Annotated in this window: 72 protein-coding genes, 1 tRNA gene and 3 pseudogenes; 16 read left to right on the forward strand and 60 right to left on the reverse strand. The window is 68.2% G+C overall.

Translation table 11 applies throughout. From position 1 onward, the window contains the following. Positions 1-62 precede the first annotated feature (62 nt). The 4 genes from ACWDEX_RS21010 to ACWDEX_RS21025 all read right to left on the reverse strand — a co-directional run bounded on the left by ACWDEX_RS21010 (position 63) and on the right by ACWDEX_RS21025 (position 2,397). Positions 63-911: a 3-hydroxyacyl-CoA dehydrogenase family protein gene (locus ACWDEX_RS21010; RefSeq protein WP_450465186.1), complete on the reverse strand. Its 849-nt coding sequence runs from the start codon at positions 909-911 to the stop codon at positions 63-65. 127 nt (positions 912-1,038) lie between these two features. Then, positions 1,039-1,233, reverse strand: a complete 195-nt coding sequence (locus tag ACWDEX_RS21015; RefSeq protein WP_450465187.1) for a hypothetical protein — start codon at positions 1,231-1,233, stop codon at positions 1,039-1,041. 52 nt (positions 1,234-1,285) lie between these two features. Continuing rightward, positions 1,286-1,534: a DUF397 domain-containing protein gene (locus ACWDEX_RS21020; RefSeq protein WP_450465189.1), complete on the reverse strand. Its 249-nt coding sequence runs from the start codon at positions 1,532-1,534 to the stop codon at positions 1,286-1,288. Beyond that, positions 1,531-2,397 (reverse strand): helix-turn-helix domain-containing protein, encoded by an 867-nt coding sequence (locus ACWDEX_RS21025; protein WP_450465190.1) that lies wholly within the window; start codon positions 2,395-2,397, stop codon positions 1,531-1,533. The genes ACWDEX_RS21020 and ACWDEX_RS21025 overlap by 4 nt, the downstream gene beginning before the upstream one ends. A gap of 86 nt (positions 2,398-2,483) precedes the next feature. Here ACWDEX_RS21025 and ACWDEX_RS21030 point away from each other — a divergent pair, with 86 nt between their 5' ends. Beyond that, complete coding sequence (locus ACWDEX_RS21030) at positions 2,484-2,909, forward strand: ATP-binding protein (RefSeq protein WP_450465192.1); 426 nt, start codon at positions 2,484-2,486, stop codon at positions 2,907-2,909. A gap of 36 nt (positions 2,910-2,945) precedes the next feature. Here the strand turns inward: ACWDEX_RS21030 and ACWDEX_RS21035 are convergent, their stop codons facing one another. The 12 genes from ACWDEX_RS21035 to gvpO form a co-directional block, all read right to left on the reverse strand. Further along, positions 2,946-3,176 carry a DUF5133 domain-containing protein gene (locus ACWDEX_RS21035; protein WP_450465194.1) on the reverse strand — a complete coding sequence of 77 codons (231 nt, stop codon included), beginning with the start codon at positions 3,174-3,176 and terminating at the stop codon, positions 2,946-2,948. Positions 3,177-3,247: 71 nt separating this feature from the next. Then, positions 3,248-3,679, reverse strand: a complete 432-nt coding sequence (locus tag ACWDEX_RS21040; protein ID WP_450465195.1) for a hypothetical protein — start codon at positions 3,677-3,679, stop codon at positions 3,248-3,250. 91 nt (positions 3,680-3,770) lie between these two features. After that, positions 3,771-4,130 carry a gas vesicle protein K gene (locus tag ACWDEX_RS21045; RefSeq protein ID WP_450465197.1) on the reverse strand — a complete coding sequence of 120 codons (360 nt, stop codon included), beginning with the start codon at positions 4,128-4,130 and terminating at the stop codon, positions 3,771-3,773. Continuing rightward, on the reverse strand, positions 4,130-4,396 hold the full coding sequence (locus tag ACWDEX_RS21050) for a gas vesicle protein (protein ID WP_450465198.1): 267 nt from the start codon (positions 4,394-4,396) through the stop codon (positions 4,130-4,132). Before ACWDEX_RS21050 ends, ACWDEX_RS21045 begins: the two co-directional genes overlap by 1 nt. After that, positions 4,393-5,199 carry a GvpL/GvpF family gas vesicle protein gene (locus tag ACWDEX_RS21055; protein ID WP_450465200.1) on the reverse strand — a complete coding sequence of 269 codons (807 nt, stop codon included), beginning with the start codon at positions 5,197-5,199 and terminating at the stop codon, positions 4,393-4,395. The genes ACWDEX_RS21050 and ACWDEX_RS21055 overlap by 4 nt, the downstream gene beginning before the upstream one ends. Next, positions 5,192-5,647 carry a gas vesicle protein gene (locus tag ACWDEX_RS21060; RefSeq protein ID WP_450465202.1) on the reverse strand — a complete coding sequence of 152 codons (456 nt, stop codon included), beginning with the start codon at positions 5,645-5,647 and terminating at the stop codon, positions 5,192-5,194. The genes ACWDEX_RS21055 and ACWDEX_RS21060 overlap by 8 nt, the downstream gene beginning before the upstream one ends. A gap of 33 nt (positions 5,648-5,680) precedes the next feature. Then, positions 5,681-6,865: an SRPBCC family protein gene (locus ACWDEX_RS21065; RefSeq protein WP_450465203.1), complete on the reverse strand. Its 1,185-nt coding sequence runs from the start codon at positions 6,863-6,865 to the stop codon at positions 5,681-5,683. Further along, positions 6,858-7,490, reverse strand: coding sequence for a hypothetical protein (locus ACWDEX_RS21070; RefSeq protein WP_450465205.1), 633 nt, complete (start codon positions 7,488-7,490; stop codon positions 6,858-6,860). Before ACWDEX_RS21070 ends, ACWDEX_RS21065 begins: the two co-directional genes overlap by 8 nt. 58 nt (positions 7,491-7,548) lie before the next feature. Beyond that, the gene (locus ACWDEX_RS21075) at positions 7,549-7,794 is read right to left on the reverse strand and encodes a gas vesicle protein GvpG (RefSeq protein ID WP_450465206.1); all 246 of its coding nucleotides are present in this window, start codon (positions 7,792-7,794) and stop codon (positions 7,549-7,551) included. 28 nt (positions 7,795-7,822) lie between these two features. Continuing rightward, positions 7,823-8,533, reverse strand: coding sequence for a GvpL/GvpF family gas vesicle protein (locus tag ACWDEX_RS21080; RefSeq protein WP_450465207.1), 711 nt, complete (start codon positions 8,531-8,533; stop codon positions 7,823-7,825). Between the two features lie 3 nt (positions 8,534-8,536). Beyond that, positions 8,537-8,980, reverse strand: a complete 444-nt coding sequence (locus tag ACWDEX_RS21085; protein WP_450465209.1) for a gas vesicle structural protein GvpA — start codon at positions 8,978-8,980, stop codon at positions 8,537-8,539. Positions 8,981-9,046: 66 nt separating this feature from the next. Further along, positions 9,047-9,355 carry a gas vesicle protein GvpO gene (gene gvpO, locus ACWDEX_RS21090; protein WP_450465210.1) on the reverse strand — a complete coding sequence of 103 codons (309 nt, stop codon included), beginning with the start codon at positions 9,353-9,355 and terminating at the stop codon, positions 9,047-9,049. A gap of 218 nt (positions 9,356-9,573) precedes the next feature. Here gvpO and ACWDEX_RS21095 point away from each other — a divergent pair, with 218 nt between their 5' ends. Then, positions 9,574-10,149: a cob(I)yrinic acid a,c-diamide adenosyltransferase gene (locus ACWDEX_RS21095; RefSeq protein WP_450465211.1), complete on the forward strand. Its 576-nt coding sequence runs from the start codon at positions 9,574-9,576 to the stop codon at positions 10,147-10,149. Positions 10,150-10,179: 30 nt separating this feature from the next. On the opposite strand, the gene ACWDEX_RS21100 is transcribed toward ACWDEX_RS21095, so the two are convergent. Then, positions 10,180-10,758 (reverse strand): hypothetical protein, encoded by a 579-nt coding sequence (locus ACWDEX_RS21100; protein WP_450465212.1) that lies wholly within the window; start codon positions 10,756-10,758, stop codon positions 10,180-10,182. 159 nt (positions 10,759-10,917) lie between these two features. Between ACWDEX_RS21100 and ACWDEX_RS21105 the strand changes: the two genes are divergently transcribed. From ACWDEX_RS21105 to ACWDEX_RS21115, 3 genes are all read left to right on the forward strand, one after another. Continuing rightward, complete coding sequence (locus tag ACWDEX_RS21105; protein WP_450465213.1) at positions 10,918-12,102, forward strand: sensor histidine kinase; 1,185 nt, start codon at positions 10,918-10,920, stop codon at positions 12,100-12,102. Next, on the forward strand, positions 12,099-12,740 hold the full coding sequence (locus tag ACWDEX_RS21110) for a response regulator (RefSeq protein ID WP_450465214.1): 642 nt from the start codon (positions 12,099-12,101) through the stop codon (positions 12,738-12,740). The genes ACWDEX_RS21105 and ACWDEX_RS21110 overlap by 4 nt, the downstream gene beginning before the upstream one ends. Before the next feature lie 120 nt (positions 12,741-12,860). Further along, positions 12,861-14,687 (forward strand): glycosyl hydrolase family 18 protein, encoded by a 1,827-nt coding sequence (locus ACWDEX_RS21115; protein WP_450465215.1) that lies wholly within the window; start codon positions 12,861-12,863, stop codon positions 14,685-14,687. Positions 14,688-14,828: 141 nt separating this feature from the next. Here ACWDEX_RS21115 and ACWDEX_RS21120 read toward each other — a convergent pair whose 3' ends face one another. From ACWDEX_RS21120 to ACWDEX_RS21245, 26 genes are all read right to left on the reverse strand, one after another. Further along, positions 14,829-15,275: a DUF2550 domain-containing protein gene (locus ACWDEX_RS21120; protein WP_450465216.1), complete on the reverse strand. Its 447-nt coding sequence runs from the start codon at positions 15,273-15,275 to the stop codon at positions 14,829-14,831. A 129-nt stretch (positions 15,276-15,404) separates the two neighbouring features. Then, positions 15,405-15,779: a F0F1 ATP synthase subunit epsilon gene (locus tag ACWDEX_RS21125; protein ID WP_450465217.1), complete on the reverse strand. Its 375-nt coding sequence runs from the start codon at positions 15,777-15,779 to the stop codon at positions 15,405-15,407. A gap of 232 nt (positions 15,780-16,011) precedes the next feature. After that, on the reverse strand, positions 16,012-17,448 hold the full coding sequence (gene atpD / locus ACWDEX_RS21130; protein ID WP_450465219.1) for a F0F1 ATP synthase subunit beta: 1,437 nt from the start codon (positions 17,446-17,448) through the stop codon (positions 16,012-16,014). Then, on the reverse strand, positions 17,448-18,365 hold the full coding sequence (locus ACWDEX_RS21135; protein WP_450465220.1) for a F0F1 ATP synthase subunit gamma: 918 nt from the start codon (positions 18,363-18,365) through the stop codon (positions 17,448-17,450). Before ACWDEX_RS21135 ends, atpD begins: the two co-directional genes overlap by 1 nt. Before the next feature lie 21 nt (positions 18,366-18,386). Continuing rightward, positions 18,387-19,979 (reverse strand): F0F1 ATP synthase subunit alpha, encoded by a 1,593-nt coding sequence (gene atpA / locus ACWDEX_RS21140; protein ID WP_450465221.1) that lies wholly within the window; start codon positions 19,977-19,979, stop codon positions 18,387-18,389. Positions 19,980-20,094: 115 nt separating this feature from the next. Beyond that, the gene (locus tag ACWDEX_RS21145; protein WP_450465222.1) at positions 20,095-20,910 is read right to left on the reverse strand and encodes a F0F1 ATP synthase subunit delta; all 816 of its coding nucleotides are present in this window, start codon (positions 20,908-20,910) and stop codon (positions 20,095-20,097) included. Further along, positions 20,907-21,455 (reverse strand): F0F1 ATP synthase subunit B, encoded by a 549-nt coding sequence (locus ACWDEX_RS21150; protein WP_450465223.1) that lies wholly within the window; start codon positions 21,453-21,455, stop codon positions 20,907-20,909. Before ACWDEX_RS21150 ends, ACWDEX_RS21145 begins: the two co-directional genes overlap by 4 nt. 39 nt (positions 21,456-21,494) lie before the next feature. Further along, the gene (atpE, locus tag ACWDEX_RS21155; protein WP_450465224.1) at positions 21,495-21,740 is read right to left on the reverse strand and encodes an ATP synthase F0 subunit C; all 246 of its coding nucleotides are present in this window, start codon (positions 21,738-21,740) and stop codon (positions 21,495-21,497) included. Between the two features lie 81 nt (positions 21,741-21,821). Next, entirely contained in the window at positions 21,822-22,592 is a 771-nt protein-coding gene (gene atpB, locus ACWDEX_RS21160; RefSeq protein ID WP_450465277.1) for a F0F1 ATP synthase subunit A, read from the reverse strand. A gap of 273 nt (positions 22,593-22,865) precedes the next feature. Then, positions 22,866-23,303 (reverse strand): hypothetical protein, encoded by a 438-nt coding sequence (locus tag ACWDEX_RS21165; protein ID WP_450465225.1) that lies wholly within the window; start codon positions 23,301-23,303, stop codon positions 22,866-22,868. 299 nt (positions 23,304-23,602) lie between these two features. Then, positions 23,603-24,928 (reverse strand): MraY family glycosyltransferase, encoded by a 1,326-nt coding sequence (locus tag ACWDEX_RS21170; RefSeq protein WP_450465226.1) that lies wholly within the window; start codon positions 24,926-24,928, stop codon positions 23,603-23,605. A gap of 126 nt (positions 24,929-25,054) precedes the next feature. Next, positions 25,055-26,296, reverse strand: a complete 1,242-nt coding sequence (locus ACWDEX_RS21175) for a serine hydroxymethyltransferase (RefSeq protein ID WP_450465228.1) — start codon at positions 26,294-26,296, stop codon at positions 25,055-25,057. A gap of 213 nt (positions 26,297-26,509) precedes the next feature. Next, entirely contained in the window at positions 26,510-27,169 is a 660-nt protein-coding gene (locus ACWDEX_RS21180) for an arsenate reductase/protein-tyrosine-phosphatase family protein (protein ID WP_450465229.1), read from the reverse strand. Between the two features lie 88 nt (positions 27,170-27,257). Next, positions 27,258-27,905: an L-threonylcarbamoyladenylate synthase gene (locus ACWDEX_RS21185; RefSeq protein ID WP_450465230.1), complete on the reverse strand. Its 648-nt coding sequence runs from the start codon at positions 27,903-27,905 to the stop codon at positions 27,258-27,260. 109 nt (positions 27,906-28,014) lie between these two features. Beyond that, positions 28,015-28,860 carry a peptide chain release factor N(5)-glutamine methyltransferase gene (gene prmC, locus ACWDEX_RS21190; RefSeq protein ID WP_450465231.1) on the reverse strand — a complete coding sequence of 282 codons (846 nt, stop codon included), beginning with the start codon at positions 28,858-28,860 and terminating at the stop codon, positions 28,015-28,017. A gap of 111 nt (positions 28,861-28,971) precedes the next feature. Further along, a complete protein-coding gene (prfA, locus tag ACWDEX_RS21195; protein ID WP_450465232.1) occupies positions 28,972-30,039 on the reverse strand; it encodes a peptide chain release factor 1 in 1,068 nt (355 codons plus the stop codon). A gap of 134 nt (positions 30,040-30,173) precedes the next feature. Next, the gene (gene rpmE, locus ACWDEX_RS21200) at positions 30,174-30,395 is read right to left on the reverse strand and encodes a 50S ribosomal protein L31 (protein WP_103838593.1); all 222 of its coding nucleotides are present in this window, start codon (positions 30,393-30,395) and stop codon (positions 30,174-30,176) included. Positions 30,396-30,565: 170 nt separating this feature from the next. After that, positions 30,566-31,705, reverse strand: a complete 1,140-nt coding sequence (locus ACWDEX_RS21205; protein ID WP_450465233.1) for an LCP family protein — start codon at positions 31,703-31,705, stop codon at positions 30,566-30,568. Positions 31,706-31,918: 213 nt separating this feature from the next. Then, the gene (locus ACWDEX_RS21210) at positions 31,919-33,724 is read right to left on the reverse strand and encodes a trypsin-like serine protease (RefSeq protein WP_450465234.1); all 1,806 of its coding nucleotides are present in this window, start codon (positions 33,722-33,724) and stop codon (positions 31,919-31,921) included. A 186-nt stretch (positions 33,725-33,910) separates the two neighbouring features. Beyond that, entirely contained in the window at positions 33,911-35,854 is a 1,944-nt protein-coding gene (gene rho, locus ACWDEX_RS21215; RefSeq protein WP_450465236.1) for a transcription termination factor Rho, read from the reverse strand. Positions 35,855-36,262: 408 nt separating this feature from the next. Further along, complete coding sequence (gene thrB / locus ACWDEX_RS21220; protein ID WP_450465237.1) at positions 36,263-37,180, reverse strand: homoserine kinase; 918 nt, start codon at positions 37,178-37,180, stop codon at positions 36,263-36,265. Positions 37,181-37,421: 241 nt separating this feature from the next. Continuing rightward, complete coding sequence (gene thrC / locus ACWDEX_RS21225; protein ID WP_450465238.1) at positions 37,422-38,480, reverse strand: threonine synthase; 1,059 nt, start codon at positions 38,478-38,480, stop codon at positions 37,422-37,424. A 6-nt stretch (positions 38,481-38,486) separates the two neighbouring features. After that, positions 38,487-39,776: a homoserine dehydrogenase gene (locus ACWDEX_RS21230; RefSeq protein ID WP_450465278.1), complete on the reverse strand. Its 1,290-nt coding sequence runs from the start codon at positions 39,774-39,776 to the stop codon at positions 38,487-38,489. Positions 39,777-40,013: 237 nt separating this feature from the next. After that, positions 40,014-41,405 carry a diaminopimelate decarboxylase gene (lysA, locus tag ACWDEX_RS21235; protein WP_450465239.1) on the reverse strand — a complete coding sequence of 464 codons (1,392 nt, stop codon included), beginning with the start codon at positions 41,403-41,405 and terminating at the stop codon, positions 40,014-40,016. Between the two features lie 25 nt (positions 41,406-41,430). After that, complete coding sequence (nrtL, locus tag ACWDEX_RS21240) at positions 41,431-42,549, reverse strand: ArgS-related anticodon-binding protein NrtL (protein ID WP_450465240.1); 1,119 nt, start codon at positions 42,547-42,549, stop codon at positions 41,431-41,433. Positions 42,550-42,719: 170 nt separating this feature from the next. Then, a complete protein-coding gene (locus ACWDEX_RS21245) occupies positions 42,720-43,271 on the reverse strand; it encodes a response regulator (RefSeq protein WP_450465241.1) in 552 nt (183 codons plus the stop codon). Between the two features lie 109 nt (positions 43,272-43,380). On the opposite strand from ACWDEX_RS21245, the gene ACWDEX_RS21250 reads away from it, so the two are divergent. Continuing rightward, positions 43,381-43,452: transfer RNA gene (locus ACWDEX_RS21250), tRNA-Arg, on the forward strand. A 959-nt stretch (positions 43,453-44,411) separates the two neighbouring features. On the opposite strand, the pseudogene ACWDEX_RS21255 reads toward ACWDEX_RS21250, so the two are convergent. From ACWDEX_RS21255 to ACWDEX_RS21280, 6 genes and pseudogenes are all read right to left on the reverse strand, one after another. After that, positions 44,412-45,419, reverse strand: a pseudogene (locus ACWDEX_RS21255) (recombinase family protein); the annotation flags it as partial. Between the two features lie 3 nt (positions 45,420-45,422). After that, positions 45,423-45,710, reverse strand: a complete 288-nt coding sequence (locus ACWDEX_RS21260; RefSeq protein WP_450465243.1) for a hypothetical protein — start codon at positions 45,708-45,710, stop codon at positions 45,423-45,425. A gap of 1,199 nt (positions 45,711-46,909) precedes the next feature. Further along, on the reverse strand, positions 46,910-49,774 hold the full coding sequence (locus tag ACWDEX_RS21265; protein ID WP_450465245.1) for a pPIWI_RE module domain-containing protein: 2,865 nt from the start codon (positions 49,772-49,774) through the stop codon (positions 46,910-46,912). An 89-nt stretch (positions 49,775-49,863) separates the two neighbouring features. Beyond that, on the reverse strand, positions 49,864-53,301 hold the full coding sequence (locus ACWDEX_RS21270) for a pPIWI_RE_Z domain-containing protein (protein WP_450465246.1): 3,438 nt from the start codon (positions 53,299-53,301) through the stop codon (positions 49,864-49,866). Beyond that, positions 53,294-54,469: a pPIWI_RE_Y domain-containing protein gene (locus tag ACWDEX_RS21275; protein WP_450465248.1), complete on the reverse strand. Its 1,176-nt coding sequence runs from the start codon at positions 54,467-54,469 to the stop codon at positions 53,294-53,296. The genes ACWDEX_RS21270 and ACWDEX_RS21275 overlap by 8 nt, the downstream gene beginning before the upstream one ends. Then, entirely contained in the window at positions 54,466-56,103 is a 1,638-nt protein-coding gene (locus ACWDEX_RS21280) for a PD-(D/E)XK nuclease family protein (RefSeq protein ID WP_450465249.1), read from the reverse strand. Before ACWDEX_RS21280 ends, ACWDEX_RS21275 begins: the two co-directional genes overlap by 4 nt. A 136-nt stretch (positions 56,104-56,239) precedes the next feature. Here ACWDEX_RS21280 and ACWDEX_RS21285 point away from each other — a divergent pair, with 136 nt between their 5' ends. The 4 genes from ACWDEX_RS21285 (at position 56,240) to ACWDEX_RS21300 (ending at position 61,181) form a co-directional block, all read left to right on the forward strand. Then, positions 56,240-57,115: a hypothetical protein gene (locus ACWDEX_RS21285; protein WP_450465251.1), complete on the forward strand. Its 876-nt coding sequence runs from the start codon at positions 56,240-56,242 to the stop codon at positions 57,113-57,115. A 78-nt stretch (positions 57,116-57,193) separates the two neighbouring features. Further along, a complete protein-coding gene (locus ACWDEX_RS21290; protein ID WP_450465252.1) occupies positions 57,194-58,312 on the forward strand; it encodes a hypothetical protein in 1,119 nt (372 codons plus the stop codon). Continuing rightward, positions 58,309-59,820: a hypothetical protein gene (locus tag ACWDEX_RS21295; protein WP_450465254.1), complete on the forward strand. Its 1,512-nt coding sequence runs from the start codon at positions 58,309-58,311 to the stop codon at positions 59,818-59,820. The genes ACWDEX_RS21290 and ACWDEX_RS21295 overlap by 4 nt, the downstream gene beginning before the upstream one ends. Then, on the forward strand, positions 59,817-61,181 hold the full coding sequence (locus tag ACWDEX_RS21300; protein ID WP_450465256.1) for an AAA family ATPase: 1,365 nt from the start codon (positions 59,817-59,819) through the stop codon (positions 61,179-61,181). Before ACWDEX_RS21295 ends, ACWDEX_RS21300 begins: the two co-directional genes overlap by 4 nt. 200 nt (positions 61,182-61,381) lie before the next feature. Here ACWDEX_RS21300 and ACWDEX_RS21305 read toward each other — a convergent pair whose 3' ends face one another. The 10 genes and pseudogenes from ACWDEX_RS21305 to ACWDEX_RS21350 all read right to left on the reverse strand — a co-directional run bounded on the left by ACWDEX_RS21305 (position 61,382) and on the right by ACWDEX_RS21350 (position 80,925). Next, positions 61,382-64,156 (reverse strand): DEAD/DEAH box helicase, encoded by a 2,775-nt coding sequence (locus ACWDEX_RS21305; RefSeq protein ID WP_450465258.1) that lies wholly within the window; start codon positions 64,154-64,156, stop codon positions 61,382-61,384. Then, on the reverse strand, positions 64,153-65,478 hold the full coding sequence (brxD, locus tag ACWDEX_RS21310) for a BREX system ATP-binding protein BrxD (protein WP_450465260.1): 1,326 nt from the start codon (positions 65,476-65,478) through the stop codon (positions 64,153-64,155). Before brxD ends, ACWDEX_RS21305 begins: the two co-directional genes overlap by 4 nt. After that, positions 65,475-68,402 (reverse strand): BREX-6 system phosphatase PglZ, encoded by a 2,928-nt coding sequence (gene pglZ, locus ACWDEX_RS21315; protein WP_450465261.1) that lies wholly within the window; start codon positions 68,400-68,402, stop codon positions 65,475-65,477. The genes brxD and pglZ overlap by 4 nt, the downstream gene beginning before the upstream one ends. Then, a complete protein-coding gene (gene pglX / locus ACWDEX_RS21320) occupies positions 68,399-72,685 on the reverse strand; it encodes a BREX-6 system adenine-specific DNA-methyltransferase PglX (RefSeq protein ID WP_450465262.1) in 4,287 nt (1,428 codons plus the stop codon). The genes pglZ and pglX overlap by 4 nt, the downstream gene beginning before the upstream one ends. A gap of 22 nt (positions 72,686-72,707) precedes the next feature. Beyond that, the gene (brxC, locus tag ACWDEX_RS21325) at positions 72,708-76,328 is read right to left on the reverse strand and encodes a BREX system P-loop protein BrxC (protein WP_450465263.1); all 3,621 of its coding nucleotides are present in this window, start codon (positions 76,326-76,328) and stop codon (positions 72,708-72,710) included. Positions 76,329-76,336: 8 nt separating this feature from the next. Further along, complete coding sequence (locus tag ACWDEX_RS21330; RefSeq protein WP_450465264.1) at positions 76,337-76,975, reverse strand: DUF1788 domain-containing protein; 639 nt, start codon at positions 76,973-76,975, stop codon at positions 76,337-76,339. Next, the gene (locus ACWDEX_RS21335) at positions 76,972-77,727 is read right to left on the reverse strand and encodes a hypothetical protein (RefSeq protein WP_450465265.1); all 756 of its coding nucleotides are present in this window, start codon (positions 77,725-77,727) and stop codon (positions 76,972-76,974) included. Before ACWDEX_RS21335 ends, ACWDEX_RS21330 begins: the two co-directional genes overlap by 4 nt. A gap of 26 nt (positions 77,728-77,753) precedes the next feature. Beyond that, positions 77,754-78,362, reverse strand: a complete 609-nt coding sequence (gene brxE / locus ACWDEX_RS21340; protein ID WP_450465266.1) for a BREX-6 system BrxE protein — start codon at positions 78,360-78,362, stop codon at positions 77,754-77,756. A gap of 486 nt (positions 78,363-78,848) precedes the next feature. Further along, a pseudogene (locus ACWDEX_RS21345) lies at positions 78,849-80,197 on the reverse strand (IS1380 family transposase). Positions 80,198-80,511: 314 nt separating this feature from the next. Continuing rightward, positions 80,512-80,925 carry an ATP-binding protein gene (locus tag ACWDEX_RS21350; RefSeq protein ID WP_450465267.1) on the reverse strand — a complete coding sequence of 138 codons (414 nt, stop codon included), beginning with the start codon at positions 80,923-80,925 and terminating at the stop codon, positions 80,512-80,514. Between the two features lie 210 nt (positions 80,926-81,135). Here ACWDEX_RS21350 and ACWDEX_RS21355 point away from each other — a divergent pair, with 210 nt between their 5' ends. Both ACWDEX_RS21355 and ACWDEX_RS21360 read left to right on the forward strand, forming a co-directional pair. After that, on the forward strand, positions 81,136-81,987 hold the full coding sequence (locus ACWDEX_RS21355) for a helix-turn-helix domain-containing protein (RefSeq protein ID WP_450465279.1): 852 nt from the start codon (positions 81,136-81,138) through the stop codon (positions 81,985-81,987). A gap of 4 nt (positions 81,988-81,991) precedes the next feature. Next, the gene (locus tag ACWDEX_RS21360) at positions 81,992-82,216 is read left to right on the forward strand and encodes a DUF397 domain-containing protein (RefSeq protein WP_450465268.1); all 225 of its coding nucleotides are present in this window, start codon (positions 81,992-81,994) and stop codon (positions 82,214-82,216) included. Here the strand turns inward: ACWDEX_RS21360 and ACWDEX_RS21365 are convergent. Next, positions 82,180-82,375: pseudogene (locus ACWDEX_RS21365) on the reverse strand (hypothetical protein); the annotation flags it as partial. The gene ACWDEX_RS21360 and the pseudogene ACWDEX_RS21365 overlap by 37 nt on opposite strands. Positions 82,376-82,767: 392 nt before the next feature. Between ACWDEX_RS21365 and ACWDEX_RS21370 the strand changes: the two are divergent. From ACWDEX_RS21370 to ACWDEX_RS21385, 4 genes are read left to right on the forward strand one after another with little or no spacing between them, the layout of a single operon-like run. Beyond that, the gene (locus tag ACWDEX_RS21370; protein ID WP_450465270.1) at positions 82,768-83,541 is read left to right on the forward strand and encodes a class I SAM-dependent methyltransferase; all 774 of its coding nucleotides are present in this window, start codon (positions 82,768-82,770) and stop codon (positions 83,539-83,541) included. Then, entirely contained in the window at positions 83,538-86,210 is a 2,673-nt protein-coding gene (locus ACWDEX_RS21375; RefSeq protein ID WP_450465272.1) for an SUMF1/EgtB/PvdO family nonheme iron enzyme, read from the forward strand. The genes ACWDEX_RS21370 and ACWDEX_RS21375 overlap by 4 nt, the downstream gene beginning before the upstream one ends. Then, positions 86,207-86,473, forward strand: coding sequence for a hypothetical protein (locus ACWDEX_RS21380; protein ID WP_450465273.1), 267 nt, complete (start codon positions 86,207-86,209; stop codon positions 86,471-86,473). The genes ACWDEX_RS21375 and ACWDEX_RS21380 overlap by 4 nt, the downstream gene beginning before the upstream one ends. Further along, the gene (locus ACWDEX_RS21385; protein ID WP_450465274.1) at positions 86,470-87,750 is read left to right on the forward strand and encodes a hypothetical protein; all 1,281 of its coding nucleotides are present in this window, start codon (positions 86,470-86,472) and stop codon (positions 87,748-87,750) included. The genes ACWDEX_RS21380 and ACWDEX_RS21385 overlap by 4 nt, the downstream gene beginning before the upstream one ends. Positions 87,751-87,846 lie beyond the last annotated feature (96 nt).

Below are 87,846 nucleotides of genomic sequence, written 5' to 3' on the forward strand. Positions count from 1 at the left end.
CGAATCGATACCGAATTCACCCCCTGGGGTGACACCTCAGGGGGTGTGCGGTGTCAGTGCGTTCAGTACGTGTAGAAACCCTGCCCACTCTTGCGGCCGATGTCTCCGGCGTCGACCATCCGGCGCATCAGCTCCGGCGGAGCGAACTTCTCGTCCTGGGATTCGGTGTAGATGTTGCTGGTGGCGTGCAGCAGGATGTCGACGCCGGTGAGGTCCGTGGTGGCCAGGGGACCCATGGCGTGGCCGAAGCCCAGCTTGCAGGCGAGGTCGATGTCCTCGGCGGTGGCCACACCCGACTCGTACAGCTTGGCGGCCTCCACGACGAGCGCCGAGATGAGGCGGGTCGTCACAAAGCCGGCCACGTCGCGGTTGACGACGATGCAGGTCTTGCCGACGGACTCGGCGAACTGCCGGGCGGTGGCGAGGGTTTCGTCGCTCGTCTTGTAGCCGCGGACCAGTTCGACGAGCTGCATCATCGGCACCGGCGAGAAGAAGTGCACACCGACGACCCGCTCCGGACGCTCGGTGGCCGCCGCGATCTTGGTGATCGGGATGGCGGAGGTGTTGGACGCCAGCACGGTGTCCTCGCGGACGATCTTGTCGAGGGTCCGGAAGATCTCGTGCTTGACCTCCAGCTTCTCGAAGACGGCCTCGACGACGATGTCGGTGTCGGCGGCGGCGTCGAGGTCGGTGGTCGCCGTGATGCGGGCGAGCGCCTCCTCGGCCTCACGCGCCTCCATCTTGCCCTTGCTCACGAACTTGTCGTACGAGGCCTTGATGGCGTCCGTGCCGCGCGTCAGCGCCTCGTTGGTGACGTCACGCAGGACGACGTCCCAGCCGGCCTGGGCCGATACCTGGGCGATGCCGGAACCCATGAGTCCGGCTCCGATGACGGCAAGCTTCCGTGCCACTGTGCGACTCCCCTGACGCGCTGTCGATGTATGCCTCTCCGGCGGACCTTAGCGCTCATAAGGGGCTGTGTGACCGGTTAGTAACGCGCGTCACGGTCTCGCATGACGGACATCACACCAGCATGAGTCACGCGGCGGCGCGGACGGCGTAGTTGAGCACCTTCTCGCTCAGCAGTTCCTCCATGGAGTCACCCCCGGCGGCACCGGTGTCCTCGCGCAGGGCCGCCACCACATAGGGGGCCGAAGAACAGCAGGCACAGCAGCGGCATGAGCACGCCGAAGTGCTCGGCGCCTCGTTCGCCGGGGTGGCCGTCGGTTTCACCGCGCTGTCGGTGCTGGTGGGTACGCGGGTGTTCCGTACGGCAGGGGCGTGATCACTCCGGCCGCTCGGCCAGCTCCAGGAACGCCGACCAGGCCGCGGGTGCGACGGTGACGTGCGGGCCGGCGGGGTTCTTGGAGTCGCGGAGGTGGATGGCGGTGGGGTGGGCGGATACCTCTACGCACTCGCCGCCCTCGTCGCCGCTGTAGCTGGACTTGCGCCAGATGTAGGCGACTTCGAGGCAGTTGCCGCCTTCGCTGCCGCTGTAGCTGGACTTGAACCACCCAAGCGCGGTGCCGCTCATTGCTCTCCTAGCAGACGGTCCAGCAAATCCCTTGTGTCCTCGGGGGTGAGGGCCTGCGACCGCAGCATGGCACATTTCTGCGTGAGGATCGCTACCTCCTTGGGTTCGGCAATCAGTTGGCTGTCTCGCTGACTCTCCGTGTAGACAAGCCGCTGATGCTCTGGTGTCTCCAGCAGAACGAACGGGCCGTCGAGCGACGCGTGAGTGGTGCGGTCCAGCGGCAGAACCTGGAGCATGAGGCCAGGAAGTTCGGAGCAAGCACGCAGGTGTCGAACCTGCTCTCGCCACACTTGCCGCCCGCCGAGAGGGGCTTGCACCACCGGCTCCCAGACAACGAAGCAAGTGAGCGGCGGTTCCTTGCGATGCAGGATCGCCTGACGTTCGATGCGTGCCGCCGTCATCTGAGCGATCTCGTCCTCGTCGTAGACCGGCACACGACCACGGAACACCTCCCACGCGTACGCCTCCGTCTGAAGCAGACCGGGCAACACCTGGTTCTCGTACGACGAGATCGTGATCGCTTCCCGTTCCCGGTCGAGGAACTCCTCCGCCCACAGCGGTACGAGATCCACCTCCGGCATGTACTTCAACGCCTCGCTCAACGCCCCCTTGGTACCCAGGAGTTCGTCGAGCTGCTCGGCCAGGTCCGGCTTCAGGGGCCGTCTGCCCTGCTCGATGGAGGCGATCTGCTGATCGCTGACGAAGAACCGCTCGGCCAGCGACCGCTGGGTGTACCCGGCGGCCTCGCGGAAGACGGCGAGCAGCGCGCCCACCATCTTCATCGCGGAGGCGTTCCTGCGTGTCCGTGACCGCGTCGTGGCACCCATGCGGCCGAACTTCCCACCAGCGTGCGTACGTTCCATGGCACGTATACGTACGGATGCGTACGGACCGGCCGTACGGAGACGCGCACTGCTCCATGATGGCCACGGAGCGTGACTCTCGTCAGGTGAACACCGAAACACCACTCCCGACCGCACGCGAGCGGTTCTACCGACGCGAACGCCAGTCCGTCCCGGCCGCGCGTGCCTTCGCCCGCCTCGCCCTTCTGGACTGGGGCATGGCCGCCCGCGCGGACGACATCCTGCTGTGCGTCAGCGAACTCACCACCAACGCCCTGGTGCCCGGCGTACCGCCCGGACGCGGCTTCCAGTTGCGGCTGCTGCCGAGCGACGGCGGTGGTCTGCGCGTCGAGGTCCACGACAGCGGGGGCGGCGTCCCGGCCGTCCCGCGCCCTGACGCCGGGGAACCCGGCGAGGGCGGTCGCGGGCTGCTGCTGGTGGCGGAGCCGGCGGACGACTGGGGCGTGGGCGGCCGCGACCCCGGCAAGGTGGTGTGGTGCGAGTTCGCGGGGGCCGTTCGGGCAACCGCCTGACCGCCGGCCATGTGACGAGTCGTACGTGGAGGACGGTCAGGCGGTGGCGACCAGCGAGTCATCGCCGGGACGGGCCCCGGGAAGCCGGTGCCGAGCGGCGATGAGGGCGGCGTCGACATCGCAGGTCCCGGTCGCCACGCACGGCGTGTAGGAAACGTCCTCCAGGCGCCGGCGCGCCGTTTCACTGCCGTTCTCGGCATGCAGGATGCGCAGCGTCTCGTACTGCTCGATCAGGTCGCTCAGCACCGCCGGGTGCGCCATCAGCATCGAAATCCCCTCCTCGTCATGACAACTCGCGTGTGCTTACCGCCGGCAGGACCTGGTCGCCGCGGGCGGTCTCAGATGCGGCCGCCGGCCAGCCGGGTCAGTGGGCCGACCTGAGGCTTGGCCGTCGAGCGGCCTATCGCGAACGCCGCTCCGGCGACCCCCGCCACGGCGGCTGCCGCACCGGCTGCGACCGCCCTGCGGTGCTTGATGACTGTCCACGCGTTGCCCGCGACCGCAGCGGCCTTGGCCGCGTTGGCCGTCACGGCCTGCTGACCGCTCTGGAGGCCGTCGGCCGCCGCGCGGCTCACGCGCTGGGCCGCCTGACCGGCCGACTGGGCACCGGACGTCGTCGAGTCCTTCGCCTCACGTGCCTTCTCCTTGGCGGACTGCGCCGTCTCGCCGGCCTTGCGGGCCGAGTCGCGCGCGGCGGCCGTCCGGGAAGCGGCGGCCTTCTTGGCGCCGGACGCGGTCGAATTCCTGCTGTTCTTGTCGTCGGTGGTCATGATGTCGCTTCTGCCCCTCGAATCATTGATGAAACGTCATGGAATACAAGTGGAACGCACACACCCCTACCACTATCAGGATCCCGGCCTTTCAGAAATCACATGGAAGTAGTGACCCAAGGGGGCCGAGATCCAAATTCAGGTCATTCATGGTGAGGTCGTAGCGCTCACACAATTCCTCCATCCGCTCTTGGAGGATCATCAAGGTCATGCCGATACGCTCCTCCTGTTCCTCGCTCAGGTCTTCCTGGTCGACGCGGTGGATCGCTGTCCTCTCCATGAGCTGGCGGAGCAGTTCGACGATGGTGAGGACCAGTTTTATCAGGTCCCGTTCCACTGTTTCGGCGTCCGTTTCCCAGCGCTGGTACGGATTTCCCCGCCCCTCGGCGGAGCTCGCGGAGATCACGTCGTTCAGGCGAGTCACGAGGGCGCCTTTCGGATATTCCGGCATCAGAACTCCTGGCTGGGCAGACGCGGAATGGCGCACTGAGGCGCAGGATGGTCCGAGGTGATCGATCGGATGACCGCGCGGAGATTGATGTGAACCAGGTCCACATCGGCGATGCTGAGCACGACGTCTCCCGTCAGCACCGCGCCGCCGTTCAGCAGGCGGTCCAGCAGGTCGATGAGGGCGACGGGCGGACCTGCCAGGTGCTCGCGGTCGCCCCTGCCAGGACTCCGGTCGTTCAGGGCGTTCAGGTCGTTCAGGTCGTTCATGAGGGCCCCCCGCTGCCTACGCCCTCCTGCGTGGCGTCAACGGCGAAGGAGTACGGCGCCCAGGGTCCGGTGACCTCGATGCTGACGCCCGGTTCGTCCCGCGCGAGCGCGCCGAGGCCGGCCCGGAACTCCTCGACGGCGTCCAGTGGTACGAGGTAGGCCTCGTTGGCCACGTTCTCGCCCCGCCGGCCGGACCACTCGTCCTGCTGCGGACGGTGCACTGCCCGGGCCACGGCGAACGTGCCGGCCGCCCGGGCCGCGGCCTCCGCGAAGGCGGATGCGGCGCGGAAGGCGCGCTGCGCAGTGTCGCGCTGGGCCCGGCGGCTTCGCAGATAGGCCCGGCCGGGCGTCGCGGCGGCAGGTTCGGACTCCTGCCCGGCCGTCCGGGCAGCGTGCGGTACGGCGTAGACCTTGATGCCGAGTTCGACGTGGCCGTCGAACATGCGCAGCAGTTCGTCGAAGTGTGCGTGCTGTTCGTCCAGCATGGCGGCGACCCGCCCATCGTCGCGGTAGACCGTGGCCAGGCGCATGGGCAGGACCGTCGTCGCGGAGAAGGCCGCATCCACGACGGCGTGGTGGGCCCGCGCGAGGTCCTCCAGGCGGTCCAGGTCCTCCAGTCGCGCGGCGAGGCTCTCCTCGCTGAACTGGTCCGCCGGCACCGCTGACACCAAGGCGGTCAGGCACCCGCCGCGCACGAGGCCCAGCGGGTGCTTGTCCACCCCGGTGAGTTGACCGGTGACCCGATCCAGGGCCTTCCCGTCCCGGCCGACCGCGTAGACGTACCGCATCTCCGCGTCACTCATGAGCGGCCTCCCCCTCCGGCGATCCTTCCCCGCGGCCCTGCGCGGGTGCGGCCTTTGCCGCCGAGGTCGTGCGCTCGCTCGGTTCCAGGCTGGAGGCTGCCTGCAGGCGGGCGATTTCGGCGCGCAGCCGCGCGTTCTCCTCGGACAGTTCTGTGGCCGGGGCGCGGGAGGGAGCGCGGGTGGGAGCACGGGAGGACAGGGACGGGTCGTGCTCCCACCAGTCGATGCCCATCTCCTTGGCCTTGTCCACGGAGGCCACCAGCAGGCGGAGCTTGATGGTGAGCAGCTCGATGTCGAGCAGGTTGATCTGGATGTCACCCGCGATCACGACGCCCTTGTCGAGGACCCGCTCGAGGATGTCGGCCAGGTTCGCGGACGATCCCTGTGCTCCGTAGGCAGACGCGGAGCGCGTGGGAACGGGCAAGCGGCCGCTGAGTGGTTCGGTCACGTCGTCGTCCTTCGTCTGTCGGCAGGTCCCGGATCAGGCCTGCACGTCGGCGGTACGCCGACGCCGGGAGCGGCGGGGGGCCGGCTCGTCATCCTGCTCGGGCTCGTCGTCCTCGGCAGGGACGTCGGAGTCGTCGTCCTCCGCGTCGGAGGGGGTCTCGGCCTCCTCTTCGTAGGCGTCGGACTCGCCCTCGTCGTACGGCTCCTCGTCGTCCTCCTCGAACTCCTCCTCGTAGCCCTCGGCGTCGTCGTAGGGCTCCTCGTCGTCTTCCTCGTCGGAGGCCTCGCCCTCGGAGTCGTCCTCGGCCACGTCGGCGTCGTCCTGCTCCGGGGCGGCCGGATCCTGTTCCTCCGAGCCCTCCCCCTCCTCGGCCTGTTCGCGCTCGATGGCGTCCTCGTGCGCAACGACGACTTCGCCGTCCCGGATCTCGCCGCGCCAGCCGTCGGTCGCCTCTCCGCGCATCATGACGAATTTGCGGTAGAGCTTGAGGTCCAGTCGGGCACGGCGGCCCTGGGCGCGCCAGATGTTGCCCGTCTTCTCGAACAGACCCTTGGGGAAGTACTCCAGGACGAGCAGTACCTTGGTGAGGTCGTCGGTGACGGCGTGGAAGGTCACGACGCCCTTGACGGTGCCCTTGGCGCCCTCGGTCGTCCACGTGATGCGCTCGTCGGGTACCTGCTCGGTGACGTTGGCCTTCCAACTGCGGGTGGACTTGGCGACCTTCACCTTCCAGTTACTGGTGGTGTCGTCGGCCTTCTCAACGCTGACCACACCCTTGGCGAAGGTGCTGAACTCCTGGAACTGGGTCCACTGGTCGTAGGCCTCGCGTACGGGTACGCCGACGTCGATGTCCTCGACGATGACGACGCTCTTCGACTTGGCGCCGCCCGACCTGCGGCCCTTGCCGAACACGCCCTTGACCTTGTCCTTGATCGTCTCCTTCAGGTGGGAGGCGCCCGCGCTCATCGCCGCCTGTGCCGGAGACTTGCCCTCGGCGAGGGCCTGGCCGCCCTTGGCGAGGCTCTTGAGTGGGCCGCCGACGCCGCGCTCGCCGGGCTCCGCCAGCTTGGAGACCCCATCACCGAGCCGCCGGCCGAGGTCGGTGACCGTGTGTTCGGCGCGTGCGACCAGGTAGTTGCGCAGCTCTTCCTTGAGGCGGTCGGTCGCGGGGTCCGACAGAACGTCGCTCTTGATCTTGCCGAGGGTGGAGTCAGGCATTGCCATCACCGCCGTTCTCGCGGGCGGGGGCGGTCCGCTTCCTTGCGGTGCCCGAGCGGCTTCCGGTCGCCTTGGAGGCTGCGGACTTCGCGGCGCCGGTGCGCTTGCGGGCGGTGCCGGCGGTGCGGTGTGCGCCGCCCTGAGCGGTGGAGCGGGTCCGTTTTGCCGGGGCTCGGCCGCCGTCACCGGAACCGGAGGACTTCTCGCTGCGGGGCCCGGATGCCTTACGGCGGGCCGGCCGCTCCTCCTGTTCCTCGTCGCCGCTGTCGTCGTCCACGTCGTCGCGGCTGTCGTCCTCGTCGCCCCCTACTGTGTCGGTGACGCCCGTCGGGTCTTCGAGAGCCTGAGTGCGCCGGGCGAGAGAGGAAGCCAGACCGGCCGCCCGCTGGGTGAGCGCATCGGTGGCAGCGGTGCGCGTGGCCTGCACCAACTCCGTGCGCACCTGGTCGTTGAGCCCGCCGAGCACGGGCGAGTTGGCGAGGAGCTTGCCGACCCGCCGGGGATCGAGGTCGAGCTTCTTGCCGGCCAGGAACATGCCCAGGCCCACGGCCATCTTGGCTTTCTTCGTCCGCCCCAGGACGTAACCACCCACCAGGGCGGCGGCTATCTGCACGTTCTTCGTCATGCTGTGTGCACCTCTGTCTCTCCCACTCGTCGTTCTTCGCGGATCGTCGGAGGTTCGCTCAGCCTCCGTTCCGGTAGCGCTCGATCTCGTCCAGCCGGTCAAGGAGCTCGTCCTCGCGGCGGTCGTACTCCTCCTCGCAGAGGCGACCCTCGGTGAGCTCGCGTTCCAGCTCCGCGAGCTGCCGCCGCACGGGCTCCGGGTCGTAGTACTCCCGCTCCGCGGCCGTCAGTACCTGGTCGATGACCCAGGTGGTGCCGCGGAGGGGGGCCAGCGGAAAGGTGAGAATGCCGGTGATCAGGCCCATGGCCGACGCCCTGGCCGCGTGTGCCCGGTCAGACGAAGCTGTAGGGCGGGAACGGACCGGTGAGGGTGAACGTGTAGGCGTCACCGCGCCGGTCGGCCTCGCGCTCCACAGCCTGGACGAACGCCCCCTGCTCCGTGTCCTTGACGAGGAACGACACACTGAGGAAGCCGCTACAGGGCTCTCCCACGGACACGGTGGTCACGCTCGGGGCCAGTGCGTCGACGAGGTCCCGGCCCTCGTCGGCCCGGCGGGCCTCCGCCTCGTGGGCGATCGCCTCACCGAGGGCGATTCGCCGGTCATGGGCGTCGGGATCGGCCAGCGTCTGCTGCCGCAGCTCCCGCACGTGCTCGCAACTGTTGACGATCTCACGCAGCAGGTCGTCCTCATCGCGGCCGACCTTCAGGTTGTACTCGGCATGGCCGTCGAGCTGGGCCAGACGGGTGCGGTAGCCGTCGCGTTCCGCCTCCAGCGCCGCCACGACCTGCTCGTCGTCCGGTGCGAGGAGCCCGAAGCGCATCGGGAGGGTGGCCCCGCCGGCCATCAGCGCCTCCAGGACGCTCTGGTGGGCGCGGACGTCACGGCGCTTGGCACGCAAACCCTCGGGCGCGTCGCTGACGACCGCGGCGAGCGTGTCGGTCCGCACGGCCCGCAGCACGGAGGGAGGCTCTCCTACGCCCTGCACTCCATCGAGGTGCAGCGGATGATCGGCACCGGTGATGCCGTAGACATAGGTGGGCACTTGTCACTCCTCCCGGCGCGGCGCGGACTGGCGGCTGGACGTCGCTTTGCGGGCCGGGCGCTTGCGCGGCTCCTCCTCGGACTCGTCACGCCTGCCCTGGAGGGAATCAGTGAACGCCTCGACCGCTCCGGTCAGTGCTCCTTTCGACTTTCCCTTCGCTCCGCTTTCGGTCATGTCGCCGACCATGTCGGTGAGCTGGCTCGGGGCCTTGCGGCCCGCCTCCAGGTCGAGGCGGTTGCACGCTTCGGCAAACCGCAGATACGTGTCCACGCTGGCGACGACAACACGGACGTCGATCTTGAGTATCTCGATGCCCACGAGAGAGACCCGGACGAACGCGTCGATCACGAGCCCACGGTCCAGGATGAGTTCGAGGACATCGTAGAGATTGCCGCCTCCTGATCCGCTTCCTTGCGAGGCGACGCTGCTCTGTTGAACGAGAGACATGCTGACTCCTTCCGTTGATCCGTCTGGGCACCGGTCCGCGTACGGACGCGCGGCACCCTTGAAGATTCAGCGGCGGTCGATCTGGCCCCTGGCGTAGCGGCGCAGCCGCTCATAGCCGAGAAGGCGGCCCCGATGGTCGAGTTCGATGCGGTAGGACGCCATCACACTCATCGTGTCCGGCACCCTCTCCAGTTCCACCACTTCGACTTCTGCCGACCATCCGTCATCCGTCATCCGCACGGCTGAAACCGTGGCCGCTTCCCGTTGCAGCACAGCGGAGAGCTGGCTGCTCGCCTGGCTGATCACCGTCGGAAGATCCAGACGCTGCTCCGCCGCGTTGTCGTTCTTCTGGCTCTTGTCGTCTGTGGTGCTCATGGCCCCGCCCGCCGGAAGGTTTCTTGAAGACGTCCTTCATTCGTCCTCTACGACTTGACTTCTGCGTCGCCTTCCCGAGCACCTGGCACGTATGCGTGCACGAGCCCGGGCGTACTCGATCCGGCCTCGCCGAACCCTTTTGCCGCAGGGCATGATCACCCATCGGACGACGCTCCTCGACGGGCAAAAATCGCCTGACACGGCACTAGGCTGATCGCATGGTCAATCTGACGCGCATCTACACCAGGACCGGCGACAAGGGCACGACACACCTCGGCGACATGAGCCGCGTACCCAAGACCGACCTGCGGATCTCCGCGTACGCGGACTCCAACGAGGCGAACGCGGTGATCGGCAGCGCGATCGCGCTGGGCGGTCTCGACGAGGAGGTCGTCAAGGTCCTCACCCGTGTCCAGAACGACCTGTTCGACGTGGGCGCGGACCTGTCGACGCCGGTGGTGGAGAACCCCGAGTTCCCGCCACTCAGGGTCGAGCAGTTCTACGTCGACCGGCTGGAGGCGGACTGCGACCGCTTCCTCGCCGAGCTGGAGAAGCTGCGCTCGTTCATCCTGCCCGGCGGCACGCCCGGCGCGGCCCTGCTGCACCAGGCGTGCACGGTCGTACGGCGCGCCGAGCGCTCCACGTGGGCCGCGCTGGAGGTCCACGGTGAGGTGATGAACCCGCTGACCGCGACCTATCTGAACCGGCTGTCCGACCTGCTGTTCATCCTGGCCCGGTACGCCAACAAGGAGACCGGCGACGTGCTGTGGGTACCGGGCGGTGAGCGCGACTGACTCCGCGCGGGAGGCTCGGTGCACACGGGCTCATCGCTTGGTCAGTGTGCGCCGATCCTCCGATCCGGCTGCCCCGGCAGGGGCCTTCTTCGGGAAGAGCAGATACGTCAGGGCGATCACCCCGTGGATCGCGGTGATGCGCAGCGACGTCCCCTGCCAGGACCTCAGCGGTTCGGTGCCGGCCGCGTCACCGACGTACCAGACCGCCGCCTGGAGCAGGGCCAGGGCGACCGCTGATGCGAGGACGGTGCGCAGCCAGAGGCGGCCCTCGTGGCGGGCGCGGGCCAGGCCGTACTTCGGCGGCTTCGGCGGGCGCGGGGCGCCGGACAGGCGGTGGGCGGCGTGCCCGTCGAGCCAGCGGACGGTGTAGTGGCCGTAGCCGATGGTGAAGCCGATGTACAGCGCGGCCAGCCCGTGTTCCCAGCCCGGCTTCGCGCCGTTCTTCAGGTCGATGGCGGTGGTCACGAAGAGGACCACCTCCAGCAGCGGCTCGCACAGCAGCAGAGCCACGCTGGTGCGGCGCATCTTCAGCAGATAGCGGACGGCCAGGCCCGCGGCCAGCAGCACCCAGAAGCCGACCTCGCAGGCGACGATCAACCCGACGATCACGTTTCGCCCCTCTCGTCTCCCTCCAGGCTGCCGGTGAAGAGGGCTCGTTTCGTCGTCGGCGATGAGGAACCGTGACTGCATCCTTCGATGTAGCCGATGGGGTCGCGGACCGTGCTGCGGTATCTGACGCGGGCCCGGTACACCCTGTTGGATGGGCCTATGGCCGCACCTCTCCCCCGCCCGCACCGCCACGACGTCGCCATCGCGGCGGGCGGGCTCCTCGGCGGGCTCGTCCTGCTGGGCATCGGCCTGCACAGCCGGACCGGCGACGACCCGATGTGCCTCTTCGCCCAGGACTGGGCGGTCCTGATCCCGCTCGTCGTGACGGCGGGCTGCGAGCTGCTGCGCCGTACGCACCCTGAGGCGGTGCTGCGCATCGGGGCCGTGGCGATCACCGCGGACCTGCTCACACGCGGCAACCTCGCCACCGTGCTGATGTTCACCGACCTGGTGTACGCGGCCGTCCTGTACGGCAGCGCCGCCACGGCCCGCCGCCTCCCCTGGACCATGGGCGTGCTCACGGTGGTCGGCACCGTGGTCCCGTTCGCGATCTGGCGCGTTCCGCAAGCCCTGCTGATCGGGGCGGGCGTCGGAATGGTCGCTCTGCTGCCCGCGACGACCGGCTGGGTGACGCGCAACCACCGTGACACCGCCGTCGCCGAACGTCTGCGCGCCGAACAGACCGCTCTGCTCGCGGAGATGGACCGCACCCAGGCCGTGACCGCAGAACGTGCCCGTATGGCCCGGGAGTTGCACGACATGGTGGCCAATCACCTGTCCGCGATCGCCATCCACTCCACGGCCGCGCTCTCCATCGACGACCCGAAGACCTCCCGGGAGGCCCTGGCCGTCATCCGTGAGAACAGCGTGGAGGGGCTCGCCGAGATGCGGCGACTGATCGGGATCCTCCGGGACGGTGCCGCCGAGGCCGAGCCGGCCGCGACCCCCACCCTCGACGGGCTCGGCGCCCTGGTCGACAGCGCCCGCGCCAACGGTCTCGACGTCACGCTCGACACGAAGTACGAGCAGGTACCCGCCCCGGTGGAACTGGCCGCGTACCGGATCGTGCAGGAGTCCCTGACGAACGCCCTCAAGCACGCCTGCGCCGGCCGGGTCACGGTGCGGCTCGCGCTGACGCGGGACGAGGTCCTGGACGTGCGGGTGACCAGCCCGTACGGCGACCGGGACGCACCGCGCGCACCGGGATCCGGCGCAGGGCTCGTGGGGATGCGGGAACGGGCGGCGCTGCTCGGCGGTGACTTCGAGGCCGGTCCCGAGGGGGCACTGTGGAGCGTGCGCGCCACCCTTCCCGTCACCGACATTCCCCGAGGAGAGACCACATGATCCGCGTACTCGTCGCCGAGGACCAGTCCGCCGTCCGGGCAGGGCTGGTCCTGATCCTTGGCAGCGCGCCCGACATCGAGGTGGTCGGGGAGGCGGTGGACGGCGAGCAGGCGGTGGAGCTCGCCCGTGAACTGCGCCCCGACCTGGTCCTGATGGACGTCCAGATGCCGCGTCTCGACGGGGTGTCGGCGACGCGGCAGGTCGTCGCGGAGCGGCTCGCCGATGTACTGGTGCTCACGACGTTCGACCTGGACGCGTATGTGTTCGGGGCGCTGCGGGCGGGCGCCTCGGGGTTCCTGCTGAAGAACGCGGAGGCGAAGGAACTCATCGCCGCCGTGCGGACGGTGGCACGCGGCGAGGGGCAGATCGCTCCGGCGGTGACCCGACGGCTGATCGCGGAGTTCGCCGCCACGCCCGCACCGGAGCCGTCGGCCGACCCGTCGATCCTGGAGGCGCTCACCCGGCGCGAGCGCGAGGTGTTGTCCTGCCTCGGTGAGGGGCTCTCCAATCCCGAGATCGCCGTCCGGCTGGACATGGCGGAGGCCACCGTGAAGACGCACGTCAGCCGGCTTCTCGGCAAGCTGGAGCTGCGCAGCCGGGTCCAGGCCGCCGTGCTGGCCAAGGAGTTGGGGATCTGACGGCGGTCCCACGCACCATCGCGCGCCTCTGGTCCAGACCTATTGACCCGTGGTCCAGACCTTTCTATTCTCGCCGCACAGCGCGCTTAGTCATGCCCCCGACAATCAAGGAGGCGCAGCATGCGCTTCAGACACCGGGCCGTGGCAGCATTAGCGACCCTTCTGCTTCCGCTCGCCGGCCTTGTCGGCCTCGCCGGCCCCGCCCACGCCGCCACATCGGCCACCGCCGCCTACGCCAAGACCCAGGACTGGGGAACCGGCTTCGAGGGCAAGTGGACGGTGACCAACTCCGGTACCACCACTATCAGTTCCTGGACGATCCAGTGGGACTTCCCCTCCGGCACGTCCGTCACCTCGGCATGGGACGCCGACGTGACGAACTCCGGCACCCGCTGGACGGCCAAGAACAAGTCCTACAACGGCACCCTCGCCCCCGGCGCCTCCGTCTCCTTCGGCTTCAACGGCGCCGGTTCGGGATCACCGAGCAACTGCACGCTCAACGGAGCCAGTTGCGACGGCGGCACGACCGTCCCCGGCGACAACCCGCCCTCCGCGCCAGGCACCCCGACCGCGTCCGGTATCACCGACACCTCGGTGACGCTGTCCTGGACGGCGGCCACCGACGACAAGGGCGTCAAGAACTACGACGTCCTTCGGGACGGCACGAAGGTCGCCACCGTGACCGCCACCTCGTACAAGGACACCGGCCTCACCGCCGGCACCGACTACTCGTACACCGTCCAGGCCCGTGACACCGCCGACCAGATGGGCCCGGTCAGCGGCGCCGTCAAGGTACACACCACTGGCGGAGGCGGCACGCCCCCGCCGACCGGTGACAAGGTCAGGATGGGCTACTTCACCGACTGGGGCATCTACGCCCGCAACTACAACGTCAAGAACCTCGTGACGTCCGGCTCCGCGGCGAAGATCACGCACATCAACTACGCCTTCGGCAACGTCACCGGCGGCAAGTGCGCGATCGGCGACTCCTACGCCGACTATGACAAGGCGTTCACCGCCGACCAGTCCGTCAGCGGCGTCGCCGACACCTGGGACCAGCCGCTGCGCGGCAACTTCAACCAGCTACGCCAGCTGAAGGCCAAGTACCCGAACATCAAGGTGCTGTATTCCTTCGGCGGCTGGACCTGGTCCGGCGGATTCACGGACGCGGCCAAGAACCCGACGGCGTTCGCGCAGTCCTGCTACGACCTGGTGAAGGACCCGCGCTGGGCCGATGTCTTCGACGGCATCGACATCGACTGGGAGTACCCGAACGCCTGCGGCCTCACCTGCGACACCAGCGGGGCCGCCGCCCTGAAGAACATCCTGGCCGCGATGCGCGCCAAGTTCGGCTCCAGCGCCCTGGTCACCGCGGCCACCACCGCGGACGCCTCCTCGGGCGGCAAGATCGACGCGGCCGACTACGGGGGCGCCGCACAGTACGTCAACTGGTACAACGTGATGACGTACGACTTCTTCGGCGCCTGGGACGCGAAGGGCCCCACGGCCCCGCACTCCCCGCTCACCTCGTACAGCGGCATCCCGCAGCAGGGCTTCAACTCGGCCGACGCGATCGCCAAGTACAAGGCGGCGGGCGTGCCCGCGAACAAGCTGCTGCTCGGCATCGGCTTCTACGGCCGAGGCTGGACCGGCGTCACCCAGGACGCTCCGGGCGGGACGGCCACGGGCCCGGCGGCCGGAACGTACGAGCAGGGCATCGAGGACTACCGGGTACTCAAGACGTCCTGCCCGGCCACCAGCACCATCGCCGGCACGGCGTACGCGCGCTGCGGCAGCAACTGGTGGTCCTACGACACCCCGGCCACCATCGGCACCAAGATGGCCTGGGCCAAGACGCAGGGGCTGGGCGGCGCGTTCTTCTGGGAGTTCAGCGGTGACACCAGCAACGGCGAACTGGTGAGCGCGCTGAGCAACGGTCTGTCGTAATCCCGATCGGAGGCATCAGGCACACACGAGCCCCCGGACATCGTCCGGGGGCTCGTCCGCTGCCCGCATGCGACCGATCAGGCCACATTCACTCTCCCCCAGACTTCGTCCGGGGGGACCCCCACCAACGAGCGAATGCGGCTACGCCACATTCACTCGTTGTCCGGGCGGGGCCGCCTCGAGCCAGGCGAGGAACCCGGTCAGCGCGTCCTCGCTCATCGCCAGTTCCAGGCGGGTTCCCTGGTGGTCACAGGCGAGGATCACCGCGTCGGAGAGCAGCGCCAGCTCCTCCTCGCCCTCCGGATCGCGTCGACCGGCCACCTCGATCGCCGAGCGTTCCAGGACACGGCGCGGGCGCGGGGCGTAGGAGAAGACACGGAACCATTCGACGCGGTCGCCGTTGTAGCGCGCCACGCCGTAGCTCCAGCCCTTGCCGCTGGTGTCGGACTCCTGCGGGACGTCCCATCTGAGGCTGCAGTCGAAGGTGCCGCCTGAGCGCTGGATGAGGCGCCGCCGCAGGCCGAAGACGAACAGTCCCACCGCTACGAATGCCAGGACCGCTCCGCACACACTCAGGGCGAGGACCATCGACACCGACCTCCTCGTCTCCTTGGTAACGGAAAGGAAAAAACACCCGGATTCACCTCAGCCGCGGCCGGCACCGGATTGCTCCGGGCCGGCCGCGGCTGAGTCACGTCATCACGCGGCGCGCTGGGTTCAGTGCGAGTTCACCGCGCGCAGTCGAACCTCCGCGCGACGCTCCGCATGGGCGTCGGCGTCGGCCTTCGCGCGCTCGAGAGCCCGCTCCGCGCGCTGGACATCGATCTCGTCCGACAGTTCGGCGATCTCGGCCAGCAGCGACAGCTTGTCGTCCGCGAACGAGATGAAACCGCCGTGCACCGCGGCGATGACCGTTCCGCCATCACTCGTACGGATGGTCACCGGGCCCGACTCCAGCACACCGAGCAGCGGCTGGTGACCGGGCATGACGCCGATGTCGCCGGACGTGGTGCGCGCGACGACCAGGGTGGCCTCACCGGACCAGACCTTGCGGTCGGCGGCGACCAGCTCGACGTGCAGCTCAGCAGCCAAGGGTGGCTCCTCGGGTCACCACCCGGCGGTGATGCCGGGTGTTGGGTCATAAGTCTAGTAGGGCTTGAGGCACCGAAGTGCCCGGGGCCCGCCCCGCCTCGCGGCGAGGGGCGCGGGGGCCGTGCGACGGAAGCCGTCGGGGTCCCCGCTGTGATGCGGTGGCGTGGAGAGGGGGACGGGACGCGGGCCGTGGCCGGCGCCGGTCTCGTCCCCCTTCACCAAGAGCACGACGTCAGGAGACGCCCAGCTCCTTCGCATTCTTCTTCAGGTCCTCGAGACCACCGCACATGAAGAACGCCTGCTCCGGGAAGTGGTCGTACTCACCGTCGATGATCGCGTTGAAGGCCGCGATCGACTCGTCCAGCGGGACGTCCGACCCGTCGACGCCGGTGAACTGCTTGGCGACGTGGGTGTTCTGGGACAGGAAGCGCTCCACACGACGGGCACGCTTGACGACGAGCTTGTCTTCCTCGCCGAGCTCGTCGATACCGAGGATCGCGATGATGTCCTGGAGGTCCTTGTACTTCTGCAGGATCGTCTTGACGCGCATGGCGGCGTTGTAGTGATCCTGCGCGATGTAGCGCGGGTCCAGGATGCGGGACGTGGAGTCCAGCGGGTCCACGGCCGGGTAGATGCCCTTCTCGGAGATCGGACGGGACAGAACCGTCGTCGCGTCGAGGTGGGCGAACGTGGTGGCCGGGGCCGGGTCGGTCAGGTCGTCCGCGGGGACGTAGATCGCCTGCATCGAGGTGATCGAGTGACCACGGGTCGAGGTGATGCGCTCCTGGAGGAGACCCATCTCGTCGGCCAGGTTCGGCTGGTAGCCCACCGCGGAGGGCATACGGCCGAGCAGGGTCGACACCTCGGAACCGGCCTGCGTGAAGCGGAAGATGTTGTCGATGAAGAACAGCACGTCCTGCTTCTGGACGTCACGGAAGTACTCGGCCATGGTCAGGCCGGCCAGCGCGACGCGCAGACGGGTGCCCGGCGGCTCGTCCATCTGACCGAAGACCAGCGCGGTCTTGTCGATGACGCCCGAGTCGGACATCTCCTCGATCAGGTCGTTGCCCTCACGGGTGCGCTCACCGACACCGGCGAACACGGAGACACCGTCGTGGTTGTTGGCGACACGGTAGATCATCTCCTGGATGAGCACCGTCTTGCCGACACCGGCACCACCGAACAGACCGATCTTGCCGCCCTTGACGTACGGGGTCAGCAGGTCGATGACCTTGACGCCGGTCTCGAACATCTCGGTCTTCGACTCGAGCTCGTCGAAGTTCGGCGCCTTGCGGTGGATCGGCCAGCGCTCGCCGTCGTACTTCTCGTCGACGTTCAGCACCTCACCGAGGGTGTTGAACACCTTGCCCTTGGTGAAGTCGCCGACCGGGACGGAGATGGCCGCGCCCGTGTCCGTCACCGGGGCCTGGCGGACCAGACCGTCGGTGGGCTGCATCGAGATCGTACGGACCAGACCCTCGCCCAGGTGCTGGGCGACCTCGAGGGTCAGGGTCTTCTTCTCGCCCTCGTTCGCCGGGTCGGAGACCTCGACGTGCAGCGCGTTGTAGATGTCCGGCATCGCGTCGACGGGGAACTCCACGTCGACGACCGGGCCGATGACCCGCGCGACGCGGCCCGTCGCCGTGGCCGTCTCAACAGTGGTGGTCATTACTTGTCACTCCCCGCGGTCGCGTCGGCCAGGGCGCTCGCGCCACCGACGATCTCGCTGATTTCCTGGGTGATTTCGGCCTGGCGGGCCGCGTTGGCAAGACGGGAGAGCGTGTTGATCAGCTCGCCCGCGTTGTCGGTGGCCGACTTCATCGCGCGCCGCGTGGCGGCGTGCTTCGAAGCGGCCGACTGGAGCAGCGCGTTGTAGATACGGCTCTCCACGTAGCGCGGCAGCAGGGCGTCGAGGACGTCCTCCGCCGACGGCTCGAAGTCGTACAGCGGAAGGACCTCGTCCTTCTTCTGCGACTCCTGCGCCACCTCTTCGAGGCGCAGCGGCAGCAACCGCGAGTCGATCGCCGTCTGCGTCATCATCGAGACGAACTCGGTGTAGACGATGTGGAGTTCGTCCACGCCGCCGTCCGCCGTCGTCTTCTCGATGGCCTCGATCAGCGGGGCCGCGACCTGCTTGGCGTCCGCGTACGTGGGCTCGTCGGTGAAGCCGGTGAACGACTCCGTGACCTTGCGCTCACGGAAGTTGTAGTGGGCCACACCACGACGGCCGACGATGTACGTGTCGACCTGCTTGCCCTCGCGCTCCAGGCGCTCGGTCAGCAGCTCCGCCGTCTTGATGGAGTTGGAGTTGAATGCGCCGGCCAGACCGCGGTCGCTCGTCAGGAGCAGGACCGCGGCACGGGTCGGGTTCTCCGCCTCCGTCGTCAGCGGGTGCTTGGTGTTCGAACCGGTGCCGACCGCCGTGACCGCGCGGGTCAGTTCCTGCGCGTACGGCGTGGAGGCCGCCACCTTGCGCTGTGCCTTGACGACGCGCGAGGCGGCGATCATCTCCATCGCCTTGGTGATCTTCTTGGTCGCGGTGACGGATCGGATGCGACGCTTGTAGACCCGGAGCTGGGCTCCCATGAGTCAGGTCCCTTCCTTACGTCACTTGGCGGCAGCGGCCGGAGTGTCCTCGCCGAGCAGCTTGCCGTCCGAGGTCTCGAACTGCTTCTTGAAGGCCGCCACGGCGTCGTCGACCGCCTGGATCGTGTCGTTCGACATCTTGGCGCCCTCCTTGATGGAGGTCATCAGGCCCTGCTCCTTGCGGTGCAGGTACTCGAGGAGCTCCTTCTCGAAGCGGCGGATGTCGACGACCGGCACGTCGTCCATACGGCCGTTGGTGCCGGCCCAGACGGAGACGACCTGGTCCTCGGTGGCCATCGGCTCGTACTGGTTCTGCTTGAGCAGCTCGACCATGCGCTGACCGCGCTCCAGCTGAGCCTTCGACGCGGCGTCCAGGTCGGAACCGAAGGCGGCGAACGCCTCCAGCTCACGGAACTGGGCGAGGTCGACACGCAGACGGCCGGAGACCTGGCGCATGGCCTTGTGCTGGGCCGAACCACCGACACGGGAGACCGAGATACCGACGTTCAGGGCCGGACGCTGACCGGCGTTGAACAGGTCGGACTCCAGGAAGCACTGGCCGTCGGTGATGGAGATGACGTTGGTCGGGATGAACGCCGAGACGTCGTTGGCCTTGGTCTCGACGATCGGCAGACCGGTCATCGAACCGGCACCCATGTCGTCGGAGAGCTTGGCGCAGCGCTCCAGCAGACGGGAGTGCAGGTAGAAGACGTCACCCGGGTAGGCCTCGCGGCCCGGCGGACGACGCAGCAGCAGGGACACGGCGCGGTAGGCGTCGGCCTGCTTCGACAGGTCGTCGAAGATGATCAGGACGTGCTTGCCCTGGTACATCCAGTGCTGACCGATGGCCGAGCCGGTGTAGGGCGCCAGGTACTTGAAGCCCGCCGGGTCGGACGCCGGGGCGGCGACGATGGTCGTGTACTCCAGCGCACCGTTCTCCTCCAGCGCGCGGCGGACCGACGCGATGGTGGAGCCCTTCTGGCCGATGGCGACGTAGATGCAGCGGACCTGCTTCTTCGGGTCGCCGGTGCGCCAGTTGTCGCGCTGGTTGATGATCGTGTCGACGGCCAGGGCGGTCTTGCCGGTCTGGCGGTCACCGATGATCAGCTGACGCTGGCCACGGCCGATCGGGGTCATGGCGTCGACGGCCTTGTAGCCCGTCTCCATCGGCTCGTGCACCGACTTGCGCTGCATGACCGTGGGGGCCTGCAGCTCGAGGGCGCGGCGGCCCTCGGTCTCGATCTCGCCGAGGCCGTCGATGGGGTTGCCGAGCGGGTCGACGACGCGGCCGAGGTAGCCCTCGCCGACAGCCACGGAGAGCACCTCACCAGTGCGCTGCACCGGCTGACCCTCCTCGATGCCGCTGAACTCACCGAGGACGATGGCACCGATCTCGCGCTCCTCGAGGTTGAGGGCGAGGCCGAGGGTGCCGTCCTCGAACTTCAGCAGTTCGTTGGCCATGGCCGAGGGAAGACCCTCGACCTTCGCGATGCCGTCGCCGGCAAGGGTGACCGTACCGACCTCCTCGCGCGAGGCCGCGTCCGGCTTGTACGACTGGACAAAGTTCTCCAGCGCGTCCCGGATCTCCTCCGGCCGGATCGTGAGCTCCGCCATCTGGGTTCCCTGCTCTCCTTGTTGGGCCCGAAGTTTCTTTGGGGGTCTGGGGGCGGCCCCCAGGAATCCTCTGCACGGCCCAACGCGGGCCGTAGTACTGCGTATGGAGTTGCGCTTAGCTCGCCATGCGGCGGGCGGCGTCCTCGAGTCGGTCCGCGACGGAACCGTTGATGACCTCGTCACCGACCTGCACCCGGATCCCGCCGAGGACCTCGGGGTCCACGTCGAGGTTGAGGTGCATCTCACGGCCGTAGACCCTGGCCAGCGCGGCACCGAGGCGCCGCTTCTGGGTGTCGCTCAGCGGCACCGCCGAAGTGACGACCGCGACCATGCGGTCACGGCGCGCGGCGGCGAGCTTGGACAGGGACTCGATTCCCGCTTCCAGGCTACGTCCCCGCGGCGCGGTAACAAGACGCGTCACCAGACGTTCCGTGGTGACATTGGCCCGGCCACCGAGCAGCCGGCGCACCAGCTCGCGCTGCGCCGAGGTGCTCGCGGAACGGTCGGTCAGCGCGGCGCGCAGCTCGGTGTTCGAGGAGACGATCCGGCCGAACCGGAACAGTTCGTCCTCGACGTTGTCGAGCGCGTTCGCCTTCTCCGCGGCGGTGAGGTCGGCGATGTTCGCCAGCTCCTCCACCGCGTCCACCAAGTCACGCGACTGCGACCAGCGCGAGCGCACCATGCCGGCCGCCAGGTCCGCGGTCGGCCCGCTGACCTGGCCGCCCAGCAGACGCTGGACCAGGTCCGCCTTGGCCTCGCCGGACTGCGCCGGGTCGGTGAGGACCCGACGCAGCGACGCCTCGCGGTCGAGCAGCGCGGTGACGGCGGCCAGCTCGTCGGCGAGCTGCGTCGCGTCCACGGACGTGGAGTCCGTCAGCGCGTCGAGACGCTCACGTGTGGCTGCCAGGGCCTCGCGGCTCGCTCCGTTCATCGCGCGGCCTCGGCCTTCTGCTCGAGCTCGTCGAGGAAGCGGTCGATGACGCGGCTCTGCCGGGCGTGGTCCTCGAGGGACTCGCCGACGAGCTTGCCGGCCAGGTCGGTGGCAAGCCTGCCGACGTCCTGACGCAGGTTCTGCGCGGCGGCGTTGCGGTCGGCCTCGATCTGCGCGTGGCCGGCGGCGACGATCTCCTCGCGCTGCCGCTGACCCTCCGCGCGCATCTCGGCGATCAGCACGGCACCCTGCTCCTGCGCCTCCTGGCGCAGCCGCGCGGCCTCGTGCCGGGCTTCGGCGAGCTGAGCCTTGTACTGCTCAAGCACGCTCTGGGCCTCGACCTTCATGGCGTCGGCCTCTTCGATACCGCCTTCGATCGCCGCGCGACGCTCCTCCAGAACCTTGTTGATGTTCGGAAGCAGCTTCTTCCAGAAGAAGAAGAACACGATGGCGAAGGCGATGGTGCCGACGAGCAGCTCGGGACCGGCCGGGAGGAGCGGGTTCTGCTCTTCCTCGGCCGCCAGCTGTACCAGGTTGGCGATCACATCAGTGCCTTTCGTCGATACGTGTCGGTCAGGAGTTGATTACCGACCGAACACGAACGGCATAACGATGCCGATGAGGGCGAGCGCCTCACAGAAGGCGAAGCCGAGGATCTGGTTGGCGCGGATCAGACCGGCAGCCTCGGGCTGGCGGGCCAGGGCCTCGGTGCCCTTACCGAAGATGATGCCGACGCCGATGCCGGGGCCGATCGCGGCGAGGCCGTAGCCGATGGAGCCGACGGAGCCGTGGACGCCAGCGTCGGCAGCGAGGGTCTGGAGAGCAGACATGCCGGTTCTTCCTTCTCTTTCATGGACCGGTGGGGGTTGGCCACCGGACGTCTGGGAGTTTGCGGTGCGGGGTGGTTCCGCTCAGTGGTGCTCGGCGAGAGCGCCCTGGATGTAGGAGCAGGCGAGGAGCACGAAGACGTACGCCTGGACGGCCTGCACGAAGAGCTCGAAGAGGATCATGGCCACGGTCATCACGAACGAGACACCGGCAGCCGGGATCATGTAGCTGTTCATCAGGTACCAGGAGGCGACGGTGAACATCACCAGCATCAGGTGGCCCGCGAACATGTTGGCGAACAGTCGCACCGCGTGAGTGAACGGGCGGACGAGCAGGTTCGAGAAGAACTCGATGACCATGACGAGCGGCAGCACGCCGCCGAGCGACTTGTCGTAGCCCGTGACGTTCTTGAAGAAGCCGACGAAGCCGTGCTTCTTGAAGGTCAGCGCGACCCAGGTGATGTAGACGACCGCTGCGAGGACCGCCGGGAAGGCGATCAGCGAGGAGACCGGGAACTGGGCCACCGGAATCACGGACCAGACGTTCATGATCCAGATGAAGAAGAACAGCGAGACCATGAGCGGGACGTACTTCTCGCCCTCGCGCTTGCCGAGCGTCTCGTAGACGATGCCGCGGCGCACGAAGTCGTAGCCGGCCTCGGCCACCAACTGGAGCTTGCCCGGGACCACCTTGGCCTTGCCGAACGCCGCCCAGAAGAACACCACGATCAGGGCCGTGGTGATGGACACGAGCAGCATCGCCTTGTTGAACTCGAAGCCGCCCACGGTGAACAGGGGCTTGAAGAGGAACGAGTTCAGGCCCGGAGCCGGAAAGCCACAGCCGTTGTCGGACAGGATGCGGCAGCTCCAGTCAAAGGCGAGCTGGGTCTGGTCAGCACTCACCGCGGGCTCCTTCGGCGTGACGCATGGGTTGGGCAACCTCGTTGTGTCGGTGCGGCGCGCAGCCGCGGAACGGCACCGGACTGGTGTTACGGATGTGGGGGCGGCTGGAGGGCATCAAGCCTCGCGATTGAACAGGCGTCAGCTCAGATGCCCGCGCCCGCGATGCCGCAGTTGGCACCGGACGATAGCAGGAACTCTTGCAAGTCTTTATCCCGGCCCTATCCCTCACGACGAAGAACCGGTCTTCTGGGGCTTCTCGCTCTTCTCGGAGTCCGGTTCGACGTAGAAGATCTTGGCCTTCATGTGCGCACGCGCCTGTGCGGCCATCCATACGACCGTCGCAACGACGAGCCCGGCCGCGAACGTCTTCGGATTGAAGAGGGAAGTGTCCTTGAAGATACCCGCGAAGATCAGGAGCAGCAGGAGCTGGGCGACGTAGAGCATCAGACCCATGGCCTGGAACAGGTGCGGGAGCGATTTCGCCGTGCGCTGCAGGACGTAGAGGCCGATCCCCATGAAGAGGATGGCGAGCACCGTGCCGACGGCCGCGCCCAGCGCTCCCTTGCCCCCCGCGACCGCGCCACTGACAGCGACGGCGATCACGCCGACAGCCGCTGTGGGTACAGCGATCTGCAGAAGGTTCCGGGCGTCGGAAGACGGCATGGCGGCAACTCCGCGTGGTGAAGGGGGCAGGGTGTCGTCATGGACGAGCGTAATCCCGGGCCGAGTGGGGACCTCGTACCGAGGGACCCATCACATTGGGACCCTTTGGCTCTATCCCGGGTTCTCGTGAACGGTATCACAAACTATTTGATGCGGTCTTTACCAAGTAGGTGTGCCTGCAGTCACACATGAGAGTGAGTCTGCGCTTTTGTGCGAACGCGGGGTTGTTTTGTCTGATATTGGGGTGCTTCGCATCCCCAGACTTGAGTAACGCGCACGCCAGATTCTTACCTTGTGCGTCAGCGCGAAGACTTGGCCTTGCCGCGATCCGGAACGGAGCGGGAGCCGAGCGCGGTGGCTCCGTTGGCCCCCGAGACGCCTGCGACGACGGGGGTGCGGCACGCATCGGGCTGCGGCTCGTCCTCCGCCTCGTACGCGGCGGCCGGCGTCGGCTCCAGGACGGCACGGCGGCGGTAGCGCGGCGGTACGAAGGCCTCGGCCCAGCGGGGGGCACGCGGCGTGAACCTCGGCAGCAGGAGCAGCACCAGCCCGATGAAGCTGAGGAACACGATGCCCAGCACGATCCACATCGACGCCGAGTTGACCGAGTACGCGAGGGCCCCGAAGGCGATGAGCGCCGACCAGAAGTACATGATCAGCACGGCCCGGCTGTGCGAGTGCCCGATCTCCAGGAGCCGGTGGTGCAGATGCCCGCGGTCCGCGGCGAACGGCGACTGGCCGCGCCAGGTGCGGCGCACGATCGCGAGGACGAGGTCCGCTGCCGGGACCGCGATGATCGTCAGCGGAAGCAGCAGCGGGATGTAGACCGGGACGGTCTGGTGGACCGTGGCGCGCTCGGAGTAGAGGCCCATCGCGTCCGGGTCGACCTGCCCGGTGATCGAGATGGCTCCGGCGGCGAGCACGAGCCCGATCAGCATCGATCCGGAGTCGCCCATGAAGATCCGCGCCGGGTGCATGTTGTGCGGCAGAAAGCCCAGGCACATGCCCATCAGGATGGACGCGAACAGGGTCGCGGGGGCGGCGGCCTCCAGACCGTAGCCGTACCAGATCCGGTACGCGTACATGAAGAACGCGGCCGACGCGATGCACACCATGCCGGCGGCGAGGCCGTCGAGGCCGTCGACGAAGTTGACCGCGTTGATCGTGATGACGACCAGGGCGACCGTCAGCAGGGTGCCCTGCATCTGGGTGAGCGCGACCACGCCGACGCCGGGGACCGGCAGCCACAGGATCGTCAGGCCCTGCATGACCATCACGCCCGCGGCGATCATCTGGCCGCCGAGCTTGATCAGGGCGTCGATCTCGAACTTGTCGTCCAGCACACCGATCAGCCAGATGAGCGCGGCGCCGGAGAGCAGGGCTCGGGGCTCGTTCGACTTGACGAAGACCTCGTTGAGGTTCTCCAGGTGATCGGCGACCAGCAGGCCCGCGCACAGGCCGAAGAACATCGCGATACCGCCGAGCCGTGGAGTGGGTTCCCGGTGTACGTCCCGGGCCCGGATCTCCGGCATGGCTCCGGCCACGATCGCGAACTTGCGTACCGGCCCTGTCAGCAGATACGTCACCGCGGCCGTGATGCAGAGCGTCAGCAGGTATTCACGCACGGGCTTCCCCACAGGTCTAGCTGGACGTCCTCAGCCCCACACCCTAGCTTCGCGTGCATACCGTTTGGGACTGACGGGTAGCGAAGATGGTTGCATGTGCGGCCGTGCACGACGCCGCGTCCACCCTCACAGCCCGGGATACGGCGGAAATCTACCGGTCAGTTCCCGTACCTCGGCACGTGCCCGCCCGCTGTCGGTCGCGTCGCGCAGCACGGCCGCGAACAGCTCTGCAATGTGCACCATCTCGGCCTCGCCCATGCCCTGCGTGGTCACCGCGGCGGTACCCAGGCGCAGCCCGCGGGCGTCGCCGTGGGGCAGCGCGCAGGTGTCCAGGACAAGGCCGGCCGCCATGAGCCGCCCCCGTGCGGTGCGTCCGTCGACGCCCAGCGGCGCGGGGTCGACGATCAGCATGTGGGTGTCGGTGCCGCCGGTGATGACCGCCAGCCCCTCCGCGGCCAGAACCGACGCCAGCATCCGGGCGTTGGCGACGACCTGATGGGCGTAGACGTCGAAGGCCGGCCTCGCCGCCTCCCCGAACGCGACGGCCTTGGCGGCGATCGCGTGCATCTGGGCGCCGCCCTGGGTGAACGGGAAGACGGCCCGGTCCACGCGCTCGGCCACGTCGCTGCCGCACAGGATCATGCCGCCGCGCGGGCCGCGCAGCACCTTGTGCGTGGTGGCGCAGACCACGTCGGCGTACGGCACCGGGCTGGGCGCCGCTCCCCCGGCGACGAGCCCGATGGGGTGGGCGGCGTCGGCGATGAGGTACGCGCCCACCTCGTCGGCGACGTCGCGGAAGAAGGCGTAGTCGAGATGACGTGGATAGGCGATGGACCCGCACACCACGGCCTTGGGCCGGTGTGTCCGGGCGAGGGTGCGCACCTGGTCGTGGTCGATGAGCCCGGACTCCGCCTCGACCCCGTAACCGACGAAGTCGAACCAGCGGCCGGAGAAGTTCGCGGGTGAGCCGTGCGTGAGGTGGCCGCCGTAGGGCAGTCCCAGGGCGAGCACGGTGTCACCGGGCCGGAGGAGGGCGGCGTACGCGGCGAGCACCGCGGACGACCCCGAGTGGGGCTGCACATTGGCGTGCTCGGCGCCGAACAGCGCCTTCGCGCGTTCCACGGCGATGCGCTCGGCCATGTCGACGACCTCGCAGCCGCCGTGGTGGCGTGCGCCGGGATATCCCTCGGCGTACTTGTTGGCGAGCGGGGAGCCGAGGGCGGCCAGCACGGCCGGCGAAGTGAAGTTCTCGGCGGCGATGAGCTGCAGCGTCGTCGACTGCCGGGAGAGCTCCCCGAGCAGGATGTCGGCCATCTCGGGGTCCTGCCGGCGCAGGACCTCGGCCTCGAGGGTATGGGTGACCGTCATGGTGCACTCCGGGCGTCGGGGACGTACGTCCAATGTAGGCCCGGGGCCCCTGGGACGCCCGGTCGTAGCGTCCAGGCAGGTACGCCTGTGAGTGCCGTGGCGTGTGCCGGGCGGGCCGCCACACCCCGGCCGGAGCCGGACACCGCCGAAACGGCCTCCGAACGCCCGGAACGCTTTTGGACACCTCCGGGGACCGGGCGGATGCCCGCCGGGTCACATCCGGGCGGGCACGCCCGTCAGCGCCGTCACCACCGGATCCAGCGCTTGCTGGATCTCGCCCCCGATCGACCGGAAGAACGGCAGCGGCGCCCCGTACGGGTCATGCACCTCGTCCGCCTCCGCCGTCGGCGCCAGCAGCCAGCCGCGCAGCGCAGCCGCCGCACCGACCAGAGCGCGCGCCCGCGCGACCACGCCGTCCTCCAGCGGGGGCAGGGTCACCGGGTCTATCGCCCGTACCAGGCGGGTGAACTCCTTCAGAGTGAAGGTGCGCAGCCCCGCCGAGTGGCCCATGGAGATGACCTGGGCCCGGTGGTCGCGGGTCGCCGTCAGGACCAGGTCGGCACGGATGACGTGCTCGTCCAGGAGCTCACGGCCGACGAATCCGGAGGCGTCCGCGCCGAAGTCCGCGAGGACCGCCTCGGCGTTCGCCTCCATGGGCGCGCCCTCATGGCCCCAGGTGCCCGCGCTCTCCACGATCAGACCGCTGCACAGCGGGTCGCCGAGCCGGTCCACCAGGGCATGCCGGGTCAGCCGCTCGGTGATCGGCGAGCGGCACACGTTGCCGGTGCTGACATGGAGGATGCGGAAGGTGTCGCAGGGAGGACCCGGTTCTTCCAGGTCCCCCGTCCCGTCCCCGTTGCCTATGCCACGCATGGGGGTCCCCCCTGCTCATGGGGGTCTCCCCGCTCGAGCAGAGCCGAGAGTGGGGGATCATTCGAGAGCTTGGGGGAGGCAGGGGCTGTCAATTCGCCACCTCGAGGTCGGGTACGACCTTGCGCAGCTCGTCTGCCGACACCGCTCCCTGGCGCAGCAGGAGGGGAACCTTGCCCGTGACGTCGACGATCGACGAGGGGACGATGCCGGGGGTCGGGCCGCCGTCCAGGTAGACGGAGATCGAGTCGCCGAGCATCTCCTGCGCGGCGTCGCAGTTCTCGGGCGCCGGGTGGCCGGTCAGGTTCGCGGAGGACACGGCCATCGGGCCGACGTCCGTCAGCAGTTCGATGGCGACCGGGTGCAGCGGCATACGGATGGCGACCGTGCCCCGGGTGTCCCCCAGATCCCACTGCAGGGACGGCTGCTGCTTGGCGACGAGGGTGAGGGCGCCCGGCCAGAACGCGTCGACCAGTTCCCAGGCCATCTCGGAGAAGTCCGTGACAAGGCCGTGCAGGGTGTTCGGGGAACCGATGAGGACGGGCGTGGGCATGTTGCGGCCCCGGCCCTTGGCCTGGAGCAGATCGGCCACGGCCTCCGAGGAGAACGCGTCGGCGCCCACGCCGTACACGGTGTCGGTGGGCAGCACCACGAGTTCGCCACGGCGGACGGCGGACGCTGCCTCGCGCAGACCGGTCGCGCGGTCGGTCGCGTCGTTGGTGTCGTATCGCCGTGCCATGTCTAGAGGGCCTCCTCGTACACGTACTGCTGGATCACGTACTGGATCACGTACTGCTGGCTTGATGTCTTCGGATGGGGAGGGCGCCACGCCGCGCCGCGTGCCGTCCTCACGGCAGGGCCCTGCGGGCGGTGGCGAAGCGCGGCCGGTTGTTGAGGTCGGGATGGTCGGCGGCGTCGGCCCAGCCCCGCTCCTCGGTGAAGATCCACGGCACCTGGCCGCCCTGCGTGTCGGCGTGCTCGATGACGACGACGCCGCCGGGGCGCAGCAACCGGTGCGCGGTGCGCTCCAGGCCGCGGATCAGGTCGAGGCCGTCCTCGCCGGAGAACAGGGCCAGTTCGGGGTCGTAGTCCCGGGCCTCGGGAGCGACATACTCCCATTCGGTCAGCGGGATGTACGGCGGGTTGGAGATGACGAGGTCGACTTGGCCGTCGAGGTCCGGGAAGGCTGTCAGGGCGTCTCCCTGGCGCAGGTCGACCCTGGACCCCTCCATGTTCTTGCGGGTCCAGTGGAGGGCTTCCTCGGACAGCTCCACGGCGTGCACCCGCGAGCGCGGCACCTCCTGGGCCAGCGCGAGCGCGATGGCGCCCGAGCCGGTGCACAGGTCCACGATCAGCGGCTCGACGACATCCATCGCACGCACGGCGTCTATCGCCCAGCCGACCACCGATTCGGTCTCCGGGCGCGGGACGAACACCCCGGGCCCGACCTGGAGCTCCAGGTACCGGAAGAAGGCGCGCCCGGTGATGTGCTGGAGCGGCTCGCGCGCCTCCCGGCGGGCGACGACCTCCCAGTAGCGGGCGTCGAAGTCGGAGTCCTTCACGGTGTGCAGCTCACCCCGCTTGACACCGTGCACGAAGGCGGCGAGCTCCTCCGCGTCGTTGCGCGGCGAGGGCACGCCGGCGTCGGCCAGCCGCTGGGTGGCCTGGGCCACCTCCGCGAGCAGCAGGTTCACGCTCGTCCTCCGGTACTTGTGCTGTGCCTCAGGGTGTTTCCGTCTCTCGGGTGGTGCCGGGGTCGCGGGCCCAGGCACGCGGGTGTTCGGCGTCGCCGTCGGTCACCGACGCTACGCGGCCGCGAGCTTGGCGGCCGAGTCCGCGTCGATGCAGGCCTGGATCACCGCGACGAGGTCGCCGTCCAGGACCTGGTCCAAGTTGTACGCCTTGAATCCGACGCGGTGGTCGGAAATGCGGTTCTCCGGGAAGTTGTACGTACGGATCTTCTCGGAGCGGTCGACGGTGCGGACCTGGCTGCGGCGGGCGTCGGCCGCCTCCTTCTCCGCCTCCTCCTGCGCCGCGGCGAGCAGCCTGGAGCGCAGGATACGCATCGCCTGCTGCTTGTTCTGCAACTGGCTCTTCTCGTTCTGGCAGGAGGCGACGACTCCGGTCGGAAGGTGCGTGATGCGCACCGCGGAGTCGGTCGTGTTGACGGACTGGCCTCCGGGGCCGGAGGAGCGGTAGACGTCGATGCGAAGGTCGTTCGGGTTGATCTCGACGTCGACGTCCTCGGCCTCGGGCGTGACGAGGACACCGGCCGCGGAGGTGTGGATACGCCCCTGGGACTCGGTGGCCGGCACGCGCTGCACGCGGTGCACCCCGCCCTCGTACTTCAGCCGGGCCCACACGCCCTGACCGGGCTCGATCTGACCGCGGGCCTTCACCGCGACCTGGACGTCCTTGTAGCCGCCCAGCTCGGACTCGGTGGAGTCGATGATCTCGGTCTTCCAGCCGACGCGCTCGGCGTACCGCAGGTACATCCGCAGCAGGTCGCCCGCGAACAGGGCGGACTCGTCGCCGCCCGCGCCCGCCTTGATCTCGAGGATGACGTCCTTGTCGTCGCTGGGGTCGCGCGGGATGAGCAGGAAGCGCAGCTTCTCGGTCAGTTCCTCGCGGTGCTTCTCCAGCTCCTTGACCTCGGCGGCGAAGTCCGGGTCGTCGGCGGCCAGTTCGCGCGCGGTCTCGATGTCGTCGCCGGCCTGCTTCCAGGAGCGGTACGTGGCGATGATCGGGGTCAGCTCCGCGTAGCGCTTGTTGAGCTTGCGCGCGTTCGCCTGGTCGGCGTGGACCGATGGATCGGCGAGCTTCTTCTCCAGGTCGGCGTGTTCACCGACCAGTTCCTCGACCGCCTCGAACATCTCCGGCTCCCATGGGGTGTCCCCTGCCCGGCCGGGGCGTGGGGACGTAGGTACGACTGAAAGGGGCTGCACCGCAAAGCGCCGGTCCCGGTGCCCCCGGTACGGGAGCACCGGAGACCGGCGCGGTGGGCTCGCTACTTCTTGGCAGCGGCAGCCTTGCCGAAGCGGGCCTCGAAGCGGGCCACACGGCCACCGGTGTCGAGGATCTTCTGCTTGCCCGTGTAGAACGGGTGGCACTCGGAGCAGACCTCGGCCCGGATGGTGCCGGACTCGATCGTGCTACGGGTGGTGAACGACGCGCCGCAGGTGCAGCTGACCTGCGTCTCGACGTACGCGGGGTGAATGTCGCGCTTCAAGGTGTCTCCTAGGTTCCGGGAGGGCGCCGGGTCGCAGCCGCGGGATGCGGAAGCGTGAACCGGAGCCGACGTACCAGTCTGCCAGGACTGGCCGCATCACCCAAAACCGGGGGATCGAGCGATCTATTCCCCCTCGGTACCCGAGGGCCCCGGATCGCCCGGGAAGGGCCTCAGGACCCGGCCACGACGCCCTGGGCCCGGCCCGTCGCGGCACCCTTGGTCGCGCTCGCCGGGATCGGCCGGTCGTTCTTCAGGGCGTTCCACACGAGTTGCGCCTTGGCCTTCTCAGGCAGGACGCGGTTGCGGTTCGCCGCGTCGTACTGGACCGGCATCGTCACCATGGTCATGTGGGACGAGTCGATCCCCTTGAGCCCGCCGGCGAAGGACACCAGGTTCTTGACCGAGGCCAGGTCGGAGTCGGTGGTGACGGCCTTGGTCCCGGTGTCGGCGAGGTCGTACAGCTTGGTCGGGCTGGTCAGGACGCCGAGGTGCCCGACCTGGTCGACCAGGGCCTTGACGAAGGCCTGCTGGAGCTGGATGCGACCGAGGTCGGAGCCGTCGCCGACGCCGTGCCGGGTGCGGACCAGGCCGAGGGCCTGCTCGCCGTCGAGGGTGTGCGTGCCGGCCTTCAGGTCGAGGTGGCTGTCCGGGTCGTGGATGTTCCTGGTGGTGGTCACCTGGACGCCGCCGAGGTCGTCGATCAGCTTCTGGAAGCCGGCGAAGTCGACCTCCACGAAGTGGTCCATGCGGATGCCGGTGATCGACTCGACGGTCTTCACCGCGCAGGCGGCGCCCCCGGTGGAGTACGCGGAGTTGAACATCGCGCCGGACACCGCCGGGTGCACGGTGCCCTTGCCGTCGGTGCACTCGGGGCGGTCGACGAGGGTGTCGCGCGGGATGGAGACCACGCCGGCCCGCTTGTGGCCCTTGTAGACGTGGATGATCATCGCGGTGTCGGAGCGGGCGGTGCCGTCGTCGGTGCCGCCGCCCAGCTTGTCGTTGCCACCGGAGCGGCTGTCCGAGCCCAGTACCAGGATGTTCTGTGAGCCGTTGTCGACCTTCGCGGGCCGGTGGGTACCGAGGACCTGGTTGATGTCGACGCTCTTGATGTTGCCGTTGAGCTTGAAGTACAGGTAGCCGACACCGGTACCGCCGAGCACCAGGACACCCGCGGCGGTCCAGGCGGTGACCAGGAGGGCCTTGCGCCGCCCGCTGCGCGGCTTGCGCCGGGAACCCTTCGCGCGGTGGCGCGGGCCACGAGTGATGGCCTTGTCGGCTATGCCGGGGTCCGGCGTGCTCTCGGCAGGCATGTGCTCCCTCAGTCCTCGTCCAGTCGAGTACCCCCTGATACGGGGGCCAGGCCCGGTGTGGCCGAGTTTCGACCGGTACCGCACCATCGTCCCTCCGTACGTCAGACGGAGGAACTCGGCGAAGGGTTGCACAACGCACTGTGCCCGGTCGCGTGAGGCGCCGGGCACAGTGCGTCACCGAGGGGACCACGATTGCCGCGGTCACCTGCGGTTTCAGCCGAAGATGTCGTAGCTGTTGTACCCGCTGCCGATCTTCACCGGTGTGGCGAAGATCGCCGATGAGGCCTTGCCGGTACCCGGGTACAGGTACAGGTTGCCCGCGGGCGAGCGGGCCAGGAAGTCGGCCTTGCCGTCGCCGGTGACGTCGCCGGGCGCGTCGAAGGCGTTGGGCGTGGTCCAGGTGCGCACCTTGATCCGGGCGGCGAAGGCGGAGCTCCCGGCCTTCCCGGTGCCCCGGTACAGGTACAGGTACCCGCCCTTCTTGCTGCGCGCGATCAGGTCGGCCTTGCCGTCCCCGGTGAAGTCGCCGTGCCCGCGCACCATGTTGTAGGTGTTCCAGCCGCTGCCGACCTTGACGCGGGTGGCGAAGCTGCCGTTGCCCTTGCCCGGGTAGATCCACAGCACGCCGGCGGAGTCCACGGAGAGCAGGTCGGGCAGGGCGTCGCCGGTGACGTCCCCGGGCGTGATGATCCGGGTGCGGCTCTTCCAGTTGGTGAAGAGGGTCTTCGTCGCCCAGGACTTGCTGGACGGGACGAAGTGCTTCCAGAGCACGTTGCCGGTCGAGCTGACCCGGTAGACCAGGTCCTGGTAGCCGTCGCGGTCGAGGTCGGTCTGCAGGACGAGGTTGACGCCGCCCCAGTTGCCCCAGGACTGACGGGCGCTGAAGGAGGTGCCCTTGGAGTCCTTCGAGAAGCCCTCCTTGTTGGACGCCTGACGCATCCACAGGTCGGCCTTGTGGTCACCGCTGAGGTTGGTGTCGTCCACGCGCGGATAGGCGGCGCCGACGTAGGTGCTGACCTTGGTGTAGACGTCGTAGGCGCCCTTGGCCACGCAGTCCTTCACGCCCCAGGAGACGATGCCGACGATGCGGTTGTTCACCACCAGCGGGCCACCGGAGTCGCCGTTGCAGGAGGCGGTGGTGCCGGTGTCGCTGCCGGTTCCGCGGTTGCCGGCACAGGCCATGTGGCCCTTGATGAAGTCGCGGCCGTAGTAGCCGGTGCAGGCACTGTCGGGCTGCATGGGCAGCGTGGCCGTCTTCAGCGTCTGGGAGATGTCCTGGCTGGTGGAGCTGGTGCGGCCCCAGCCGTAGACCTTGGCTTTGGTGCCGGCGGCGTACGAGGCGGTGTCGTTGGACGTCGTCATCCGGATCGGCGTGGCCCTGACCGGGTACGGCAGGGTGAGCACGGCGATGTCGTTGTCGATGGTCGCCGCGCTGTACGACGGGTGGTTCCACTGCCGCCAGACACCGGAGACGGTGCCGCCGTGCAGGTTGGTGTTGCCCGCGGCGTCGGTGGTCGGCAACTGGGCGCTGCCGGTGACGATCGCGCCGCCTGCGTACCAGTTGTAGCCCTTGACACAGTGCGCGGCGGTGAGGATCTTCGTCGGCGCGACGACGGCTCCGCCGCAGAAGAAGCTGACGTCGTCCCCTGTGGCGGCGGTGCCCTTGTCGTCGTAGTACCAGAGCTGCGCCATCCAGGGCGCCGCGGTGATGGTGGTCTGGGTGCCACCGATGATCTTCGGTTGGACGGAGGCCGTGCTGGTACTCGCGCTCCTCGACGACTTCTCGGTCGTCTTCCCCGCCGCGTCGTCACCGGCGAGCGCGCCTGCCACGCGCCTGTTCAGCTCGGTCGGCGACGGCGAGGTGACGGCGGGCTTCACCGTCGGCTGCAGCAGTGGCAGCGGAGCGGCGGCGTTCGCGGACGTCGTCAACAGCGCGGCGGTGACGGCGGCGGCCACGCCGGCCGCCGCGACGGGAAGGGCGATCCGTATACGACGTCTGCGCCGGCCGCCCTCACGCATGGGTCTACCCACTCAAGTCCCCCCTCGGGATCAGAAAACCGATGCTGCGGACCATCCGATCGAGATATCCGATCGAGATATTCGAAGAGCAGTCCGAAGGCCGCGATGGTACACCGAGCATGAACACACCAAAGGGCCGCCCCCTTGACGGGGACGGCCCTCAGTGGTGCGTGATCGGAAGCGCGCTCAGTCGTTCGGCGTCGGCGTCGTCTTCTGGATCTGCATCAGGAACTCGACGTTCGACTTGGTCTGCTTCATCTTGTCGAGGAGCAGCTCGATCGCCTGCTGCTGGTCGAGCGCGTGCAGCACCCGGCGCAGCTTCCAGACGACGTTCAGCTCCTCGGCGCCGAGCAGGATCTCTTCCTTACGGGTACCGGACGCGTCCACGTCCACCGCCGGGAAGATGCGCTTGTCGGCGAGCTTCCGGTCGAGCTTGAGCTCCATGTTGCCGGTGCCCTTGAACTCCTCGAAGATCACCTCGTCCATGCGGGACCCGGTGTCCACCAGGGCGGTGGCGAGGATGGTCAGCGAGCCGCCGTCCTCGATGTTGCGGGCCGCACCGAAGAAGCGCTTCGGCGGGTACAGGGCCGTGGAGTCGACACCACCGGACAGGATGCGGCCCGAGGCCGGGGCGGCGAGGTTGTACGCGCGACCCAGACGGGTGATCGAGTCCAGCAGGACGACCACGTCGTGACCCAGCTCCACGAGGCGCTTGGCACGCTCGATCGCCAGCTCGGCGACCGTGGTGTGGTCCTCGGCCGGGCGGTCGAAGGTCGAGGAGATGACCTCGCCCTTGACCGACCGCTGCATGTCGGTGACCTCTTCCGGACGCTCGTCGACGAGGACGACCATCAGGTGGCACTCGGGGTTGTTGTGCGTGATCGCGTTGGCGATCGCCTGCATGATCATGGTCTTGCCGGTCTTCGGCGGGGCCACGATCAGACCGCGCTGACCCTTACCGATCGGCGACACCAGGTCGATGATGCGGGTGGTCAGCACGCCCGGGTCGGTCTCCAGGCGCAGGCGGTCCTGCGGGTACAGCGGGGTCAGCTTGGTGAACTCCGGTCGGCCACGGCCGTGTTCGGGAGCCATGCCGTTCACGGAGTCGAGGCGGACCAGCGCGTTGAACTTCTCGCGGCGCTCGCCGTCCTTGGGCTGACGGACCGCACCCGTGATGTGGTCACCCTTGCGCAGGCCGTTCTTGCGGACCTGGGCGAGGGAGACGTACACGTCGTTCGGACCCGGCAGGTAGCCCGACGTACGGATGAAGGCGTAGTTGTCGAGGATGTCCAGGATGCCCGCGACGGGGATCAGGACGTCGTCCTCGGCGAGCTGCGGCTCGGCGATCTCGTCACGGCCGCGACGGCCCCGACGGTCGCGGTAGCGGCCGCGACGACCCCGGCGACCGCCGTCGTCGTCGTAGCCGTCGTCCTGGCGGTCCTGACGGCCGCCGCCCTGCTGACCCTGCTGACGCTGCTGGCCCTGCTGCTGGTCGTCGCCGCCCTTGCCACGGCGGTCACGACCGCGCTCACGGCGGTCACGACGGCGGCCCTCGCCGCCCTCACCGGCGTCGCCCCGGGTCTCGCCCTGCGACTGCGCCTGAGCCGGCGTCTCGGCCTTCGACTCGCCCTTCGCCTCGGCGACGACCGTCTCGGGGCTCCCGGCCTCGGCGGTGGCACGGCGCCGACGGCGCTCGGCCGGGGCCTCGTCCCCGGCGCCCTGGCCGGGGATCTCGATCTGCTTCGGGGCCACGGCCTGCTCGGCCGGCTTCTCGGCCTTGGGCTCGGCCGGGGCGGCAGCGTCACCGGTACGGGTCCTGGAGGTGGACCGACGCTTCGGCTTGGTCTCGGTGGCGTCCCCGGCGGAAGAGGCGGCCTTGGCCGAGGAGCCGCTTCCTCCGGCCTGCGCCTCCTTGATGACCTCGATCAGCTGGCTCTTGCGCATACGCGCCGTGCCCCTGATGCCGAGGCCGGATGCGACCTGCTGCAGCTCGGCCAGCACCATGCCCTCGAGGCCGGTACCACGGCGCCGCCGGGAGCCGGCACCGGTGGCAGGCGCGGAGGCGTCCGTGGCGGGCGCGGCAGCGGTCTCCTCGACACGTGCGCCCATCAGATCGGTGGTGTCGCTCACGAAGGGTCCTTCCCTGGAGCGGACGTCGGCCTTCTGGCTCGGCGACCGGTTGTGCTGTCCGGCTTCGGTCCCGTCTGTGTGGACCGTGCCGGGGCGGTGGTCCGCCAAAAGCGGCGGAAGAAACATCTGGTGATTGGCGCTTCCCGAAGCCGCGACACCCGGTTTTGTGTCACACGGCTCGGTCACGCCGATTCCGGAGCGTGCTCGGCAATCCGCTCAGTGCGCGTATACGACGTACCGCTCGCGTACGAGATACGAACACAGTGCGACTTGGGAGGCTCCCGGAAGAATGGTTTGTCCCGGACGGGGACACGAAGCACCGCGCCATGGCTGGGTCGGGTGCTGACTTGAGATTAACACTACCGGATCCAACAAACATTCCCCCTCTCGAAACCGGCAACCGTGTTGTCAGGGCGCAAGCGGAAGCACGCTCGCTCCCCGGCCGTCCAGTGCCAGTCGGTTGGCGGCCCATCCCTCGCCCGCCAGGTCGGCTACCTTGTCGGCGCTGTCGCCGTCGGCCAGCGCCAGGACCGTCGGTCCGGCGCCGGAGATCACTGCGGGGATCCCGTCGGCCCGCAGCCGCTCCACCAGCGCGGCGCTCTCCGGCATGGCCGGAGCGCGGTATTCCTGGTGGAGACGGTCCTCGGTGGCGGGCAGCAGCAGCTCGGGGCGCCTGGTGAGGGCCTCGACGAGCAGGGCGGCACGGCCCGCGTTGACGGCGGCGTCGACGTGCGGGACGGTGCGCGGGAGCAGTCCGCGCGCGGTCTCGGTCAGGACCGGCTTTCCAGGCACGAAAACCACCGGAACGATGGAATCTGCGGGGTCCAGGCGGATCGCCCGGGCGGCGCCGCGATCCATCCAGGAGAGGGTGAAACCGCCGAGGAGACAGGCCGCGACATTGTCCGGGTGGCCCTCGATCTCGGTGGCGAGGTCCAGAAGCGCGGTGTCGTCGAGTCGGCTGTCGCCACCTATGGTCACGGCGCGGGCGGCGACTATGCCGGCGCAGATGGCGGCGGAGGAGGAGCCGAGGCCGCGGCCGTGCGGAATGCGATTGGCGCAGACGATCTCCAGGCCGCGCGGCTGCCCGCCCAGAACCGTGAAGGCGGCGCGCATGGACCGCACGAGGAGATGGGTCTCGTCGCGAGGCAGCGTCTCGCTGCCCTCGCCCGCGATGTCGATGTGCAGCCCGGAGTCGGCCACCCGGACGACCACGTCGTCGTACAGCCCCAGCGCGAGGCCGAGGGCATCGAAGCCCGGGCCGAGGTTGGCGCTGGTGGCGGGGACGCGCACCCGGACGGCGGCGGCGCGGAACGCTGGACCGGCCATCGCTCGATGACTCTCCTTGAGCTGCGTGATGGTCGAATGACACTCGATGCGTACGGAAGACCCGAGGGCCGCAGGGACGGCACGACACCGCGGCATATGCGGCGGGCGGGTTGAGTACAGCCTATCGAAGGAAGGTTCTGTGGCGACATAGGGCGCACAGGAGGCGCACGATGCGTGTCGCAAGCCCCCTGTGCATCCACTGTCGGACGCCCTACGGGATTGTCCCCCGTCAGCGCCCCGGTTACGCCAGTCCGAGCCGCTCGGCCGCCGTCGCCGCGTCGACCGGGACCGTGACCGGCTGCGGGGCGCCCGCGACGGCCCAGTCGGGGTCCTTGAGGCCGTTGCCGGTGACGGTGCACACGATCCGCTGGCCCGGGTCGACCTTGCCCTGCTCGGCGGCCTTCAGCAGACCGGCGACGGACGCGGCGGACGCGGGCTCGACGAAGACGCCCTCCTGCGCGGCCAACAGCCGGTAGGCGCGCAGGATTTCACGGTCCGTCACTTCATCGATGAGACCGCCCGATTCGTCCCTGGCCTCCAGGGCGAACTTCCAGGACGCCGGATTTCCGATGCGGATCGCGGTGGCGATGGTCGACGGGTCCTTGACGACCTCGCCGCGCACGATCGGGGCCGAGCCGGACGCCTGGAAGCCCCACATGCGCGGGGTGCGCTGCGAGACGCCGTCGGCGGCGTACTCCTTGTAGCCCCTCCAGTAAGCGGTGATGTTGCCCGCGTTACCGACCGGCAGGACATGGATGTCCGGCGCGTCGCCGAGCATGTCCACGATCTCGAAGGCCGCCGTCTTCTGACCCTCGATCCGTACCGGGTTGACCGAATTGACCAGCGCCACCGGGTAGTTGTCGGACAGCGCACGGGCGAGGTCGAGGCAGTCGTCGAAGTTGCCGTCGACCTGGAGGATCTTCGCGCCGTGCACGAGGGCCTGGCCCATCTTGCCGAGTGCGATCTTGCCCTGCGGCACGAGCACCGCCGACACCATGCCGGCGCGTACGGCGTAGGCGGCGGCGGACGCGGACGTGTTGCCGGTGGAGGCGCAGATGACGGCCTTGGCGCCCTCCTCCTTGGCCTTGGAGATGGCCATGGTCATACCGCGGTCCTTGAAGGACCCGGTGGGGTTGGCCCCCTCCACCTTGAGGTGGACGTCGCAGCCCGTGCGCTCGGAGAGCACCTGCGCGGGCACGAGCGGCGTACCGCCCTCACGGAGCGTCACGACGGGCGTGCTGTCGGACACCGGAAGCCGGTCCCGGTACTCCTCGATGATTCCGCGCCACTGGTGGGTCATTGCTGGTTACTCTCCTTCAACCCGCATCATGCTGGCGACACCCCGCACGGTGTCGAGCTTGCGCAGCGCCTCGACGGTCCCGCTGAGCGAGGCGTCGGACGCACGATGGGTGACGACGACGAGCGAGGCTTCGCCACCCTTGCCCTTCTGGCGCACCGTGTCGATCGAGACGTCGTGCTCGGCGAAGACGGTGGCGACCTGGGCGAGGACACCCGGCTTGTCGGCGACGTCGAGGCTGATGTGGTAGCGCGTGACGACGTCGCCCATGGGCGAGACGGGCAGGGCCGCGTACGCGGACTCGCCGGGTCCGGTGGTGTTGCCGAGCCGGTTGCGGCACACGGCCACGAGATCGCCGAGGACGGCGGAGGCCGTCGGCGCACCACCCGCGCCGGGCCCGTAGAACATGAGCTGGCCGGCCGCGTCCGACTCGACGAAGACGGCGTTGTACGCGCCGCGCACAGAGGCGAGCGGGTGGGTCAGCGGAATCATGGCGGGGTGCACGCGCGCGGTGACCGAGCTGCCGTCGGCGGCGCGCTCACAGATCGCGAGCAGCTTGATCGTGCAGCCCATCTGTTTGGCGGAGGCGAAGTCGGCGGCGGTGACCTCGGTCATCCCCTCGCGGTAGACGTCGTCGAGGCGCACGCGCGTGTGGAAGGCGATGCCGGCCAGGATGGCGGCCTTGGCGGCGGCGTCGAACCCCTCGACGTCGGCGGTGGGGTCGGCCTCCGCGTACCCCAGGGCGGTGGCCTCGTCGAGGGCCTCCTGGTAGCCGGCGCCCGTCGAGTCCATCTTGTCGAGGATGAAGTTGGTCGTCCCGTTGACGATCCCGAGGACCCGGTTGACCTTGTCGCCGGCGAGGGACTCGCGCAGCGGCCGGATCAGCGGGATGGCACCGGCGACGGCGGCCTCGTAGTACAGGTCCTTGCCGCTCTCCTCGGCGGCGGCGTGCAGAGCGGCCCCGTCCTTGGCGAGGAGGGCCTTGTTGGCGGAGACCACCGACGCCCCGTGCTCGAAGGCGGTGGTGATGAGGGTCCGCGCGGGCTCGATGCCCCCGATGACCTCGACCACCACATCGATGTCATCGCGTTTGACGAGAGCGGTGGCGTCGGTGGTGACGAGGGCGGGGTCGATGCCCTCGCGCACCTTGGAAGGCCTTCTGACCGCGACGCCCGCAAGCTCCACGGGGGCCCCGATCCGGGCCGTGAGGTCGTCGGCGTGCGTCGTCATGATGCGCGCCACCTCTGAGCCGACAACCCCACAGCCCAGCAGCGCCACCTTCAGCGGACGCGTACGCATCATCCGACCTCGTTTCCTCATGCGGTCCACGTTGTGACCAGTGTTTCGACCAGTCTCACTCACCGGACGGGACTTCCTGCCCTTCGTCCGGATCGTGAGACATTTATTTCGTTTTTTCAGTGACCGTCGACCGGAGATCTTCCACCGGGCTTCGGCCCCGGCGGGAACCCTTCCGGGCCCTCGCCGGGCCGTCGTATCGCGCCCCTCCAAGGAGGCGATCGCCGGATGTCAGGACGGTCACCCGACATCGAGACGCAGGAGGTCCTCCTCGGTCTCGCGGCGAACGATCACCCGGGCCTCGCCGTCGTTCACGGCGACGACGGGCGGGCGGAGCGCGTGGTTGTAGTTGCTGGCCATGGACCGGCAGTACGCGCCCGTGGCGGGCACTGCGACAAGGTCACCGGGTGCCAGGTCGGCGGGCAGGAAGGCGTCGCGTACCACGATGTCCCCGCTCTCGCAGTGCTTGCCGACGATGCGGACCAGCATGGGCTCGGCGTCGGAGGTACGGGAGGCGAGCGCGACGCTGTACTCGGCGTCGTACAGCGCGGTGCGGATGTTGTCGGACATGCCGCCGTCGACGGAGACGTAGGTGCGCAGCTTTTCGAGGGGCTTGATGGTGCCGACCTCGTACAGCGTGAACGCGGTCGGGCCGACGATGGCGCGCCCGGGTTCGACGGAGATGCGGGGGGTGCGCAGGCGGGCGGCCTCGCACTCGCGGGAGACGATCTCGGTCAGCGCCTTGGCGATCTCGTGCGGTTCGCGGGGGTCGTCGTCGCTGGTGTAGGCGATACCGAGGCCGCCGCCGAGGTCGATCTCGGGAAGCTCGACGCCGTGCTCGTCGCGGATGTCCCTGAGAAGCCCGACCACGCGGTGGGCGGCGACCTCGAACCCGGACATGTCGAAGATCTGTGACCCGATGTGGCTGTGGATGCCGATGAGCTCGAGCCCGTCGAGCCGGAGGGCACGGCGTACGGCTTCGGCGGCCTGCCCGTCGGCGAGCGGAATCCCGAACTTCTGGTCCTCGTGCGCGGTGGCGATGAACTCGTGGGTGTGCGCCTCGACGCCGACGGTGACCCGGATCTGCACCCGCTGCCGCTTGCCGAGGGACGAGGCGATGTGCGCGACCCGCACGATCTCCTGGAAGGAGTCGAGGACGATCCGCCCGACACCGCTCTCGATCGCCCTGGTGATCTCCTCGGTGGACTTGTTGTTGCCGTGGAACGCGATGCGGTCGGCGGGCATGCCTGCGAGGAGGGCGGTGGTGAGCTCGCCACCGGAGCAGACGTCGAGGTTGAGTCCTTCCTCGTGCAGCCAGCGCACGACGGCGCGGGAGAGGAATGCCTTGCCGGCGTAGAACACGTCGGCGTCCGGCCCGAACGCGGTGCGCCAGGCCCGTGCCCGGGCCCGGAAGTCGGCCTCGTCGACGAAGTAGGCGGGGGTGCCGAACTGCTCGGCGAGCGTCTTGACGGAGACACCGCCGACGGTCAACACGCCGTCGGCGTCGCGTCGTACGGTCTGGGCCCACACCTTGGCGTCGAGCGCGTTGAGGTCGGCGGGCGGGGCGGCGTAGTGGCTCTCGGGCAGGACGTCGGCGTAGCGGGGCCCGGCGGGGTGTGCGGAACGGCTCATGTCGATCTGGGCTTTCTCGCAGGTCTCAGAGGTACTCGGGGGCACTGATGCCGAGCAGGGACAGGCCGCCGGCCAGCACCGTCCCGGCGGCTTCGGCGAGGGCGAGCCGGGCCCGGTGGGCGGCCGAGGGTTTCTCGTCGCCGAGCGGGAGCACCGTGTGCTGGAAGGCGAGCAGGGCATCGGCGACGGCGACGAGGTGCCGGGCGAGCCGGTCGGGCGCGCGGTGGGCGGCCGCCTGGGTGAGGGCGTTGGGGTACTCGGCGAGGGCACGGACGAGCGGTGCCGCTTCGGGTACGTCCGGCACGTCACCGGGGACGCACTCGAAGCCCAGCCGGGCGGCGTTGCGGGTGAGCGCACGGGCACGGGCATGGGCGTAGCGGACGCGGAAGAGAGGGTTGCTCTCGCGCTGCAACAGATGGTCGGCGGTGATCCGGGGCCGGTCGTGGGCGGCGGGGTACAGCAGGGCCCAACGGGCGGCGTCGGGGCCGAGAGGTGCGGGGTCCTCGGGCGCCGGGACCGGCCGCAGACCGCACGGCTCACCGGGGCGCGCGTGGTCGACTTCGACGCGGCCGCCCTGGGTGGCGGTGATCCGGACGAGGCTGTCGGCGATGACTTCGGCGCGGATGTCGTAGGGGATGCGGAGGGGGATGACTTGGTTGGGGAGGGTGGGGGTGTGGCCGTAGGGGGCGTTGGGGTGGGTGGGACTGAGGGCGGGGCCGCCGTTGTGGCTGCTGTGGCTGCTGTGGCTGCTGTCGATGGTGGTTTGGTCGACGGCTGCGTCGTCGGCCGTCTTGCCGGCTGAGCTGTCGGCTGCGTCGCCTCGGTGGAGGATCTCGCGGACGAGGGCGGCGGTGGCGGTGGCCGGTTCGAGGTGAATGTTGAGGAAGCCTGGCCCGGTGATCTCGACATCGGCGACACCAGTGGTGTCGCCGATGCGGGGCCGCAGGATCTCGGCGACCTGGAGAGCCGGCCGCCCGGCAGGCCGGGCGAGCTGAAGGGCGATGTTGGTGGCGTAGTCACCACGGCCGCCAGGTCCTGGCGGCGCCACCACAGCACGTTCGGGCACGGACACGCTCAGCTCCCCGTCGTCCACAGCACGACGCACCGCGCGGAGCACGGTGCGGGAGAGCTCGACGGGGGTCACGGGACAAGGGTATGGGAGGAGGGGGGTGGGTATGCGAGGTGGTTTCCGCGAAGGCCGGAGTGAACACGGTGCGACACGGTGCTGTGAGCCATTTCGGCCGACACCTCACGAGCCGCGTACCTCTCATGACCGGCGCGGAGCTGTGCCTTGACCGATGCGCGACCGGTCATTCAGCCGCCGGCGCGGCCCGCACGTCCCGCGTGCCCGGCCCGACCGACACGCCCGGCTCGCTCGACACGCTTGACGTCTCCCGCGTCGAGACCGCCCCCGAAGCCGCCGGCACGCGCGTCGAAACGCCTGCGACGCTCCACCAACTCCTCCACGACCTGCACGAGTTCGGACGGATCGAAGGGTTTGGCGAGAAAGGCGTCGACGCCGACGTCGAGTCCGCCCGCGACCTCGTCCTGGGTACAGGCGCTGATGATGGCGAGGGGCAGATCGCGCGTACGGGGGTCAGAGCGGAGCCGCGCGGCAGTCCGCAGCCCGTCGAGCCGGGGCATGACCACATCGAGGGTGACCACGTCGGGCCGTACTTGATGCACGACGTCCAGACACTCGGCACCGTCGGCCGCGGTCACGACCTCGAGGCCCTCCAGCTCGAGATTGACCCTGATCAGCTGCCGGATGACCTTGTTGTCGTCCACGACAAGGACCCGGCCGGACGCGCCTGACACAACTCGAGAGTAGGTCGAGACGGGGGACGGCGTCCGGGTTTTCCCCACTTCCGCCCCGTCCGGGGGCAACCCACGACGGGACCCCCGGCAAACCGTTCATGACGACCCCGAAAGAGCTGGTAGGGTTCTACCCGTCGCCACAGAGAGCGGCCGACACGCCCCCGTAGCTCAGGGGATAGAGCAACGGCCTCCGGAGCCGTGTGCGCAGGTTCGAATCCTGCCGGGGGCACTCGAAAAATGGGAACGGACGTGCCGGTTTTGCCGGTCTTGTCCACCCCGAGTGCCATGATCGGGCGCCAGCACTTCGGTGCGGGCGCCCGATTTTTTGTTCCATGGCTCCAGCTCACGGGTGACGGACACCAATCCGTCAAGCAGATACCCCGGGATCATCACCCGTAGGGTCAGTTCTTCGCGGGGCCGGCTGTAGCGAACCTCCAGCCCGAAGGCGTTGTAGAGCCGCCGCTGGATCTCCTCCGGGACCAGGGCAAGGTCCAGATCGAGGTGCGGGAGCGCGTCCAGCAGAGCCGCGGTGTCGGCGGGATCTTCCGCCTGTTTCGGGGATCGCAGGTGAGCCAGCTGCCCGGCGAGCTGTTCGCGTTGTGCGCCCAGCGTGGCGTGCTCCCGGCGGATCGCGTCACGGAAATGCTTCTCCTGATCCGGCCCGAGATCGTCAGCCTCGTCGTCGCTGCCGAAGCCGTCGGCGAGGGTGCGGATGAGGCGGGCCTGGCGCTGGCCGATCGCACTGATGGCGCGCTCCAGTGCGGCCCGCTCCTTGGCGATGCGGTCGCCGGCGTCATCCACGGTCCGAGCGGCTTCGAGCGCGGCTGTGAGGTGGCTGCGCCGATCGGGGCCGAAGATCCTGGTGGCGAAAAAGCGGGAGACGGAGGCGACCAGGATCTCTTCGCGAATCCACATGCTCTTGGGGTGGTCGGGAAACCATGGCTGATCACGATGTTCGTTCCGGTCGGGCTGGCAGGTGTAGTACGGGATCTGGTGGCGGGTCTTGCCGAACATGCGGCGGTCACAGATGTCGCAGGAGACGTACGACCGCAGGACGTAGGAGCGCTTGGTGGCCGGGTGAGTGTTGGCTCCGTGGGTGGTGCGGGATCCCTGGCGCTTACGACCCACAGTGGAGACGGCGTCGAACAGTTCCTTGGTGACAAGAGGCTCATGGGTGGGCCGGGGAGACCACACCCAATCCTTCGGGTCGTTGTTACGGCCGCCCTTCTTCGTCGCACGGCGGTTCCAGACCTGGTAGCCCGTGTACTTGGGATTGCGCAGGATCTCCCGCACGGCGGATCCGGTCCAACGGCCCAGGGCCGCATCGGGCCGGGTTGGCTCCGGAGGCGGGTAGGCAACGGGGTCCAGGTTCAGGCGGTCGGCGATGCCGTCGTAGCCGAGCTTGTCCAGACCGCGCAGCTGGAAGATGTAGGTGACCGCCGAGGCCCGCGACGGGTCGGGGATGAGCCGGTGCTTGGTCCGGCCCTCTGCGCGTCGGGCCGGGACAGGGTGGGGCACCTTCTCCGCCAGGTAGCCGTAGGGAGGCTTCCCCACGTTCCATCCCTGCGAGACGTGCTCGACAAAGCCGTCCCAGGACAACTCCAACATCTGAAGCACGTACCACTCTGAGACGGCCTGCTTGACGCGCCGGGTGAGGGTCGGTGTGGCGCGCTTGGCCCTGGGGCCGGTGACGATCGGCTCGTCGGCGGCACACAGGGCGACTCCGGCCTGCTCCAGCTCGTACTCGATCTTCGTACCGAAGTAGGTGCGGCGAGCGACACGTTCGATCGACTCGCAGATGACAGCGGCGAAGCGGCGGTCGGGCCGCTGGGCCTCTTCGAGGAGGTCGGCGACGCTGCCGTCACGCGGGATGGGGATCTTGAAGTTCTGGTGGGCCAAGGAGTTGCCGCGCTCGTGCAGCTCCTTGCGGCCGGACTCGACGTCGTAGAAGTGGGCGACGATCACCCAGCCGGGCGGCAGCGCGGCTCTGGCATTGCGCAACTGCCGGGGCAACGACAGCGTGGGGTCCTGGGCATCCTCCGTGGAGGTCCGACCGAGCCAGGCCACCGGGACGGTCACCGGAAGCGCTGCAGCGTCCGGGATGCCGTCGGTGGCCCAGGGGCGGCCGGGTACGGGAGGCGCCCAGGACGACCGGGGTGTGGGTGGGGTGGTGGGCATGTGGTGTCCCTCTCCCATTGGTTATGTGCGGGGAGGCTCAGGGCGGCCGGCTCCGGCCTGTCCGCTTTCCGGTGGGGTGCTGTGGCGGGCGTATAGCCACTCCAGCACCTCGCGGATCGCGGCACCTTGACGCTGAGCCAGCGCCCGAGCGTCCTCCCCGTCGACAGTGATGTACTCCACGACCACCCGCGGCCCCTCGGCTGAGCAGGGTTTTCCCGGGGTGACGCCGATGGTCGTCGTCCATGGACGCTCCGTATCGGCCGTGTCGTCAAGGCCGCCGTTCGGCGTGTCGCGCGAGAGGTGGTTCACCGTCGCTCCGGTGGCTACGGGGCTCAGCCCCGGTCTGATGCTGACGTCCCGTAATAGAGATTCCGGTGGGCGCATTTGCCACCGTTGCAACGGCTGTTCGAGTGCCAGAGGGCCTCATCCGCCCTCCTCGATTCCTGATCCAAGCGCCGACCACAAGCAACTCTTCGCAGGTAGAAGGGGAAGCGAGCCAGTGGCGAGCCACTGGCAAGCCCCGCGGCTGGCCTGGGGAGAGATTAGAGTTTTCGATTCTGGGAGAAGTACGGTCGGAGAGCCACGCGCGCGCTGGGGTAGGCATTGAGGCGCCGTCACATACACCATTTCAGAGGTCAGTGAGGCACTCGGAGACAGCCATGCGGACCTGCTGGGACAGGACGGTTCATGACACGAAGATGGCGTTCCTGACCGCTTCTCCAAGGAGTCGTTTCACTCCGCCCCATGGTTCCGAGCGTGGGGCAAGGACCACTGCACGACCCCCTCGACCGACCGATCGGGCTGGACCTCAATCGGCGACGGATATGCGGATGCCACGAGCGACCGCCCCGTCAGACCGCCACCAATAGGCCCACGCGGGCGCCATAGCCCCGATCAGCGGCCAGCGGCCGCCTGCCAGGTGCCAGACGCCGCCCGCGACAACGTGCCGATGCAAACGCCCCTCACGCGCACCGATCCGCCCGCGCCTGAAATCCGCTACAGCGTGCTTTCAGGCGCGGGCGAAACAAAAACTACCGATCGATCGCCCGCAGCTGATCTGTCCACCGATCGGCACCGCTCTCTCTGCCTCTGACCTGACTTATGCCGTTCGAAGGGGCCCCTTCGCTTCACCGGTCGGTCGGTGAACCGAATCGACAGTCACCAAGCACACCCAGCACACGCGACTACGGACAATATTTGCCATGGAGCTCAAGGCCGGGCGCCGTTCACCAGTAGATCGGGATGCTTAGCTGCACCGATATACAGTCGCCCTCGCGCGACAGTGGCTCGAAGTCGATTTGAGCTGCACCTTTGCGGCAAATAGGGCGTCGCGTCCAAGACCGCACACGGATACGACGGGGGAAACGACCCCCGAAACGACGGGGTCAACGACAAGCCATGATGGTGACGCCGAGGAGCTCGGCAGGACGGGCTCGCAGCTTGCAGTTCAATTCCTCCGATCGGATCTCCCTTGTGTGCGCCCGGGAGCAGCGCCGTAAGCGCAATGGTCACTCGTCGTCATCCGCGTCGTCGAAATCGAAGGCCAGCTGACCCGACAGAGCGTCGTCCGTCGCGGCTGCAGCCTGGGACTCCGTCGGGTCCATGGCCTCCTCGATCTCGTGAGGCAGAGCGTAATCGTCCGCGAGTCGCGCAAGATGGACGATCAAGGGCAAAGCCAACCCCTCGCGACCAGCACGGTAGTCCTCGCTGAAACGCTGCTGGTGGACGAATGCGGCCCATGCCTCCGCGTCGTCACCGGGCTGAAGGCACGCGAGGGTCAGTTCCAGGAGATCCGGGTTCCAGGCGTTCACCGTCGGCCGGTAGGCGTTGTTGCCCGAGGCGTTGGTGTGCGGAGTCAGTTTGGCGTCATCGTTGGTGAGCTTCGTTTGCATGCCGGACTTGCCGATCGTGCTGTAAAAGACGCGGTCTGAGTCCCCCCGCACCCCGGGCCGCCACAGCCCCATCGCGATGCCCCCGCCCTGCTTGCCCTCCAACTCGGGAGAGAGTTCCTCCGCCTCGGCCCAGCACTGTGCCGTCTCATCCCGGCTGCCGTCGGCGATCCGGACGACACGAAGCTGCTTGCCGTACAGACCGATCCGCTGAACGGGACCTCCATCGAGGCCCAGCCTGTCCCGTTCCAGACCGTCGTTCCTCAGCCATGGCCAGCGCTTCCGGACATCCTGAGCGTGGGCCAGAACGAGCGTCGGGGTGCTGCGCAGCTGCGCGAGGGTCTTCTTGACGAAGGCCGCCGTGAGGGCCGACTGCTCCGCACTGTTCTTCCTGCCTTCGACCCGTCCCGTCAACGACTTGAGGAGTTCGGGGTACGGCACCCATTCGTGCATGTCGGCTGACTTACCCAGCACGCACTTCGCGCCCGGCCGGATGAGCACCGCGATCGGCGTGAACTGCTGCTTGCCCGTGGGCCCGTCAAGGCGCCGTTCCACGAGGTGGAAGGCGACCTGGTTCAGGTTCGCGGGGATGAGCGTGTCACCGAGCGTGTGCTGAGGCACCAGCCGCACACCGGTCTGGCGCAGGCCGTCCGACCAGGCCGCGGCTGCACGCAGCCCTGCATCGGCGAGAGCCTCCTCTGTCTCCGCATCCGGGTCCGGTGGACGGATGAACTGGGTCACGAGGCCTGCGTCCGCGCAGCCGAGGCGGATCGCGTGCTTGGGGTCGGTCCGTCGCTTGGCGTGACGGAAAGCGTCCTGCCCGTCGAGCTCCACGAAGGCCACCCGCACCCCGGGGACGGCTTCCCGCAGGGCGGCCATGGCCCGCGCGACACCGGTACGGCGCTCCTCGATGGCCTTGTCGTGTTCCTGTCCCCGGCGCGGCACGCTGTCGCCTCCCAGCGGTGCACCGAGAGCGCCCAGGGGTCGCGCGTGCAGCCGGACGGTCAGCTCCTCTGCCTCCCACACCCAGGTATCGGGGCCCTGCACACGCCGGTGCTCGGCCAGCCCCAGCCCCGTCTCCGCCGCGGCGATCATCTGATCGCGGATGGCGTCGTTCTGGTGGAGCACGACCGCGGTGAGGTCTTCCCCTTCGAGAGCTTCGGCCAGGCGTGCCCGCAGAACCTGGGCGTTGTGGGCCGCGTTCAGCTCACGCTTGTCCAGGATGACCGCGAGGTCTCCGGGATCCTTCTCTTCCTTGTTCTTGGGAATGGGCGGCAGCGGCTTGAGCTGCTTCTTCGGCGGCCGCGCGTACGCACTGCGCTCGAGCTTCGGAACGGGCACGAACTCGGGAGCGATCGCCTGCTCCGCCCACTCGATCAGCCGTCGGCGTTCACTGGGCATCAGTCCGGTGCCGATCGTGTGCCTGCCCATGGCCGCCTGGTGCCCAATCGCGATCCGGATGCCGTCCCGGCCGTGGATCCAGTGGTCGGCCTCCTTCACCAGCCGGTCCGGGGACGGCAGTGCGTCGAGTGCGCTGATCCGGGCGAGCATTCCTTCTGCTCCGCCCTGACGCCAGTTCGTGGCGCCGTCCTTCCACTCCAGCATGGCGACCGCGAAACGTTGGGGCTGCGGGCCGTCGTAGACGAGGGAGTCGTCCGGGAGCAGGTACGCGGACACACCCTTGCCGTAAGGCATGTAGACCTTGCCGGTGACGAATCGACGAACGCCGGCGGCCACGTGGACGCGCGGGACGGGTGAGAAGGGAACGGTGCGCACGGTGATGCGAAGGGTCGCCGCGTAGTAGGCCGGCCTGCCGTCGCCGCCACCGCGCCGCCTGGGTACGTACTCGATCACGTTCGACATCAGCTCGGCGCCCCCGCTTCCCTGCCCCCTGGCCCCCGTGCGGCCGGCGACCTGCCGGAACGACAGCTGCTGCCCGTGGTGTTCGTACGCTCCCTGGCGCGCGATCCGTTCGGCGAGGACATCGGGAAGCAACCGGTACACGTGGGGCGCGGGCAGAGCGGTTCCTCCGGGCGACGCCTTCTGCTCGAGGAGGTCGACCCTGCCGGGCCGCCAGCTGAGAGCCGCGGTGTCGAGGTCACGGAAGCAGTTCATCAGCAGGGCTGTGGTCTCGGGATCGTCGGCATCGCGCGGGAGGCTCTTGAGCCAGGTGGCGATGTAGAGGTTCGTCACCGCCATCGGGTACGCGTCCTGGCAGTACAGCCAGGGGTTCTCCGAGCCGAACCGTGCCGTGGAGTCGACCGTGACGATGTCCGGCGCGGTGGCGCGCATCACCTGGTTGACCGCCGCTGTGGGGACGCGGCGCCGTCGCTCAGCCTGCCCCGCGGTCATTCCGCCGTGGTAGAGGCGCAGGAGTGGTTCCTCCCAGTGGGCAGGCAGGGAGAGCGTGTGCATCGGGACGACGAATGGGCCCTGTGCCGGGTCGGGCAGGTACGCCGCCGGACGGTTGTACTGGTAGGCCATGGTGCCGGTTCTCCTCGGGGCAAGGCGTGAAGCGTTCGGACGCGACGCGGACACGTCGCGGATGCGGTGCGGTGTGGCGGCGGATGCCGTCAGCCCATGTCCACCAGGGCTCGGTAGAGCGGTTCGTACAGCTCACGTACGAGGGATTTGTCGATCGGGGCGGGGTCCCGCTCCGCCGTGTTCCCGTCCTCGAAGTAGGGGGCGAGCACCTCACGCATACTCGCCAGCAGGCTGGTGTCGGCGGTGTCCGCGTCCTGGAATCCGGCTTCTCGGGGGGAGAATGCCGCGTCGACGAAGACCACCCGGGCCGGCACGCCGCCACGCACCAGACGACCGATGACCTGCCACATGACGACGAGCTGGTCCCAGGTGAACGCCGCCTTCTCCTCGTCCCGCAGGCTGGACCAGGCCAGCCGCCGGGTGAGGAAGCGGTTCCACTGACGGCGTGCGCGGCTACGGAACGCCACCGCCGCCTGGTCGGGTGTGGCGGCGGCGAGCGCGTTCTGCCGGAAATACCCGTCAGCATCCCGGAGTTGGCGTACGGCCCAGTCGTTGATGGACTGGATGGCGAGCGCGATGTCGTCGGGCCGAGGGTGTGGGCGTGCCAGGAAGTAGACCGTGCCGATGGCCGCCTTGCCACCGCGCAACACGATGTTGTGTCCTCGCTCCACGGCGAGCAGCGGCGCGACGAGAATGTCGCCGCCGACCGAGGGGAAGGCCTTCACGTCACCGCGCGGCAGGGTCCGTGCGGCGGCATCCTCCGGCAGCCGGGTCCAGGCGGTGTCGGAGTCCGCGTCGTCAGACACGAGTCGGGTGACGCGGCCATTCCACTCGGGGATCTGGTTGAGGTATTCGGCGGCCCGGCGTGCCTCGTCGTAGCTGCCGACGAGCAACAGGATGCGGCGGCGGTCCGGATCGTCGATCTCCTTCAGCTCGGCGTCCAGCATGCTCTCGGCGTCGGGCAGGCTCCGGTCGGGCACCGCGAGCTGGTGCAGCATGTGCAGGAGGGCCTGCGGCCGTTCTTCGGGGTCGCAGCCGGACAGGCGCAGCGGTTTGGGCCGGTCGTTTCCGGGCCAGTACAGGAACTCCTTGCGGAACTCACTACCCAGGACGGCCTCGACTTCCTCGTCGTGAGGACGCAGTACGGCACCGACCTCGGCGTGCACGTGGTACCTGCTCGACGTGCCCGCCCAGCTCGTCGCGGACATGAGCAGGACGTGCGGGCTCGGACGGCCGTCCACGGCGCACAGGTCGCCGAGCCGCATGAGCAGTTCGCGGCCCACGCCGTTGCAGTGGAAGAAGCGGAGTTCACCGCTGCGGTCACCATCGCGCTCACGGTCGTCGTGGCGGAACTGGAAGCCGAGCACGTTACCCATGGGCGACTCGGGGATGACCGCCTCGTAGTCCTTGGGGGGTCTGCGGGAGAGCACGTTCGAGGCGCTCTCGAGATTGAGGGCGGCCTCGACGCGCGGCCACAGCGTGGTCATGAAGTCAAGACGGCTGTGCAGGGCGGAAAGGAGCAGGGTGAACTCGAAGCGCCGGGCCTGTAGGTCGGCGTCCGCGAGCACTGTGCTGTCGTCTCCGACGATGTCGGTGAGCGTGTCGCGCAGCCTCTCACGCGTCCGTGCTCCCTGAGGCGCGTGCAGGAGCTCCAGGGTGAGGTGGACGAAGGTGTTCACCAAGGGTGTCACTTCGTCGTCGTCACCCGTGCTCTGCTGCTCGTGCAGCGGGTCGTCGCGGAACCGGCCGAGCGCACCGTCCAGCGTCCGGGCCGCCGCAGGCGGGCGTTCGCCCTCCTTCCGCCCCGGAAACCAGCTGTCCAGCAGCAGGTTGTGGAGGGTGAAGGCGCTGAAGTAGTCGACGCTGATCCACCGCCTGAGCTTGTCGTCCTTGACGAGCAGGGCGAAGAGGCGGTCGGTGGCGGCGCTGACCGTGTTGACGGCGTTGGTCCAGTCGTCGACGTCACGGGCGGACAGCTGGAGCCGCCCGTCCCGGGCCATCTGCTGGAACTTGTGGACGGCGACCTCGTCGAACCAGGAGTTCGGGGCCTTGCCCACCAGAGTGCTGGCCGGCGCGAAGGCCGTGTCGAGCTGCATCTGGACCCGGTCCGCCTCGTCGACGATGATCAGGTCGCTGAGCCGGCACGCGAGCTCGAGGTACCGGAGCTGTTCCTGGTGCTGGTGCAGCGGGACGGAACTGTGCACCAGACCGGCCGGGGTGGCGACCCACACCTGTGCGTCGACCAGATCACGAGCCCCGCGGTGGCGCGGACAGCGGTTCCACAACGGGCACAGTCTCCGCTGCGGCTTCGGGCCTTGTGCATCACGCTGCGTGCTGCTCTCCTCGTAGAGGAGGGGATCGCCGTCCGTGGCCTCCTGCTCGGGGACGGTGTACAGCGTGATGCACGGTGCCTCACGGACGCCGAGCGGGCGGCGGGCTTCCAGGCCGCGCAGCACGTCGACGGGGCAGGCGCTGCTGAGGTAGGCGAAGCCGGCGTGGTCGTGCCCTAGCATGGTGGCGGCGCCGGCCGTGGCGGTGCGGCGGTGCAGCCGGTTGATGTTGCGCTCCCTGGTGGAGTGCCCGAGGATCGGTGCCGCCCGTACACCGAGCCGGTCGAACTGCTCCACCACGGCGAGCGTCTCGGCCACGTCCCCGACGACGATGGTGACCCGGCGGGGTGTCCGGGTCACGAGGTGGTAGGTCAGGATGTCCCGGAGGGTGGACTTGCCGGCTCCCATCATCCCCACGAGGTGCAGCAGCCGGTCGATTCTCAGCCGTCCCTGTTCGGTGAAGCGGCCGAGTTCCGCGTCGCGCACGAGCAGCTTCACCCGCCGGAGCCGCCCGGCCCAGCCGTTGCGCGGCCCCTCCGGCGCCGTCGCCTCGACGGCGTCCATCTCGTCGGCGGCCTTTTCGAGCTCTTCCCAGGTGACGTCGACGGGCTCTCCGTGCCCGGCCGGTGGTGCGTCGAGCGCATGGGCGCGCGGCAGGGTGTCCGTCAGCAGCTCCTCGTCGAACACCACGGAGTGGTTACGGTCCTGCACCCGGAAGGTGTGCTCTCCCTCTTCGGCGAACGGAATGGACCGCGTCGCGAACCGCGGAGGGGTGCTGAGCAGTTCTTCGAAGATCTCGAAACGGCGTGGGGCGCGCGAAGTCTCGCGACGGCGCGCCACGGAGCCGGGTCCGTCGATGTCGTATCCGCGTAGGTGCTGGGGGACCTTCAGGTAGTCGGCCAGCGCCTCCGACCAGGCGTGCCGTCGCCGCATGTCCCATAGGTAGTGGCGGGCGCGCAGCACGCGCAGCCGCTGTTCGTCGGTGCGGACGTCTCCGAACACCTCGCTGTACGGGTAACCGCCCAGCAGCGGCCAGACATCGGCGGCCGTGCGGGTGGGCGTCACGTCCTGCAGGAGGTACAGGCCCAGTTCGACGTCGAGAAGGTCGCCGGGGCGGAAGCTGCCGAGGTTCGCCGGCCACACCTCGGTGAGCTGCTGAGGTGAGCAGCGCCGGTGCCATCCCCTACGGTCACGCACGGCGTCCTCCTTCGGTACGCGGGTCCCCCGCCTTGTCGCGCGGGACGGAGATCTCATCGGCGACCAGCCGCAGGAAGGCCTGGTCGTCCAGGAGGGTGACCCGGTCGGCCAGGTCCTTCGGCAGGTTGCGGCGGAACTGCCGCCCATACGCCTCGTTGTCACGGAAGCGGTAGCGGGGCACGACGAGGAACGCCCGGTCGTACGGCGGCTCGTTCCTGAACGGTGTGAGGGAGCGCGCCAGGAGAACGGGGTTCACCCGGTCCTTGACGTCCACCGCCCAGTGCCGTCGCCCCGGCAGGGGGACGCGCAGGTCGTACGCGTCGTAGTTGGGCCACATCTCGGCGGTGATTCCGAACTTCTTCTCCAGGGCCGCTTGCAGATCGGTCTCCGCGAGCCCGGGGCTGGTGATGAACATCCGCAGGGGGCGGCTGAGCTGGAAGACCCCGCCCTTGTCGGCACGGAGCGGCGTGCCTTCGTCCGAGGTGCCATCGCGGCGGCACCGGTCCAGTTCGCATCGGTGGCCGCCGTGCAGCAGCGGCACCATCAGGCAGCGGCAACGAGCGCACTGTCGGTACGTGCCGCGCCGCAGGTAGGAGGCGGGCACGGCCTCGTAGCAGTGCTTGATCACGTCGTGCAGCAGCATCCCGCAGTCGGGATCGCCGCCGAGCAGCGCCAGCTCGGCGCCGGTCAGCACGGGCCTGGAGGTGAGCAGGGCCCGGAACGCGGTGTACGCCTGCGGGGCCTTGGCGGCGCGGCACACGGCGAGTGCGTCCCGGATGCGTTCGTTCTCTAAGAGCTCGGCGGCCGGGTCGGCCGCGCTCACCTCCCACTCCAGGCAGAGCTGGTGCGGCAGCCGGGTCTCCGGATCGACGAGCAGGGCCGTGCCCGGAAAGTTCTCGGGCGGCAGCTCCAACGGCCAGTTGATCAAGGGTCGTTCGTAAGCCCAGCGGACCATCTGCGGCACACTGCCCGGCGGTTCCTCGCCCCGGCGCAGGGAGTGCAGGACAAGTCGGTTGTACGCGTTCTGCACCTTCGCCAAGTAGACCGGGTTGGGCACGGTCCTCTGCCGGGACAGGCACGCCAGGGCGCTGGCGATCTGGCGAAGCAGCCCCTCATCCGTTCCGAGAACGCCCTCGGAACGTGCGTTCCGCATGTCGGTCGTGGTCACGCCTCCCCCTCTCCCGCGACGGCGCCGTCGGGCGCGGCGCTCGGACACCACCGTGATACCGGACAGGACCGACAATGCGGTCCGGGGCGGGCGCCCCATGTCTGGTCCTCCCGCCACGGACCGGCGTACCGCCGCAGAACCGACAGCGCCTTCCGCTGCCGGCCGGGGTCCGTCGGGTCGATCACGTGCGGATCGGAACCGTCCGGCCGGAGGATCTCCACCTCGACGCGCGAGCCGTCCGGATCGCCGCCAAGCGCACCCTGCGCCAGGAGCGTGACCGCCAGGGCGAGTTGAGGGTAGGTGTCGAGAAGGTCCTCGTAGTGGCGGCGCCGCTTCCGTGTCGTCTTGAGCTCCCGCCACACCCACGAGCCGTCCTCCTGGTAGAGCAGGTCGGGTTTGGCGATGACGACGGCCTGCGCCGCGGTGTCGTGGACGACTCGGAGGGCTTCGGGCTCGACCCGCTGGATGAGGGCGGCGTCCTGGAAGGGACAGGCGTCAACGTGGTGGAGCAGCATGTCCCGACCGGTCGCGGCGTCCTCGTCGGAGACCCGCCAGCGTCCCTCTGTCCAGTTCTCGCCCTCCGGGGGCATGTCCCCGGCCGCACACGGCGGCCATCCCGGACGTCGGTGCAGCTTCTCGATCCAGCCATGCACCGCCTGGCCGAGCCTGGCCGAGCTGCCGTACTCATCGGACTTGGGCAGGTGCAGGGCACGGAGGAATCCCTGTGCGGGGCAGGCCGCGTGATAGCGCAGATCGCTGACCGACACCTTCCTCAGCGGTGCCACCGTCGAGGAGAGTCCGAGAACGCCGGGCCTGCGCGGCACGGTCTCGCATCCCGTGAACTGCTTGCAGTCGACACAGGACGAGCCGGGTATCGGCCTGCCGCCCGCCACGACACGGGTCACGTGCGCATGCCCGTGCTCGGCGTAGTACGCCTCGGCCTCCTCGGCCGTCCCGTCGAACTGCACGCGCGGCTGTCCGTCGGCGAGCCCGACTTCGATTACACGCACCCGCTCGGGCCGGGTGGCGGGTCCGTACGGCTGGAACGCGCGGGCCCACTTCCGAGGCCAGGGCGCCTGGCGCCCGTGAACGGCCACATACGCGGCGATGGCGATCTCGCCGGGCTCGGAATCCTTGGCCTCGCCGTGCCGTAGCCGCCGGTACTCGCGCAGTCGTCCGCCGGCCGACTCGTACCGGCGCCACCAGGCGTACATCTCCCAGAACTTGCCGTTCTCCCGCTGGGCCACCCAGTACGGACGGACCGGCTGGAGCCGCTGCTCACCGTCGTCGGCGCACGCTCCCAGGTACGCACGGAGGGCGTGCTCGGCATACGTCAGGTGACCGGGGTGGAGGGCGGGGGTGCGGGAGCGCAGCCCCGCCAGAGCCTGGTCGGGTGTCTCACCACGGAACTCGACCCGGTCAACAGCGTCCATGACCGGCCCGAGGGTGAATGTCTCGAGCTCCGGCTTCGGCAACCGGAGACGCCGGGCCGGCCACAGACCGGGCCGGGCCTTGGCGGCGGCGTGCGAGGGACAGGTGTGCTCCTCGCTCCCGCCCGTACCGGGCCCCACTCGCACGAGGCCGTCGTCCCCCGTCAGCCAGTGCGGCCTGCGCCATGCCGTGTCGTGACTCATTGCCTCCCCCTTGTCTCGGAACAGACGTCACCCTTTGGACCGGCCGGGTGCGCCGACGCATTCGACCGTAGCAGAAAACATTGGAACTCATTGGAATTTCTTGGCATAGGTTGGCTCCTGCGCTAAGCTGCCCCGCATGGCGGCATCACTGGAGGAGCTCGAGCAGCGCCTGTCCCACCTGCGCACCGAGTTGCGCGGTGCTGTGCGCGCACGGGACAAAGCCGAAACCGCGCGCATCCGTCGCGCGCTGCGCGAGGCCGAGGCTGCGTGGGAGCACGCCCTCGAGTCCGAGGCGGGGCCGGACGGCCAGGTGCTCCTGACTGAGCCCCCGACCCCGCAGGCGTCGGCAACCACAGGCGCACCACGCCGCAAGGAGCGCCCGACGCACGGCTCCATCCCGATCCGCGAACAGGTCCACCAGGCGCTCACCCTGCTGGGCGCCCCTGCCTCCCCGAAGCTCATCTCGTCCACGTACGAGGCGTTCTTCACCGAGGCGCTGGTCGCCACCAAACTCGCGTCCCTCCGCCGCGACGAGGAGCGCTCCTTCACGGCACAGGGCTATGCCCGCCCCTACTACATCTGCGCGGCGCTGACCCATGACCGCCTCGTCCCCGCACGCGGACTCCTGGCCCTGTCCACCTGGCCCGTAGAACGGCGGATCATCGGCCCGCTCAGCCCGCGCGCCGACTTCCTCACCCACGCGGTGGGAACCGCCGAGCAGATCCAGCGACTCACCACCGCGGGGCATCCGGCCCCCGACGCGGCCTGGCGGCTACTGCGCCGTTTCGCCCTCACAATCCCGGGCGCCTACGACGCCGCGGCCCCGGAACCCGACCCCGCCCGCGTGATCGCGGCCGCCCACGCCGAAGCGGCCGTCCACCAGCAGGAGGACGATCAGCAGCGGCAAGCGGCCGCACAGCGCGCCCGTACCCAACTCGCGGACGTACAGCAATTGTTCGGTGCGGCACCGATGCGTGACGCCCTACGCGATGTGAGTGGGACCCTGTCCTGACGACCCCTTCCCGACGGCGATGACGTCAGACGCCTCGCACGCCGGTGAGCTCCCGAAGACGTTCCCGAAGTAGAGACGATGCCCTCGCAGCAGTCCGAACCTCCCGACGGCCGACTCGCGCGGTTGCGTGGACCGCAGCCCCCTCAGCCGTACACCGCTCGCAAGATCACCGCCCTGACCGCCAATCCCGCCTGCGCCCGCCGCGCCGTCCTCGACGCCGCCGGGGTGGACAAGGCGCTGCTCGCCCAGCAGGTCGGATACGAGGCGCGCTTCGGCCAGTCACCCTTCGCCCTCGCCCGCGAACAGGCGTTCCACGGCCTCGTGAAGTGGGGCGGCTACGCCGAGCTCATCCGGCTGCTGCGCGAGCAGCTCTCCGTCCCCGTGGCAGAGGCCCATGTCACCGACCTCAACGAGGTGGGGGGCAACACGGCCCTGCACGTGCGCGAGCGGGAGACCCGCCGCCTCATCGCGCACGTGGCCTCCGGCCAGGACGTACGGCTCATCCTCGACCGCCCCGTACTCACCCTCGAAGTCGCCGGTCAGACGGCGTACTTAGAGCCGGACGCACTCACCCACCGCATCGGGGGGAAGTTCTACGTCGTCCTGATCCGCTCGTTCGCGGCGATCGACGGCCAGGCCAATCCGAGCGCCGTCGCCGAGGCGGCCAAGCAGGCCGCGGTGTACGTCCTCGCCCTGTGCCGCGCCTTCGACACCGCCGGCCTGCCCACCGAGCAGATCTCCCACGAGTTCCTGCTCGTCTGCCCCAAGGACTTCTCCAACCGCCCCTACGGCCGCCTGATCGACCTCCGACAGGAACTCGACGCCCTCCAGTTCCAGCTCTCGCGGCTGCGGCGCGCCGAGGAGCTAGCGGCCCAACTCCCCGAGGCGGCGACCCTGGACACGAGCCGAAGCACGGACGAACTCTCCTCCTCCATAGAGGCGTTGGACGCGTCGTACACGCCCTCCTGCCTGTCCTTCTGTGAAATGGCGCGCTACTGCCGCGACGAGGCCGACGGATGCGCCTCGCCGGCCCGCCTGGGCAGCGGCGTGCGCAACGACCTGCCGGGCATCGACTCCACCCGCACCGCGCTCGACTACCTGGACGGCGTCGCCGCCCCCGGCGAGGCCGAGACGGAAGCCGCCGACCTGCTGCGCGCCGCCGACCTGCTGCGCCGACTCCGCCGGGGGGCCGCATGAGCGTCCTGTCCACCGTCGCGGCGCTCACGGCGTCCCGCACCGGCCGTGCCGAACCGCTGACGACCGTCCGCCACCAGCACCTGGACGAGAAGCCGTTCGTCCTGGTGCCGCTCACCCTCGCCGGCGAGGCGTGCGCACCCCTGGCCGCGCTCGCGGGTACGGACCCCGAACACCCGACCCTCCTCACCGTCCGCCAGCCACGCGACCGCGCCGAACGCTTCCGGTTCGCCGAGCGCCTCGCCGCACTCCTCCTCGCGTACATCGACGGGTGCCGGACGGAGACGGAGCCCTACACCGTCGGCCGCGGCAAGGAGAAGGAGGAACGCCTGCGCTACCAGCGGGCCCCGCAGCTCCTCGTGCCGAACGGCGAGGGCATCGCGTACGTGCGCCTGCTCGGCCGACTGACCAGACTGCGCGCCACCGAGGGGCCGTACGCGGTCGACTCGTCCGTGCCCGCCCTCGGCAAGTGGCTGACCTGGTTCGCGGACCTGGCCGAGTTCCCGAACTCCGGTGTGCTCCTCGCGATGACCCGGCTGCTTGCCGCGCATTGGGCCACGGGCCAGAGCCCCTCCGAGGACTCCCACCTCGCATCCCTGCTCGCCTGGATCGATCCGCCGGAGAGCAGCGACGGCGCGCGGGCAGCACGGGAGGCGGAGGACCCTGCTATGTGGCCGCCGGCCGGTCCGTCCACGGACCCGGTCTTCGACCGGACTCTCCACGAACTGATGACGCGCTACGACGAGGCGTCCGACGACCGCGGACGCGAGGCGGTCGGCCGCCAGATCGACCGTGAACTGATCGGCCAGATGCTGCCCACCTGGCGGCTGATGTGGCGCGGCGTGGAGCTGCTCCGCAATCTGCCTGAGGGTGCCCACGTCCCCGACCGCTGGTCCCTCGACCGGCGCTGGTTCTCCGAGTACGCCGAGTACCTGGACGCCGACGGCCGCCCGCAGGCCCGACGCGACCAGGCCGTCCGAGCCGCCCGCCGCCTGGCCCGGCTGGAGGACGCGGTCGCCCGCTACGAGGCGGAGCGCGCGTACGACGACCCGCTGGTGATGGCGGAGTACGAGCTGATCGGCGAGGCGTTCACGGGCACGGTGACGGCCAGGGACGAGGACCGCTTCCTCCCCGGCGCCCGTCCCGGCTCCCAGGTGTGGCGCCCGACGATCACGCTCCGCACCGACAACCGCATCGGCCTCGCGGTCGGCACGGAGGTGAAGTCCCCCGCCCGGCCCGGCCAAGGAGCCCGGATCCTCGAGGTCCGGCAGGAAGACGATGGCGGCCACACCGTGGTGCTCCAGCTCAAGGGCGGCTTCGCGAACAAGCGCAAGCCTCCGGCACCGGCCGGCACACTCGCGGAGGCCGGCGAGGAGCTGACGTACACCACGCTCAACCCCACGGCCATGCCGTCCGCCCTGCCGGACGAGGAGAACACCCCCTGGACCCACGGCGGTCCGCCGCAGCCGTACGAACCCACCGACGAGGACGCAGAGGAGACCTGGGAGTGACCGCCCTCTTTCCCGATACCGGGGAGCCCGAAGCCCTCACCCCCGGCGAACGCGCGGACCGGGCAGTTACGGGGATCCTGACCAGTCTCGACACCGCGCCCGGCCGGGGCGTCGTGGTGGACTCGCCTCCCGGTGCCGGGAAGTCCACGCTGGTGGTGAAGGCCACCGGGCACCTGACGTCCGCGGGTCACCAGCTCATGATCGTCGCGCAGACCAACGAGCAGGTCGACGACCTGGTGGACCGCATCGCGCGGGAGCATCCCGGCCTGGCTCTCGGCCGCCTCCACGCCAGCGGCCACATCCTCCCGCCCCGCGTCACCCGGCACCCCAACGTCACCGGGAGCAGCCAGGTGACGGACCTGCGCGACCTGCCCGTCGTGGTGTCCACCGCGAAGAAGTGGTCGTTCGTCACCCCGGACAAGTGCGCGCCGTGGCGGTGGGCCATCGTCGACGAGGCGTACCAGATGCGCTCGGACGGGCTGCTCGCGACAGCCCCGCTGTTCGCCCAGGACGACTCGCAGGTCCTCTTCGTCGGGGACCCCGGACAGCTCGACCCCTTCGCCACCGTGGAGACCGACCGCTGGCACGGCCTGACCTGGGACCCCCTTCGCAACGCGGTCGACGTCACCCTCGCCCACAACCCAGACCTTGTACGCCACCAACTCCCCGTCTCCTGGCGCCTTCCGGAGACAGCGGCACCCCTGGTCGAGCAGGCCTTCTACCCCTTCTACCAGTTCGTCCCCGGCACGACAGCACCGGAGCGCGTACTGTCGTACGCCAGCCTGTCCCACGGCTCCGGCCCGCTGGACGACGTCCTGGCCCGGGCCGCCGACTCCGGCTGGGGCCACCTAGAGCTCCCCGCCCGCCACACCCTCGACCAAGACCCGGAGGTGGCGGATGCCCTCGTGGCGACGGCAGCCCGGCTGCTGGAGCGCGGTGCGCTGGTCAACGGGGAGCCGCTGACCGCGGACCGCATCGCGATCGGCACGGCACGCACCGTGCAGGCGGACACGGTCCGCTCCCGCCTCGCCGCCCGCGGTCTGACTGGCATCACCGTGGACACCGCCAACCGCCTCCAGGGCCGCGAGTTCGACGTCACCCTGGTCTGGCACCCGCTGTCCGGCCGCCAGGACGCCTCCGCCTTCCACCTGGAGACGGGCCGCCTGTGCGTCCTGCTCTCCCGGCACCGCTTCGCCTGCATCGTGGTAGCCCGCGCCGGCATCCGCGACCTCCTGGACCGGCATCCGCGGAGCAGCCCTGTGTACCTGGACGTGCCTCCGAAGTTCCCGGACGGGTGGCGGGCGCATCAGGTGGTCATGGGGCATCTGGAGCGGGGGGAGCACAGGGTGCGCGCGACGTGATCACGGGACGAATGGGGTCATTGCCAGTGGCAGGCTGTACGGTCCACGCAGATGTGACGTGCGGGAGATATCTAGAGCATGGCAGTGATCGAGAACCCGATCATCAATTCGCCGTACGCGGAGCTGGCCTGGCCCTGGGAACTGGACGAGCAGGGGCAGCCAACCGGCGAACGGGTTCCCGGGCGGAACCTTCGACTCGCCTACCCAGTCTCCGATCCGGCTGCAGGGCGACGAGCTGCAGAAGTGCGTGCAACCGCCTCGAAGTGCGCGTGCAAACGAAGCAGTACCTCGGCGTCGAGGGCGGCGTAGGTCACCTGGCTCTCGGTGAGAGGTCGCCGGGTCCAATCCCCGGCTTGCTCCCTCTTATCGAGTTCCATGCCGAGCTCACGCGCGCAGACTTCGCGAAGGCTGTGGCCCCTGGCGGCGCGGCGGAGCCGAATCGACACGTCGCGCGTATCCAGCACGGCATCCAAGGCGAAACCGTGCCGGCCGAGGACCTCACGCTCGAATGAGGCATAGTGGATCAGCTTCGTCGTTTCGGCGCTCGAGAGCAGCTGGCCGAGAGGCTCCAGATCGGGAAGCTCTAGCGCGTCGATGAGGTAGGTCGCCTCGCGACCCGCCACCTGAATCAGGCAAAGTGTGCGATTCGCGAGCGTGGTTTCGACATCGAGGCCGACAACCGGTTCGGACACCAACGTGTCGACCGCTGCCTTAAGTTGCGGCAGCGTGCGTACCCAGATCAGCGGTCGATCATTCTCTCGACGCAGGAGGGGCAGCTCCGCTAGTGCCCCCTCAAGCTGGGCGACACGCTCTGCGTCACCACGCGTCAAAGTCCGAACGCCATCGGGCAAGCGAGGTCGACTGGCTTCGACCCCCGAAAGCCATCGCCAGGCACCGCCGACGTCGAGCAAGTAGCCGGCGACCACCTCGCGCTCGACCCACGGCGGCATCAGCGGTTGGAACTTGCTGAGGCGGTAGCTCGGGAGCGATTCGGCGACCTCTGCCCAGAGGCGGTCATTCTCCCAGAACTCGGGCTCCGCCAGCTTGGTGAGCGCGTCGCGGAAGCGGTGCCTATCAATATCCTCACCCCGCACTTTAATCAAGAAATTATCAGGGATGATCTTCCAATCTCCCGCGACTGCTTCGAGCGCGTACCGAAGCGTCGCATTGATACGTCCTCCCGCGAAGGTCCACCAGTGAATCTCCCCATCGTTGAACTCCACGCCTCCACGCTGGGAAATGATGACCCCACGCATGCAAGCGCGATGCTCGGCGAGTACCGCCCATGCCGCATCGTCGAGGTATGGGTAGCGCTCATCACTCAGGAGCACCGACAGAATGCGCTGGCAGACGTCAAAGCCGAGAAACTGCGGGAGGAAGCCTCCCCACGTGGGCTGCCGTCCACGTGGAGCCGCTTCGACGATCACGCGGCGGTCGTCGTGCCGTACTCGAAGGACGGCCCATGCGCGTCCTCCGAGCAGGAAGCTACTGGCTCCGTCGACGAGTCGGTCAACAAAGGCTTGGTTCAAAGAGCCCAGGGGCTGGCCGCCGACAGTTTGTACCGTGTAGGTCTGCGGGCTCGAGAAGACTGCGAAGAGCTCCATGAAGTTCTTGCAACCGAAACGACGTTCCGTTTTAGGCCCGAGGACTAGCCGGCCCCCTACAAGCCGCAATGCGCCGTCTCGTACCATCCATTTCAAGAGTCGGTCGTATTCGGCCCGGCGAATTCCTTGGAAGTCTGGTACGCGCGCCAGGTGCTCCCATGCGTCGTCGGCGGCGATCCCGTCGCTCGCAAGCGCAATGGCGAGCAGCTGATGGATGAGCACTGGCCAGCAACGGCGCTCTACCTCGACCGCTTCAACCCAGCCGGCCTTGGCCAGCTCGATCAGGGCGATGGCCTGTAGTACGCCCTCAGTTGTCGCGCAGAAAAAAGTGGTGTTGGCTGCTTGCCCCGTTCGCCGGCCCGTTCGCCCCATGCGCTGTAGGAACGAACTCACGGTGTCCGGCGCTTCCGCCTGCAGGACCCTATCGAGGTCGCCGACGTCGATGCCCAATTCTAGTGTGGAGGTGCACACGATGCAGGCGTCGCTGCCGTGGTGAAAACGCTCTTCAGCGAGTTGGCGCTCTTCCCGAGACACTGCGCTGTGGTGGACGAACACGGCGGTGCCGGCGCGCCTCATGTATTCGGCGACCGCCTCCGTCATTGAGCGGGACTGGCAGAAGAACAGGCTTTTCTGCCCCGTCGCGACGCGCGCCGCGTCGCGGGAGAGCTCTGCGAGATCCTGGCGATGGGCAACCAGAAGCTGCCGACGTCCTGGCTGCTTTGGAGGGTTGACCACGCGTCCCGGCCGATTCGATGTGCCTTGGACCCATGTCAGAATTGCCTCTGGGTTGCCCACGGTCGCGGACAGTCCCACGCGCTGAATGTCATGCTTGGAGATGCGTGCCAGGCGTTCGAGCACGCTCATCAAGTGGGCGCCTCGGTCGGAACCGGCCAACGCGTGGACCTCATCGATGACCACGGTTCGTAGATCGGCGAAGAGCTTGTTCTCATCCACTCGCGGCGACACCAGCATCACTTCGAGCGATTCCGGCGTCGTCATCAAGAGCTCGGCTGGCTCTCTGAGAAACTGGCGGCGGGGGTGGTCCGGCGTGTCACCGTGCCACACGAAGCGCCGTAGGCCGACCATTTCGGTGTAGAGCCCGAGTCGGTCAGCCTGGTTGTTCAGCAGCGCCTTGATGGGCGCGACGTAGAGTGCGCCTACCCCTTCCGGCTCGTCATCGACCATTTGAGAAAGGGTCGGGAAAATCGCCGCTTCGGTCTTGCCACCGGCGGTGGGTGCCAAGATGACCGCGTTGTCACCGGCAAGCAGTACCTCGCCCGCCTCTTCTTGCACCGGGCGCAGGCTCGACCAACCGAGCCGGGAAACGATCGCCTGTTGTAGGCGCGGTGCGAAGCGGGCGAAGACACTCACCACACATCCTCGGCTGGCACGAGCCCTTCCGCCTCGTCGTCGAGGTCAACGAGCGAGGCGGCGGAGAGGACATGCTGCTCCTCAGGGCTGAGTTCCTTGGCCTGAAACCCATACTCGGACATGGGCTCGTATTCCGCATGTTCCTCGACCAGGTCGAGCTGGGTGATGAACTCGCGCAGGAACTGGCGCGGCACCACGCCGACGTCACCCTTGAAGCCCGCGGTCACCTCCGCCACCAGCCGCTCCACGAAGGACGTGCTGATCTTCTGGTCGAGGCGGCCACGGTCCGATGTGGGGAACAGCTCGCGGAGACGAAGGGCGACCGACCGAAGCCGATCGGCGTCGAAGGGGACAAGCTCGAGCTGGGCCTGTCGCAAGCTAGCGAAGCGGCCCTGCTTCAGGAATCTGATCCGCTCGTGGAGCGGCTCGAGGCCAGCAACGCCATGCCGCGTGTCGAAGAACTCAGGCGTGCCCGTGAAGACCCACAACAAACCCGGATAGGAGCCTGATGCGTCAGCGATCTGCCGAATCCCATTGAGCGACTTGTGCCGCGAGTCCGAACGCATGCGGAGGATGGTCTCGGCCTCGTCGATGACGACGATGAGCCCTGCGTACCCGGCAGCCTTCACGATCTCGAGCACGCCCCGCAGGTAGTCGAGGGCATCGCGGCTCCCAATGTCCCCCTTGATACCTGCGGCCTTCTTGGCCGATGCAGCAACGTTGCCGCTGCCGCACAACCAGGAAATGAGAGCTCCTGCCTCCGCAACATCTCCCTTCTGCTTCAGCTCAAAGATGGTCTGAATGACGCGAACGAAGTCCTGAGGCGCTTGACCGCCCGTCATGGCCGCTAGGTCTTCGTCGAGGCGCTTCTGCACCTTGGCATCGAAGGCGGGGTCCGAGTCGTCCTCTCCAGCCGCGACGAGACTCTCTTCCACGCGGCCAATCCACCGGTCAAGGACGTCGCCCAGGGCTCCTCGCGAGCACGACGCAGTCCCGAGCTCGGTCAGCACCTTGCGATAGACATCGTCGAATCGATGGAACTTAAGATCATTATCGGAGACCACGACGAAGCTAGTCGCGAACCCCCGAGCCTGCGCATCCAGCAGCGCGAGGCGCGCCATGAACGTCTTGCCGCAACCGTAGCCTCCGCGGAGGAACTTGACGGTGCCCTCGCCACTCCTCGCCAGGTCGAGCTGTCGATGCAGCTCTCCGCGTTGCTTCTCGATGCCGACGGCGAACGCGTCGATTCCCCGCTCGGGCACCAGGCCTTTGCGCAGCGACTCAAAGACGTGCTCGACGTCCTTCTGGGTCAGGGTGCTCATCCGCTTCCCTCACGTACGTATCGCTTCACTCCGGCCACAACGTCGATGCGCACGCCGAAGGGGACCTTCTGAGCATATGCCTCGAACTGGAGGGCAAAGCGCCGCAGGCCACGCGGGCCGCCCAGCATCACGGCGGCCTCGTTCTCCGTGACCGTGCCATGCGCCGCCAGGTGCTCGAATACCTGCCGGACCCCCGACTCGGGGAGCTGCTCCAACCAGCTCGCATTGCCCGCCCCGATGCCCGCTGCTGGTGTGGATGGTGGTGACGCCAGCCCCCGCGTCGCCGTGACCGCGAAGCGAGCATCCGGTACGCACGGCACCACGTCCGCCACAGCGCTCGGATGGTAGATCTCGATGAGCGCTCGCGCGTCGACGGTTCCGGAGAGCCGGAAGAAGAGCTCGAAGCGTTCACCGACGGTCGCAACGACCACCCCGCCCGCGATCCGCGCCTTGCCGCGTGTCTGGCAAAGCTCGACCTGTACGCCCTCGGCGTCAGGGACCCGCAGCGCGAGCTCGATATCCTTTGGGCTTCCGAAGTCCAACGACCGCTGCGCGAGGACTTCGACTTTGGCTTCGATGCAGTGCATCCCCGCCACGCCCTCGCTGGCCTCGGCTTCTATGCCGTACTCCACGCTGCTCCCACCAGCCGCCGTGCGATGCACCACGGTCAGCACCGGAATGACGCGCTCTTGCAGGCTGTTGCCGCCATGGACAAAACTCATGGACCGTCGGCCGGTATCGAAGACCGCCGTGGTCTCCGGGAACATCAAGTGCCCGTTCACTCCCTCGTAGCCGAGGTCCGCCAGCGCGACCCTGACTTCTCCCGCGTGATCCGCCGCCACTGGTGAGAAAACATGCCTTCGTTGCGGATCGATGCGACGACCGTGGGCTTGGGCGGATGCGACACTGTCCTCCAGCAAGAGGAAGCCGTGGTCGCTGGTGAAGACGAACCGACGCACGCCCGCGTCTCGAAGCAGATGCCAAGCGGCACGCAGCTTCTGCATGACGTGGTCGAACACGGCGGGGCCGACACCTTTCTCGCCGGCGTTGTCGATCTCCTGGCTGTGTACGACGACCAGTCGTGCCTGCGTAACCGAGCGCTTGAGCGAGGTGCTGTCGCGGCTGACCACCTCTTCGAGGGTGAGCCATGGACACGTCCCACCGCCGACCCGGTCGTGCATGGCCCGCTTGCGCGTTTCAGGGTCAGACACACGAAACTCACCCGTCTGAAAGCCCTGAACCCTTCCGGAGTCGCCCGCCATCGAAACGCGCAGACGACCGTTCTTCTCAACGGGCGCGAGCACGTTCATGCCCACCTCAGTCACGGTGGGGAGCTCGGCAAGCCGGGGTTTGAGCAGCACGGTGGTGGCCGGGGTGCCTTCCATCTGGCGGTAGAGCTCCTCGCCCATCTCAAACCGCAGGGCGTCGACGACGAAGTATGCGGTCGTTCCTGCTTCTTGGGTCAGCGGCTTGACCACCTCGTCGAAGAGCATCCGCTGCTGTTGCGAAGCGCTTGCGAGGAAGCCCTGTGCCTTGCAGAGCGCGTTGAACTCGCGCGCCCAGGCATCGGCCCACACGCGCCAGGCGCGGCGCATCCCGTCGAGGCGCGTCCGCAGGGTCTCGAACTCGGGAAGCTGTGGGTAGAGCAAGGCCATCCGCCTTTGCTCCAACTGTCGATGCGCTTGATCGACGGCGGCGCCGCGCTCGACGTAGGCGCTCACGGCGGCTTCGAGGCCACCACCGTCGCTCGTGCCGACCCCGATTCGCTCGCCCGCACGCGCGATCGTCTGGCCCAGACGGGCCGCGTCGCGGACGAGCTGCCAGGCGGACTGCCTCGTGGGATCATCTCGAAGCCAGAACGACGTGCTCGTCGACTTGGGGTGCACCCGCATGTCGGACCAGTCGGCGGCAAGGTCGTAGGCCGCGCGATCGAGGGCAGCCAGCGCCGCCTTGAGAACCTTGTCCTCCTCGAACCGGAACGTGTGGACCTTACCGAGGTCTTCGGCCCGGGCCGCGTCGACCTCATCGGCGAGCAATGCCTCGGTCTCGTCTGCCGTCCGCTGGTAGAAGCCCGCGCGGTGCTCCCGGAGATGGGCCGCCACGGTGCGGCAGGTTTCGATGACCGGGCGCGGCAGGTCGGCGACCCGCGCCAGGTGTTCGCTGATCGGCGCACGCTTCAGATCGTCCACGTACTCCACGCAGAGCGCCCAACTCGCAGCGACGAACGCCACATCCTCGGCGCGCGGCCGCGAGGGCGGAAGCGTGGTGTCGCGCCAGGAACCAGGCAGGCCGACCCAAGCGCCGAAGCGTTCCCAGAGCGCATCCTCGTCGCCAAGCTTGTCGATTCGTCCGGCGACGAATCCCCCCGTGAGCAGGTCATCGAACACGGCCGTCGGTTTCATGGCCTGGAGTTGCGCCGCGATGCCCCCTTCGGTGTCATCCAGGAGTGCGCTCAGCCAGGCGTCGGCCCCCGCGAGCGTCATGTCGGGCTGCGACTTGAAGGAGGCGATCTGCTCGGGGCGCACCCGTCCCGCGGCGGCCTCGGTGACGAGGGTGTCGAGCGCCTTCCGGTACCTCGCGCCGGCCGCGTATAGCTCGAAGAGAGGCGTCTGTCGCACGGTCTCCTCGGTGAAGCCCGGCAGGTGGATGACTAGCGGTACCTTTTCCGTTCCTGCGGCGACCCCGTCGAGTGCCATCATCAGCGCCAGGTGACTCCCTCGGAACGCGTGGATCTCGTAAGGCAGCGCACCGGCGTCACACAACGCCTGGAGGCGGTCGACAAACGCTCCGTAGTGCCCGGCCTGGTCGAGCCACACGACAACACCTTGCCGGCGCACCCACAAGCGCAGGTCCGCTTCGAGACTCACGGACACGGGGCCGCCGAGCCCCGCCGCCAATGACTGGGGTGCTGCTGCCGTGGTCACGTGTCGTTCTCCTCACTCGTCTCAGCGTCGTCGTAGGCGTCCTCGTTCTCAAAAAGCTCGACGGGCGGGACGAGATCGGCAAGGAAGTCCTTGCGCGCGCGAACCTTCTCGGGGTACTGCGATTCGAACGCCGCGCGAGCCTCGGGCTCATCGGGGGCGAGGATGCGGAACTCGGCGCCCTGCTTTTCGGCCAGGCGCAGCTCCATCTCCCAGAGGGCCTCGGCGTGGGCCAACCAAAGACCCGTCTCAAGGATGCGCATTTCGGGTACGAGCTTTCTGCTCTTGCCACGTCCCATGCGCCGCGCGGCCTCCTTCTCAATGGCGGCGAGGGCCTTGGCCGGGTGGTCGCGCAGGAGGGCGTCGCGGTAGGGGCGGTCGCCGCCGTCACCAAGGTCGCATCCACCGAGCCGGTAGGGGGCCTCCTCGATCTTAAAGTCCGGACCTACCTCGTCCTGAAGTCGCAGCTCCCAACTCCAGGCGCGCTCGTGGTGATAGCGCCAGAAGCAGCCGTGGGCGACGGCAAGGCTCGGGTCCTGCTGGCACTTCTGGTCGACCCGGGTCGGCCAATAGCGCATCGCCAGGTGGGACCAGTCATAGTCCTTGCGGCCCTGCGCGGTGGCGAGTTCCTTCCACCACTTCCTGGGGTCCTTCCACTGCGGGTCGAGCAGCGGCCACAGCGCAGCGGAGTTGATCATCACGCCGTCGTCGAGGCTAGGCGCGTAGCGAGCATCCTGCTCGCGCTGCAGGCACTTGTTGTCGGTCGGCGGCGCGCCCCGGTCGGCGCACTGCTCGACGTCGGCGATGAAGGCTTGCAGTTCGTCTCTGGTTTTAAGCACCCGGTCGTATTGCCGCTCGGCGGCGCGGGAAGCCTTCTTGTCGGCGCTGTCGCGGGCGGAGCGCAGATCGGAGAGCTCTCCGTCGAGGCGGGCGAGCGTCGGCACGAGGTGGTCGGCGAGCAGCACCCGCAGGGTTTGCTCGTTCATTCGGTGAATGTTTACCCAGGCGACGAAGGTTTTGTCTGGCGAGGAGAGCGGCCAGTGGATGGGCCGGTTCTCATACATGCCCTTATGGACGTCCTTGAAGAAGTCGAGGGCCAGCCAATCGCGCAGGCCTCGCTTCGTGCCGATGGCCAGGCCGTACTCGCTCCAAGCGGCGTGCAAGGGCGCTGCGGCGGGGTGGCCGAGGCTGTCACGGCGGTCCTCGGCGTCAAGGGTCCCGTCGAGGAAGAGGACGCCGTGCGGCAGGGTCTGGGAAACGTCGGCGATGCTCGGGTCTAGCACCCCCTTTCCCACAGAATCAAAGCGCCCGAGGGCCACGCCCAAGGCGAAGCTCAGGTGGTCGGCGGGGAACTCACTGTCGGGCTGTTCGATGTAATCGGGGAGCGGCTCGCCCTCAGGGCGGTCCACGGCAGTCTGGGCCCAATCCTGGGCATAGCGCCAGGGGGAGGGGCCGGGGTGTTTGAACTCGACGGAAGGCTCGCGGTGCGACTCGTGGGTTGCGAATGCCGCCTCGACCTGCGCGAAGATGGCGCCAGCGTCGTCCACGGGGAATAGGGGAAGTCGATTCACATCCCCAACAAGGAAATCCATTCCTGGGTTGAGTGACGAAAGTACGGATCGCGCGAGTGATGAGTTCAAAAGGCAGACGGTTGAAGCGAGATTATGCTCACCCGGAAACACGGATGCACCCTTGTGTCCAAAGATCGAGCGGTACCGATGGGCTCTTGCGGTGAACCCGCTACCGATGAGTGCAAACGCGACGCCTTTCTCGAAGTAGTGAACTTCGTTCTTGACTGTTCGAGAGTATGACCCGTACAGCTCCTCATTGAAGATCTTTACTTCCATGCCGAAGCGCGAGAAGCGCACTATATCCCTAGCGTCTTCAAGCCATGCTCGTCCTTCTGCCCCCTTGATGTATAGGGCCCAAGTCGCGCGAGGGCAGGGATCCAAGGCATCCATCCCAAGATAGAGGTGAGACGGCAACACCTCCCACACCAGACGAAGAAATCGGGTATTGTTTTGTGTGGACAACCCATTCCGCACTGGTGCAGCATCAGCCAGCTTCGCGAGACTTGCGTATTGCCTTATGAAGTCGATTTCCCACCAATAAACCAGCGGCCACTCTGGCACGACCTTCAGCGCGGCCGGGTCGAAGGTGCGGCGGCCTTCGTGACAGAGGGTGGCCGCACGTTTCCGTCGGGTTCGCGCCCGGTCGTAGGACGTATCATCTGATGGCGTGGGTTGCTGGGCCATACCGGGCTCCGGTCGGCGTGTCGACCGGTGAACCACACTCGCGGTGACGCTCAACAGGTCGTTGGGAACCTCGTCGAAGGCACCCACCGCGAAGTCACCAAGCCCACGCACGTCGAAGTTGCTGAGGATGCGTTCCCGCAGCCCTGCATACTGCTTGATGAACATCCAATTCCGCATCGTGAGCATCGCCGACACGCCGCCGTCGCGCACTAGTTCCAGCCCACGCAGCAGGAACGCCGCGTAGAGGTCTGCCTTGCCGAGCGGGTATGTCTTCTCGATGTACTTCGTGTCCGCCATCTTGCTCGTGCCCTGGTACGGCGGGTTCGCCACCACCAGGTCGTAGGCCCCCTGGCGCACAAGCCGCACGAAGCGCACACCCGCCGCGAGCTGCTCACCGCGAAGCCGCAGACCGAGGTCATCGCCGCCTGTGTGCTTCGCCAGAAAGCCCTCGAGCAGGTCGAGCAGGGTGGCCTTGGCCTCGTCGCGACCGATGGCGACGCGCTCGGGCTGAGGCCTGAAGTCGGTGAACAGGTCACCCTGCTCGGCTACCGCCCGCCCAAGCACAGCCTCGTGCCGCTCCAAGGCCTCATCCACCGCTGTGTCCACTTTGAGCAGGCTGCCCAGATGGTCGGCGCCGCGCAGGGCGTGGATCAGCGTGTCGGTTAGTCCGCCCGGGATGCCGGTTTCGCGCTCCACCTCACGGCGCAGCTCGATGAGCACTGGGTCGTCGTCGGGCAGGCTCGCCAGGCGCAGGTTCGACGCCACCAGGTTCAGCCGCTCGGGCCGGGCGTCGGGTGCGACCTGCCGGGCCTTCAGCCACAGCGCGGCGGCCGCGATCTGCGCCGCCCGCGGGTCCAGGTCGATGCCGTGCAGGTTGTGAGACAAGATGCGTTCGACGACGGCCCGTTCGGACCAGCGTTCCTCGTCGGCCTCGCCCCGATGCCGGGATTCCTCTCGGTAGAGCGCCACGAGCAGGTCGAGCGCCACGACCAGGAAGTGCCCCGAGCCGGCCGCGGGGTCGAGTAGCTTCAACTCGCGCACGGTCTCGGGCGCCTGCGCCACGGCGTCCTCGGGGATCGGCTGCGGCACGTAGTAGGCCCAGCGGCGTTCAGCGTCGGTGTGGAGCGGCATCAGATCGGTGAGCGCGACCTCGCGCGACGCGCGCTTGGCACGCCACTCGGCCCTCCGCTCTTCCAGGCGGTCAAGCGTGCCGTCGGCCTGAACCTCGGGCGTCCACCCGTGCTTCTGGCACATGGCCAACCACATCGGCCCCAGGCTGTTCTGGAGCAGCCAGTCCACCATGTAGCGCTCGGTGAACATCTGAGTCTTGCTGGCGATCTCGTGCAGTTCGACTTTGCCGCCGCCGTTGAGCTTGTCGTCGAGCGCCTCGCGCTCGGGATCGTTCCAGTACTGGTAGACCCAGCCGAGCGTCATGTCGTCGGTCCAGCAGCTCTCGAGCGCCTCAGCGTTGAGGGCGTCGACGACATGACGCAGTGTCGCCGCCGGAACCGGGACAAGGTCGGCCACCCCTGCTGGCCCATAAAGGCCGGGCAGCTCGGTGGCGAGATCCTCGAAGGCCAGGCGCAACAGAAAGGCGTAGCCCTCGGTCTCATCGCCACGCACGAGCCCCGGCGCGAGCTGCCGGAAGTCCCTGTAGGCGCGGCTCTCCCAGCCTTCGGTCACCACGGCGGGCGCGCGAAGCGGTTCGCCCGAGGGTCCCGGTGCCTCCATGAGCCGCAGCATCAATAGCCGGTTCAGCAGTGTGTAGGCGGCCTGCTTTTCGGCCTCGCGGCGGAAGTCATCCGTGGACCGGTCTCCCTTGGCGTTGGCGGCGCCCTGTGCTCGCAGCTGCTCGGCTACCCACGCCTCCAGGCGGCCTCGCCGGGCGCGCGCAACCTCGTCCAGCCCTGCGTCGCGGGCGTGCACCGAGAGCCGGTAGGCCGTCTCGGTGGCGGCGTGGAGGTCCTCGAGCAAGCGAGCACGCAGAGACCGGATGGTCGTCGAGAGCGCGCGCTTGGCGTCGGTAGTCATGGGCATGGTCGTCGTCCTCCAGTCACAGCAGCCGCACGCGCGCGCCGGCGCGGACCTGCTCGAGCAGGCGTTCCTTGATCTCGTCGACGAGCGCCTGCACGTCGGTCTCCGTCGCCACCTCTCGATTGCGCAGTTGCAGGTCGACCCGCGCGATGAGCGGCTTCTCGCCCTCGCTCAAGATCTCATCGAGGAGGTCGTTCGCCTGCTCCTCGGCACGCTGCAGCGCGAGCACGAACGGGTCCTTCAGGGAGACGAGCGGTGGTGCGATTGCCTCGGCGGTGGTGTCGGTCACCGCTAGCGCGAAGGGTCGGAGCACGCGGTGTGCTTGCTCGCCCGTGAGGGTGCTGAAGCCGTCGCGCGCCTTCACGCGGGCACGGGCCGTCTCCGCCTGCTGCTCTTGCCACTGGAGCAGCCGCTGCCTCTCGGCGAGGTAGCAGTTGCGGATCTCGGCGAGGTCCTCATCGAGCGCACCGATGTCGCGCCAGGGCCGCTCGGCCTCAAGCTGGGCAGCGACGCGCGTCGCGGCTGCCTCGACCTCGGTGGACTCGACGCCGAGGTCCTTAAGCTGAGTTGCCTGGTACGTGAGCACACCATGGGCGGCGATGACGCCCTGAATGGCCTCGACCGTCAGCTCTGCGCCGTAGAGCTGCAGGAGCTGGACGCCGTCTTGCAGCGTGTCGAGGTGCTTCTTGACCAGCTTCACGGTCGGCTTGGTCTGCCGACAGGTGCGGATGCACTGCTCGAGCGCCTCGCTGAGCTTGCCGAACACAGCTGGCCCCTCAGGCGAGCCTGGGAGCTGGTTGAGCTGGCCCTGGACGCTGCGGAGCTTCTGCGCGAGATGCGAGAAGTGCTGAGCGACCGCGTCGGCGATGGCGTGGTCTTCGCGATCCATGCGATGCTTGAGGCGTTCTTCAAAGAACTTGCAGATGCGCGCCCGCGCCTGGAAGCCGATGTCGTCTTCGCCGGCCGGGAAGATCGTTGTGCGTCGGAAGGCACGGTCCTTGTCGAAGAGGTCGCGCACTCCCGCATCGCGAATGGCGGTGATTTCATTGCCGCCATCGGGCTGCAGACGCACCTTGCCGGCGCGGAGCAGGCCCGCGACACAGGCCCTCACGACGTTCGCCGTGTAGCCGTAGGGTGGGCCGCCGAAATGGGCGAGGAGTGTGGTCCCGCCGAGGCCCCCCTCAGATTCGATGTGCTCCTGGATACGGCGTGCCACGACGCCGCTGCACGAGGAGACGTAGCGTCCGGAGTCGAGCTCGAGGATGCCGAGGTCGCCTGTGAGGAACTTGGGTGATGGGCCGGAGAGCTCGGCCTCGACGAGCTGAAGAAGTTCAGAGGGCTGGACCTGCGTGGCAGTGAAGTGCGGGAACAGCTCTGGCAGCACCCGGGTGGCCGTCGCATGAAGCGCTACGGCGAACGACGCGCCTTGCTGCTGTGGCGAGATGCTCCGACCTCGGAAGTATAAATTTCCGGCCATCCACGCCGCCGCGATATCGTCCCGCGCGCGCTTCTCGAGGTCCTCGGCACGGTTCTCCTCCTGCTGGAGCAGGAGCTTGCGGGAGGGATTCAACGACTCGCGGCGCGGCTTGTATTTCTTGACCATGGCCCGCGAACGGTAGAGATCGCGCGCGCGGTGGTCCACGTTGTCGCTGTCGCCGCACAGCCAGACGAGACGGTCGTGAAGTGCGGTCTCGCTGCTCTTCTTCACCCAGATGCTCTCAGTGCCCTCCTCTCTGGCTAGGAAGCGAAAGTCGACACGGGCGGCAGCGTCGTCGCGTGGGTCGACGAGGTTGACGTCGTCCGCGCGGCGGCCGTCGGAGAACTGTCCCGCCCAAGGGAAGGGCCGTCCTTGAAGTCGCGGGCGGTCCGGAGTGGCAAGGAGAAAGGCGAGCCCCTCCTGCACGATCTCGCTGATGGCTTCGCGCGCGACGCCGATGTCGCGGCGCTCACGCTCCCACTCCTCGCCGGCTGAGGACTGGATCTTGTAGCCGTGCTTCTCCGAGTACCCGAGGAGGTTCCTGCGGCGCAGCTCCTCGAGCGCCTCGGTCACGGCAGCCACATGGTTGCCGCGGTCGACTCGGTCGTAGAGACACTGCGCCACGAGTTTCGCATCGGTGGCCTGAGTGTCCTGAATGAGCTCGAGCAGTGCCACAGCCTTGGCCGCGCGCACCAGGAGTCCGTCCGCATCGTCGGTGCACTGGCTCAGCACGCGGGCCATCGACGCCTGCACGTCGGAGTCGAGCGCAGTGTGCTGAACCTCGTAGACCTGGTCCAGGGTCACAAGCGCGCCCACTGGCTGTTCGGCGAAATTCTGGTCGCGGAACAGCTCACCGAGAAGCTGGAGCAGGCCGCGGATGGCCTGGTCATCGCCCTGGGCTCGGGCCGAGCGTGTGCGCAGGGCGCTGGTGATCTGCAGGATCAGGTCGATCTGCCCGGGCAGCATCGGGTAGACCTCGACGAACTCCTCGGGAGTCACCGACTCACAACCGTAGGCATACAGCTTGAGGTCGGGCCGGTGGCTCTCGAAGAGCGCGCGCAGCTGTCCCTCGGCGTCGGGGCGCTTCTGGAGGAGTCGCTTGTGGACGACGTCCCGAATGTTCGTGGCCGCCAGATGGACGCGGAGCTTGGAAGGGAAGCGATCTTTCGCCCACACCAGGAAGGAGTCGTCCGCCTCCTCGTCGAGCTTCTGCTGCCCTAGCGCCAGCAGCCAGGCTTGGCCACGGAGCGTGGAGCCGATGGCGGTCGCGAAGGCACGCAGCCGGTCCACACGGTCTTTGTTGGATAGAACGTATTGGGAGACCTCGTCGACAACGAGGAACAGCGTCGCACGCGGGCGACGGAACTTGAGCATGTCGCGAATGGCTGCCACGGCCTCCTCGGGGGACTCGGAGCGCGCATGGGTGCCGCCGCGGCTGGTGAACCAGCTCATGGGGTCGGTGTACCGGTCGGGATACATCACGCTCATGACGTGCGAGAAGTCCTCCTCGGCCAGCGCCCTGTCCTTCACGTCGGCCCATGGCGTGCCGAGTGTCTCTTGGGCCATTTCCTCGAAGCGGGACCATTCGCCGTCACGCTCGAGGCGCAGCTCGAAGTCCGCCACGAGGGGCTCGGTGCTGCAGTAGCCGAGCCGTTGTTGGACCTGCCGAACGGTCGCGGCGTGGATGTGCTCGTTGTCGCGCGCGATGCCGCCAATGTCGAACACGACGGCCAGCGGATCGATCTTCTGGCGAAGAACACGCCATGCCTCGCGCAGCTCGGCAGACTTCGGCGACGTGTCTCGCTGAAGCCACGCCTCCGCGAGCGATCCTCCGTCCGGCAAGGCGACGCCATCGAGGGAGAGCCCGAGCAGCTTAGCGAAGCTCGACTTACCGGAGCCGTAGAAACCTGAGATCCAGGCGTTGGGGAGTTCGGGCCCACCTGCCTTGTCGAGCTCCGCGGTGATGTTCGTAAGCAGCCGGACGTACTGCTCGTGGATGCCGCTCGGCACACGACGATGGTTCGGGTGGTCCTCGGGCCAGCCGCCGGTGATGATGTACTCGGAAATCTCGGCGGCGAGCTTGTCCGCGCCCTGCTCGTGAAAATAAACGACCGGCGGGATATCCCGCGTGACGTCAGAGAGAAAGAGGTCGCGAATCAGCATGTCGTCCCTCATGGATAGATCCGGGGTCGGTAGTCGTTGTCCGGGTTGAGAATGCCCATGAACGAGAGTCCTGCCAGTCCTCGTCGTTCGCCCGGATAGAGCAGGACCGCCGGCACATTTCGCGTCCTGCCGTCGAGGTGACGAAGAAGAGCCGATGATCGAATGAATGGATACAGTGCGCCCGCGCGCCCGATGAAGGCCACCGTCCGGTCAACGGTGTCCGGGTGCCTGTCGGCGTACTCGCAGATCAGGCGGCTGCAATCCGCTGCGATCCCATCCGGCCCTTCGATGAGTGGCCAGAGTTTCGACTTCAAATAGTTCAACCCGCGCTCCGGTTCGATGCCGGCCATGCGCTCTTCCATCTGCATGACACGGTCGACCCACTCCAAGCCCTGCGCTCTGACACGGTCAAGAAGAAGCTTTTGAAGGCTGATTGAAATGACCATCCAGCCGTTGGCGGCAAGGTCTGCGGTCAAGCGCTGCACTTCGCCACGGAGCTTGAACTCATCGGGCGGCTCGTACTGCATTATGGCGAAGCGATAGTTGCGCATCGTACTTATATGCGGGCCGTCCTCGTGGATGAGATCTCGGCGCAGCGCGGCGAACGCCTCTTGCAGAGGACTCTGTTGAAACAGAGGAAGGGTCATAGGGCAGCTCCAGCCAGGCGCCGCTCATCACTGGGGAGGTTGACGTCGGCCCACATCCGCAAGTCGTGATGCCTCCATCCGAAGTCGATGAGGTCACCCTGACGCCTGAAAGCGAGCCCAGGGAGCCCACGCAAGCGCTCCTCAAGGATGGCACCCTCCAGCCCGACCGAACTCGTGTACGGGTTATCGAGGAGACTTCCCTCGAACTCCGTCTCTCGCAGCAGGTACATGAGGTACTCGAGCGCTTCGTCCGGCACACGCGGCACGCCAATAGGACGAGGGTCGCGGTTCGAGGTGACCAAAGCGGCCGAGTACGCCGCGGAGAGGAGCTTGCTGGCGAACTGGATTCGCATCGACATCATCCAGCGGCCGGGCCCTTGCTGTCCGACCCAAGCGACGGCGAGATCGCGAGTCACCTCGGGCCGAGGCCCAGAGCGACGCCCCACCAGATAGGATCCCGTGAAGCGTCGATAGAGAGGGTCGGTGAGTTGCAGATGCCAGTGGCAGATGGCTCTGCGTGTTTCCGGTGACATATGTTGCCAGCTGTGGAGCACGGCGAGCGCCGACGGAAACGCACTGAACCGGGCGCGCATGTTGGTGAGAAGCACCTCGACGCGCGCCAGACTCCGAGCGCCAAACCAGTACTCGTCGAAGGCCCGCTGGGCGTTCACGTCAGTGGTCTCGTCGGCGCGGGCCCAGAAGGCGCGCGAGTCATCGACCTCAAGGGCACACTTCGAGAGGCGCGTGTGCATTTCCGTCACCTCTCGTGGGCAGCCCGTCATGATGCTCTCCTGTAGTGGGGAAGCGGGTAGGTCTCGGTCGCTGGGGCGAGCACTGCGACGAGCTTCCTCACCCGTTGATCCAAGGCGATCGGAGGGCTCCCTTTGAGTCGCCGTCCGACCGGTGAAGCTGCCGCATCAGCCTCACCGTGGCCGATGACCCAGTCCCAGAAATGATCCCGGTGCCAGCCGGCACTGATAACTGCCAGGCCCGGTAGCGCCTCGTCCGGCGTGCGGCCCGAGCGCTTCAGATCCTGGAAGCGCTCCTCGATTCGCTCGTCCAGCTCGAAACCCAGACTGAAGAGCGAGACGATTCGGTCAGGATCGTGGTCCTGGCACCGGAACTCCGCGTCCGTCCGTCGAGCAGCCTCTCTCGCGCCCTGAAGCGCAGCCCAGCGCCAGGTGCCCGGCAACAGCCGGCGGAACAGATCCTCACCGCCGTACTCGGAAACGAGGTCGGAACGCCACCAACCAAGCCCGCGGTCTTCCCCCATCTCGCCCGCCCACGCCACCACGAGCTGCGAGGTGAGCGCCGTGTCGATGTCCGACATCGGAATCGGCGTTCGTTCGCTCCCGGCCGGTACGTTCTCGGCATCGAACATGCTCATGGCTCGACCTTCTCGTTATCCAACGCCGCTGCTCCACCCGCTTCAAACCGAGCGTCGCCCTGTGAGGGCTTGAATTTCCACAACCGGCCCACCCGATGCGCGGGTAGGGAGGGGAGCTGCTTACGGATCGACTCCAGTACCCGCTTCTCATACTGAAACTCAGACTCGGCGACGGTCGTCACCGACCCATTTCCCTCGCTCCTCGCCACCTTCGCCACCCCCCGGTGCGATCACGCCGATGACCGCGGTACATCGTATCGTCGTCGACGCAGGAGTGTTACGTGCGGGCGCTGAAGTGCAGTACAAGTGATCTAACGTCGTTCATTCATGAGGGTGCGTCAGCTTGCTGGCGAACCCTTTGTGGTGGGTGTTGGTGGGGGCTTTCGGAGTCTGGACAGGCTGATGGCCCGGTTGTCTCGTCGGGTGGGCGCCGGGTTCCACTGCTCCAGTGGGCTGGTGCTGCTCACAAGGACGGGAAGGTGCTGGTCAGCCAGGGTTCGGGAGGGCGTGGAGCCGGTCCACGGTGTCGGTGATCACGTGGGTCCAGGGCCAGTGCTTGGCGAGGCGGAGGTAGCGGCGGCGGCCGATGGTGAGCTGGGCGGCGGTGGAGAACAGCCGAAGCCGTAGGCGGCGGGGCTCCTACTGCCAGGCCTTGCCGGTCAGGGCGAGCAGGGGCATCCAGGCGAGCAGGTCGAGGGCGATCTGGATGATCTCCAGCCAGATTTGGTTCTGAGCCGTGTCGTGGAGGGGGAGTTGCGAAGGCCGGTTGCGTAGGCGGCGCGGATACGGTCCGCGGCGCGGGCCCGCGGTCGGCGGCGCAGTTCGAGGGTGGTGATCGCCTCGCCCGCCGTGTTGGTGGCGAAGCAGGTCAGCCGCATGCCGTCGGCGTCGGTGAAGCGCAGTTGGGCGCCGGGGTGCGGGCGTTCCTTGCGCACGATCAGTCGCATGCCCTTGGGCCAGCCCGTCAGGCAGTCGCCGGCGAGTTCGGCGACCCAGGCGCCGTCGCGGATGTCGCCGTCGGGTTCGACGGCCGGTGTCCAGGCCGAGGCCGGGACCTTCAAGACGGCCTGGTGGATGGTGTCGGTGATGGTCATGCCGACCGGGTACGACAGCCACCGACTGCGCTTCACGAGCCAGGCGACGAACTCGTGGGTGCCGCCGGAGTCGGTGCGGATCAGCGTCTGCCAGCCGCGCCGCAACCGCTTCGACAGTTGAGCCAGAGCCAGCTTGGTGGCCTCGATGTGGTCGGCGGCGGTGTTGGAGCCCGCATTGCCGGGCCGCAGCAGGCTCACGACCGGCTCGCTGGACCCGCCGCGACCGTGGTCGACGAACCCCATCAGCGGGTGGTGCCCGAACGTCTTCTTCCATGTCGCGGCAGCGTCCTGCTTCTCGGAGTCTGCCAGGACGAGGACGCCGTCGATGTCGACGATCACCTGCCCGCCCGCGTCCGGTGCCACATCACCGGCCAACCGCCATACATGTTCGCGTACTTCGACACGGGCGGTGCGCAGCGCGACCAGGACCCGCTGCCCGCCCGACGCCAGCTTGCTGATCAGCCGGGAGACCGTGGGATCGGAGGCCACCGGCCCGAACACGTCCGACTCGGCCCGCAGCAGGCCCACATCGGCCAGGCAGTCCCCGCCCAGCGCCACCGCGAGCGCCACATCCAACAGAACCTTGCCCGGATCGTGCACCGCCCGGGCCTTCCGCCACGGCGCCAACGCCTGCGATATCGCCGCATCCAGGCCAGACTTGCGGACCGTCTCGACTAGCAGCACCGCACCGGCCTGCGAGATGACCTCGCCACCACCGCCACGCGCGGACGGTAACGGCAGCCTGCAGCTTGTCGCGGAGGTGACACGGACCTGCGAGGCCAGGTCACTACGGTGTACCCATCTCTTCTGAGCGTTCACTCAAAGGGCTTAAGCCACCGCTGAGTAGCACACAGACCGTCCGTGGACTATCTGTGGACGGATCGCGTTTCATCGGCCGATCACGGGCTCGTGACCTGCGCAAACGTCGAAGCCCGAAAGGGCCTCCGGGGCCGTGTGCGCAGGTTCGGATCCTCCCGGGCCCTGCATGAGGTGTCGTTTCTCTTACTCCTGGCCGTCGATTCGCTTCGCGTAGACCTTCAGGTTGCCGGAGTGGCTTACACGGCGGCCAACTCACACCACACGACCTTTCCCCGGTTGCCGTCTCGCGTCAGTGGCTGCCAGCCCCACAGGTCGGCGCACGCCCGGACCAACCCCAGCCCCCGCCCTTCCTCCGCCTCGGCGACCTGCTCAAGCGGCACGGGCGGCTCCGGCGGCTCGGGGTCAGCGTCCCAGGCCCCGAGCCGAAGCACACCTGCCGACCAGCGCACACGCAATGCCGCCGGGCCCTTGGTGTGGCGTACGGCGTTGGAGACCAGCTCCGTCGCAAGGAGTTCGGCAGTGTCAACCAGGCGGATCAGGCCGTGCATGGTGAGGATGAGGCGGAGGGTGCGGCGGCTGATGGTGACGGCGCGTAGGTCGTTCGGGATGTAGAGGCAGTACTCCCAGGACTCGGTGAGGTTTTCGGGCATGCGTCAGCTCCGTTTTGGGTTGGGGATGGGGTTGCGGGGCAAGCGGGGGCATTGCCGCAGCCGTCATGGAACGACCGAGCAGTGCGCTTCCGCAGCGTGTGCGTTACGTCACTGACCGTATGGCATAAAATTGTTCCACTTCAAGCCGATCGCGTAACCTGGCACCGAACGAATTACCGCAGCAAGGCCGTTGAAGGCGAGGACGAAGTCATGCCGCCCAGACTGCAACCGACCGCACGTCAGGTTCGCCTGGGCGCTGAATTGCGGAAACTGCGTGAAGCCGCAGGACTCAGGGCCCGTGAGGCGGCGGCGCTGCTCGGGTCCAACTCGGTCCAGATGAGTCACATCGAGTCCGGGATTGCCGGCGTCAGCGAGGAACGCGTACGGCGTCTTGCCGCTCATTACAGCTGCACGGACGAGGGGTTGCTCTCAGCGCTGGTGGCAATGGCGACTGAACGAACGCGCGGCTGGTGGGATGAGTACCGGGATCTGCTGCCCCAGCCGTTCCTCGACCTCGCCGAGTTGGAGCACCACGCCAGCTACCGGTGGGACGTGGACTTCCTGCACGTCCCAGGCCTGTTGCAGACCGAGGACTACGCCCTGGCCCTCTTCTCGTACGTGAACCCGGAATTCCCGAAGAGCGATGTGGAGCGCTGGGTGGAACACCGGATGAAGCGCACAATCATCATCGAACGGCCCGACCCGATCCCGTATGAGACGGTGATCCACGAGGCAGCGCTGCGCATCAGGGTCGGCGACCGAGCCGCAGCACGGGCTCAGCTCGCCCGCGTCCTGGAACTCTCTGAAGCCGACCACGTCACCGTACGCGTCATCCCCTTCGATCTGGACGGCTTCGCCGGAGCAGGAAGCGCCATGGTGTACGCAGGTGGTCCGGTCCCCAAGTTGGACACTGTCGTGCGTGACGGACCCAATGGCCCTGCGTTCATTGACGCCGAAGCCCAACTCGGCCGCTACCGAACGCTCTTCCGTAGGGTAGAGGCGGCGTCGCTCGAACCCGAGCGTTCGCGTGACCTCATCCTCCGGATGACGAAGGAGCTGTGAGTCCATGATGACCCGCAATACCTGGCAAAAGTCGTCCTACTCCGGCGGTGGCCAGGGCGACGCCTGCGTGGAGGTTGCACATCGCCACACCCACATAGCCATCCGCGACTCGAAGGTTCCGGCCAGGGCCACCCTCTCCATCCCGACCGGAGCCTTCACCGCCTTCATCGAAGCCCTGAAGGGCGACACCTGCTCCACGGTGACGGACTCCACCAGGTTCCGAGGCTGATCCACCTCGTTCCCCCCTCTCTGTCAGCCTTAGGTGAGCCGCGCCCGGCTCGCACGCGAACACCTTCAACGGCGCCCTCGCCGCCAGCGACTGGAGCAGAGTCGGCGTCGCCGGGATGCGGATCAGGCGGTCGGCGTACGGCACCACCGCCTCATCCCCGACCGGCAGGCCCTCCTCGCGATCCTGGCACCGGCCATCTTCACCCCTGTGTGCACGGTCGCCTATCCGCACAAGACCTACAGCAACACCCACATCTACCCCACCGCCCTGCCGCCGGCCGACGAGGCAGCATCCGGTGGAAGCGCAACAGCCCTGTGCGGCTCGCAGCCCTGACCTGGAAGCTGCCTCCACCTTGCGGGTGACGAAGCTTGCCAGGGTTTTCGCCCTGGTGTTCCACCTCTACGCCCCTGCTGGCCGCGCGAGCTCGATCAAGCCCAATCCTGGCCGGGTGACGCCCTGTTGCCGTGCCGTCACCCGCGATAGCCTGCACTTGTCCTGTGTGGCACAGGCGCCGACACAGGTGGCGACACACGAGCGGCAAGAGGGGGATCGTGGAGCGGCGCAACGTGCGGGGGCACTACGAGGAACTGGCAGCCGAGTACGATGAGCACTGGGTCTACGGTCCGGACTACATTCCCTGGATGGCCGGCCGGATCGCCGAGGCACTGCGGCTCAGCCCTGCGGACCGGATCGCCGACATCGGCTCCGGTACCGGTCTGTTCGCCAGGGAAGTGGCCAGTCAACTCCAGCCAGGCCATCCGATTCTGTGCGTCGATCCTTCCGAAGCGATGCTCCGTCAGCTGGGCACCCCGCCGGCGCCCGGCCTGAAGCCGATCGTCGCTTCGGCCGAGGACATCGCAGAAGGGCACGGTCTGCCGTACGAGCAGCTCGACGCGATGTGGCTCAAGGAGTCGGTGCACCACGTGACCGATCAGGCACGCACACTGCGGGGCCTGGCCGACCGCCTGGCCCCCGGAGGACGGCTGCTGGTGGTGATGCTCCCGGCCACGATCCAGTACCCGCTGTTCCAGGCGGCCCTCGACCGCTTCGAGGAGCTTCAGCCGGACCCTGCCGATATCCAGGCGCACTTGAGTGCGGCCGGGCTGGAAGCCAGTCTCACCCACGTCGAGCATGAGCTGCGCATCGACCGGGACAGGTACTTCGGCATGGTACGCGCCCGCTACATGTCCTTGCTGTCCACGTTCAGTGACAGTGAGATCGAGAAGGGCATCGAAGAGATGCAGGCGGCTCACCCGGAGCCTGTCCTGGTGTTTCCCGACCGGTTTGCGTTCGTCCTTGGGCAACGGCGCGTGGAGGGCACGTGAGTACCGTGGTCGACGAACGGCTGCGGCGCCTGAGGAGTGAACTCGACGACCACTCGCGGATCGCCGATCGATTAGGGCTCGATCTGGAGCGGCCGCTGCGGTCCCTCAACGACGGTTATCCGGAGAACGCGGTCGCCCTGGTCGGGAAACTGACCGAGAAGCTGCTCAAGGAACTGTGGCGGCACCACGGCGTCGAGGGCGACCCTTCGACAAAGGCGCTGAACGACCTGGTTAAGCGGTGTCGTCCTTACATCCGCAGCAGTACAGTCCTGGACGCACTCGACGACATCCGGCGGCTGCGCAACCGGTCCACGCACGACGGGTACGACATCAGCGACGAGGATGGCCTGCTGGCGGTCCGCAGGCTCGTCGACGTGCTGGTCTGGTTCACCGACACGGGGAGCGCGGCACTACTCGGCGGTGAACCCGACATGGCCGCCGAGGTGGCGCGCCGCTGCGAGTTCCTTGCCGGGCTGTACGTCACCCTCGGCTACCGACAGGCCAAGCGGTTCGTCCTCAGCCCCGACACCGTGTACCAGTTGTTCTGCCGCGAGTCGGGAATGCGGCTGGAGTACGTGGAGCTGATGCTCTCCCGGGACGCCGACGACCTGAATACCGTTCTTGCCTCCAATGGTGGCGAACTGCTGCGGACGCGGCTGCCCAAGTTCACCCGATTCGTCGTCCTTGACGACGACAGCGATGGCGGTGCAGAGTCCGGCGCGCTCCATCAGATACTGGGCCTGGACTTCCGAATCGTGCGCTACGACGGTTTCGTCGACGCCATCGTCAATCTCGACAACCACCTCGCTCCTCTCGTCTCTGCCATCAACCCTGCCGAGTCGCGGGCCATCGTCGCTGCGGCGACGCTGACCACCGACCCGCGCACCGGCGAGTCGCAGGTGGTGCAGTCCGGGGACGCGGCGGAGCTGCTCGCGCGGCTTGCGCGCGGCAGTGCGAACGTATTGGTGACCGGTCGGCCCGGAAGTGGAAAGAGCACGCTCCTGCGCGCGCTGGCGGCCGACCCCGAGGTCCGTCGCTTCCGCTTCTACTTCGACCTCGGTCTCAAGCCGAAGAACGAACCGTTCTCCGAGTACGCAGGCCGTCTGCTGGCGCCGACCATGACGTCGTCGGACCGCTCCCGCGCCTACGACCTCTTCCTCTACCTGATCCGCTCCGGGACCGCGCTGTGTGTGCTCGATGCCGTCGACGAGGGCGTCGAGGAATCGAGCCCCGCTGGCTTCCTGCAGCTCTTCACCGATCTCGCCGCCGTCCTGTCCGCGGAATCAGCGGTGGTCATGAGTTCGCGGGTCTCCTTCCTGGCGGACTCACCCCAGGTGCGCCAGCTGCTGGACAGTGGCGCCGGCCGCTCGGAGCAGCTGGTCGAGCAGATGTACACAAACGGCCTGGACCCGGCGCGCGTCCCGCATTTCCATGTCGTGCGCCTGGCCGAGCCCGAAGCCACCCCGCTGGAGAAGCGGCTCACCACCGCGCTGAAGCTTCCGTCGGGGCAAACACTGGCGAACATCCTCGGCGCACACATCGAGCGAACACTGGCGGAGCGCGGGCAGCCCAATCTGGAGCGCCGCCTGCCCGCCACATTCGGGCAGGCTTTCCTCACGGACCAGACGGTTTTCTCACTCCTTGACTTGTTCCGGCAGTTGGGCACCGAGGCCTTCTCGGACGGACGGCTTGATCTCGACGCCTGTGTCCTCGCACCGTTGCTGCGCCCCGCCGGGGCCGAGCATGTCGCCTTCGTGCACACGGCATACCAGGAACTGCTGGCCGCCCGGTATCTCGCCGAGCCCGCGAACCGGAACACGGCAGCGAACCTTCCGCGCGGTGCCTTCCTGACCGAGCAAGTGCGCGCCTTCCTCGTCGGCATGCCCGGCACTCCGCAGACCGACGACTGTGTGCTGCCCGCGGGGGCCTACCTTGTCGGCCCGGCCGAAAGGCTGTTGATCCGCCGCATCGAGCGCCCCGTACGCTTCGACCGCCATGCCGTCACCGCCGCTCGCTACCGCCGATTTCTCAACGCCCTCAACGCGGACGGCAGCTCGCGATGGGACCACCCGGACCAGCCCGCCCACATCACACACCGCCCCTCGACCGACCGGCTACGGCACCCCGACTACTACGAGAACCCCCGCTACGACGCCCACCCGGCCGTCTGCGTCAGCTGGTGGGGCGCGTACGCCTTCGCCGCCTTCGAAGGCAAGCGGCTCCCGACCGCGCTTGAATGGGAGGCTGCCGCGCGCGGCGTCGACGGGCGACTGTTCCCGTGGGGCGACACACCTGACGGCACCCACGTGAACTGCGCCGACTCGTGGGTCGGCCATCCCCTCGTGACGTACCAGGCGTGGTACCGGGACTTCGCGGGCGACACCGTACGCCGGGCTGGGGTCACGCCTGTCACGGACCGCCCCAGCAACCGCTCACCGTTCGGCATTCTCGACATGGTGGGCAACTGCTGGGAGTGGACCTCCACCAGCCTGGCCGATCCTGGCGAGGCCGCCGTCATCTGCGGCGGCAGCTATGACAACCCGATGCGCGCGGTGCAAACCAGCAGCAAGGGCGTCTACCGAAAGCACGGTGCGAGCAACGCGGTCGGCTTCCGATGTGTGCAGGACCTCGGCAGGGATTCCGACGGAACAGAGGAGACGGCAGCATGAGCGGCGGCGGGCCCCGCCACGGAACCATCGTCGACACGCGACCGAGCGGCGGAGGACCGCGAGGTGTGCTCAGCTCCTACATCGTCCAGGACGACGAGGACGAGCGGTACTACGGCTTCGACTACCGGCAGATCGTTACCGAAGGATTCCGGACCATCCGCCCCGGCGAACGCGTCCGCTTCCACATCAGCGCCGAAAGCCCCGACCGGGCGGAGTTCGTCATCCGCCTGGACCAGCCCGATCCAGCAGAGTACTACCGATGACCTCCGATATTCCGCTGCCCGACGAAGCCAAAGGGGCGCGCCAGGAACTGACCGTGGTCCTCCCCGTGCAACTGCTACGCGTCCCCGACTTGGCCGAAGGACCCTTCCCGTTCGAGCTGGGCAGCCGCCGCACCGATACCCAGACCCGATCCACCTACTTCGCCCCCGCCTCCGCACGTGCCCTGTACGGGGCACCCGGACGACCCCGCCGCTGGCACCAGCCGCTGGACGTCAAACACAACGGAATGCACCTGCTCGGCATGGAACTCCTGCGCGCGGCCACTGCTCGCAACCCCGAACACGCCCTCGCTGTAATGCACTTCAGTGTGGAGCGACCGCTACTGCCGGTGCTGCGGGCGCTAGCCGGACGGCGGCCGGCCTCGGCCGACGAACCGCTCACCGGGCCGTTCGACCCGGCCGAACTCCTCGTCGGCATCGCCGACGTCCGTGTCCCGGGCGCACCGTTCGCCACCGCACGGCCCTACACCATCGCCTTCATGACCCCAACGGCACAGCACGCTCCCGCCCTCCGCTCCGGCCCAGAAGGGGAACTGCCCGCCACCGCGGACCGCTGGCTGTGGCGACTGGCCTCACGTTCCACGCCGGAGGACTTCCCTCTCCCACCAGAGGCTGCCGACGACCAACTCAATTACACCGTGCGGATCTCGGCGGACTGGAGCGCCCTGGTGCTACGACAGGGAGCCGCCTTCCTCGGTCACCGACCCGACACCGGAGCGGGTGACTTCTTCGACTTCGGGGCACTGCACTCCCGTACCGTCTATCTCGACGCCCTGCTCCTCGGTGCTCTTCAGCGCGATCACATCGACGAACTCACCGACGAACTTTCTGAGGTGTTCGACTCCGCACGACTGGCGCGCCGCGTCGCCGGTCTGGAGAGGAACATCGCCGCCTTTCGCAGCACCTACTGGCGACAACACCTCACCGCCCACGGCCCGGCGAATGATCTACTGCTCGCCTTCCAGAACCAGCACCGGCTACCCGCCCGCTTCAACGAGATCCTCGCCGAAGCCGCCGACTACAGCAGGCTCGTACAGACGCAGGAGAGCCAGCAGATCAGCGGCGCCCTGGGCGTCCTCACCGTTCTCGGCCTCCCCCTCGGCACCGCTCTCAGCATCCTGCAGGTCCTCGGCGACAACTCCGCAACACACCTGCTCATAGCACTCGCACTGTCCGTCGCCGCCACAGCAGCAGCCTTGACAACACGGTACGGGCGCTTGGTCCTGTCGTCGCTCCGGGGCGGGGAGGGCAAGCCCTAGGTGTTCTGCCCCGGGAGGTTGTGGACGGTGACAGGGCTCACCACTGATCGATCTTGAAATAGGTGAGGGCCTTCTGGCCTGGTGTGGATTGCGACA

This window comes from Streptomyces sp. NPDC001020, from assembly GCF_053599115.1.

Bases quoted from the DNA above. Each gene is read 5' to 3' on its own strand.
- ACWDEX_RS21025 (WP_450465190.1), bottom strand. From the start codon at position 2,397: ATGGAACGTACGCACGCTGGTGGGAAGTTCGGCCGCATGGGTGCCACG.
- ACWDEX_RS21045 (WP_450465197.1), bottom strand. From the start codon at position 4,130: ATGCCGGAATATCCGAAAGGCGCCCTCGTGACTCGCCTGAACGACGTG.
- ACWDEX_RS21335 (WP_450465265.1), bottom strand. From the start codon at position 77,727: ATGCACACGCGCCTCTCGAAGTGTGCCCTTGAGGTCGATGACTCGCGC.
- ACWDEX_RS21120 (WP_450465216.1), bottom strand. From the start codon at position 15,275: ATGGTCCTCGCCCTGAGTGTGTGCGGAGCGGTCCTGGCATTCGTAGCG.
- ACWDEX_RS21180 (WP_450465229.1), bottom strand. From the start codon at position 27,169: ATGCGTGGCATAGGCAACGGGGACGGGACGGGGGACCTGGAAGAACCG.
- ACWDEX_RS21350 (WP_450465267.1), bottom strand. From the start codon at position 80,925: ATGCCCGAAAACCTCACCGAGTCCTGGGAGTACTGCCTCTACATCCCG.
- lysA (WP_450465239.1), bottom strand. From the start codon at position 41,405: ATGAGCCGTTCCGCACACCCCGCCGGGCCCCGCTACGCCGACGTCCTG.
- atpE (WP_450465224.1), bottom strand. From the start codon at position 21,740: ATGTCTGCTCTCCAGACCCTCGCTGCCGACGCTGGCGTCCACGGCTCC.
- ACWDEX_RS21110 (WP_450465214.1), top strand. From the start codon at position 12,099: ATGATCCGCGTACTCGTCGCCGAGGACCAGTCCGCCGTCCGGGCAGGG.
- ACWDEX_RS21040 (WP_450465195.1), bottom strand. From the start codon at position 3,679: ATGACCACCGACGACAAGAACAGCAGGAATTCGACCGCGTCCGGCGCC.
- ACWDEX_RS21095 (WP_450465211.1), top strand. From the start codon at position 9,574: ATGGTCAATCTGACGCGCATCTACACCAGGACCGGCGACAAGGGCACG.
- ACWDEX_RS21105 (WP_450465213.1), top strand. From the start codon at position 10,918: ATGGCCGCACCTCTCCCCCGCCCGCACCGCCACGACGTCGCCATCGCG.
- ACWDEX_RS21290 (WP_450465252.1), top strand. From the start codon at position 57,194: ATGCCCTCGCAGCAGTCCGAACCTCCCGACGGCCGACTCGCGCGGTTG.
- ACWDEX_RS21055 (WP_450465200.1), bottom strand. From the start codon at position 5,199: ATGAGTGACGCGGAGATGCGGTACGTCTACGCGGTCGGCCGGGACGGG.
- ACWDEX_RS21280 (WP_450465249.1), bottom strand. From the start codon at position 56,103: ATGAGTCACGACACGGCATGGCGCAGGCCGCACTGGCTGACGGGGGAC.
- ACWDEX_RS21115 (WP_450465215.1), top strand. From the start codon at position 12,861: ATGCGCTTCAGACACCGGGCCGTGGCAGCATTAGCGACCCTTCTGCTT.
- ACWDEX_RS21230 (WP_450465278.1), bottom strand. From the start codon at position 39,776: ATGCGTACGCGTCCGCTGAAGGTGGCGCTGCTGGGCTGTGGGGTTGTC.
- ACWDEX_RS21175 (WP_450465228.1), bottom strand. From the start codon at position 26,296: ATGACGGTCACCCATACCCTCGAGGCCGAGGTCCTGCGCCGGCAGGAC.
- brxC (WP_450465263.1), bottom strand. From the start codon at position 76,328: ATGCTGATTCGCGACCTCTTTCTCTCTGACGTCACGCGGGATATCCCG.
- pglX (WP_450465262.1), bottom strand. From the start codon at position 72,685: ATGACTACCGACGCCAAGCGCGCGCTCTCGACGACCATCCGGTCTCTG.
- gvpO (WP_450465210.1), bottom strand. From the start codon at position 9,355: ATGAGCACCACAGACGACAAGAGCCAGAAGAACGACAACGCGGCGGAG.
- ACWDEX_RS21380 (WP_450465273.1), top strand. From the start codon at position 86,207: ATGAGCGGCGGCGGGCCCCGCCACGGAACCATCGTCGACACGCGACCG.
- ACWDEX_RS21145 (WP_450465222.1), bottom strand. From the start codon at position 20,910: ATGAACGGAGCGAGCCGCGAGGCCCTGGCAGCCACACGTGAGCGTCTC.
- ACWDEX_RS21070 (WP_450465205.1), bottom strand. From the start codon at position 7,490: ATGACGAAGAACGTGCAGATAGCCGCCGCCCTGGTGGGTGGTTACGTC.
- ACWDEX_RS21295 (WP_450465254.1), top strand. From the start codon at position 58,309: ATGAGCGTCCTGTCCACCGTCGCGGCGCTCACGGCGTCCCGCACCGGC.
- ACWDEX_RS21205 (WP_450465233.1), bottom strand. From the start codon at position 31,705: ATGCCTGCCGAGAGCACGCCGGACCCCGGCATAGCCGACAAGGCCATC.
- ACWDEX_RS21075 (WP_450465206.1), bottom strand. From the start codon at position 7,794: ATGGGCCTGATCACCGGCATTCTCACCTTTCCGCTGGCCCCCCTCCGC.
- ACWDEX_RS21035 (WP_450465194.1), bottom strand. From the start codon at position 3,176: ATGCTGATGGCGCACCCGGCGGTGCTGAGCGACCTGATCGAGCAGTAC.
- thrC (WP_450465238.1), bottom strand. From the start codon at position 38,480: ATGACCCACCAGTGGCGCGGAATCATCGAGGAGTACCGGGACCGGCTT.
- ACWDEX_RS21165 (WP_450465225.1), bottom strand. From the start codon at position 23,303: ATGCCGTCTTCCGACGCCCGGAACCTTCTGCAGATCGCTGTACCCACA.
- ACWDEX_RS21285 (WP_450465251.1), top strand. From the start codon at position 56,240: ATGGCGGCATCACTGGAGGAGCTCGAGCAGCGCCTGTCCCACCTGCGC.
- ACWDEX_RS21185 (WP_450465230.1), bottom strand. From the start codon at position 27,905: ATGGCACGGCGATACGACACCAACGACGCGACCGACCGCGCGACCGGT.
- ACWDEX_RS21020 (WP_450465189.1), bottom strand. From the start codon at position 1,534: ATGAGCGGCACCGCGCTTGGGTGGTTCAAGTCCAGCTACAGCGGCAGC.
- ACWDEX_RS21085 (WP_450465209.1), bottom strand. From the start codon at position 8,980: ATGTCTCTCGTTCAACAGAGCAGCGTCGCCTCGCAAGGAAGCGGATCA.
- atpA (WP_450465221.1), bottom strand. From the start codon at position 19,979: ATGGCGGAGCTCACGATCCGGCCGGAGGAGATCCGGGACGCGCTGGAG.
- ACWDEX_RS21265 (WP_450465245.1), bottom strand. From the start codon at position 49,774: ATGGCCTACCAGTACAACCGTCCGGCGGCGTACCTGCCCGACCCGGCA.
- ACWDEX_RS21360 (WP_450465268.1), top strand. From the start codon at position 81,992: ATGATGACCCGCAATACCTGGCAAAAGTCGTCCTACTCCGGCGGTGGC.
- ACWDEX_RS21135 (WP_450465220.1), bottom strand. From the start codon at position 18,365: ATGGGAGCCCAGCTCCGGGTCTACAAGCGTCGCATCCGATCCGTCACC.
- ACWDEX_RS21330 (WP_450465264.1), bottom strand. From the start codon at position 76,975: ATGACCCTTCCTCTGTTTCAACAGAGTCCTCTGCAAGAGGCGTTCGCC.
- ACWDEX_RS21385 (WP_450465274.1), top strand. From the start codon at position 86,470: ATGACCTCCGATATTCCGCTGCCCGACGAAGCCAAAGGGGCGCGCCAG.
- thrB (WP_450465237.1), bottom strand. From the start codon at position 37,180: ATGGCCGGTCCAGCGTTCCGCGCCGCCGCCGTCCGGGTGCGCGTCCCC.
- ACWDEX_RS21050 (WP_450465198.1), bottom strand. From the start codon at position 4,396: ATGAACGACCTGAACGACCTGAACGCCCTGAACGACCGGAGTCCTGGC.
- prfA (WP_450465232.1), bottom strand. From the start codon at position 30,039: ATGTTCGAGGCGGTCGAGGAACTGGTCGGTGAACACGCCGACCTGGAG.
- ACWDEX_RS21355 (WP_450465279.1), top strand. From the start codon at position 81,136: ATGCCGCCCAGACTGCAACCGACCGCACGTCAGGTTCGCCTGGGCGCT.
- brxD (WP_450465260.1), bottom strand. From the start codon at position 65,478: ATGAGCACCCTGACCCAGAAGGACGTCGAGCACGTCTTTGAGTCGCTG.
- ACWDEX_RS21210 (WP_450465234.1), bottom strand. From the start codon at position 33,724: ATGCGTGAGGGCGGCCGGCGCAGACGTCGTATACGGATCGCCCTTCCC.
- ACWDEX_RS21065 (WP_450465203.1), bottom strand. From the start codon at position 6,865: ATGCCTGACTCCACCCTCGGCAAGATCAAGAGCGACGTTCTGTCGGAC.
- brxE (WP_450465266.1), bottom strand. From the start codon at position 78,362: ATGAGCATGTTCGATGCCGAGAACGTACCGGCCGGGAGCGAACGAACG.
- atpD (WP_450465219.1), bottom strand. From the start codon at position 17,448: ATGACCACCACTGTTGAGACGGCCACGGCGACGGGCCGCGTCGCGCGG.